This is a genomic window from Pseudodesulfovibrio piezophilus C1TLV30, assembly GCF_000341895.1.
GTDB classification, from domain to species: Bacteria; Desulfobacterota; Desulfovibrionia; order Desulfovibrionales; family Desulfovibrionaceae; genus Pseudodesulfovibrio; species Pseudodesulfovibrio piezophilus.
Genome location: NC_020409.1, coordinates 2301344 through 2416686, shown reverse-complemented (window position 1 = coordinate 2416686; position 115343 = coordinate 2301344). Strand labels below are relative to the sequence as shown.

Annotated in this window: 104 protein-coding genes, 2 tRNA genes and 1 riboswitch (2 of these 107 running past the window's edge); of the genes, 62 read left to right on the top strand and 44 right to left on the bottom strand. The window is 50.1% G+C overall.

The features are described 5' to 3' along the window. Positions 1-398 carry the 5' portion of a response regulator transcription factor gene (locus BN4_RS11400; protein WP_015415548.1) on the bottom strand. The gene continues 301 nt to the left of window position 1, outside the view, so the window shows 398 of its 699 coding nt (coding positions 1-398); its start codon is at positions 396-398; its stop codon lies beyond the left edge, outside the window. 257 nt (positions 399-655) lie between these two features. On the opposite strand from BN4_RS11400, the gene BN4_RS11395 reads away from it, so the two are divergent. Beyond that, complete coding sequence (locus tag BN4_RS11395; RefSeq protein ID WP_015415547.1) at positions 656-1510, top strand: flagellin N-terminal helical domain-containing protein; 855 nt, start codon at positions 656-658, stop codon at positions 1508-1510. 96 nt (positions 1511-1606) lie between these two features. Here the strand turns inward: BN4_RS11395 and BN4_RS18240 are convergent, their stop codons facing one another. Further along, positions 1607-1735 carry a hypothetical protein gene (locus BN4_RS18240; RefSeq protein ID WP_269450393.1) on the bottom strand — a complete coding sequence of 43 codons (129 nt, stop codon included), beginning with the start codon at positions 1733-1735 and terminating at the stop codon, positions 1607-1609. A 108-nt stretch (positions 1736-1843) separates the two neighbouring features. On the opposite strand from BN4_RS18240, the gene BN4_RS11390 reads away from it, so the two are divergent. The 7 genes from BN4_RS11390 (at position 1844) to BN4_RS11360 (ending at position 11158) form a co-directional block, all read left to right on the top strand. Continuing rightward, on the top strand, positions 1844-2443 hold the full coding sequence (locus tag BN4_RS11390) for an RNA polymerase sigma factor (protein ID WP_015415546.1): 600 nt from the start codon (positions 1844-1846) through the stop codon (positions 2441-2443). Next, on the top strand, positions 2440-3120 hold the full coding sequence (locus tag BN4_RS11385) for a flagellar hook assembly protein FlgD (RefSeq protein ID WP_015415545.1): 681 nt from the start codon (positions 2440-2442) through the stop codon (positions 3118-3120). Before BN4_RS11390 ends, BN4_RS11385 begins: the two co-directional genes overlap by 4 nt. A 26-nt stretch (positions 3121-3146) precedes the next feature. Beyond that, the gene (locus tag BN4_RS11380; RefSeq protein ID WP_015415544.1) at positions 3147-4697 is read left to right on the top strand and encodes a flagellar hook protein FlgE; all 1551 of its coding nucleotides are present in this window, start codon (positions 3147-3149) and stop codon (positions 4695-4697) included. Between the two features lie 25 nt (positions 4698-4722). Next, entirely contained in the window at positions 4723-6732 is a 2010-nt protein-coding gene (locus tag BN4_RS11375; RefSeq protein ID WP_015415543.1) for a flagellar hook-associated protein FlgK, read from the top strand. A gap of 15 nt (positions 6733-6747) precedes the next feature. After that, the gene (gene flgL / locus BN4_RS11370) at positions 6748-7938 is read left to right on the top strand and encodes a flagellar hook-associated protein FlgL (RefSeq protein ID WP_015415542.1); all 1191 of its coding nucleotides are present in this window, start codon (positions 6748-6750) and stop codon (positions 7936-7938) included. 9 nt (positions 7939-7947) lie between these two features. Beyond that, positions 7948-9669 (top strand): flagellar filament capping protein FliD, encoded by a 1722-nt coding sequence (gene fliD / locus BN4_RS11365; protein WP_015415541.1) that lies wholly within the window; start codon positions 7948-7950, stop codon positions 9667-9669. A gap of 367 nt (positions 9670-10036) precedes the next feature. Next, on the top strand, positions 10037-11158 hold the full coding sequence (locus BN4_RS11360) for a DEAD/DEAH box helicase (protein ID WP_015415540.1): 1122 nt from the start codon (positions 10037-10039) through the stop codon (positions 11156-11158). Between the two features lie 168 nt (positions 11159-11326). Here BN4_RS11360 and BN4_RS11355 read toward each other — a convergent pair whose 3' ends face one another. The 4 genes from BN4_RS11355 to BN4_RS18155 form a co-directional block, all read right to left on the bottom strand. Beyond that, complete coding sequence (locus BN4_RS11355) at positions 11327-12004, bottom strand: carbonic anhydrase (protein ID WP_015415539.1); 678 nt, start codon at positions 12002-12004, stop codon at positions 11327-11329. Positions 12005-12241: 237 nt separating this feature from the next. Then, entirely contained in the window at positions 12242-14044 is a 1803-nt protein-coding gene (locus BN4_RS11350; RefSeq protein ID WP_015415538.1) for a methyl-accepting chemotaxis protein, read from the bottom strand. Between the two features lie 789 nt (positions 14045-14833). Continuing rightward, positions 14834-15784, bottom strand: a complete 951-nt coding sequence (locus tag BN4_RS11340; RefSeq protein WP_015415536.1) for an RHS repeat domain-containing protein — start codon at positions 15782-15784, stop codon at positions 14834-14836. 799 nt (positions 15785-16583) lie between these two features. After that, complete coding sequence (locus tag BN4_RS18155; RefSeq protein ID WP_051053260.1) at positions 16584-16778, bottom strand: hypothetical protein; 195 nt, start codon at positions 16776-16778, stop codon at positions 16584-16586. A 658-nt stretch (positions 16779-17436) separates the two neighbouring features. Here BN4_RS18155 and BN4_RS11330 point away from each other — a divergent pair. From BN4_RS11330 to BN4_RS11320, 3 genes are all read left to right on the top strand, one after another. Further along, a complete protein-coding gene (locus tag BN4_RS11330; protein WP_015415532.1) occupies positions 17437-19113 on the top strand; it encodes a YfjI family protein in 1677 nt (558 codons plus the stop codon). A gap of 183 nt (positions 19114-19296) precedes the next feature. Beyond that, positions 19297-19935 carry a YagK/YfjJ domain-containing protein gene (locus BN4_RS11325; RefSeq protein WP_015415531.1) on the top strand — a complete coding sequence of 213 codons (639 nt, stop codon included), beginning with the start codon at positions 19297-19299 and terminating at the stop codon, positions 19933-19935. Between the two features lie 75 nt (positions 19936-20010). Beyond that, positions 20011-20307 carry a hypothetical protein gene (locus tag BN4_RS11320; RefSeq protein WP_015415530.1) on the top strand — a complete coding sequence of 99 codons (297 nt, stop codon included), beginning with the start codon at positions 20011-20013 and terminating at the stop codon, positions 20305-20307. Positions 20308-20390: 83 nt separating this feature from the next. Here BN4_RS11320 and BN4_RS11315 read toward each other — a convergent pair whose 3' ends face one another. From BN4_RS11315 to BN4_RS11285, 7 genes are all read right to left on the bottom strand, one after another. Further along, complete coding sequence (locus BN4_RS11315; protein WP_015415529.1) at positions 20391-21260, bottom strand: viperin family antiviral radical SAM protein; 870 nt, start codon at positions 21258-21260, stop codon at positions 20391-20393. 71 nt (positions 21261-21331) lie between these two features. Beyond that, on the bottom strand, positions 21332-23422 hold the full coding sequence (locus tag BN4_RS11310; RefSeq protein ID WP_015415528.1) for a PDDEXK family nuclease: 2091 nt from the start codon (positions 23420-23422) through the stop codon (positions 21332-21334). A gap of 62 nt (positions 23423-23484) precedes the next feature. Next, positions 23485-26616, bottom strand: coding sequence for a type I restriction endonuclease subunit R (locus BN4_RS11305; RefSeq protein WP_041720319.1), 3132 nt, complete (start codon positions 26614-26616; stop codon positions 23485-23487). A gap of 13 nt (positions 26617-26629) precedes the next feature. Beyond that, positions 26630-27286 carry an abortive infection family protein gene (locus BN4_RS11300; RefSeq protein WP_015415526.1) on the bottom strand — a complete coding sequence of 219 codons (657 nt, stop codon included), beginning with the start codon at positions 27284-27286 and terminating at the stop codon, positions 26630-26632. After that, positions 27283-28599 (bottom strand): restriction endonuclease subunit S, encoded by a 1317-nt coding sequence (locus BN4_RS11295; protein ID WP_015415525.1) that lies wholly within the window; start codon positions 28597-28599, stop codon positions 27283-27285. Before BN4_RS11295 ends, BN4_RS11300 begins: the two co-directional genes overlap by 4 nt. After that, complete coding sequence (locus BN4_RS11290; RefSeq protein ID WP_015415524.1) at positions 28589-29638, bottom strand: virulence RhuM family protein; 1050 nt, start codon at positions 29636-29638, stop codon at positions 28589-28591. Before BN4_RS11290 ends, BN4_RS11295 begins: the two co-directional genes overlap by 11 nt. Beyond that, positions 29628-31280, bottom strand: coding sequence for a class I SAM-dependent DNA methyltransferase (locus BN4_RS11285; RefSeq protein ID WP_015415523.1), 1653 nt, complete (start codon positions 31278-31280; stop codon positions 29628-29630). The genes BN4_RS11290 and BN4_RS11285 overlap by 11 nt, the downstream gene beginning before the upstream one ends. Before the next feature lie 820 nt (positions 31281-32100). On the opposite strand from BN4_RS11285, the gene BN4_RS17235 reads away from it, so the two are divergent. The 8 genes from BN4_RS17235 (at position 32101) to BN4_RS11250 (ending at position 38683) form a co-directional block, all read left to right on the top strand. Beyond that, a complete protein-coding gene (locus tag BN4_RS17235) occupies positions 32101-33189 on the top strand; it encodes a tetratricopeptide repeat protein (protein ID WP_015415522.1) in 1089 nt (362 codons plus the stop codon). Beyond that, on the top strand, positions 33182-33355 hold the full coding sequence (locus BN4_RS17760; RefSeq protein ID WP_157871358.1) for a hypothetical protein: 174 nt from the start codon (positions 33182-33184) through the stop codon (positions 33353-33355). Before BN4_RS17235 ends, BN4_RS17760 begins: the two co-directional genes overlap by 8 nt. 31 nt (positions 33356-33386) lie before the next feature. After that, on the top strand, positions 33387-34304 hold the full coding sequence (locus BN4_RS11275) for a hypothetical protein (RefSeq protein ID WP_015415521.1): 918 nt from the start codon (positions 33387-33389) through the stop codon (positions 34302-34304). A gap of 288 nt (positions 34305-34592) precedes the next feature. Next, a complete protein-coding gene (locus tag BN4_RS11270) occupies positions 34593-35582 on the top strand; it encodes an AAA family ATPase (RefSeq protein WP_015415519.1) in 990 nt (329 codons plus the stop codon). Further along, on the top strand, positions 35579-36436 hold the full coding sequence (locus BN4_RS11265) for a DUF3150 domain-containing protein (protein ID WP_015415518.1): 858 nt from the start codon (positions 35579-35581) through the stop codon (positions 36434-36436). Before BN4_RS11270 ends, BN4_RS11265 begins: the two co-directional genes overlap by 4 nt. A gap of 124 nt (positions 36437-36560) precedes the next feature. Next, entirely contained in the window at positions 36561-38120 is a 1560-nt protein-coding gene (locus BN4_RS11260) for a VWA domain-containing protein (RefSeq protein WP_162138613.1), read from the top strand. Positions 38121-38143: 23 nt separating this feature from the next. After that, complete coding sequence (locus BN4_RS11255) at positions 38144-38479, top strand: hypothetical protein (protein ID WP_015415515.1); 336 nt, start codon at positions 38144-38146, stop codon at positions 38477-38479. Positions 38480-38494: 15 nt separating this feature from the next. After that, positions 38495-38683, top strand: coding sequence for a hypothetical protein (locus BN4_RS11250; RefSeq protein WP_015415514.1), 189 nt, complete (start codon positions 38495-38497; stop codon positions 38681-38683). Positions 38684-38872: 189 nt separating this feature from the next. Here BN4_RS11250 and BN4_RS11245 read toward each other — a convergent pair whose 3' ends face one another. Together BN4_RS11245 and tnpA are read right to left on the bottom strand one after the other, a co-directional pair. Further along, positions 38873-40339: a hypothetical protein gene (locus tag BN4_RS11245; RefSeq protein ID WP_015415513.1), complete on the bottom strand. Its 1467-nt coding sequence runs from the start codon at positions 40337-40339 to the stop codon at positions 38873-38875. A gap of 94 nt (positions 40340-40433) precedes the next feature. Then, positions 40434-40865 (bottom strand): IS200/IS605 family transposase, encoded by a 432-nt coding sequence (gene tnpA, locus BN4_RS11240; protein WP_015413585.1) that lies wholly within the window; start codon positions 40863-40865, stop codon positions 40434-40436. A gap of 382 nt (positions 40866-41247) precedes the next feature. Here tnpA and BN4_RS11235 point away from each other — a divergent pair, with 382 nt between their 5' ends. Continuing rightward, positions 41248-42342 carry a tyrosine-type recombinase/integrase gene (locus tag BN4_RS11235; RefSeq protein ID WP_015415511.1) on the top strand — a complete coding sequence of 365 codons (1095 nt, stop codon included), beginning with the start codon at positions 41248-41250 and terminating at the stop codon, positions 42340-42342. A gap of 100 nt (positions 42343-42442) precedes the next feature. Here the strand turns inward: BN4_RS11235 and BN4_RS11230 are convergent. Together BN4_RS11230 and BN4_RS11225 are read right to left on the bottom strand one after the other, a co-directional pair. Further along, a tRNA-Glu gene (locus tag BN4_RS11230) sits at positions 42443-42518 on the bottom strand. 4 nt (positions 42519-42522) lie between these two features. After that, positions 42523-42598: transfer RNA gene (locus BN4_RS11225), tRNA-Lys, on the bottom strand. A 193-nt stretch (positions 42599-42791) separates the two neighbouring features. On the opposite strand from BN4_RS11225, the gene BN4_RS11220 reads away from it, so the two are divergent. The 4 genes from BN4_RS11220 (at position 42792) to BN4_RS11205 (ending at position 52186) form a co-directional block, all read left to right on the top strand. Continuing rightward, positions 42792-44057: a phenylacetate--CoA ligase family protein gene (locus BN4_RS11220; RefSeq protein ID WP_015415510.1), complete on the top strand. Its 1266-nt coding sequence runs from the start codon at positions 42792-42794 to the stop codon at positions 44055-44057. A gap of 403 nt (positions 44058-44460) precedes the next feature. Next, positions 44461-44538: riboswitch (cyclic di-GMP riboswitch) on the top strand. Between the two features lie 98 nt (positions 44539-44636). Next, positions 44637-46376, top strand: a complete 1740-nt coding sequence (locus BN4_RS11215; protein WP_015415509.1) for a ShlB/FhaC/HecB family hemolysin secretion/activation protein — start codon at positions 44637-44639, stop codon at positions 46374-46376. A 15-nt stretch (positions 46377-46391) separates the two neighbouring features. After that, positions 46392-51917, top strand: coding sequence for a two-partner secretion domain-containing protein (locus BN4_RS11210; RefSeq protein WP_015415508.1), 5526 nt, complete (start codon positions 46392-46394; stop codon positions 51915-51917). After that, positions 51914-52186, top strand: coding sequence for a barstar family protein (locus BN4_RS11205; RefSeq protein WP_015415507.1), 273 nt, complete (start codon positions 51914-51916; stop codon positions 52184-52186). Before BN4_RS11210 ends, BN4_RS11205 begins: the two co-directional genes overlap by 4 nt. A 355-nt stretch (positions 52187-52541) precedes the next feature. Here the strand turns inward: BN4_RS11205 and BN4_RS17755 are convergent, their stop codons facing one another. Beyond that, positions 52542-53336 (bottom strand): HAD hydrolase family protein, encoded by a 795-nt coding sequence (locus tag BN4_RS17755; protein WP_015415506.1) that lies wholly within the window; start codon positions 53334-53336, stop codon positions 52542-52544. A 281-nt stretch (positions 53337-53617) separates the two neighbouring features. Here BN4_RS17755 and BN4_RS11190 point away from each other — a divergent pair, with 281 nt between their 5' ends. Continuing rightward, positions 53618-54193: a DUF2087 domain-containing protein gene (locus BN4_RS11190; RefSeq protein WP_041720315.1), complete on the top strand. Its 576-nt coding sequence runs from the start codon at positions 53618-53620 to the stop codon at positions 54191-54193. A 393-nt stretch (positions 54194-54586) separates the two neighbouring features. Here the strand turns inward: BN4_RS11190 and BN4_RS11185 are convergent, their stop codons facing one another. The 5 genes from BN4_RS11185 to BN4_RS11165 all read right to left on the bottom strand — a co-directional run bounded on the left by BN4_RS11185 (position 54587) and on the right by BN4_RS11165 (position 59488). Further along, the gene (locus BN4_RS11185; protein ID WP_015415505.1) at positions 54587-54814 is read right to left on the bottom strand and encodes a hypothetical protein; all 228 of its coding nucleotides are present in this window, start codon (positions 54812-54814) and stop codon (positions 54587-54589) included. Next, positions 54789-55385 (bottom strand): TetR/AcrR family transcriptional regulator, encoded by a 597-nt coding sequence (locus BN4_RS11180; RefSeq protein ID WP_015415504.1) that lies wholly within the window; start codon positions 55383-55385, stop codon positions 54789-54791. The genes BN4_RS11185 and BN4_RS11180 overlap by 26 nt, the downstream gene beginning before the upstream one ends. A 247-nt stretch (positions 55386-55632) precedes the next feature. Continuing rightward, positions 55633-56856 (bottom strand): ABC transporter permease, encoded by a 1224-nt coding sequence (locus BN4_RS11175; RefSeq protein WP_015415503.1) that lies wholly within the window; start codon positions 56854-56856, stop codon positions 55633-55635. A 56-nt stretch (positions 56857-56912) separates the two neighbouring features. Further along, on the bottom strand, positions 56913-57584 hold the full coding sequence (locus BN4_RS11170) for a DUF3431 domain-containing protein (protein ID WP_015415502.1): 672 nt from the start codon (positions 57582-57584) through the stop codon (positions 56913-56915). A 959-nt stretch (positions 57585-58543) separates the two neighbouring features. Further along, positions 58544-59488 carry a ChbG/HpnK family deacetylase gene (locus BN4_RS11165; protein WP_015415501.1) on the bottom strand — a complete coding sequence of 315 codons (945 nt, stop codon included), beginning with the start codon at positions 59486-59488 and terminating at the stop codon, positions 58544-58546. 111 nt (positions 59489-59599) lie between these two features. Here BN4_RS11165 and BN4_RS17230 point away from each other — a divergent pair, with 111 nt between their 5' ends. From BN4_RS17230 to BN4_RS11150, 3 genes are all read left to right on the top strand, one after another. Continuing rightward, the gene (locus tag BN4_RS17230; protein ID WP_015415500.1) at positions 59600-60058 is read left to right on the top strand and encodes a MarR family winged helix-turn-helix transcriptional regulator; all 459 of its coding nucleotides are present in this window, start codon (positions 59600-59602) and stop codon (positions 60056-60058) included. Positions 60059-60462: 404 nt separating this feature from the next. Continuing rightward, positions 60463-60753: a helix-turn-helix domain-containing protein gene (locus tag BN4_RS11155; protein ID WP_322785950.1), complete on the top strand. Its 291-nt coding sequence runs from the start codon at positions 60463-60465 to the stop codon at positions 60751-60753. An 11-nt stretch (positions 60754-60764) separates the two neighbouring features. Then, entirely contained in the window at positions 60765-61169 is a 405-nt protein-coding gene (locus tag BN4_RS11150; protein WP_015415499.1) for a hypothetical protein, read from the top strand. Between the two features lie 57 nt (positions 61170-61226). Here the strand turns inward: BN4_RS11150 and BN4_RS11145 are convergent, their stop codons facing one another. The 3 genes from BN4_RS11145 to BN4_RS11135 form a co-directional block, all read right to left on the bottom strand. Then, the gene (locus BN4_RS11145; RefSeq protein WP_015415498.1) at positions 61227-62549 is read right to left on the bottom strand and encodes an ATP-dependent 6-phosphofructokinase; all 1323 of its coding nucleotides are present in this window, start codon (positions 62547-62549) and stop codon (positions 61227-61229) included. A gap of 94 nt (positions 62550-62643) precedes the next feature. Beyond that, entirely contained in the window at positions 62644-63657 is a 1014-nt protein-coding gene (rfaE1, locus tag BN4_RS11140; protein ID WP_015415497.1) for a D-glycero-beta-D-manno-heptose-7-phosphate kinase, read from the bottom strand. A gap of 143 nt (positions 63658-63800) precedes the next feature. Then, complete coding sequence (locus BN4_RS11135; RefSeq protein ID WP_015415496.1) at positions 63801-64721, bottom strand: ParB/RepB/Spo0J family partition protein; 921 nt, start codon at positions 64719-64721, stop codon at positions 63801-63803. 93 nt (positions 64722-64814) lie between these two features. Here BN4_RS11135 and BN4_RS11130 point away from each other — a divergent pair, with 93 nt between their 5' ends. Next, the gene (locus BN4_RS11130; RefSeq protein ID WP_015415495.1) at positions 64815-65240 is read left to right on the top strand and encodes a hypothetical protein; all 426 of its coding nucleotides are present in this window, start codon (positions 64815-64817) and stop codon (positions 65238-65240) included. Positions 65241-65310: 70 nt separating this feature from the next. Here BN4_RS11130 and BN4_RS11125 read toward each other — a convergent pair whose 3' ends face one another. The 5 genes from BN4_RS11125 to BN4_RS11105 form a co-directional block, all read right to left on the bottom strand. Continuing rightward, positions 65311-66084 carry a ParA family protein gene (locus BN4_RS11125; protein ID WP_015415494.1) on the bottom strand — a complete coding sequence of 258 codons (774 nt, stop codon included), beginning with the start codon at positions 66082-66084 and terminating at the stop codon, positions 65311-65313. Positions 66085-66331: 247 nt separating this feature from the next. Continuing rightward, entirely contained in the window at positions 66332-67339 is a 1008-nt protein-coding gene (locus BN4_RS11120) for an NAD-dependent epimerase (protein ID WP_041720983.1), read from the bottom strand. A gap of 9 nt (positions 67340-67348) precedes the next feature. Next, positions 67349-68113 (bottom strand): slipin family protein, encoded by a 765-nt coding sequence (locus BN4_RS11115; RefSeq protein ID WP_015415492.1) that lies wholly within the window; start codon positions 68111-68113, stop codon positions 67349-67351. A gap of 36 nt (positions 68114-68149) precedes the next feature. Beyond that, positions 68150-69454 (bottom strand): NfeD family protein, encoded by a 1305-nt coding sequence (locus BN4_RS11110; RefSeq protein ID WP_015415491.1) that lies wholly within the window; start codon positions 69452-69454, stop codon positions 68150-68152. A gap of 66 nt (positions 69455-69520) precedes the next feature. Beyond that, the gene (locus BN4_RS11105) at positions 69521-69940 is read right to left on the bottom strand and encodes a hypothetical protein (RefSeq protein ID WP_041720314.1); all 420 of its coding nucleotides are present in this window, start codon (positions 69938-69940) and stop codon (positions 69521-69523) included. A gap of 71 nt (positions 69941-70011) precedes the next feature. Here BN4_RS11105 and BN4_RS11100 point away from each other — a divergent pair, with 71 nt between their 5' ends. Further along, a complete protein-coding gene (locus BN4_RS11100) occupies positions 70012-70149 on the top strand; it encodes a hypothetical protein (RefSeq protein ID WP_157871356.1) in 138 nt (45 codons plus the stop codon). 105 nt (positions 70150-70254) lie between these two features. On the opposite strand, the gene coaBC is transcribed toward BN4_RS11100, so the two are convergent. From coaBC to BN4_RS11085, 3 genes are all read right to left on the bottom strand, one after another. After that, positions 70255-71481, bottom strand: a complete 1227-nt coding sequence (gene coaBC / locus BN4_RS11095) for a bifunctional phosphopantothenoylcysteine decarboxylase/phosphopantothenate--cysteine ligase CoaBC (protein ID WP_015415488.1) — start codon at positions 71479-71481, stop codon at positions 70255-70257. A 3-nt stretch (positions 71482-71484) separates the two neighbouring features. Next, entirely contained in the window at positions 71485-71955 is a 471-nt protein-coding gene (locus BN4_RS11090) for a hypothetical protein (RefSeq protein ID WP_231856532.1), read from the bottom strand. 73 nt (positions 71956-72028) lie between these two features. Further along, on the bottom strand, positions 72029-72709 hold the full coding sequence (locus BN4_RS11085; protein ID WP_015415486.1) for a hypothetical protein: 681 nt from the start codon (positions 72707-72709) through the stop codon (positions 72029-72031). 157 nt (positions 72710-72866) lie between these two features. Here BN4_RS11085 and queA point away from each other — a divergent pair, with 157 nt between their 5' ends. The 6 genes from queA to BN4_RS11050 all read left to right on the top strand — a co-directional run bounded on the left by queA (position 72867) and on the right by BN4_RS11050 (position 77408). Then, positions 72867-73949 carry a tRNA preQ1(34) S-adenosylmethionine ribosyltransferase-isomerase QueA gene (queA, locus tag BN4_RS11080; RefSeq protein ID WP_041720312.1) on the top strand — a complete coding sequence of 361 codons (1083 nt, stop codon included), beginning with the start codon at positions 72867-72869 and terminating at the stop codon, positions 73947-73949. Between the two features lie 42 nt (positions 73950-73991). Beyond that, a complete protein-coding gene (locus BN4_RS11075) occupies positions 73992-74225 on the top strand; it encodes an indolepyruvate ferredoxin oxidoreductase subunit alpha (protein ID WP_015415484.1) in 234 nt (77 codons plus the stop codon). A gap of 1 nt (position 74226) precedes the next feature. Then, complete coding sequence (locus BN4_RS11070) at positions 74227-75297, top strand: 3-methyl-2-oxobutanoate dehydrogenase subunit VorB (protein WP_015415483.1); 1071 nt, start codon at positions 74227-74229, stop codon at positions 75295-75297. Beyond that, a complete protein-coding gene (locus BN4_RS11065; protein WP_015415482.1) occupies positions 75298-76068 on the top strand; it encodes a thiamine pyrophosphate-dependent enzyme in 771 nt (256 codons plus the stop codon). It begins immediately after the preceding gene. Then, positions 76068-76610 carry a 2-oxoacid:acceptor oxidoreductase family protein gene (locus tag BN4_RS11060; RefSeq protein ID WP_015415481.1) on the top strand — a complete coding sequence of 181 codons (543 nt, stop codon included), beginning with the start codon at positions 76068-76070 and terminating at the stop codon, positions 76608-76610. The genes BN4_RS11065 and BN4_RS11060 overlap by 1 nt, the downstream gene beginning before the upstream one ends. A 594-nt stretch (positions 76611-77204) precedes the next feature. Further along, positions 77205-77408, top strand: coding sequence for a hypothetical protein (locus BN4_RS11050; RefSeq protein ID WP_015415479.1), 204 nt, complete (start codon positions 77205-77207; stop codon positions 77406-77408). Positions 77409-77585: 177 nt separating this feature from the next. On the opposite strand, the gene BN4_RS11045 is transcribed toward BN4_RS11050, so the two are convergent. Then, positions 77586-78755 carry a homocysteine biosynthesis protein gene (locus tag BN4_RS11045; protein WP_015415478.1) on the bottom strand — a complete coding sequence of 390 codons (1170 nt, stop codon included), beginning with the start codon at positions 78753-78755 and terminating at the stop codon, positions 77586-77588. A 245-nt stretch (positions 78756-79000) separates the two neighbouring features. Here BN4_RS11045 and BN4_RS11040 point away from each other — a divergent pair, with 245 nt between their 5' ends. The 6 genes from BN4_RS11040 (at position 79001) to BN4_RS17225 (ending at position 89928) form a co-directional block, all read left to right on the top strand. Next, complete coding sequence (locus tag BN4_RS11040; protein ID WP_015415477.1) at positions 79001-80299, top strand: DnaA ATPase domain-containing protein; 1299 nt, start codon at positions 79001-79003, stop codon at positions 80297-80299. Positions 80300-80446: 147 nt separating this feature from the next. Further along, entirely contained in the window at positions 80447-81616 is a 1170-nt protein-coding gene (gene dnaN / locus BN4_RS11035; RefSeq protein ID WP_015415476.1) for a DNA polymerase III subunit beta, read from the top strand. Beyond that, entirely contained in the window at positions 81617-84016 is a 2400-nt protein-coding gene (gene gyrB / locus BN4_RS11030) for a DNA topoisomerase (ATP-hydrolyzing) subunit B (RefSeq protein WP_015415475.1), read from the top strand. A 313-nt stretch (positions 84017-84329) separates the two neighbouring features. Next, positions 84330-86777 (top strand): DNA gyrase subunit A, encoded by a 2448-nt coding sequence (gene gyrA, locus BN4_RS11025; protein WP_015415474.1) that lies wholly within the window; start codon positions 84330-84332, stop codon positions 86775-86777. A 5-nt stretch (positions 86778-86782) separates the two neighbouring features. After that, positions 86783-87607: a tetratricopeptide repeat protein gene (locus BN4_RS11020; protein ID WP_015415473.1), complete on the top strand. Its 825-nt coding sequence runs from the start codon at positions 86783-86785 to the stop codon at positions 87605-87607. 341 nt (positions 87608-87948) lie between these two features. Next, a complete protein-coding gene (locus BN4_RS17225; protein WP_015415472.1) occupies positions 87949-89928 on the top strand; it encodes a sensor histidine kinase in 1980 nt (659 codons plus the stop codon). A gap of 154 nt (positions 89929-90082) precedes the next feature. Here the strand turns inward: BN4_RS17225 and BN4_RS17750 are convergent, their stop codons facing one another. Beyond that, the gene (locus BN4_RS17750; protein WP_015415471.1) at positions 90083-90238 is read right to left on the bottom strand and encodes a hypothetical protein; all 156 of its coding nucleotides are present in this window, start codon (positions 90236-90238) and stop codon (positions 90083-90085) included. A gap of 144 nt (positions 90239-90382) precedes the next feature. On the opposite strand from BN4_RS17750, the gene BN4_RS11010 reads away from it, so the two are divergent. After that, entirely contained in the window at positions 90383-91264 is an 882-nt protein-coding gene (locus BN4_RS11010) for a LysR family transcriptional regulator (RefSeq protein WP_015415470.1), read from the top strand. Continuing rightward, positions 91264-92154, top strand: a complete 891-nt coding sequence (locus tag BN4_RS11005) for a LysR family transcriptional regulator (protein ID WP_015415469.1) — start codon at positions 91264-91266, stop codon at positions 92152-92154. Before BN4_RS11010 ends, BN4_RS11005 begins: the two co-directional genes overlap by 1 nt. Positions 92155-92340: 186 nt before the next feature. Here the strand turns inward: BN4_RS11005 and asnB are convergent, their stop codons facing one another. After that, positions 92341-94371: an asparagine synthase (glutamine-hydrolyzing) gene (gene asnB / locus BN4_RS11000; RefSeq protein ID WP_015415468.1), complete on the bottom strand. Its 2031-nt coding sequence runs from the start codon at positions 94369-94371 to the stop codon at positions 92341-92343. Between the two features lie 129 nt (positions 94372-94500). On the opposite strand from asnB, the gene BN4_RS10995 reads away from it, so the two are divergent. From BN4_RS10995 to BN4_RS10945, 11 genes are read left to right on the top strand one after another with little or no spacing between them, the layout of a single operon-like run. Beyond that, positions 94501-95031 (top strand): GAK system XXXCH domain-containing protein, encoded by a 531-nt coding sequence (locus BN4_RS10995; protein ID WP_015415467.1) that lies wholly within the window; start codon positions 94501-94503, stop codon positions 95029-95031. Between the two features lie 24 nt (positions 95032-95055). Continuing rightward, positions 95056-96219, top strand: a complete 1164-nt coding sequence (locus BN4_RS10990) for a PHP domain-containing protein (RefSeq protein WP_041720310.1) — start codon at positions 95056-95058, stop codon at positions 96217-96219. Between the two features lie 19 nt (positions 96220-96238). Continuing rightward, positions 96239-96505 carry an amphi-Trp domain-containing protein gene (locus BN4_RS10985; RefSeq protein WP_015415465.1) on the top strand — a complete coding sequence of 89 codons (267 nt, stop codon included), beginning with the start codon at positions 96239-96241 and terminating at the stop codon, positions 96503-96505. Between the two features lie 4 nt (positions 96506-96509). Beyond that, entirely contained in the window at positions 96510-98162 is a 1653-nt protein-coding gene (locus tag BN4_RS10980) for a phosphate signaling complex PhoU family protein (RefSeq protein ID WP_015415464.1), read from the top strand. Positions 98163-98198: 36 nt separating this feature from the next. After that, a complete protein-coding gene (locus tag BN4_RS10975; protein ID WP_015415463.1) occupies positions 98199-99071 on the top strand; it encodes a GAK system ATP-grasp enzyme in 873 nt (290 codons plus the stop codon). Further along, a complete protein-coding gene (locus tag BN4_RS10970) occupies positions 99068-100159 on the top strand; it encodes an HprK-related kinase B (protein ID WP_015415462.1) in 1092 nt (363 codons plus the stop codon). The genes BN4_RS10975 and BN4_RS10970 overlap by 4 nt, the downstream gene beginning before the upstream one ends. A gap of 18 nt (positions 100160-100177) precedes the next feature. Beyond that, complete coding sequence (locus tag BN4_RS10965; protein ID WP_015415461.1) at positions 100178-101362, top strand: GAK system CofD-like protein; 1185 nt, start codon at positions 100178-100180, stop codon at positions 101360-101362. Positions 101363-101390: 28 nt separating this feature from the next. Next, positions 101391-101897 carry an amphi-Trp domain-containing protein gene (locus BN4_RS10960; protein WP_015415459.1) on the top strand — a complete coding sequence of 169 codons (507 nt, stop codon included), beginning with the start codon at positions 101391-101393 and terminating at the stop codon, positions 101895-101897. Positions 101898-101927: 30 nt separating this feature from the next. Continuing rightward, a complete protein-coding gene (locus BN4_RS10955; protein WP_015415458.1) occupies positions 101928-102107 on the top strand; it encodes a hypothetical protein in 180 nt (59 codons plus the stop codon). A 37-nt stretch (positions 102108-102144) separates the two neighbouring features. Continuing rightward, positions 102145-102906 carry a ParA family protein gene (locus BN4_RS10950; RefSeq protein WP_015415457.1) on the top strand — a complete coding sequence of 254 codons (762 nt, stop codon included), beginning with the start codon at positions 102145-102147 and terminating at the stop codon, positions 102904-102906. Continuing rightward, on the top strand, positions 102899-103339 hold the full coding sequence (locus tag BN4_RS10945) for an amphi-Trp domain-containing protein (protein ID WP_015415456.1): 441 nt from the start codon (positions 102899-102901) through the stop codon (positions 103337-103339). Before BN4_RS10950 ends, BN4_RS10945 begins: the two co-directional genes overlap by 8 nt. Positions 103340-103397: 58 nt before the next feature. On the opposite strand, the gene BN4_RS10940 is transcribed toward BN4_RS10945, so the two are convergent. Further along, positions 103398-104177, bottom strand: a complete 780-nt coding sequence (locus BN4_RS10940; RefSeq protein WP_231856531.1) for a CPBP family intramembrane glutamic endopeptidase — start codon at positions 104175-104177, stop codon at positions 103398-103400. Positions 104178-104193: 16 nt separating this feature from the next. Here BN4_RS10940 and BN4_RS10935 point away from each other — a divergent pair, with 16 nt between their 5' ends. From BN4_RS10935 to BN4_RS10920, 4 genes are all read left to right on the top strand, one after another. Further along, positions 104194-104679: a hypothetical protein gene (locus BN4_RS10935; protein ID WP_015415454.1), complete on the top strand. Its 486-nt coding sequence runs from the start codon at positions 104194-104196 to the stop codon at positions 104677-104679. Beyond that, the gene (locus BN4_RS10930; protein ID WP_015415453.1) at positions 104676-105173 is read left to right on the top strand and encodes a hypothetical protein; all 498 of its coding nucleotides are present in this window, start codon (positions 104676-104678) and stop codon (positions 105171-105173) included. Before BN4_RS10935 ends, BN4_RS10930 begins: the two co-directional genes overlap by 4 nt. Positions 105174-105182: 9 nt before the next feature. Next, the gene (locus BN4_RS10925; protein WP_015415452.1) at positions 105183-105929 is read left to right on the top strand and encodes a hypothetical protein; all 747 of its coding nucleotides are present in this window, start codon (positions 105183-105185) and stop codon (positions 105927-105929) included. 179 nt (positions 105930-106108) lie between these two features. Beyond that, complete coding sequence (locus BN4_RS10920) at positions 106109-106756, top strand: SPOR domain-containing protein (protein WP_015415451.1); 648 nt, start codon at positions 106109-106111, stop codon at positions 106754-106756. A 169-nt stretch (positions 106757-106925) separates the two neighbouring features. On the opposite strand, the gene BN4_RS10915 is transcribed toward BN4_RS10920, so the two are convergent. From BN4_RS10915 to BN4_RS10890, 6 genes are all read right to left on the bottom strand, one after another. Next, complete coding sequence (locus tag BN4_RS10915; RefSeq protein WP_015415450.1) at positions 106926-107213, bottom strand: integration host factor subunit alpha; 288 nt, start codon at positions 107211-107213, stop codon at positions 106926-106928. Positions 107214-107241: 28 nt separating this feature from the next. Further along, positions 107242-107667 (bottom strand): HIT family protein, encoded by a 426-nt coding sequence (locus BN4_RS10910; protein ID WP_015415449.1) that lies wholly within the window; start codon positions 107665-107667, stop codon positions 107242-107244. A 249-nt stretch (positions 107668-107916) separates the two neighbouring features. Further along, complete coding sequence (locus BN4_RS10905; protein ID WP_015415448.1) at positions 107917-109785, bottom strand: polysaccharide biosynthesis protein; 1869 nt, start codon at positions 109783-109785, stop codon at positions 107917-107919. Beyond that, positions 109782-110915: a DegT/DnrJ/EryC1/StrS family aminotransferase gene (locus BN4_RS10900; protein ID WP_015415447.1), complete on the bottom strand. Its 1134-nt coding sequence runs from the start codon at positions 110913-110915 to the stop codon at positions 109782-109784. The genes BN4_RS10905 and BN4_RS10900 overlap by 4 nt, the downstream gene beginning before the upstream one ends. 9 nt (positions 110916-110924) lie before the next feature. Further along, a complete protein-coding gene (locus BN4_RS10895; RefSeq protein ID WP_015415446.1) occupies positions 110925-111611 on the bottom strand; it encodes an HAD family hydrolase in 687 nt (228 codons plus the stop codon). After that, positions 111605-112567, bottom strand: coding sequence for an ATP-grasp domain-containing protein (locus BN4_RS10890; protein WP_015415445.1), 963 nt, complete (start codon positions 112565-112567; stop codon positions 111605-111607). Before BN4_RS10890 ends, BN4_RS10895 begins: the two co-directional genes overlap by 7 nt. 250 nt (positions 112568-112817) lie before the next feature. Between BN4_RS10890 and BN4_RS10885 the strand changes: the two genes are divergently transcribed. The 3 genes from BN4_RS10885 to BN4_RS10875 form a co-directional block, all read left to right on the top strand. Beyond that, positions 112818-113744, top strand: a complete 927-nt coding sequence (locus BN4_RS10885; RefSeq protein ID WP_015415444.1) for an ACP S-malonyltransferase — start codon at positions 112818-112820, stop codon at positions 113742-113744. Positions 113745-113759: 15 nt separating this feature from the next. Further along, on the top strand, positions 113760-114578 hold the full coding sequence (gene aroE, locus BN4_RS10880) for a shikimate dehydrogenase (RefSeq protein ID WP_015415443.1): 819 nt from the start codon (positions 113760-113762) through the stop codon (positions 114576-114578). 114 nt (positions 114579-114692) lie between these two features. Next, positions 114693-115343, top strand: the 5' portion of a protein-coding gene (locus BN4_RS10875; RefSeq protein ID WP_015415442.1) for a peptidylprolyl isomerase. 30 nt of this gene lie beyond the right edge of the window; 651 of the gene's 681 nt are visible here — the first part of the coding sequence; the start codon lies at positions 114693-114695; its stop codon lies off the right edge, out of view.

The following is a 115343-nucleotide window of genomic DNA, read 5'->3' as shown; positions in this document are numbered from 1 at the left end:
GAGACGGATTTGACTTCATCATCCTCTGCGAGATGAGGAGAATACCGCCGCAGCACAGCCCGTGTCCGGGCCAGCAGTTCGCGCAGTTGGAACGGTTTCGAGACGTAATCATCCGCCCCCATTTCCAAACCGACGACCCTGTCAATCTCTTCCCCCCGTCCTGTCAGCATGATGACCGGGACATTGGAGATGGCACGTAACTGGGTCAGCACATTGAACCCGCTCGTATCCGGAAGCATGACATCAAGAAGAATGAGTTCATAATCTCCTTCTTCGGCCTTCTTCAATCCGGCATCACCCGTTGTGGCAGCATCCAGACTGAAGCCTTCTCCGTCAAGATATGAACTCAAAAGTTCAGCCAACTCAGGATCATCATCAATGAGCAGAAGTTCATTCATTACTTTCTCCTTTTACAAATACTGTAAATGTTAAGAACACACTGTGGAACGAATTTAATGTTAATTTTTATTAATTGCATTAAGAAACATTAATTTTCACTGCATCAGACTAAGTTTTTAATGCAAGTTTCATGCAGGGAACTTTTTTCCTACATAAACGTTTTGTGTGTCCTCCTCCGTATAAGTGTGCAGATAGGTTCTTTGTTCGATGTGAATGAAGAAAATGCAAGGAAGCATAACCCTTCAAGGAGGAAATCATGTCACTCGTAGTTAACAACAACTTAATGGCAAACACCGCCGCTCGTAACCTCAACACGTCTTACAGCGCTTTGAGTACGTCCACCGAACGTCTGTCTTCAGGCCTTCGCGTCAACAGCGCATCAGACGATGCTGCAGGTCTGGCGGTACGCGAGCTCATGCGCTCGGATGTTTCGACCATCAACCAGGGGGTCAGGAATGCCAACGATGGTATTTCCATGATCCAGACCGCGGACGGAGCACTTTCCGTGGTTGATGAAAAGCTCATTCGCATGAAGGAACTGGCAGAACAGGCGGCCACCGGTACATACACCTCTGACCAGCGCCTGATCATCGATTCCGAGTACCAGGCAATGGCTTCGGAGATTACCCGTATCGCCAACGCCACGGACTTCAACGGGATTTACCTGCTCAACGGTAACCTGTCCGGCGATGGAGTGACCATTCACTTCGGAACCGGTAACGACGAGGCGGAAGACAAGTACGACATCTCTGTCGATACCTGCACGGCTTCTGCCCTCGGCCTCGGATTGGGATCCGGAACCGGTGCCGGTGCAACGGTCTCCACCCAGGAACTGGCTGAGGCCTCGCTCGAAGCCCTGGATGCCGCCATTGTTTCCAAGGATAAGGTCCGTGCCAATCTCGGCGCCATGCAAAACAGGCTTTCCGCGACCGTCTCCAACCTGGAAATCCAGGCAGAGAACCTGCAGGCCGCAGAATCCCAGATCTCTGACGTAGACGTTGCCACTGAGATGACAGAGTACACCAAGCAGCAGATTATCACGCAGTCCGCCGTGTCCATGCTGTCACAGGCAAACTCACTGCCTCAGATGGCCCTCTCTCTGATCGGCTAAACGATCACAGGACAAAACTTGAACGAAGAAGGCCGGCCTCGGACCCGTCCCTGGCTGGCCTCTTCTAATGTAATCGCTTGGATTCACGATCAAGTTTCATTTTTTTTCACTTGAGAGGGAAAAAAATGCCCTGCACTTTTCATCTTCTTCAGACACCTCGGACAACACCCTCTCTTCATTAAGTTTTATTAAACTTCGCTCATCGACATTCAGAAGGGTCTTCATAAAACGAAGTCTCCGTCAATGTTCTCAACAGTTTTGCTAACAATAATTAATGCAACGCTAATGCGAACAGGTATGCACCTTGCTCATTTTCAATGCAGGAGGTCGAAAATGAGTAACACATTAATTGAATCACAAAGAACATCAGATGGAATCACATATGATGTTTTATTCAAAGAGCACTCAAAACTGATCTTCAAGCTCATCAACAACTTCATCAAGGTAAAGAATATTCGCCTAAACAACACTGAAGTTGACGACATCTACCAGGACATTGCGCTCAAAATTTTTAAGAACGACTACTTGTCAAAGTATGACCGGGAAAAAAGCTCTTTCATAACATGGTTGAACATCATCTGCCGCACCACTGTCATCGACTTTTACAGAAAGAAGATGCGTTTCATGGACGAAATACTTGGTGATGCCGGTGCCCTCGAAACTGAAGGAAGCGTTGATGCGACTCTTTTCAGCCTTCCGGCAGATGTGCTGACTGAAAGGCAAGCTGAAGTGATCACCCTCTTCTTCAAGGATGGAATGGTCACAAGTGAAATAGCGTCCGCCCTGAACATTACCAGCAGGACAGTTCGCAGCATCAAGTTCCAGGCTCTGGCCAGGCTGCGTGAACACTACGGGGCAGCATCAACGTCCCCTGATCAGCAGAAACCTGAAACAGCTCAAGACACCACAGAGACGAGGAGGAAAGTCTCATGACCGTCGAAACCACCAGCTATTATGATTCGCTGACCACGGCGACCACGGAGACCACCACAACCACCAGTGACTCCAGCACGTCGTTGACCTCTGATGATTTCATCACGTTGCTCCTGGCTGAACTGGAATATCAGGACCCGACCGAGCCTGTGGACAACTCGCAGATGGTCGACCAGATGACCCAGTACTCCCAGCTGGAGCAGCTCACCGAGATGAATGACCAATTGGAAAGCATGACGGAGACAATCTCCTCGGCCAGCATGACCACCGCCCTCAATTACATCGGCATGGAAGTCACAGCCGAAGGTTACACACTCAGCAAGTCCGGCGAAGACCTCTCCGACCTTTATTTCGAAACCACCGAAGATGCCGAGACACTGACCGCCGACATCTACGATTCAAGCGGCAACATTGTCCAGACCCTGACTTACTCCAATGTGGATGCGGGGTCCTATGAACTGGATTGGGACGGAACCGACTCTGACGGCGAAGATGTGGATGACGGTTACTACTACGTCATCATGACCGGTGAGAACAGCGAAGGCGACACCATTGATGTCACAACGACCACTACCGGAACGGTTTCGGGCCTCAGCAACACGGACGACGGCGTCATTCTGACCCTGGAAGACGGCCGTACCGTGAACATGCTGAACGTCACCTACGCCACGTCCTAACCCCAACCACCCGCAAGGAGAACGACATGAGTATCACAGGATCAATGTACGCCGGAATCTCCGGTCTTCACGCCCAGAGTGAGGCCACCTCGGTGGTCAGTAACAACCTCGCCAACTCCAGTACCACCGGCTACAAAAGCTCCTCCATCACTTTTGAGGATGTCTTTTACAGCACGGTCTACGCCGGAGGCAGCGCAGACCAGGTCGGGAATGGTGTCACAGTTTCCTCGGTCAACACCGACTACTCGCAGGGTTCATACGAATCCACCAACTCTGCCACCGATGTCGCCGTAAATGGAGAGGGATTCTTCATCGTCGTGGACCCGGACACAGGCAATACCTACTACACCCGTGATGGTAACTTCACTTTTGATACCGAAGGCTACCTGGTTGACTCCAGCGGAAACCATGTCCAGGGCTGGGCCATGGATGACGGATCGGCTTCGGGCGCACTCACGGACATACAGCTCGATTCTTCCCAATCTCCGCCCCAGGCGACTTCTGAAATGGCATTCTCCCTGAACCTGGATTCCACGTCAGACGACAACACGACATCATCCACGAACCCATACGCATCACTCTTCAATATCTATGACGGCACCGCCGATACCGCACTGGAAGATTCGCGCTACGCATATTCCTCCAGCATGACCGTCTACGACGAAAATGGTGCGGCCCATGATATCACAGTCTATTTCGACCCGGTCGAGACCGATGACGGAACCATTGCCTGGGAATATCTGGTGACATGTGATGCCAGTGAAGACATGCGCGACTTTGAAGGTACGGAGATGAGCACCACCAGCGGTGCGGGACTGCTCATGGCCGGAACCATCACTTTCAGCACGTCCGGCGACATGACATCCATGACCGCATTCACCCTCTCAGATACTCCCACGGACACTACAGACCCCATGGCCGAGGAAAACTGGGTACTGGCTGAATTCGACAACGACGGTCTCCCGGTATTTTCCGCAAACTTCACCGGCGCAGACGAGGATCAGGTCATTTCACTCGACCTGGGAATATCCAATTCGGATTACGCCACGGGAACGGGCTGGGATACCTCGGGCGGAATTGATTCGCTTGACGATATGAGTACCACCACGACCACGGCCGACCTCCCCTCTTTCAATACAAGCGTCCTGGCCACAGGGGCCACCACAAGCACAACTTCCAGCTCTGCGACCTACACACTGACTCAGGACGGATACGCTCCGGGCGTACTCCTTGATGTCGGCATCGACGAGAATGGCGTCTTGTCAGGTTCCTACTCCAATGGCCAGACCCAGGATCTCTATTCCTTTGCCCTGGCAGACTTCACCAATACGCAGGGGCTCAACGCCGAGGGTGGCAACCTGTATTCCGCCACAGCGGAATCCGGACAAGCATTCATCGGCACCGCAGGCTCGTCCTCATTCGGGACCCTTGCTTCCAATTCCCTGGAAATGTCCAACGTGGACACGGCCACCGAGCTGACAAACCTGATCATCATTCAGGCTGCCTACCAGGCCAACTCGAAGATCGTGACTACGGCAGACACCCTGTTGTCCACAGTCATCAGCATGAAGCGATAATCGATAGGCTGAACGGAGGATCGTCATGATCAACAACCTCTATAATCTCGGACTCAACGCGCTGAACAATGCCCAGGTTTCGATTGCCAATGCATCGAACAACATTGCGAACGCGGATACCGCAGGCTACCAGCGGACGAGTGTCACATACGAAACAGGGGATTCCATCACCCTGTATGGATTGACCGTCGGTACAGGAGCCGAGATCACATCCATCCAATCCCAATTGGATAAATATGTGGAGGCACAATATCTTGACGCATCCGCCGATCTGACACGGTACAATTCCTCATTGACCTACCTCTCTCAACTCGACTCCCTGCTGGACCAGACGGACGGCGGCCTCAACGACACCTTGTCCGAATTCTGGGATTCATGGAACGAACTCGTGACTGATCCCGACTCCCTGTCGGCACGCGAAGCCCTGCTCGGTGATACCGAAAGCCTTATCTACGGCATCACTTCCACCCAGGAAGAACTCCAAAACGCCGTGGACTCGATCAATACGGAAATCCAGAGCGAAGTGGATGCTGCCAACCAGCTCATCGACGACATTGCTGCAGCCAACGAAGCCATCGCTGCCAACCCGGATGACAACCAGCTCATCTCGGATCGAACCCAGATGATCCGGGACCTGAACGACATCCTCGGAGTCGATACCATTGAACAGTCAAATGGCCAGGTCACGGTCCTGACCGAGGAGGGTTACAACTTGGTAGACGGGACTGAAACTCATTACCTCACCTATGGATCGGAGCGAACCACCGAATCACTCATGGATACATCCACCTATGACGGGGAAATCCAATATTCAGGGGATTCGAGCGAAGAGATTCTACTGGAATTCGTCTCCTCGGGAACAGACGGCACGGCACAGTTCAAAGTTTCCCTCGACGGCGGCTCGACCTGGGTCGAAGATGAGAATGGCGACACTATGCTCTATACTGCCGATGATGAAAGCGGTTCCGTGGAAATCGAAGGGGTGGAGATCTGGTTTGACGGCTCTGGCGACCATGAAGTGGGCGACCGATATAGTGTCGTTGCCAAAACCGGTCTGTATTACGAAAAAGCAGACGGGACTGAGGTCAATATCACTCCGCTGACCGATGAAAGCGGTGACGATGTCTCCGGCAGAGTCGCCAGCGGTACCCTGGCCGGACTCTATACCACCCGCGACGATGCGGTCAGTGAAACCATGGACGCCCTTGATGATTTTGCCGAAGCAATCATCTGGGAAGTCAACTCCGCCCACGCCACAGGCGCAGGACTGGAAGGGCACACCGGACTCACCGGCAGCTATGCAGTGGAAGATTCTTCCGCCCTGCTCTCTAATAGCGGCCTGGATTTCGCAGACAAGATAGAATCCGGCGACCTGGAATTGATCACCTACGATTCGGATGGCGAAGTCTCCACCTCAGCCATTATCAGCTATGATGCATCCACGGATTCGCTGGACGATATCATTGCCGACATCAACACCGCTTTCGGCGGCGAACTCACTGCTTCAGTCGATGCGGATGGCTTCATACAACTGTCGTCCGACACGGACATGACGTTTGAAATAGCGGGCGACTCCACCAATCTCATGGCAGCCCTCGGCGTCAATACATACTTCACGGGCACGGATGCATCGACCATCTCACTGGATAGTTATGTGGCCGATGACCCCTCCCATATCAATGCGGGAGTCGTGAGTAGTGACGGGTCTGTGGTCTCGGGTGACAACACCGTGGCCTCTGCCATCTATTCCCTGTCCACGGAAGCCGTCACGGTCGGCGATCAGCAGACAACCATAGCAGGCTATCTGTCAGGCATCGTCTCCAGCGTCGGTTCCGCCGCATCTTCCGCTGAACTGAAAGCGACCTATGCCTCCACATCAGCCGAATATCTTTATGAACAACAGGCCTCTGCCAGCGAAGTCAGCGTGGATGAGGAACTGATCGATCTCACCAAGTATCAACAGGCATACCAGGCCGCGGCAGAAATCATCACCGTCACCAGAACCATGATGGAAACCGTTCTGGACATGGTCTAGGCCAGGGAGAATCTTATGCGCATCAGCACATCCCAGATTTTTTCACAGTCCCTGAAGTACATGAATTCAGCACTCAGTGATGTCTCCACACTGAACATGATGAATTCATCCCAAAAGAAGATCAACAACCCCTCAGATGACCCGGCAGGCATGGGCAAGGTCATGGACCTGACCTCCTATCAGGACTCCCTGAGCGGCTATGTGGACAACTGCGATATTGCCAATAACTATCTCAGCCTGGCCGACCAGGTACTTCTGGTTGGCAGTGAAAACATCACCGCCGCACTGGAGTTGACTGAACAGGCATCGACCGAGACCTACACCACAGAACAATTACAGATGATGGCTGAGGAAATGGAGAGTTATCTCGATAGTCTCGTTTCCATCGCCAATACCCAGATGGGGTCAGATTCCATCTTTGCCGGAAATGACCTTGATTCCGACGCTTATGAATATGGTCTCGGCATCACTCAGCTGAATGACAGTCTGAGCAATGCAAGTTTTGCCGGTTTCGAGGGCGAGACAGACACCTCCATTGAGGTCCAATTCACTTCGGACGGTGAAATCGGGACAGACGAACTGGACTACCAGTATTCCACCGACAACGGAGCGACCTGGATCACCGGCACCCTGGCGGCCGGAGACACGGAACTGGACCTCGGGACATGTCAGGTGGACATGCTTTCGGGCACGGAGGTGACGGCTGCCGATGATGACAGTGGGTCACAATTCGTGGTGCGGGAAGCGCTCTACTATGTCGGAAGCGATACATCGATGAGTGTCGATATTTCTCAAAGCTCGGATGTGGATATGACGACAGTGGGCAGCACCCTCTTCGGCGGTATCGATTCCTCCACAGGAGAAGCATACGAAGGGCTGAATCTCTTTGAAACCATCAGCGACTGCATCGTGTACATGGAGCAGGGAGATTATGACGCAGTCGCAGAAAGCCTTGAGACCCTCAGTTCCTGCCAGGAGCAATATGAAGCAGGTATCTCCAATGTCGGTGCCCGTGAAAACAAGGTCACCTACACGGAATCATCTCTCTCCCTGGTTCAGAGTATTACCACCAACAGCATCAGCCTGGAAGAAGATGCCGATGCCGCCCAGATTCTCGTGGAACTGGAACAGGCCAACTATGTGTATGAGGCAGTTCTCAGCTCCTCGGCAAGTATCATGGAAATGTCCATTCTGAGTTACCTTTAGGAGTATACCATGAGTTATGTCTCCTCCTTATCCAGCGATGTCACTGCCTACGAACCGGTCACCACTTCGGGAGAAGTCTCCTTTTCCGGCCTGGGCAATGGAACCGATTTTTCGGAAATCATTGATGCCACCATCGACGCCGCAAGCTACCAGCTTGAAGACTATGAGGCGCAGGTTGAGGAAACCGAATATATTGTCGATCTGCTCGAACAGATTAATGATGAATTGGAAGATCTTGAAGAAACCCTCGAAGAAATGGACGACCCTGACGAATTCTTCGAAATGGAAGGAACCAGCAGTGGAGATGAGGTCACCGTCGACCTGACGGGTGAAGCCGACGAAGGAGTACATACCCTGGTCGTGAACCAACTTGCCCAGACTGACGTCTGGGTCAATACTGAAAACGCCTTCGATTCCGAGGATGAAGTCGTCACCACCACGGCCACAACTCTTGAACTGACGTACGGCGATGAAACCATCTCCATCGACGTTGCTGCCGGAGCCACTCTCTCGACCCTTGTCAATACCATCAATGCCAGTGCCAGTGCACGTGGCTTGGTGGAAGCAGATCTCCTCTACGATGGAGAACAGTACTATTTCACCCTCAGCGGCGAGGATGCCGGAGCGGACAACGACATCGTCATCACCGACACAGGCGATCTTGACGGCTTTGACCTCGCTAATTTCACCAATACACAGACCGCTCAGAATGCCCAGATTCGTGTGGATGGATTCCCTACGGATGAAGATGCATGGATCGAACGAGATACCAACTCCATCGATGACGTGGTGGATGGCATCACCTTTGAACTCAAAGAAACCACTGATGATGACGGTGTTCGCATTACTGTGGAATACGATACCGACGCCATGATGGACAAGATTTCGACCTTTGTGGAAGAGGTCAATCAGGTTATCCTTGATCTTCAGACATTGACAGGCCGGGTCACGGATGATGACGAAGATGAAGATGAGACATATACCGTTGACAGCTACGCCATGGACATCATTTACAATGAGCTGAAGAGCACTCTTTCATCCGGGGCATTGGGGTTCTCTGCATATGATTCAGACACAGGCGGCGACTATTACAACGCATTGTCACAGATAGGTATTTCCACTGATGCCGATGAAGGCTCCGACACATTCGGCCAGCTCGTCCTGGATGAAGACGAGTTGGAAGAAGCTCTTGAAACCGACCCGGAAGCCGTGGGCAATCTCTTTTCCCAGCACGGTGTAGGCGAATCGGATACGGACGCCCTCCAGGTCATTTCGGTCATTGATACCGTGACCGGAGCCGGAACCTATGATGTCGAATACACGGTGGAAAATGGAACCCTGATTTCCGCAACCATCAATGGGGAAGACGCCTCCATCAGCGCGGATGGCTGGACAATCCTCGGGTCCGGGGACGCTGCCGGTCTCTACATGTCCGTAGTGGACCAGACCGACGGCACCCACGGGGGCGACGTCCGTGTTAAGCAAGGAAAACTCGGTGAACTGACTGACCTGCTCGAAGATATTACGGACGGTGAAACCGGAACTCTGGCCATTGTCATCGATAACTACGAATCAACCATCACCAATCTCGACAACAGCATTTATAACGAAGAAAAGCGCCTTGATGCCCTGGAGACTTCGCTGACACGCAAATATGCAGCCCTGGATTCAATGCTGTCGGAACTGGAAAACAGAAGTACCCTGGTCGAAACCCTGATGGCTGATCTCTAAAAGAAGAATCCCCCCTATGGAGCAGACACCCCTGGTACAAAAGCACAAAAAATGAATTGTACCGGTTTCCCTTTGTGGGGAATGAAAACGTATATTGTATGAAGACACTATTAAATCAATATATTAAGTTGTTTTTTACAGAATGATTTAACGCTTTACTTTCTTCACAAAATGCAGGATAAATAGTGCGCTCAGCGTGACTGGACATACGATTACTTCTTAGCCCCACTTGGGCACTTCCATTCCGCATCTGCTGAATCAAGATTTATTCCACGTACCAGAGTCATTTATAGAATGCCCGGAAAACCGGACCCACCAACCGCTGTCGCGCGCCGTTGAGTTTCCCCCTTTATTACCAGAAGGTTATATGACTTTTTCATCTTTTTCTTTTGACCAGCGCATTGTCGCCGGTATCAAAGCCTGTGGCTATGAAACCCCCACCCCTATCCAGCGCAACGCCATTCCCGTGGTGCTTGAAGGGCATGACGTCATGGGTCTGGCCCAGACCGGCACAGGCAAAACAGCCGCCTTTGCCCTCCCTATCCTGCAACACCTGCTAAAGGACAGTAGTCCAAAAGGAAGCCCCCGCGTTCTGGTCCTCGCCCCGACTCGGGAACTGGCCCTGCAAATTCAGGAAAGTTTCATTGCACTCGGCAAGCAGACCGGCATCCGCAGCGCTGTTGTCATCGGTGGCGTGGGCATGAATCCTCAGATCAAGGCCTTTGCCCAATCCCGAGTCATTGTGGCATGTCCGGGCCGCCTTGTTCGGCTTATCAACCGGGGTGCCATTCGTCTTAATACCATCACGACCCTGGTCCTTGATGAAGCAGACCGCATGCTCGACATGGGGTTCCTTCCCGACATCAAACGCATTCTCGCGCAACTGCCTGACAAACGGCAGAACCTCCTTTTTTCAGCGACCATGCCCAACGACATTAAAAAGCTCGCCGACGGCATCCTCGTGAACCCCAAAAGGGTTCAGGAAGCAAATACCGTCCCTGTCACCAGTGTCGGCCATGCCTTTTACACAACCCAGACTCACCTCAAAAATGATATTCTGGAAAAGCTTCTCTCCAAGGCGGAACATGAGAGTGTCCTGATCTTCACACGCACCAAACATAAGGCCAAGAACCTGTCGCGCAAATTGAACAAAGACGGTTATGACAGCACTTTTCTCCAAGGGAATATGAGTCAAAGCCAACGCCAGCGGGCACTCAACGGCTTCCGGCAGGGACAATTCAACATCATGGTTGCCACGGATATCGCGGCTCGCGGGATCGACTGCGACCGGATATCCCACGTCATCAATTATGATATGCCGGATACAGTGGAAACGTACACACACCGTATCGGAAGAACCGGTCGCGCTGGCCGTTCAGGACAGGCTGTCAGCTTCGTCACTCGTGATGATAAGATGCAAATACGCGCCATCGAGCGTGTCATGCGAATCAAAATCGAAAATAATACCTACGAAGGACGCGGCAGATAACAAAGACGTGTTCCTTGCCTGAACTCTCGGCATACACAAGACTCGGGCCGTATCCTCTATGAGGTATACGGCCCTTTTTTATTGGATAATTCAAACCAATTATAGGCATTTCAACTCCTGTGAAGACACAGGAAGAGACACGGAGACGATCTCCACCCTGAATCGAGATCAGATCATCTTTGCTTGCTCTTCGCCTGAGTCCTCCGACTCGTGACCGAGAAAGGAAAGCGACTCAAAGGCCTTGGAATCAGGATGATACCCCAACAGCTCTCCTGTCTCCATATCAAAATACCATCCGTGGAGATCGAGTTCCCCGGCATCAACCCGTCTGGCAATCCACGGGAAAGTCATCAAATTCCTGACCGAAGCCAATATCCCAGCCATTTCACAGGCCGTACACGATTTTTTGTGAACCTCACCGAAATGGCCCAGCACTTCGTCTCGCACGGGATTCATCACGGAAAGCCATTTATCGATAAACTCCGTATTATTGACAGCAGTTCCATGCATAAGCGCATCAATACCGCCGCACCCGCTATGGCCGAGCACGATGATATTGGCGACTTTCAGTGCCTTGACAGCATATTCTATGGCCGATGACACACCATGAAAACCGGAATCGGCTTCGTAGGGAGGCACTATATTGGCGACATTGCGAACCACGAATATTTCGCCGGGACCACATTGCATAATCAGGGAAGGATCGGTCCGAGAATCACTACAGGCAATGACCATGGTCCTGGGATTCTGACCTTGTCTCAAAGCTTCAAAGGGTGAATTTTCACAGCAAAAATATGTGTTTCGAAAGTTATTGAACCCGGAAATGAATTTTCTGATATCTTGCATTTGTCTTCCATTCTACCGCGCGTGCGAAGTCGATCTGGCTATGCCCATGTCCAGGGCGGAATCTGAAATGGTCACTTGAGGTGGGGAGTCACCGTTACGTTTATGGCCGCAAGTTCCGGTTGAGGACAGAAAAATCCTCTGAAGAAAGATATAAAAAGCTTTCCCCCAGCCGACAACACGGCATCAGAAAAGAGGCAGCTTGGATACAGGAATGTCATTACCCTCTCTCAACACGGCCTATGCTTTCATCCTCTCGGTCAGCGCGCTCAAAGTTCTGATCTGGTCAGTCAGGTCAGAGACAACTTGACGGGACGATGTCATCGCCTTGGATGTTTCACCGGATATTTCGTTGATATCAACGATACTCCGACTGATTTCCTCACTGGCGGCGGATTGCTGCTCAGCCGCAGCGGCAATGGACTGAACCTGCATGGTGGCATCACTGACCAGGGAAACAATCTCCCTGAGAGACTCACCGGAAGCAGTGGCCAATTCCGTGACCTGACTGATAGTGTCCACAGATTTGATTGTATTATCGATATTCTTGCGGGTTCCATCCTGAATGGATTTGATGGCATTGGCGACATCGCTGGTCGCCGCCATGGTCTTTTCCGCCAGTTTGCGGACTTCATCGGCAACCACGGCAAACCCGCGCCCGGCCTCACCCGCCCTCGCCGCCTCAATGGCGGCATTCAGGGCCAACAAATTCGTCTGATCGGCAATATCATTGATAACATTCAGGATCTGCCCAATCCCCTCGGCCTGAGTGCCCAATTGGCTCATATCGTCCATGAGGGTCTTTGACTGGCCAGCGATCTCCTCGATACCGACAACGGCTCGATTCACCACATCAGCCCCCTGCTCCGCCATGGTCTGCGTCTTGTCCACGGCTTCCGCAGCACTGGCGGCATTGTGCGCCACGCCCAGAACCGTGGCGTTCATTTCTTCCATGGCCGTCGCGGTTTCATCCACCCGTTTTGCCTGTTCTTCGGCTCCGACACTGGATTGTTCAATCTGAAGCATGAGATGCTCTGAAGCAGCAGTGACCGAATCCACAACACGATCAAGCTGTTCCGCAGCTTCGAGTAATTCGGCCGTCTTTGCTTCGGCGGTGTCATTGGCAGAACAGGCTTCCTCGCTGGCTCGCTGAGCCTCTTCGGCCTTACGGGCAGTTTCCTGCTCCTTTCGGGTCATCTCATCAATATTCGCACGCAAGGATTCGGCCATAACGGACAGAGCCTGTTGCAGTTCTCCTATTTCATCCCTGTTTTCCGCCACCAGCATAACGTCAAGATCACCCGAAGCTATTTTCTGAGCGGCAATCTTGGTCTTGAGAATAGGATTGATGATATTGCGGGAAATAACCAAGCTCATGGGGAGGAGAAGAAGCAGGAACAAGACTGCGGCAGCCCCGACCTGAAAGAGGATGTTTCTGTTATTCTCGTTAACCATTTCCTGACGGATATCAGCGGCCTTGTCCTCAATATTATCTACGTAGACACCCGTCCCGATCCAATACCGGGTACCGGGGATCATAGTGGAATAACCAAGCTTCGGCATGGGGCTGTCCTTGCCTGGTTTATCCCAGGTAAAGTGGACAAAACCGCCACCGGACTTGGCCACACGTGCCAGTTCCCGAACCGAATACACGCCGTCCTTGCCTTTGAGATTATTTAGATCCTTCCCGTGGAGTGCGGGTTTGACCGGATGGGCCACATTAGTGGTATCCCTATAGATGAAATAATAACCGGATGAATCTTCTTCAAAGAACACTTCCTTGATCATCTTTCGGAAAATTTCTATTTTCCCCTGTTCATCCGGTTCATCGGCAACAGCTGTGGATAAAGCGACAGCCATGGAATCCGTGGCAACCTTGATTTTCTCCTGTTGCCCTTCGAGCATCAGATCCTGAGCCTGCGCCACTTCCATGTCAGTCAGTTCGAGCGATGAGTAAATACTCATGCCGATAATAGCCAGAGTGGCGAATGTGGCGATAAAAAACAGAGCGAGCAATTTGGTGCGGATGGAAAGATTACCCAAGCTGAAAGTCCTCACATTGTATTTGTGGTTAAGGGACGAGCCGTACCTTCAAAAAAAGCACACGGCTCTCGACAAAAAAACCAGGCTTGTGCCTTTTCAGCCAGAATGACTGTACTCTTTCCCTTTTCAGGGAGCAAGCCCAGCAAATCAACATTCCTTTTTTTCCCCAACAGTCACAGTTACACCAGTAGATATCCTAAAAAATACGGTATTTTTTTCCCAAGTATCCCTCTGGTTTCACACCACGCTTCATCGCCTGCCCCGGATAGCTGCAGCTTGAAAACTCGTCAGGTACCTTTTCAGTCGGAATCTTTGAGAATTGGGCCAAATCCAGAAGACAAAACTTCATTTATCACTTTACCGAGTTCACCAACAACCATACGCAAAGAACCAAGATGAAATACTTCTCCTACCACATGAATGAAGCGCATGATGACTTCACTCAGCGATCATCCCTCTCATTCTGGCTCTTCTGCACCATGGGACCGTCATGAGGACGAGTCGATATCGACATGGGGTCGATGTTTTTGCAAAACCATTCTGGAGAATTTTTTAAAAATCAGAAGCCCCGGAAAGTGTTTCCATTGAGGGCGTTGAGATTGTTATTTATGACGTGATCGAAAAAACCAAAATACGGGGATTATGCTTATACCAACCAAAGCGTCAATATATGCAGCCCACTCCGGTACTAGAAACGATCTGAAGTAAAAGTCCTCTGTCACAATCATACCTATTCCATGTATCGTCATAACAGCACTCAACAGTATTTCGAAAATTGTAACCTTCACCTTATTTCCCTTTATTCCTTTTGTACCATTTATAGGCTTCGCTCATACCTATTCCCACATAACCAGGAAGAGAGGGTTCAGGAGGTCCTTCTAATGCAAAACTTGATATGAAATCATAAGCGCCCTTGCTCCCAGCCGCAATCTTGTCCGGATGCTGCAAGACAGCTCCTGCGACACGAGGAAGAGCAGCTGCCCCCGACGCAGCGCCTGCTGCACCGACAATACCGGAATTGATATTTATAACCTTATCCATGGCATTATGAACACCTTCAGTAGCCGTTGGCTTGTCCTTACCATAATTCTTGTCGGTCTTTCCTCCAAACCAATCTGCGGCCTTTGCCGCGACGTATGACCCCGCAGAACCTAAGGCCGTGGCCCCAGCCATACCTGTCATAAAAGGAATCAAAAATCCAAATAATCCATTTGGATCTATACCATTCACAGGATCATTCAGACAATATCCATACCAATCCGGATCGCCGCCTGCATCACCCATGGGATCAGGTGCGGTCCAACGCCCGGTATAGGTATTGTAATCCCGCCAGCTAAAACGGACAAAGCCCAAATCCCGATCATGCAGCCCGCCTGCGAAGCCAATGGGAATATGGAGGTCTGGATTGGAATCGTTGAGAATACCACCGAAGGGATCGTAGAGTATTTCTTTTATCACGTTACCAGATTCGTCGGCGACCACTCGCAGTGAGCCGACCTGATCATAGTGCAGAATAGCCATCCCTCCATATTCATCCTGCATGGCATTGGGAGTATGCGCATCTTCATCGTAAGAAAAACGATAGCCGACATCACCATCATGAAACCCTGCAAGCCGATTCAAGTCAAGCCACTCATAGCCTTCAACCAGCTGCCCATTGGCATATTTGACCGCACGCTGCCCATTCTCATCATGAGTAAAATCGAAAACAACCTCGGCATCCGGCTTCTCAACTTTCATCAGGCGGTAGTCAGGCGATAGGCATACAATGTATACTTGCCCTCGTGATTCCAAATGGAACGAAACCCCTGCTTATCATGAGCATATCCTTTATTTCCGGCATGTTAGAGTCGATTGCCCATGTCATACTGATAGTTTCGCCTTTGCTGCCCTGCTGTCATGGGGAAACAATCCTGTTGCCGCCTACCCTCTTTGTCATAAGAGCATTGACAAACGAGTCGATTATCCAGCCGTGCTTCAACCAATCGCCCCTTCTTGTCATAAGAATAGCTCTACTGCATGGGCTTCCCCTGAACTCTTTCGATTTTCCCCACAATTCGATTGTTCTAGTCGCGCTTCAATTAACACGAATACACCGTATTCATCCTTTTTTTCTCCATGGTTTTTACTCCCAAACACCAGTGTTGGGAGTCCACAAGAGCGTAGCACGGGTTTCCCGCTCACAACGAAAACGGGCGTCAGAGGGGCACAAAAAGGCACTAAAGTACAATATTGCTGCTTGACTGCTTTGAAAAAGCTCCCATTAGGCTTCCTGCTTCCACTTTCAGCTGTGGTCCGGTTGCTTAAACCCACTTCTATTTTCCCCGACCCCGATGGCAATATCCGTGTGGGAGTCCGTTTCTTGGATGAAACAGCATGGCTAAGTCAAAAGTTTATGGCCGAGCTTTTCCAGGTTTCGGTCCCCAACATGAACCGGCATTTGAAGCATATATTTGAAGGAATGGGAACGAGATGAAGCGGCAGTTATTACGGATTACTTAATGACTGCAAGAGACTGGAAAAACGACAACACCCTGTTCTACAACCGTGATGTGATCATCGCGGTGACTACCACGCCCGCTCTTCTGCCGGTGGTATCCAATTCCAAGGCTGGCCCACAGAACGCCTGCGGCAGTCCCTGGTTAAAGCCTTTACCATGGATGACAAGCGGCTGATGAACCCCGAAGGCAGGAACGACTTCGATGAACAGATTGAGCTGGGCCGTCGTAACCATGTTCCTTAACCACGCCGAAGAGAGCTCCGATCAGCGGCACCGTGTCACCATGCAAGAGAGGGTCGGGAGCGCTGATCAATTCCTTGAGTTCAAACGAGTGAGAAGTCCTGCCCAACGCTCACACGGTCTCTCATAAACAGGTTAAGAGACACGCTCACGACGAGCATGAAGTCTTTGACCATGCCCGTAGGCAGCGGGAATTGGATGAAGCTGAGATTGAATCCGAACGGAACTTCGAGGAGTTGGCGAAAGAGAGTGAGCGGAAAAAGTCTTAAACGCCGAGCAGGTCGAAATCCATGGCATTCCAACCCTGGTTGACACCATTTTTCGCAAACAAAAAACGGGCTACAGCGTGAGCTATAACCCGTTGAAATTCTCTTGGCGTCCCCAAGGGGGTTTGAACCCCTGTTGCCGGCGTGAGAGAGCGACTATTGAGCTTAACTAGGCTGAATTTCACCGAGTTTTACCGAGTTAAACCGTTTATTCCTGCCTAAACCGTTCCCGAAACCGTTTCCCTTCATCATATGATGGAGGGAGCGTGTTCATACTTTTTTGATGAAAAAAATCTCCTTTGTCGCAGGGCGACACGAAATGTCGCCCTTGTAGGGGTGAGGCTGGCTGCTGTGGCCAGTCCAAACCCAAACCAGGAGAATCAAGAATGTTAGATTCTGAACCTGAATGGAAGTTCAAAGGTGTGGGGCCCAACAGGATCCCCATAATTGAGCAGGACCCGCCAATACCGGCTCCACTAGTTAACTACAATCATGGAAGCTCTTTCTCTCTTTCACAAACCGACGCAATCAAAGTTAACCTCGCGCAACACAACGAGGAAAAGGCTCTGAGGCAAGCGGAAAAAGAAAGACTGACCTTTGCCCTAGAGGACCAAGAAAACTTGGACAAGAGCAGATGGCACGCATGGATCAAAACTGTGCAAATCTTCCCTCTCGCCCAAAGGCAAGTTGTAGACTTCCTTGCCCCGATTGAAGCTCTCCCAGGCCGTGCCCGAAAATGGGTCGAGGACTTATCCAAAGCGTTCGCTGTGCATCCGGGGATACTGGTTGCTTTGCTGTTAGGTTTTGTCAGCATCTTGCTGCGAGGACAGTTCAAAGTGATGCGGCACAAAAACCACACTGAACTTGTAACTCTCTACCTTTTGATAATGATGCTGTCTGGCAAGATGAAGTCTCCGCTCATGGAAGAAGTTCTGAGGCCAATTATGGCAATCGAAAAAAGGCTTCAAGGGTCCTTTTTCGAGAATAAAGAGCTTCTCGAAACCACTGAAAGGCTTATCAAAAAACGTATCCGAACCTTAGAGAATGCCGCAGCAAAGGAAGGCGATTTAGAGGTTGCGGCTCAAGAAATCCTCGAACTTCAAAAATCCATACCAGCCAAACAGTATTTGCCGGTTTTGCTTACCTTCAAGTTTACACCTGAGGGGTTGGAAAAAGAAGCGGCCAAGCAAAATGGTAAAATTGCGATTGCAGCCGCCGAGCTTGGATCGCTTAAGAAGATCCCTGCCAATAGAGACGACTTCCTTTTGCAAGCGTATGGCGGAGAATCATTTTCCAGCACCAAGGCAGGAGAGCCTGTTCGGATCGAGAATCCGTCAGTGACAATCCTGATAGCGACTCAAGATGGCACAGCCGTCAAGCTGCTCAGCGAAGAAGCCCTCCAAGATGATGGATTAGTCGCCCGTTTTCTGTGCTTGTTGCCACCAGAGCTTTATTCGCCTGCAGTCGGTGGCGGAACTTCCGAAGTACCTACCAGCAGTACGAAGTGGCTTGAAGAGACCGCCAACAAGCTGTTCGAAGCCTCTAGTGCGACGGATGAAGGCATCATGCTTCACTTTGAGGACCAAGCTCTTCAGGGTTGGCATGGACTTGAAGCGCACGCAAAGGCTGAGGCGGCAAACGATGTGAACCCGCCAGTCCTTCAGGCCTTTTATCGAAAGTTGGCCGGTACGTGTCTCAGGTTGATCGCGATCATCCATATTCTCAGGTGTTGTGAGAACGGAGAGCCCTACGAGACCCTTATAACTAAAGAGTCCGTTAGCGCCGGGATGCAACTGGCATGGTTCTTCGAACAGCACACCAAGGTTGCCCTTAACCTTAAGGCGAAAGACAAGTTGGACCGCGCACACGCGATTCTCGAATACTTGGTGGAAAGAGGCGAGTATGAGGTCAACGTGCGGGAGATATATCGGGCGAAGCACTGGAAGAGGGAGGAAACCCTTCCGGCGCTGAAGCTCCTACAGGCCCACGGCTATATGGTAATCTACAAAAGTGGCGCTAGTCGGACCTGCATCATCAACCCTCATTTGTTTCATATGGCATAGGATATCATGGTGACATCCGTGACATGTCCCGGATGTCACCTGACCACTCAATATTCATTAACATTTCAGACAACATGAATTGCCCTTAAACAGGGGAATCAGAAAAATGAAATGCTTATACACGGCAGTTTTGAAAACCCAACTTCGGGATATAGTAGTAATAATAAATAAGAGATCTTAGCTATGTATACACACGACACAACAACTTCAATACTCAACCAGAACTATCGCATTGATCTTTGGTTGTCGCTTTACTCATTGATTATGTTCGCCATAGACGACATGCCCAAATGCCTAATGTTCAGACTAACGCTCACTCACCCAGAGAACATACCTTATGCCCTTGATAACATGAGGATTACTCGCTTTATGGATTCCTTCAAGCATTCCATGGGACGGTACAAGCTTAAATTGCTCTATTTTTGGGCTAAGGAATTCAGCAAGCTCTCATACGTGGGTAATTTTCATTATCACGTATGGGTAGTCTTAAATGGGCAAGATGTCAGAAACCCTTTTACTTTGCGCCATAGAGTTCAGCATTTGTGGGGACTTTCCCTTGGAGACTGCACCAAGGCATATGGTCATATTGATGCTATGAATGTACCCGGATCATACACTCGCCATGGAATTATGGTTCGGAAAAGCAGCCATGATTTCAATTACCTCATGTGGCATGTCTGGGATCAGGCACAGTACCTGGCTAAAAAAGAATCGAAAATACACTACCCGTTTAAGGGAGACGCGTATGGCGGGTCGCAGGTTCCGCAAAGAAGCAAAGCCGAAGCTCTGCTGAAACTGTTTGAAATTATGCCTGGACGATAAGCCACTAGGCCGTGTTTTCTTGTTTCAAGTACAACCTTACCTAACATCACCATCTTATGAAAAGAGAGATAAAACATGAAGAATAGCAAAAAAAATATTAATACAATTAGTACATTTCGAGGTGATAATGAATTCTTGTTCCTTGCACTTCCAGATGAAAGCTGCGACGTCAATCTGCAGTTCAGCAGTGGGCCTTCAAAGGCTCAATGCTACACTAGTGAATTTGGTGAAGTCTTCCTGAAAACAACAGCTCTTGTGTCTGTCCATTTTATGGAGACGAAAAGGGACGATCGGGTCAAACTCATTCCGGAAAGCGTCCTTGAATTAATGTGCGACTGCAGTGAAGAGGTAGTAGGCCCAGACGAAGCTTAATTATTCAATTATTGAAGAAGGGCCTCTCGATCAACCGTCGAAGGGCCCTCTTTTGTGTCAGTGGTCCATGTTGGGTGGTATTTCTACCAACGATACATGCCCCCACGATCCATAAACTTTGTGTGATTGACCGAGATATCCTTAATGGCACTGGAAAAGCCAACCCTACTGATTGGCCTGCTTAATCGATATGAGCCATGAGTGTTATCAAAAAAGCACCCGTCAGGTGAAACCATCAGATAACTTCCCACCATGTCGTTTGAGGCCTCTGCCACCGCTTTAATCCCTTGCCTCAGATGACGCTCAACGTAATGAGTGAATTGTTCGTCTGACACAGAGAACTTGGTAGACTCCTCGTCATTAACCCCATCGATCGTGAGAGCTTGAAACATTTTTATTCGATGAGGATTCGTATCACGGTAAAACGAAGACATGTCTTCATGATGATTCCATCGACAAACTGTCGTGTTGATCTTGAGGCGCATGCCGTAATCATGCACCCAATCAACCAACTGCTCATAAACTAATTTTGACATTGGGACACCGTTTGAAATTCTACCAATCGACCAATTCGTATCTACCGACAGGCTATCAATACTAATCCCAATCCAGTCTAGCATGCCTGACACTTCACGCAGCCACTCTTTTGTCAGCAAGGCCCCATTGGATACTACGCAGGTCGTTATACCTAGGTCGTGAGCAAGTCTAATTAACAGTTTAAGCTTTGGATAAAGTAGAGGCTCTCCGCCTACGAAAGTGATTTTTGAGATACCCTGTTGATGGCATTGTCTTATGACATCAACAAAGACCCCATCTTGATCTTGAGACGATAGGGGCGAGCGCATTTTGCATGAGCCAAAACAAAATCTGCACCGCATGTTGCAGTGCTTAGTGACAAACAGATTAATTGCAGGGATGAAACGATCCGTAGCCAGCGTTTCCACAGTACTCATTTGAACCTCCGTTCATTTAATAGTTCTGCCCTGCGGACAGCGAGACGGAAGTTTTGCGAGTATGTGATTGCCTAAACTACGTAACGGATCTCATCACCATTTTTCATAGTAAATGTTTGCTCTATTGGCCCACTGACAACGTCAGTGTTTTCTTCAAGCTCTTGCCAAAAGTATTTCGAATTGATTGCACCAATTAACCTTTCAGGCTGAGATGCGATCAATTCAGCTTCAGCGAGATATTGCTCCTGCTTCTTTTTATTTTCAAGAACAAATTGATCGCCTTGCATTAGCTTTTCGACAGCTGTCCTTTGCTCTTCTTGGTTCCCGCATAGAGTCAATTTGCAATATTCATTGTAAATGCTCATTTGAGTCTTTGCGAAAATAAAAGCTCCAGGATCAAGCAAACACTGCAGCTCAAATTGACTCAGTTTGGGAATCCCAGAGTACTTCTTAAAATCAAACTCTGGGGAATTCGAAACGATAAGTGGGACAATTTGTAGGTCAGAAAGGTCTTCGTTGATCATCAGACTCTGCCTAAGCTCATTGAAGTTCGCCTTAATCGCCTCCAGCGCTCTGTTTAATTGTCCGACTGCACCTTCCAATTCTTGCTCGTGCCTATAGATTGCTTCAACATCAGTACGAAAATATGTGAGCTTTGCTTCAACAATAAAGAGGTAGCCATCTTTGTACGCAATAACGTCGACCTCGCCCTTTTGGGATTCACCATTCTTATAGTCCCAACTGGCAATAGCCTTGTAGCCTTGGCTTTCAAAACGTTGAGCCAAAGAATGTTCCATATTGGCACTATAGGGCTTGTTGCCTGCTTTTCCTTTCCCTTTTTCGCTACCTTTCTTCCTAACTATACGGTTCAACAATGCGGTTTTTACATCCCCATGGAAAAAACGCGGTATTATGATGTAATTATTCTTCGGAGTTCGCATAAACTGCCCATTATCAACCCCACCCATATGAGGTGGCCCAGCAAACAGCTCTAGCGCAGTAAGGCATGCTTTTCGCCTGGCAGCATCTGGAGGAATTTGGTCATATTGCATCATCATTTCAAGCATTTCGTCACTTGTTCTGACGCTAATGCAAGGGTGATGAACATTACCCATAATTTCTTTGTGATACGCTATTGGATTAAGTCCTTGTCGTATACATGCGTCCATATTTTGAGATATCTGATCCTGCATAGTCTGGACGATCGAATTCGCATAATCAAGCCCTTCGTTTTTCATTCTCTCCATAAAGGGAAGGTAATTACTCTTGTAGCAGGAGTCGAAGCGGCCAATAAGATCTATGGTTTCCCGTAAATCAACAGTGACCCCTTCGAATTCAACTTCATCAACGCCGAGCATTTCCTGAATAAAGATGTATCCACCGAGGGCTTCAATTCTCTGAGTGACAGTGACTTCGTTGTCCATCCTCTCTTGAATATCCTCTACAATCTCAGGGTAGATAATATATGGAAATTCTCGGTAGAATCGATCGATTATCTGAAATTTATGATTAGTCAGAGCCCATGCCTTCCAAGCATCAAGGGACTCGGGTTTTATGTCCAAACCACTTGCGTGGGAGACCTCCCAACCCTTGTAGCAAAAGTCCTTAATTATGGCCTCGACTTCTAAAACGGCATCCCAAGCGGCAAAGAGGGAATATGCCTTGATAGGCTCTCCATTGAGCAAGCTGTCGCGGATAGAATCCAAGGCACTATCAATTGACTGCCTACTTCCCCAGTTCTTTCTTGGAAATTGATTCTTTTTGACCGCTACCCTCTGTAAGACAGGAATCAAATTATTGCGCTTGCTTTCATATTGCTGGTCATTCTTAGCATTAAAATACCAAGCTTCAAGATATGCCGCAAAGCTCGCAAGAACCATCTCCCATGAGAGTTCCTTCAATAACGATTGGTAGCGGTTTGCACCCTCCAGAGCCTCGTCATGAAGCTTCCGTAGCATATCCCCGTCTTCAAGGAATTGGCGTATTTCTTCAGAACTAGACTCATCAAGTTCGGCATGAACCATTTCCCAAAGTCTAGACTTCAGAATTGCTTGTGAGCCTTTCAAATACGCAATCAGCTGATCAGAGTCATTGGCCAACAGCTTTAAGGTCTTTACAAACTCTATGTCTTTTTTATTTTTCTTATTCTTTTTCTTGGCCATTAGCTTTTATAACACTTTTAGCTGGTTTTTTAGTGGGCCGTAAATACTCTTAAGCCCCATAGTTACGCTGCCTCGCTCCAATCATCCGCCAAGCTCTCGGCCTGCCGCAGCACCTCGGCCACGGCCTCTTTCTGGGCATCCGGCGGGTACTTGTACTTCTTCAAAATCCTGCGAACCAAGTTCCGCATCTTTGCTCGGACCGAATCCTTATGCTGCCAGTCTACCGTCACATTCTTCCTGAGCTTCTCGGTCAGTTCCTTGGCTATCTTCTTGAGGACGTCATCACCTAATTCACGGACGGCAGACTCGTTCTCTTCCAGGGCGTCATAGAATGCCAGTTCGCTGGGGTTGAGGCCGAGCTTGTCGCCGCGCTTGAGCGCTTCGTTCAAGTCCTTGGCCATCTGGATAAGTTCTTCGATGACCTGGGCGGTTTCGATGGCGCGATTACGGTATTTGAGCAGGGATTCCTTGAGCCGCTCGGAGAACTTGCGCTCCTGCGTCGTATTGCGGCGTGAACGGGCGCTAATTTCGTCTCTGAGCAATTTTTCGAGCAATTCGACGGCTAGGTTGCGGTGCTCCATGTTGCGGACGTCGTCGAGGAATTCTTCGGACAAAATGGAGATATCCGGCTTGTCGAGGCCCGCCAGAGCGAAGATGTCGTCCACGCCTTCAGGGACCACGGCGCGGGCGAGGAGTTGATTCAGGATCGCGTCTTTTTCTTGCCGCGTTTGTTTGCCCTTGGTGGCTGTCGTCTTGTCGATGAAGATCTTCACGGCCTGAAAGAAGGTGATCTCATCCCGTATGGCCACGGCTTCGTCCAGGGTGCCGCAAAGGGACTGGGCACGGGTCATGGCGACCACGACATCAAAAAACTCTTTCTTGCGCTCCTCGGTGGCGACAACAAAGTCCGCAGCAGGGGGCAGCAGCTCGACAGCCTTGGTCTTATAGGCTGAGTAATCGAACTTGTGGAAGATATCGCGTGCCGTCTGGAGTTTCTCCTTCAGCACATAGAACGCCTCGTACACATCGATAGTCGGCTGGCCTCCACGCCCGCCGCTCCGGGTGTAGGTATGCAGCGCGTTCTTCAGTTCGCTGGCGATGCCGATGTAGTCGACAACCAGACCGCCTTGCTTGCCCTTGAACACGCGGTTTACGCGAGCGATGGCCTGCATGAGGTTGTGCCCCTTCATGGGCTTGTCGATGTACATGGTGTGTGCGCACGGTGCGTCGAAGCCGGTCAGCCACATGTCGCGGACGATGACGATCTTCAGCGGATCATCCAGGTCTTTGAACCGTTTCTCCAGCGCCTTCTTCTGGGTCTTGCTGTAGTGGTGGTTCTGCAACTCCCGCCGATCGGACGCGCTGGCCGTCATGATGATCCTGATTGCCCCGTCCGATGGATCATAGGTGCCGTCAGCCAATTGATTTCCTGCCCATTGCGGACGCAATTTCACGAGCGCATCGAACATTGCAACGCAGATATCACGGCTCATGCAGACGATCATGGCCTTGCCGTCCACGACCTCCAGGCGGGCTTCAAAGTGGTCGACCAGATCTTCGGCTACCTGCCGGATACGGGGTTCCGCCCCGACCAGCTTGGCCAGGGCTGCCCACTTGCCCTTGGTTTTTTCGGCCTGGGAGGTCTCCTCATCCTCCGTTACCTCGTCTACTTTTTCATCGATTTGCGGCAACTCATCCTGATTGAGGTCGAGCTTGGCCAAGCGGCTTTCGTAGAAGATAGGGACGGTCGCGCCATCAAGCTGGGCCTGCTCGATGTCGTAGATACTGACGTATTCGCCAAACACCGCCTGGGTGTTCTTGTCCTCTTGGGATATGGGCGTGCCGGTGAAGCCGGTGAACGTGGCGTTGGGCAAGGCGTCGCGCATGTGCTGGGCATACCCGGCAACGAACGCATTCCGCTTTTCATCCAGCTTGCCCTTGAAGCCGTACTGGGAGCGGTGGCACTCGTCGGCGATGACGATGATGTTCCGGCGGTCGGACAAGACCGGGAATTTGGTCTCGTCCTTGTCGAGGGAAAATTTCTGGATGGTGGTAAAGACGATGCCACCGGACTGCTTCTCGTTGAGAATTTGGCGGAGTTCGCCCCGATCGTCCGCCTGTATCGGACTGTCGGCCAGCAGATCACCGGCCTTGCAGAAAGTCTCGTAGAGCTGCCCGTCCAGGTCGTTTCGGTCGGTGATAACAACGAGGGTCGGGTTGGCCAAATCGGGATGGCGGATGAGTTTTCCGGCGAGACAGCACATGGAGATGGATTTGCCGGAACCCTGCGTGTGCCAGATGACGCCGCCGCGCCCTTTCAGCTCGTTCGGTGCATGTTCCGAAGCCGCTTTCACGGCTGCGGCCACGGCTTGGCGTACGCCGTGGAACTGGTGGTAGCTGGCGATCTTCTTGATCGTGCTGGAATCGTCCGCCTCGAACAGGACGAAATCGCGGATGTATTCCAGGAGCAACGTCCGATCGAAGAAGCCTTTCACAATGCCCTTGAGTTCATACTCGAAGGACGGGCGGTCCTCTTCCGACTTTACGGCACGCCATGGCAGGAACCATTCACGATTGGCGGTCAGGGAACCCACACGGGCCTGGATGCCGTCCGAGGCCACCAGCGCCTCGTTGAACATGGCAAGGTCCACCAACTCCTGCTTGTAGGTCTGGAGCTGATGAAAGGCCTCGTCAACGCCAACGTCTTCTTTGACAGGGGACTTCAACTCGATGACGGCCAGCGGCAGGCCGTTGAGATACACGATCAGGTCGGGACGACGATTGCCCTTGCTTCCCCGGATGGTGAGCTGATCCACAATCCAGAACGTGTTGGCGTTTACGTCGTGAAAATCAATGAGGAAGGCGCGGTCTTCGACGTTCTCCCCGTCCCGCTTGTAGCTGACATCCACGCCCTCGCGGAGTAGCCGATGAAATTCCTGGTTTGCCTTGACCGTGATCGGGTGGGACAGCTTCTGAACCAGATGGAGCACCTCGTCAACCGTGCTTGCCGGAAGCTGGGGATTAATCCGCTCGATGGCCGCACGCAACGGGTTAAGCAACAACACGTCATCCAGCCGCGCCCGCGCCCCGCTCCCGTCCACCTCGGGGTTCAAGTCCGGGCCGTGAACGTTGGTGTAGCCTTCGTCTTCAAACCAACTGATGGCGAGTTTTTCGAGAGCGTCTTCGTTAATCATGGGGGAGCTACCGTTAGTTGTCATTTTCTTCTGACATGAACTGAATCAGAAGTTCCTTATATGCGGCTTCATCAATGTTGAATAGTATCCGGCTGTAGGGCAACGGCCCCATTTGATCTATCCCTAAGTCGTAGCCATCTCTGGTCATATCCAAATAATCATTAAACTCTTGATAATCAGTGTAGTGCAAACGCTGTCTTTCGATTGGATCAGCAAGAAGTTGTTTTTTTCTAATAAGAAAACAACCCAAACCATCAGCAAATTGAGCTACCATTTCAGCTTCTGGCATATTGATGGGATTGTCGAATTGGCCATCCTTGCCATGCGAGGCTCCACCATAGGCATTACGGAGTTGGCCTAACCAATGAACCACTCCTTTACTCAGTTGGGATAATTTTATGTTTGCATCATCATCATGATTTAATACGATAACCTCAAGTACCTTCTTATACAGCTCTGTTAAGTCTTCTTTTTTCCCTACTGCTTTCCCATAGTCTTCCAGTATTGTTTTAAAAGTGCTTTCGAGGAATGATTTTGCTGTATCAAGCACAAGCGAAGGGTCATCTTCTCTAATCGCAAGTTCTAAACGTTTTATTTGATCTCCTAGGTGCGCAAGCGAACTGTTATCGATAACCTGCCCAGACCTAGCTTCAAAACGGGTAAGGTTCATTGCCAATCACTCACATTTAATTTGCCTGAGATAAGTTCGGGCAACAACGTATCCCTAACGTTTGAAAGCTCAGAGTTCTCTCTAAGGTTGTTTTCGATCTTTGAATAAATGTCCGAGACGATTTTAGAATATATTTTAATCAGTTGTGCGAAAGGCACCACCACGGCTATAGGTTTGAAGTTTTTCTTGCTGATTTCAGCGAACGTGGTCCCACTGGCTCTCTGTAGGATTTTATCCATAACGGAAACACACCATTGAAGAACATATTCGGGGGAAAGAGCTTTCTCACATTTCATTCCTATATAACCCTGATTAATTGCGATCGGCACTTTTGCTAATGCGAGATAGCCAACAGGAGCACGAGAAGAAAGCAACACCGTATCAACAGGCAATAGGCCAGAATGAATTTTTTGCAGCCCCTCTTCCGTAATCTTTCTAGCTGTTTCAATTATTATTTTATCACTGCTTCCCGAAAGATCCTTGGGCGTTGTCCAGTGGACTGTCCCCCCATCCCAATATCCCGGCTTCTTGGTTGAAGGCGTACTACCTCCAACTACGGTTACTTCGTTTCCGATTTGCCCAACTCCCCACCCCTCAGGAATCAGCCCAAGTTCGGACTCCACCAGCTTGTCGGGGAAGAGGGCCGCTGTTTCCGCATCCATGCCTTCGGGCTGCCTGCCTTCCATCTTCGCCTTGACCGGATCGAAGTCCACGAACCAACTCTTGAACAACGCCTGTGCCATGGCCTCCAGCGTCTCATTCATGCGCCGGTTCAGCTCGATCTTGTCGTCTAGCGTGCCGAGGATGTGGGCTATGGCTTTTTGTTCAGATTTACTGGGGGTCGCAATCTCTAAGCTCTTTATATTTTTAAGACTAATTGTTTTTTGAACGGCGCCAACAACAAGGCTTTCAATTTGAGTGCGAACTTGAGGAGAAAGCAATTGATAGTATAAAAACCGCCAATTGATTTTGGGAACAATGAATGCTGTATTCTGCCCTAAACAAAATTTTTCATTTGTTTTGACGTAGCAAATATTACCATAGCTACCTACTCGCGAAATAATTAGGTCACCAATTTCTGGGTCTCGCCCTTTTGAAAAATCTTCGTACACTTCTTGGGTAACTTTAACTGCGTTTGACAAGTCAATCGGACCGGCCTTCACATCCACAACTCGCACCATCGGTAAGCCATCCTCAGAGTACTTCGGCGTTTTGTGACGGGAGTCGATTACCGTAGCGAGTTCTTCAAGCCTAGAGGTTCGCCAATTGTTAGATTGAACTTCCTCTGATCGTACTTTTCCCCTACTTCCCATCACGCCCCGCCCTCCGTTCCTGCTCCAACGTCTTGGCAGAAGCCCTCAAGTCCTCAATGTAGACCTTATCCGCCTCCTGCTGCTCCTCAAGACGCCGCTTCTCGGCGAACTTGTTGTATTCCGCTTTCGCGTGGGTCACTGCGTCCTTGTGCCGTACGCTTCCTGCCCCCTCAAGGACGGGCAGATCCACATCGCCCAGGAACTTGTCGAGGAAGCCCTGCCAGTCTTCCATAAGGATATTCTGCCGACGCTGGGCGCGGAATTCCGCCTGATCCAGGAACATCACCGTGATACGGTTGAGGGTGTCGATCTCTTTTTCGTCGAGGTAGTTCTTGGCCGTCTCGACATCCCTTTTCAGCACGCGAGTGCCTTTGTAATTCGTCAGCCCCATGTCCCGCAGTTCCGCATTGGCGCGAGTCTTGACAATTTCAGCCGCAGTCAGCCCCGTGGCGGCATAGTGCATCTTATTTTGCATCGTCGCGAAGAAGAGTTGAGTCTCCTTTTCCCCCTCCCGGTAGTCGTTCGCCAACGAAAAGATGTTGCGAACCATCAGGTAAACACGGGCTTCGCTGGCTCGGATCTCCCGTATCCGCGCCAACAGTTCTTCAAAGTAGTCAGCGCCACCGGACGCGCCCTTGAGGCGCTCATCATCCAGCGTAAAGCCTTTGACGAGATATTCGCTTAATCGATCTGTGGCCCACTTGCGGAACTGAGTGCCCAGCTTGGAGCGAACCCGAAAGCCGATGGCAATGATCATGTCCAGATTGTAGTGATCAATCAGCCGCTTGACCTCTCGTTCTCCCTCGGTTTGAACTATTAAGTATTTCTTAATAGTTGCCTCAGGCAACAGCTCCTCCTCTTCGTAAATGGACGAAATATGTTGATTTATATTAGAGACGGAAGTCCCATAGAGTTCTGCCAACAGCTTTTGAGTCAGCCATACGGATTCACCTTCAAGCCTCACCTGAAGCGGCTTATCCAGATCCTTGCCTTGATAGACGAGTAGTTCACCCTGCGGGCGTTCGTTGTTATTCGGCATAGCCCAGCTTCTCCAGGTTTGCTCGAATCTCGCCATCCAACCGCTGCCCCTCGGCCATCTGCTCAAACAATGTCGAGGTTAATACCGCCATCTTTTCCCCAAACGGGATGCCGTCGTCCACTTCTTCGGGAGCGCCGACATATCGGCCCGGCGTCAGGACATAGTCATGCTTGCGGATATCCTTCAATTCGACCGAGGCACAGAATCCGGCCTCGTCCGCATACGGCGTCTCGGCCTTGTCGCCCATCTGCCAATTCAACAGGGTATGCGCTATCCGCAGGATGTCTTTCTCGCGGTCCAAGTCTCGCAGGACACGGTCGATCATGTAGCCGCAATTCCGGGCGTCGATGAACAGCACCTCGCCAGTCCGGTCACGCAATGTCTCAATATTCTGGCCGTTGGATTTGTCCTTGTTCAGGAACCAGATACAGGCCGGGATCTGCGTGTTGGTGAAAAGCTGTCCAGGCAGGGCCACGATGCATTCCACCAGATCCGCATCGACAATCTGACGGCGGATATCCGCTTCACCGTTGGTCGCGGTGGACATGGAGCCATTGGCCAGCAGCAGGGCCATTTTGCCCTTGGGGCCAAGGTGGTGGATCATGTGCTGCATCCACGCAAAGTTGGCGTTGCTGTCCGGCGGCAGGCCGTATTTCCAGCGCACGTCGTCAGCCAGCTTGTTCGCGCCCCACCCGCTGATGTTGAACGGAGGGTTCGCCATGATGTAGTCAAAGCGCTTGTCGGCATGCTGATCATTGCCAAAGGTGTCGGCAGGCTCCTTGCCGAAGTCGAACTCAATGCCGCGAATGGCCATGTTCATGGCTGCCAGCTTCCAGGTCGTCGGGTTGGATTCCTGCCCGTAGATGGACAGATTGCCGACCTTGCCGCCATGGGCCTCGACGAATTCCTCACTGGAAACGAAAAAGCCGCCTGAGCCGCAAGCGGGGTCATACACACGCCCCTGGTAGGGACGGAGCATCTCAACGATCAGCGTAACAATGGATTTGGGCGTGTAATACTGGCCGCCCTTCTTGCCTTCCGCCGCCGCGAACTGCCCCAGGAAATATTCATACACATGCCCAAGGATATCCTTGGCCTTCAGGCTCTCATGCTCAAACGGAATGGTGTTGATCAGGTCCATGACCTCGGCCAGCTTGGAGCTTTCCACCTGAAGCCGGGCAAAGTCCTTGCTCAACACATTCTTGAGGACCGGGTTCTCCTTCTCGATGGCGTCCATGGCATCATCCAGCAGGTTGCCCACGCTCTTGAATTCCGCCCCCCAGGGCAGCTTGGAGCCGGGGTTGAGCTTCACGCATTCGAGCAACGTGGACCAGCGGCCTTTCTCCGGCACCCAGAACACGTTGGCCTCGGTGTAGTAGTCGCGCTCCTCCAACTCGTCGTTCAGGAGTTCCTCGTCTTCCAGGTCATCATCGAGAAAGTACTCATGGTCGGGGTTAGCGAACTGAGCCTTCAGCTCCTCCTGGCGTTGCACGAAGCTGTCCCCGACATATTTCAGAAAGACCAACCCGAGCACGACGTGCTTGTACACAGCCGCATCCAGAGAAGGCAGGAGTTTGCAAGCGGCAGCCCACAGCCGCTTCTCCATATTCTTGAGAAACGCATATTGTTCCAACGCTGTCATTTCGTTTTCCTTTTCAGATTCAGTACGATTGGGAAAAGTCATAATACACGGGCACGGAAATGTGAAACACGAATTATGCTTATAGAAAACAAGACAATTAAAGCGCATGCCATAAGGGTGGCATGCGCTTTTTGTTATACAAACAGACAAACCTGAAGCTTGTAGACGAGAGGATAAACAGTATGATCGGTTAAGCCACCCATAAATAATCTGGGCCCAAATAGGTTATATCGATCCTGTCAACGTCAGCTTCTGATACGGAAGCTCTGATTAAGCCGCTCTGTTAGGGGTTGAGTCGTGACCGGATTTTCCCCCGAAAGGACCGTTGAGCTACCATTAATCATTGAAAGGCGAACAGGCGTCCCAGACGGCAGGGGAACTCCATCCCACTCAACAGGGCTCCAGTAACGACGCGTTTACCACGAGTTTTGTTCGTCTCGTTAGCTCCTTATAAACTCCAGCCACAATGATCTGGTTTCAGCCGTTAGCCAATTCAGCCCCTCAGCACATTACCGAGGGGCTTTTATTTTGGCTTAAATAGCCCTCTAAGGCATCTGTACTAGATAGTACGAATGGGTTTCTTGCCTTGAATCTGAAACAGGCCAAAATGTGCATCTGAAGAGTGTTAATAGACATCCACATTTTTGAGGCTCTGAATTAGGCAGAGTCCTCTGTCTTTACACGACAGGCTCCACAAATACGAAATATGGAATGTGTAGTATAAAATAAATTAACACTATGCTTATTTTAAATAATTGTTTACGCAAACAGGTGTTTTACTGCTTGTTATGTAACATTTATCCTGATTCAGAGAGGCTATATGTTTTGGTTAGGCATTGCGTGGGGAATGGTTATAGTTTTAGCTTTTTGTTCACTGAATCACTATCGTCGAAATCCTGGATATGGGTCTTGGAGAAAGGCTGGCCTTGTTATATCTTCGCTCTTTTTCATCGCAAATATTGGACTATTATTTTGCGCACCGTACGTTATCAACGATATGGGCTTGCCTTTTAGCAAACTCATGCCGTTGTTTATAGGGACTTTTACTGGAGGCGGTGTCTCATATCTAGTGGCAAAATTCATATATAAATCAGTAGATTTATCAGAAGAGAAAAAAACACCAGAAACACTCACTTGCTTGAACTGCAACGAAGACGTTATTCCGACCAAAAACAAGACCAATTATTGCCTACATAATTTACTCGCACTGTCCACCTCGCTTATTTGGGGGATTATTTGGTTTTTCGCTGTAGCCAAAAATCAAATGACATGGAAATGCCCGTCATGCGGACACATAAATCAGACAAACAATGAAGTTGAAAAGAAACCAACAAACGAAACCATAAAACCAGACGAGAGTCCTATTCAAGGGTTAGCTGCATTTAAGGCTGGCGACTACTATCTGGCATTCGAAAAGCTACAATCATGCGACACAAGCAACGATCCTGAGGTTTGCTTTGTTCTCAGCGAACTATACCAAATGGATGGATACGAGTGGTATAATGAAAAGCGTGCCTTGGAATTTATGAGATCATCTGCTGAACGGGGACAAACAGAAGCAATTTTTAATCTTGGAAAGTTATACCTCTCAGGAAATGGACTTGACCAAAACGACCAGATTGGATGGCGCTGGTTAAGCCGTGCAGCACTTCAAGGCCATACGGAATCACAGTTGTGGATCGCAAACTCCTACGCCAAGGGATGGATTACAAAACGAAACCCGAGAATGGCGTACACTCTCGCCTTGGTCGCTTCAAAAAAACAACACAGTGAGGAAGCATCGAAGCTACTAGAGTCACTGGAAAGAGAATTGAAGCCTGAAGAGGTTAACCAAGCCAAGCAGAAAGCCAACGAGTGGCAGCCCAAGCCTCCTCAGGATTACCGAGATAGGGAGGCCCAGTATGCCTGATAGCAATAAGAGTTTCTGGGGATGCCTTGTCCTTTTAGGAGGGCTTGTTGGGGTATTGTGGCTATTTTCATCTTTTCTGTCTCCATTTGGAGATTTTTCAGATATTGCCGTAATTTTTATTATTTCTGCGATAGTATTCTTGGCGACATCCAAGCGAAAGCTATAAACAATTATAACCATTAACAGAAGGTAATAATATGAAAAAAGCAATGTGTATTATGACAATCTTCACGTTCTTCGCTCTTCTAGGTTGCTCGTCAGGAGAAGTTGAAAAAGTCGCTGGGGATAGTCCTGTATCTGAGGTTTGCAATTCCGGTGAATTCGATAGGAGTATGACACTAGTTGACGCTTTAGATGATTGTGATTTCATAGAGAGTTACGAGTGGAAAATTCTGAATGACAATGACGGCATCGAGAAAACACTGCTAACAATCAACCTTGATGTAGAAGGCTTAAAGGATAAGCACCCTCAAATTAATTCGACGATTTCAACAATGGAAATTGGATTCCTTTTTGAATACGCAATCGATATTGAGAGGATGCTGCGCATTTTACCTTACACCTCAATAAATGGCGGAAAAAAAGAGAATGAAGTAGGCCCACTACTCTTTTGTGCAATCGCGAATAATGATTTTTCAATCTTACTGCCTAAGGAAGCGGAGCCTAAAAAGGGCCCCTCTCAAACTCCCCCCGCGTCCACGGCAGCTCCAGCCCCTGCCCAACCATCGAAGGCTGCCTTGTTGAAGCGTGTCAATGAATTGATGGAGCCATATTTTGCCTCGCTTCCCAATGGGAAAATCCACACATACTATTACAAGAGTAATGACATGAATGCAGAGCTTGTCATAATTAATGACAAAAAAATGCACTTTGCATTTGGAATGAGCATGAATCCGTCCACATATTCAACTTGTGATGTTGAAGGCAAGCTGGTTGAATCAAATGGGAAAATGGTTTTTGACAGCATCCCAGGTTCAAGTTTTGATTTTTCCGAAGATTATAGAACACTTAAACTATATGTTGGCAGTGGGTATTGTGGAGCGGGCGCATATATATCCGGAAAATACGAGCACGCTCTTTCAGCCGAATGCTCATCATCTGGCTTTTGTAACTAAGTGAAACACCTCTCGCTATAGTGACAGACCTCTATTGCAGTGCTGTAAGATATAGCTTTTATTAATTTTGTATTACCAAAGCAATAAAGTATACATTGATCCCAAAGTTTAAAGAGCAACATAATCATTTTCAAAAAACTTTTGGACATGGATGTGCTCTTCGCTAAATTTCAGACATATATTATTCATATAAGAATGAATCTTTTTTAGCCTCTCAATACAAAGCGGATTATGCCCCTGCTCCACTCATGTGGAGCAGGGGCTTTTCTATTTCCTAAGGAGAAAACTATGAGCGATATCCTCAAAGAATTTAAGGCGTTGCAGCCTGCTGAACATGATGCCGGTGCAATTTTCAGCGGTAAAAATTCTAAACGAACAGTGCGCGGCTTTGCATCCGCATCTTCGTTCACCCCTGACCTCAACCCGGAATATCTGTTCCACGATTCCAGTCGTGACGCTGTTGTCTGGTTTATGGACTCATCAGACCCGCTCTATGTGTTCGGACCGGCTGGCAGCGGCAAAACGAGCCTCATCAAACAGCTTGCCGCGAAACTCAATTCCCCTGTCTTCGATATCACCGGGCATGGTCGGCTAGAGTTCCCCGATATGGTCGGCCACCTGACCGTGGAATATTCCAATATGGCCTTCCAGTACGGCCCACTTGCGCTTGCCATGAAGTTCGGTGGTCTCTTCCTGCTCAACGAAATCGACCTGCTCGATCCGGCGACTGCAGCTGGCTTGAACAGTATCCTGGACGGCGATCCGTTGTGCATCCCTGAGAATGGCGGTGAAGTCATCAAGCCGCATCCTCTGTTTCGATTTGCGGCCACGGCCAACACCAATGGCGGGACAGACGAAACAGGCCTGTACCAAGGAACATTAAGGCAAAACCTCGCCTTCATGGACCGCTTTTGGCTGTGCGAAATCGGATACCCCAAATCCGAGGATGAGCAGGAGTTGCTCCATCGTAAAGGTCCGAATCTCCCCAAGGAAGTGCGTACGAAGATGGTGGAATACGCCAACGAGGTGCGCAAGCTCTTCATGGGTGAGGCGGACGGCAATTACCGCGAAACCATTGAAGTCACCTTCTCGACTCGTACCCTCATCCGATGGGCGGATTTGACCGTCCGATTCCAACCGTTAGCCCGACAGGGCATTCAACCCGTGACCTATGCGCTTGATCGCGCTCTCGCCTATCGCGCCACGCCGGAGACCCGGACGGTGCTACACGAGCTCGCGCAACGCATATTCCCGCAACAAGAGGAGAATAAATCATGATGAATACGGATATTACTATTCTCGACAACCTGATTGCTCTGAATCTCGATGTGAAGATCTGGACGGCACGCAAGAAGCTGACGCATGCCGACTTTGGTGGTGCTGAGTTGCCGCCGGAGGAACTGGCTTCGCTTGGCAGTAAAAAGATTCGCGACCCCAGGGAGTTGCGGATTTTCGGTACATTAAAGGCCCGCGCCGTGAGTCTGTTGGATCGGACCGGCGTCCGTTTTCTGGGCGGCTGGGGTATTCCAGAAGACAAGGCCGATGAGATCGTGGCCGAACTGACTACCATTCGGGACGACTTCCTGAATGCGAAAGAGCAATTCCTTAATCGGTACGATGAGGCCGTCAAAAACTGGATCGTGCAGCATCCTGGCTGGGAAAGCTTGATCGGCTCGTCTTCAGTGAGTGCGGATTATGTCCGTAATCGGTTGGGCTTTAGGTGGCAATTTTTCAAATTGCTGCCGCCTACGGACAATGCCGTAGGGCATGGTCTGCAGGATGAGGTCAATGAGCTTGGCGGCACACTCTTCGATGAGGTTGGCAAGGCTGCTGCCGACACCTGGAAGCGATGCTTCGAGGGCAAAGACAAGGTGACGCACAAGGCGCTTTCCCCTTTGCGTTCCATCCATGGCAAGCTGGCAGGTCTGAGCTTTGTTGAGCCTCGCGTGGTGCCGGTGGTAGATTTGCTGGAGACGGCATTCAACCGTGTGCCCAAGCGCGGGCATATTCAGGGGAGTGCCCTGGTGATGCTGCAAGGCGTTGTCTCGCTGCTTCGTGATCCTACTACGCTTGTTGCTCATGGTCAGAAAATTCTGGATGGCAGGACTCATCCGAAATTCTGGCCGGTCTAGTCGCGGATACGATTCCGCCGATTCCTGAAAAGAAGCCTAGCAAGGCCAAGTTCGTTCCTGAACCGGTGTATCATCAGATCGATAGCCATGGCTTGTGGTGATTGTCATGAAGAACCAATTGCTTATGAAATCGCTCCCAATGGTGGCATCTGTGCTTGGGCGCAAGTATGGCGTGAAAGTCGTCATCGGCGGCAAGGGGGCCTATACTGATGGAAGCATTATCCATCTCCCTGCGCTGCCGTTGGAATGCAACGAAACGCTCATCGGTTTGGCTCGTGGATTTGTAGATCACGAGGCAGCCCATATCCGAGAAACCCGCTTCGATTGGCTGAAACTTGCCAACCTGACGCCTCTTGAGATGCACGTCTGGAATACGTTTGAAGATTGGCGGGTTGAACACCGGCTGGCCCGGTTGTTCCCTGGTTGCCGCCAGAACTTCAATTGGTTGATTCGGCATTTGTTCGGCAATGACTCCGAGCAAACAGATGATCCGGCCATGGCCATTCTCAATTGGCTGTTACTGTCGGTGCGAGCGTGGGATGTACCCTCGTTGGGCGGCCAGCGGGATCAGGTCGGGGCATCTGTCGAAACGGAGTTTCCCGGTCTCATTGCGAGGCTGAATCTGGTTTTGCAAAAGGTGTATGCTTGTTGTGATTCCACGCAGGATTGCATCTTGTACGCAAGAGAGGTCGTTTCTATTCTTAAAGATAAAACGACCTCTCAGCCCCAGCAAAATGGGGGCTCAAAGTCAGAGAGGACAGCCAAAAACGGTGCGCCTGATGGGATACCTTCTAAGGTCTCAAGGCGGCTGCTGGAGTGTCTGCTGAGTATCGATGAAAATGAGCTGCCGTTTGACCTGGGAGACCGGTTGGCCGAGAGCTTGAACAAGGAAACACCGTCTGACTTGAATGAGTCGTTGCGTGTGGCGCAGTTGGGCAACAAGACCACGAAGCCGATAGCACCGGAAGACGCTACTGCAACAAAGCGGGCGTCGATCGCCCTAAGGACGCAACTCCAGGGACTGCTGCAATCATCAGTGCTGAAACGAACCAAAATCGGACGCCATGGCCGACTGGACGCACGACAACTGCACCGATTGTCGGTGGCAGATGCTCGCGTCTTCAGACGTGATGGGCGCAAAGTTGGGATCAACACAGCCGTCCACATCCTGCTTGATTGCTCTGGTTCCATGCGACGCCGCATCAAGCTGACCACTCAGGTTTGCCATGCTGTGGCTACAGCCTTGGCAGCCATCGACGGGATCAACGTCGGCGTTACAGCTTTTCCGGCTGGCACTCCGACGGATGGAGGCAATGGCAACGATAGTGGTCCTACGATCTGCCCAATCCTGAAGCACGGTGAAAGGTTGCATGACAACTTCGCCGTCAGCGCAACAGGATGCACGCCGCTCGGCGAAGCCTTTTGGTGGGTGCTGCAACAGATGATGCCGCTCTCCGAATCGCGAAAGATCGTCTTGCTCCTGACAGACGGTGATCCTGATTCATTCAACGTGGCACTCGATGCCATTGAAGAAGGCAGGCGTTTCGGCGTCGAGATCTACGGTCTGGGCATCCTGTCCGAGGCCATCACCCAACTGCTTCCCCATCACAGCCGTACCATCAACGACCTGCCCGAGTTAGCCCCGGCCATGTTCGGCATGCTGCGGGGTGCGCTCATTAAATAACCTACCACAATCACGAGGAAAACATGGACACTGAGATCCCCAAATGCCCGACCTGTGACAGCTCGATTCACGTCGTATTGGTCAACACCACCCAGAAAATCGGAACGGCGGTTGGAGGAGTCGCCGGTGGAGCTTGTGGATACTACGGCGCGTCCTCTGGCGCAGTCACGGGCGCGGTCATCGGCTCGGTCATTCCGGTCGTAGGTACCGGGCTTGGCCTTCTTGCGGGAGGGCTGGCCGGGGCCTTAGCTGGCTTCTTTGCAGGCTCTGCAGTTGGCAACCAGGTCGGTGAGCATATCGACCGGCATGTCATCTCTGAATATCGCTGCAATCAATGCGGCTCGGAATTCGAAATCTAAACCAAGGAGAAAAACGTGAGAGAATTCTGGACTTTTATCGGCGGAGTGGCTGTGGGCATACTGGCAGTTACCGGCGTCTTTGCTATGGACGAGGATGACAATCCGCGTTCTATTGAGACCGATGAGGACGAAATGGAAGAGGTTGAGGATGAAACCGAAGAAGAAACGGACGACGACGGTAAGCTGACCGTTCGGGCTTCGTAAAGAAAAGAGCTGCAAGCGCATGCTTGCGGCTCTTGCTAGTACGCAGACCGTTTGGTTTGCCCAATGTGGTTAAAAATGCACTCATCAGAATAAAATAAGAAAGGATGTCAATTAATCCATCTGCAAGCAGGTTGCGGCAATAGCCTGTATGCCAGGTAAAATTTACCTAGGGTGGTCCGATATTTTGAGCTACCCCTTTTCCCATTTTGTCGGCTGTTTAGGTCTGTATGCAATCCTAACCACTCTGCTCCCAGGCGTGGTAATCTTAACGAGGCTTTCGCGCAGGTGGGTGCCAAGCTGTGGATTTAGGACTTCAATCCTTTCTTCACATCTCTCCATTGCTACCGCCACAGCGTCTCTAATCTTTTTAAGCTGCGAGTTTCGTACAGCGACATCGTGCTTGTTTTCTTCTACTATCTTTGTGAAGTTTTCGATTTCTATTTCAATAGCATCCATCTCTTGGAAGTCGCCCTTATCCTTTGCACATAAATAGTCTTCTTGCAGCTCTTCAATTTTTTCGGTGTACGACTCAAATGATACAGCCTCACTCTCATGGTCAGACAAGTGACGTTCCGATTTAATTGCCACTAAATCCACTACCCTTGTCGATTGCATTATCTCAAGATATGTCATTTTATCCTGGGAGTTTAGAATTGTTTGAAGGTAGTCCATGCCGCTATAATCTTTAGTGGTAATTTCTTCACCTTGATACTTGATTCTGCACTGCCCATTTTTTCTAATAAAGAGATTGTTGCTCGGAGGAGCATAGGTGGGCTCGGCTTTACCGTTGTCCTCAAGCACTTTCAACAGACCAACTGCCTCTTCTTTGTCAAAGAGCAGATTTAGGATGAAGTCATACAAATATGCACGAACCCCCTGTTGTATGTGAGTGTATTCGGTAGGCGATGAGTACCCTGCAAACCCATCATTCGCATGAAGCGAATATGCAAACACAAGCTCCTCAAAAAGAATGTGCCTTTCTTCATATCCAAGGCTGAGCCCATTCTGTTGGGCGAACTGCTTCGCTGCATTTAGCAAGGCCTTGTTAACTCCACGGAAATAGCGTTTTTCACACTCCATAGAGACGATAATGCCCATGTATGGATCATTAGTGACGAGGACCGTCGCTTCTGCCTGCTTCGTGAAATATCCTATCCGTTTATATGGATATGTTAAGACAACACTTTCTCCACTCTTTATAGCCTTGATTGCTTTTGTTTTTCGACTATCTAATTCAAAAAATAAGACAGGGAACTCGACGCCGATCCCAAAGTCTATTCTGCATTTCCCGTACTGATTATAACTTCTAGGCGGCTCCCTCAGAAGGACTTGCCCCTTTAGAGGGGCTCCTTGTTGCAGCCTCCTCGATTGGGCTTTTGCATAGTCGGGACGTACCTGCTCATAATTCCCTATCACGGCGGGCTCAGCCATTGGCGTTGCCGCAAGTCTAACAATTGGCTTGTGAAGATACGCCTCGATATATGAGCAGGAAAATTCCGGCTTCGCGTGAGTATACATCCGATTTACAGTCAGCCCCGTCTTGGGATTGAACCCCGCAATATGCCCCTGCAAAAAATTAGCGACAAATTGCTGTTGAATCCAGGCGGTTCTGCCTTGCAATATTTCTCTTAAAATCAAATTATTATCTTCATTCATATCAGAAAGAACCTCATGCTCAAGAAGTCATAACACCCCCGGCAAAGCCGGGGGCTTGAGCTTGTGAGCCACTCAAAGTGGCTTTAAGAACCGCCTAAAGGCGGAATTTCAACTGCTCCACCCGCTTGTCTTCATGTTCTTGTTTGCGGATGTATTCCCTTATTACCTTTTCGTCTCGTCCAACCGTGGTCACATAGTAACCACGCGCCCAGAAGCTTTGCCCTGCAAATCCCCTTGCGCGATTTTGGACTTCACGCGCTATGTGTATTGCGCTCTTACCTTTTATATAACCAACTACTTGTGCCACAGAGTATTTGGGAGGAATGGCGATGTACATATGCACATGATCAATGCATAAATGCCCTTCCAAAATCATACATTCACGTTGACGTGCGAGCTTGTGGAACACCTCGCCCAAGTAGTTTTTCAACTTGCCAAACAATACCTTACGCCGACATTTCGGTATCCACACAACATGATACTTGCAGTCCCATTTTGTATGGCATAGGCTTGAATTGCACTTCATAGAGCCTCTCCTCTGCTCACTCTGAGCAGCTCACAAGGAGAGGCTTTATATTACTCCCGCATAAGTCAAACTTTACTGGTCCCCCAGCAGAGCTGGGGGGTTTCTCATTGGACTAAAAAAGTACACTGTCGTTGTGCGACAGATTTTGTCGCCCTTCTCTGAGTAAACAGCATCAACTGTGGGAGAAGGCTAATGACATTCGATATTTTGAGTCAAGAACTTGGGAAGAGACTTTCGACCAAAGAGGTCGCAAGCTTCCTGGGGCTTGATAAAGAAACGGTGCGAAAGCACTTTGAAAAGCTCGGTGGAATTCAGCCCACAGGCCCCAAAGGGCGCATCCTATTCTTTGAAAGAAATGTGGTTGATGCTCTAAGGAGGAATAATGCCCTCAAAAATCAAGAGGAATGGGCGAATTCGTTGGAAAGGGAGGGTTCAAAAGCAAGGAGAAATCAAGACGAAGCTGTTCGACACAAAAACGGACGCTCTCGCTTGGGAAACCAAACAAAGGCAGGTGGACTGGTCAAAGACAGACACGGCCTATTCACTGGGTGAATGGACTCAGGATTATATGGACTTTGCTCGTAAGTTCTCAACAAAAACCTACGGAGAAAAAAGAAAGACGTTCAAGGAATTTTTTGGCGTAAAAAACAGCAAAGGAAAGCCTATGATAGATCCCGCTGCCCCAGTGGAGAGATTGACATCAGGCATTGTTTTGAATGTGCTTCAAGTTCAATATGAAGCCAGATCCGGCTATGCAGCCAATAAGGATAGAAAGAATTTAGTGGCGGCTTGGAATTGGGGAATACGCTATCGCGGCATGCCTCAACCCAACCCCTGCCTAGTAGACAAGTTCCCTGAAGTAAGAACTCCAAGGTATGTCCCGCCAGAAGAAGACTTTTGGAAAATATACCATCTGACTTCTGGACAGGATAAAGTCATGCTCACCGTCTTCCTCCATCTGGGAGCCAGAAGAGGAGAGGTGTTCCGCTTGGCTTGGGAAGACATTGATTTCGGAAGCAATCGTATTCGCCTCGCAACCAGAAAGAGACAAGGAGGAACGCTAGAGTATGACTGGCTTCCTATGACTGAAGAGCTGAAGAAAGAGCTTCTTTGGTGGTGGGAAAATCGCACGTTCAAAGAAAGTGCGTATGTCTTCGTTTGCGAAGAAGACTACAAGTTTTGCCGTGGCCATTTTGGCAACCCTTTTCGGTATCGCCAAAAGTTCATGGAAAGACTGTGCAGAAAAGCCGAGGTAAAACCCTTCGGTTTCCACGGGATAAGACACCTGACAGCTTCCATCCTTTTCAGGCTCGGTCATCCTGTTAGCGTCATTCAGGCGATCCTGCGCCACAAGAGTGCAAGCACGACCGAGAGGTATCTGAAAACCTTGGGACTTGAAGAGACACGATCCGCTTTGGAGTCTTTAAGCGGAAGAGGGGGGAAAGTGATCAAAATGAAAACCGCCCAAAGCGATTAGCTAAGGGCGGTTTAAATATGGAAGTCAGAACAAACCGTTTCCGAAACCGTTTCCGTTCTGACGCGGCAGAAACAAACGTTCTCTAACCGCTTGAAATTCATGGCGTCCCCAAGGGGGTTTGAACCCCTGTTGCCGGCGTGAGAGGCCAGAGTCCTAGACCACTAGACGATGGGGACGCGATGGTGGGTCGTACTGGGTTCGAACCAGTGACTCTCTGATTAAAAGTCAGATACTCTACCAACTGAGTTAACGACCCGCGTTCAAGGAGCGTATGTCTATCCATTTGCTCATTCGGTGTCAAGCATAAATTTTAAACCACCGTATTCTTTTTTATTCGTTCAACTCACTGATATCAAACATTTTATCATTTTTTTCTTGCAAAATACTTCCCAAATGGTATAGTCCCGGGCCTGTCGAAAAAATGAAAATATCCACACAGGAGTAAGAATATGACAAGAAAAGATCGTACTGAAGGAATTTATTCCCGACGCGAAGTACTCGACGAATCGGAACGCAGACAGTACTGCCAGCTTCAGCTCAAGGAACTGCTTGCATACGCGTACAGGTATTCCGAAGACGTCAAGAAGCGCTTTGACCGCGCGCAGTTCAATGTGGAAAAATTCCGCACACTGAACGATATCAAACACATCCCCATTATCAAGAAAAAAGAACTGATCTTCCTCCAATCCATGGGCCCTCGTCTCGGCGGATTGCTCACCAAGGATCTTGGAGAGCTTCAGCGAGTGTTCCTTTCCCCCGGTCCCATCTTCGATCCCGAAGATCGCACTGAGGACTATTGGGGCTGGACAGAGGGTTTCTACGCAGCAGGATTCCGCTCCGGCGACCTTTCCCAGATCACCTTCAACTACCACCTTGCTCCTGCGGGACTCATGTTTGAAGAGCCACTGCGCAATCTGGCCTGCGCCGTCGTTCCTGCCGGACCGGGCAATACCAACTCCCAGATTGAAATCATGCAGAAACTGCGCGTGACCGGCTATGTCGGCACCCCCAGCTACCTCATGCACCTGGCCCAAAAAGCCGAGGAAATGGGCCTTTCCCTGCGCAAGGACCTCTTCCTTGAAGTCGCTTTCGTGACTGGCGAAAAGTTCTCTGAAAAATTGCGCTCTACGCTCGAAAAGAAATTCGACTGCATCATGCGACAGGGATACGGCACCGCAGATGTCGGCTGTATCGGATACGAATGCTTCCACAAAGACGGCCTGCATCTCTCCAACCGCGCCTTTGTTGAAATCTGCCATCCGGATACCGGTATCCCGCTCAAGGATGGCGAGGTCGGCGAAATCGTGGTAACCGCATTCAACAAAACATATCCACTCATCAGGCTCGCCACGGGCGACCTTGGCTACCTGAATCGCGCGCCATGTAGCTGTGGCCGAACGTCCCCACGCCTTGGCGGCATTGTCGGCCGGGTCGATACCACGGCACGCATCAAAGGTATGTTCGTCTACCCCCACCAGGTCGAGCAGGTCATGGCCCGCTTTGAGGAAGTCAAACGCTGGCAGATCGAAGTCACCAACCCAGGTGGTATTGACGAAATGATCCTCTCCATCGAGGCTGGACAATTCCATCAGGAAGATGAAATGCTCCACCTCTTCCGCGAGAAAATCAAACTGCGCCCCATCCTCAAAGTCCTCGCTCCCGGAACCCTGCCCCCGCAAATCCGCCCGATCGAAGACAAACGCACCTGGGATTAACCGCTCAGGCTCCCCCAAAAATCATCCCCGCCCGGCCCGTCCGGACGGGGATTTTTTGGTCTCACAAGTGTGGGTGAGTAATATAGTTTTTAAGTGAGTATTAAAGTTCTTTAGCAAGTAATAAAGTTGTTAATTCAAGCCGTTCTTGACCTGCGCAAATGAGAGCAGGTCGGATGCGGCTTTTTAAATTTGGAGGGCAAGTTTGGCCTGCGAAGGATTGGGATGCTCCCGCCGACAATTCACTGTTTGCATATAGCTCTAGCGCAAAATATATTCCCCCTAATCTATGAGTTAACATTAAACCACCGATAAATATCAATTTGCCAGTTTGTTAAACAACTGTTAGGCACCAAATGATTCATTGGGCGGGCATTCCAGGGGTGGAGCTCCAACCAACTGATTTATCGATAAAAACCAAATCCATCGTGAGGTGGAGACGGAAAGCCACGGGTCTCTTGCGGGAGACAGCCGGGTTGCCGAGCGGAGCGTTGTCACAGCTTCCACTTCCTCTCACGTGCTTTTGATTCGACGATTGTGTGTTGAACACAGGTCTTTTCCTGTGTGCTCGGGGAGGTGCTGGTGCGCGGTTTTCTCTGTTCTACGGCAACGTTTGCCGTTCTGATTGTTCTTATTGTTTGCCCTATGGCTTGGGCTGCTCCTGTCGACGACGCCATTCGTCAACAGCAACAGCTTCAGCGGCAGGAGGAGCAGCGCAGGCTGGAATTGGAGCGGCAGCATCGTGAAGAGCTGCAAAAAGCTCCCACCGGCGAGGATTTACGATTGTCGGAGATCCCGGAGGCGGCTCCTGATGCTCCATGTATGGAGACCAAGTCCATTGAAATTACGGGCGTAACCCTTCTCGATCAAAAAGAGATCGACGCTATTACTGCCAAATACATAGGCCGTTGCCTGACGCTTAACGACGTCAATAATCTCGTCCACGACATCACCAATGCCTATGTGGAAAAGGAATATGTCACCACCCGTGCGGCCATTCCGGAGCAGGATCTCTCCAGCGGACATCTGGTAATCATGGTTGTAGAGGGAAAGGTCGAGGGGATCGAATTCAAAGAGGGGCAGGGCAGCCAGCGGGAGATCAAGGGCGCGTTTCCAGGACTGGCCGGAAAGTATCTGAACCTGAGAGACATTGAACAGGGGCTTGATCAGATCAACCGCCTTCCTTCCAACAATGCATCGATGGAGTTGCTTCCTGGTGGAGAGCAAGGTGCCAGCCGTGTTGTTGTCTCCAACGAGCGTAAAAAGACCTGGCGCGCCTCATTTGGTCTGGATAACACGGGGCAGGATTCTACCGGCCGCAATCAGTATGTCCTTGCCCTTGCTAAGGACAATCTGTTTGGCATTAATGACCTGCTCAACATCACCATCAACGGCGATTCAGACTCTTGGCTGACAGATGAGCATCAGAAGAGCGCCACCTACAACGCCTTCTACTCGGTGCCACTAGGCTACTGGACCTTCTCCGGATCTTTCAGCCACTATAAATACCGCACGGAAGTGACCAGCGGCGGTGCTAACTATCCCTCGGAAGGCGACACAACGACGACATCCCTGAGCGTTGATCGTGTGCTTCACCGTGATCAGAACGGCAAAACATCGCTGAATGTCTCCCTCACCCATCGGGATACGCAGAACTACTTCAATAGCGGACGACTGGTCGCTACCAGTCAGGTTCTTACCTCCATTGGGACCACCCTCGGACATACGCACCGAGTACTCGGCGGTGTAGCAAGCGCACAGGTGGGATACAGCCACGGCCTGCCTCTTTTGGGAGCTAAACGGGATATATCTCCCTCACTCGATACCGCGCGTAATGAGTTCAACAAGTTTGTGTTCAACGGCAGCTTCTTTCGCCCGTTGAAAGTCAAGGATCTCAACCTTTCGTGGAATACCTCCGTCACTGGCCAGTGGGCTCCTCATACCCTTTACAGCGCAGAACAGATCAGCATCGGCAGCCGTTACACCGTCCGGGGCTTTCATGACGACAGCCTGAGCGGTGATATCGGCGCATACATGCGCAACGAACTGACGCTCAATCTGCCGAATATCAAAAAGAAATCGCCGACTGCATCCGACTGGTTGGGCACCATGCAGTTTTATGCCGGATACGACACGGGCGTCATTCGATCCGATCCCAAGGATTTGGAGGAGCGCGGTTCGCTCCAGGGCGCGGTGGTCGGTATGCGCACCAGCGGTGGACGACTGGTCATGGACTTTGCCGTAGCCCGTCCCATCGACGCGCCTGCCTTTTTGCAAAAAGACGACATCGAAATTTACACCTCCATCAAATACTCCTTCTAGCTGCGAGTAATCATCATGCTTGAATCCATCAAACAGCTCTTCATCGCCTTCCTTATCAGTCTCATTCTCTGCCCGCCCTCCATGGTTCACGCCGGGGGCATAACCCCAGACGCCGCTGCACCTGCCGCCAATCAAGCGACCATGGATACTGCCCCCAACGGCGTGGACGTGGTCAACATAGCTGCTCCGGGCGCTAACGGCATGTCCCACAACATGTTCACCGACTTCAATGTCGGTAGCTCGGGTGTCATCATCAACAACGGCGATGCCCCCGGCGTGTCTCAATTGGGCGGTGCGATGGCTCCGAACCCGAATTTCTCGGGCACGGCAGCCACCACCATTCTCAATGAGGTCACCGGGACCGGGCGTTCGTCCATTCAGGGGCATACGGAAATATTCGGTCAGTCAGCCAATTACATCCTGTCCAACCCCAACGGTATTTCCATCAATGGTGGTGGGTTCATCAACACGCCCAAAGCCACCATGACCACGGGTGTGCCGCAGTTCAGTGGCAATACCTTCGTGGGCCTCGATGTTCACAGCGGTGACATCCTCGTGCATGGCGCGGGCATCAACGCCAACAACATCGACGCCTTTGAACTGGTCTCCCGCGTGGCCACTATCAACGCCGATATTCACGCCAAGAGCCTGAGTGTGATCACCGGCCAGAACCGCCACAATCCGGTCTCTGGCACCACGACCACGCTGACAGCGGACAGCACTCCTGCGCCCACCATTTCCATCGATTCCTCCGCCCTTGGTGGCATGTACGCGGGCCGTATCAAGCTCGTGGGAACCGAGGCCGGTGTGGGCGTCAACACGAAGGGGCTGGTGCAGTCCACCCAGCATCTGGAGATGACGGCTGACGGCAAGATTCAGATTACCAACAAGGTCTCCTCGGGCAATACGTTGGCCCTGACCTCGCAGGATTCCATTGATGTCTCCGGTACGGTCAAAGCCTCCGGAACCGCCACACTGTCTGCCCCAACCGTCACCGTGGCCCGTGTTAATCCCACTGATGCGGCTCTGGTCAATGCAAACAAGATCGAGGTGAATACCGGAACCCTCGACAACCAGCGCCTTATGGCGGCGGATACCGAGGTGCTGATCACGGCCACCAATGTCACCAATACCGGCACCATATACTCCGGCGGCACTTCGACCTTCCGCATTGATGACACCCTGTACAACAACGAAGGTACTATCCTCGCTAAAGGCAACGCCGTTCTTGAAGGGACCACTGCAGGCACTCGCATGGCGACCCTGCAGAATGATTCCGGAACCATCGAATCCCTTGAGGGCGGTCTGATCTTCCGTGCGACTACGTTCAATAATAGCAACTCAAAGTTTATATTGGTTGAAGGAGGCGACGAAGGCGGTACTCTTGATGGCGTATTCCAGGCTGGAGACGACAATTGGAAAACGTATGAGCTTTTCAAGCACTATGTTGGCCGGGCTTACGCTGGCCCCTCCGGGTGGACGGCTTACCCTTTGAGCAACATGCACCACCTGAAAATGGACACAACCCCTGACGTCATTTCAGCAGCAGATTTGTCCGCCCATATTGCAGAGCTGGATCTGAAGCTCGCCGAGGATTCGAATTATTTGACATCACAAGGGAAGAATGCGCTGAGAATCGCCAAGCGAGAGCTGGCGAAAGGAATGCTGTATTTTGTTGCGGCCTACGGCCAGACCAATGGCGTAATATTCTCTGAACGAACAGCCACTGATACCGTCACGGGCGAAGATGCAGGGGCATCCATAGCAGCGCATAATTCCATTTTCATTGAGACGGATGCAGGTACCAACAGCGTCAGCACTATTTCATCGACCACAGGCGATATCAACATTATCGCCAAATCTTTCAACAACATAGGGCATGAACTGTTCGAACGCCGTTATGTCACTTGGGGACGCGGTGCCTTCCATTCTCACCGCTCACCGTCTATCGAAAAAAAGGGCGGCGGCACTGTTCAGTATTTATCATCCGTGGGCAATGAATATGGAACTCTGGACGCAGGTAACAAGGTCAGCATCTCTGGCGGCACAGTAACCAACGGCATTACCGAGCGTAATGGCGTTATCGAGGAGCCGGACCCTAACAAACAGCAGCGCAAGGTTTCCTCTGTCACGGATGAAACCAACCTTCTTCCGTCCAATGGCCTGTTCAATCTCAATACCAATCCGGCCCAGAATTACGCCATTGAGACCGACCCGGCCCTGATCGATCTCGATGATTTTTACGGCTCGGAGTACATGATGTCCCGTTTCGGAATGGATCCGAACGACGAAGCCAATAAGCGCATGGGAGATGCCTTTTACGAGACGCGCCTTGTGGCCAAACAGATCAGGAAATTGGCTGCCAAGCGCTTTTTGAGTGAGGAGCGCACTACTGATACCGAAGAGTTCAAACAACTCATGGACAATGCCGTTGATATTAAGGGTGACCTGAACCTCACTCCCGGTATTGCCTTGACTCAGGAGCAGATTTCTTCGCTGACCAAAGACATTGTCTGGCTGGAGAAGCGAACATTAAATGGGCAGGAAGCCCTTGTTCCTGTCGTGTATCTCGGTACAAACAGCATCAAAAAGCTTGCCCGTGGCGGATCGGTCATCATGGGTAAGGACGTGGCGATTAACACCGCGGGCAATACGTCTAATGACGGTCTGATCCAGTCTCAAACACAGGTGACCATCACTGCTGAAAACTTCCTCAACACCGGCACGGTTTCTGGTCAGACTGTCGCGGCGACGACAACTGATTCCATTCGCAATACAGGTGGCACCATCACAGGTGAAACTGTGGCGTTGAAAGCAGACAAGGACGTAGTATTTGCCGCTCAGGTGTTGAATAACAACAATCAAGAGACTTCTTCTCAGTTCGTTGGCAGTCAGGGCAAGGTTCAAGCCACGGGCTCCCTTTCCATCGAAGCCGGCCAGGACATCGGCGTTCTCGGCAGCGAGGTGACAAGCGACAGCGACACCACTTTGGCCGCAGGCCGGAATGTCGCCGTCTCCACAGTCGATCTGGCCACCCAATCCTCGGTATCCGGCGGCAACTACAGCTCCCGCACCAACATCACGCGGCAGCAAGCAAGCACCGTCAAGACAGATGGCAACCTGAACGTGACAGCGGGCAAGGACATCGCCCTCCACGGCAGCCAGATAAACATCGGGGGTGATGCAACCCTCGAGGCCGACAGCAATGTCGCCATCACCGCCGCCACCAACGAAATAGATCTCTACAGCCACGCCGACGACGCCGGTGGCAGCTTCTTCGGCGGCGGCAAGTCCTCCACATTCGAGCAACTGGCCCAGACCAACGCAGCCTCGACCATCAACGCCAAGGGCTCGGTCAGCATTGAGGCTGGGGGCGACGCCAGTGAAGGCAACGCCATCGTCAAGGGAAGCCAGATCAAGGCCACCCAGAATGTGACGATCACTGCCTCAAGGGACATTCAGGCCACAACCAACCAGATTCAAAATAAGATCAAAGTCGAAGAAAAACGTGGCGGATTCATGGGTGCTGAATCCGTGGACATGGTCCAGAAAGAAAACACCACCAACAATCGTCCGGTCTTTGAAGCCGGACAAAAGGTGGCTCTGAACGCCAAGAACGACGTCGTGCTGCAATCCGCCAGCATCAAATCTGGAGACACCACCGAGATCGTAGCCGAAGAAGGCAAGGTCGCGATGCTGGTGACCAAGAACAAGTCTTTTGAACATAAAGTGAAGACCGATATGGGCTTCCTGACCTGGTCGTCCGAGGATAAGGGCAAGATCGACGAAACCGTACTCCATACTCTCATCGAGCCGGGGGCCAGCCTGACTATCACAACGCCCAAGGGCGTCACCGTGGAGTTCAAGGAATCCTCCGGCGATGTTCGCAAGGACGTCGAACTCCTCGCCAACGCCAAAGGCCTCGAATGGATGGGCGACCTGCTGGAGCGCGACGACGTTGACTGGCAGGCCGTCCAGGAAATTCACGACCAATGGAGCAAATCCGACGGCGGCCTTGGCGCGGGAGGTATGTTGATCATCTCCCTCATTGCATCAGCTGTAACGGCAGGTGCTGCTTCCGGCTTGGCTATGGCGGCCATGGGCATGGAGATGGCTATGGTGAACGGCGTATCCACCATGGTTGTGGCGGGCACGACCACTGCTGCCTCAACAGCACAGATTGCCATGTGTACCGCTCTCACAGCGGCCTTTACCTCCATCGGCACCCAAGCCGTTACTGCCCTCGGCAACGCAGCCGCTGGCGGTGACCTTGGCAAGGGCTTGGCCTCCATCGCCTCCGAGGCAGGACTCAAATCCCTGACCACGGCCATGATCAGCGCGGGTATCGCCAGCGATGTTGCCCAAAACGTCGACTCCATCGCCACCGCAGGCGAAGGCGCATCCGAACTCGACCTCTTCTACTCCGACCTCGCCAACAGCCTTCAGGACAATGTCATCAACGCAGGCATCAACACAGGTGTCGGCACCGCCGTCAACGGCGGAAACCTCGGTGAAAACTTGGTCGCAAACATGCGCGGGGCGGCTGTCTCGACGTTGGGGGCACAAGGGGCAAGCCTGATTGGCACAGCTTACAAAGATCAGGACATCAACAAAGCCACGCAATACATTGCACATGCCGCCCTTGGTGGTGCGCTCGATCTGGCTTCCGGAGGCAACGGGGCATCCGGTGCAATAGGCGCTGTAACTGGCGAACTGATTGGCGACACATTTGTCAGTGCTTGGATCAGCAATAGAATTGAAGACTCAAAAGACATGGACAAATTGTCTGGAGAAGAACTCCAGGCGGAGTTGAATAAGCTAAGCTCGGATATTGCTGAACTGAAACGACACGGTGTCAATGTAGCCCGCCTTGGAGCAGGCATGGCTGCGGCTTTGGCCGGTGGGGATGTTGACATTGCAGCCCAGACCGGCGGTAACGCCGCAGAAAACAACGCTCTCCCACTTGTTCTGGTCATATACGGAGCCTGTGAAGCCGTGGATGCTGGCGTCAAAATGTACAATGCGTACAAGCTCGCAGAAGCAATCCAAGATCAAGACGAAGAAGCCATAAAATACTATAGTACCGAAATATTGATAGATACGGCTGTAGACGCCGCCCCCCTCGGAGCAGTCTTCACCAAGTTCGGCATGTCCAAAATCGGCTTGATGATCGCTGGACTTGGTACGAAGATGGGAGATAATGTTGCTACCGTCCTCACAAAAGTTGACGACATTGCCCAATACGCTGTTAAAAAAGGTAAGCTTCCTGACAATTTCTTAACAAAAGCTGAAGCAAAAAAACTGGGATGGAACCCCAAAAAAGGGAACCTGCATGATGTTGCTCCGGGCAAAAGTATCGGTGGAGACGTTTTCAAAGACAAAGAAGGACTCTTGCCCTCTGCTCCTGGAAGGACTTGGATAGAAGCAGATATCAATGACACTGGAGGCTATAGAGGAACAGTACGACTAGTCATCTCAAATGACGGACTTGTATATAAAACAACAGATCACTATAAAACCTTCAAACAGGTATTAAAATGAGTAGCGTTGAATTAAATGGCAAGAAAATGCGATCTATCCAATCGCTCCACTGGGAATTGAAAAAAAAACTAGATCTACCCGACTATTATGGTGAGAATTTAGATGCTTTGTGGGATTGTTTAACAGGATGGATAGATGTTCCTACGTATATTTCCTGGACAAATGCATCAATTGTTGAAGAATCCATACCTAAATATTATAAGAAAATATTAGATATTTTAAAAGAAGCTGAAGCGGAAGGACTCATAAAACTTTCGATATCTAAATAGAAGAGCTTGCTCCATTCTCTAGAAATTATGGGGACAGCTTCCTAATTACTGAAAAGTTAGGGCGTGTCGACATTTAAGCCAGCCACGCCCTAGCGCTATGCTCAGTAAAGGATTTTATTATTCACCCACAACAAGCCACTATCAAAAAAAAGAGATCGATAACTTTATGATTCTCTTAACTTACTAAAATACATCATAATTATATGGTGACGATTCATATATTCACCACATCGAACCAAAGCCTCTCACTTTTCAAAGTGAGAAGACATTTGATCCTTCCCATGAACGGTCTCAGGTGCTTGAAAAAATGTGAAGAAGGTGAGGAGAGTCGTCTTGCAAGCAAAGCGACATCTGCTCAAAAACGGCGACCAGCCATGATGACATCGGCCAATTCCCGGACCGCCCCGTGCCCGCCTCTGGCTTCTGTCACATAATCTGCAAGCGCACATACGGAAGGGTGCGCGTCTGCCGGAGCAACCTTGAAGCCGCACAAGGTCATGGCTCCGAGATCGTTGATATCATTGCCCATGAATAGTACGGATGCAAAGGCAATTTCTCTGGCAACAACCATTTTCGTGAGCATTGCCGCCTTGTCAGTAACGGCCTGCATGACTGAAATATCAAGTTTTGCGGCACGGGCAGACACCACGGGATTTGTTTCGGTCGAAAGAAGAGTCTGTTCGATGCCAAGTTTTCGGATCATGGAAATACCCAATCCGTCCGACCTGTTGGCAGCAACACTCTCTCCCCCTGCCTGATCCACGAAAACACGGTTATCAGTCAAAACACCGTCGAAGTCATACACGATCAATTTCAGAGCGGGAACCTTGGGCAACCCTCGCTGCCGGAGCATGATCAATTCACCGTCAAGTCCGACGTAGAGTGGTGTTTTCCCGCCAGAATACTTGCTACGCCCTCCCCCGTTTTGTAAGAACGCCGTTTCTGCAGCATCGAGGTCCGGCACGTCCACATGCAGGACCATACAGCCTCCTGTCGGCCCGTCAGACACCTGCTGTAGGCGCAGAGATTGCCCATAGAAGCCCACAAGCAGGTTCTCCCGAGTCCACACATAGCCAAGGCTCTTTTCGTAAAACCTGACTGATTTTTCGAGATTCTTGACCAACAGTGTTACGGTTGAAACAACGGGCATGGCAGCTCCTTGTTTGGTGAAGGGTTCAGAGTGAAGACTAGCCTGACAAATCAAAGCCCGCAAGCGCGGATAAAAATGGCACTTTCCCGAGTGTTGCAGAGAAGAAAACAATTTTGTATAGATTGCAGCTGGTCGGCAGTTCACCAAGGCGTCGCCGCCCCGCAAGGGGAGCTAAACCTGCACTCATTTCTACGATACGACACCTTATCCACGTGCCGGGTCGGAAGTCGGCGACCACCGGCAATCCATACTGCATGGTAGGCGCGAAAGCGAGGATAAGCATGTCCAGAATTCCCCTTCCCTTTTTCGTGAGCGACTTTTCAGCATTCGCAAAGACCTTACGGACCCGTTTAGCTGCGCAGGAGACCCCTGTCAGCCATGTTACAATGCTCAACCTGATAGCCAACGCTGGCGGATATCGCAACTTTCAGCACTTGAAGGCACAGCAGACAACAGACTCTCCTGGCCCGAAGAAGGCTTCACAACCGATGCAGACTCACACGACGCCCCGTCCGAAAAGGATTACGCAGACAACCCGACTTTTCGATACCGAAAATCGATTGATCCGCTGGCCCAAGAAAGACAGCATCCGCTGCCTCTGCCTCTGGGTAATATGGTCGAGAATCCCAGCAAAAACCGTCCTGACAGAACCGGAAATCAACACTCTCCTGAATCAGTGGCATCTGTTCGGAGACCACGCACTCCTTCGACGGGAGCTTGTGGACAGAAACATGGCTGAAAGGACAGAAAATGGGCGGCAATACAGACGCCGGGAGCAGCGCCCCCCCCAAGAAGCCGTCGCTGTATTCGAGCATCTGCGTCGTGGGGGTCCTGGAACGCCTTCCCAACTCTCCTGAGAACATTTCACGGGGAGCCGCAGACCATCGGCTCCCCCCACCCTTTTCCCCAAAAACCACCACGGTCTTAAAACGAGCTACAAGAAAAGCAGGTCTTTCTCCTGCTTTTTTTATCTTCCCAAGTCCAACTCGGCATAATTCTCTTTTAAAATGAGCCGGAAACGCATTTTTTAGTATTTTTCTCAACTTACTCTAGAATGCAAAACAATCAATAAAAGCGAAGAGAACCTTCCTTTATGCACACTTTCTCGTGGGGACTCTTCGATCCGACCGAGTCTTTCCGCTCCTTGCTCCGCAATTTTTTTCGTTTCTCGCACTGCATCATTCGGACTGCAAAGAGAAGAAGCCACCTTTGCCAGGCATGAGTTACTCAAGCACAGGAAAGGGCACCTCTCATGATGAGAGATAGCCAGAATAGTCCGTGATGTCCGTGATGTCCGTGATGTCCGTGATGTCCGTGATGTCCGTGATGTCCGTGATGTCCGTGATGTCCGTGATGTCCGTGATGTCCGTGATGTCCGTGATGTCCGTGATGTCCGTGATGTCCGTGATGTCCGTGATGTCCGTGATGTCCGTGATGTCCGTGATGTGAAAGCTATGCCCTGAGACTGTCGAGCACAAGCTTGAGCTGGGGTTCGATAAACTCCCAGACGACCTGCGGATCGAATTGGGCAGCCTTGAAGCCGATGACGACCAGGCCGGTCATGTAAAAACTGGTAATGGCCCGGACAGCGGTTGTCACATTTGAATCGCGTCTGAGGGAGCCTTCACGCACGCCTTTTTCGAGTATCGACGCAAATTCGATGGAAAGTTCCCAAAGAATATGGTCAAGCATGGACGCCCATGGCTGACGGGCCGCGAGAGCATTTTTAATGAGTAGGACAGACCGATCTCTGTTTTGCGCCAAAAATTCAAGCCGATGGCAAATGATGAATTTGATGGTTTCATCTGCCTGCGCATCTGGAACGTGTGTCAGATAATCACTTTTCAATTTTTCAAGTTCGTGAGACTGGACGGTCATGGCAAGAAGGTCCTTGCTGCCAAACAAAACCTTGATGGCAACCGGATCCACACCGGAAACTTCACCAAGCCGGGCATAGGTGGTTCGCTTGATGCCTTTTTCGGCAAAACATTGGGTGGCTGCCTTGATCACTGCCTCCCGAATGGCTTTGGGCGTCATATCCTTTGTCATCCGTCTCCCTCTATTTTCTAACCCTCACCTTAAGTGTACCCTCATGTCATTCAACTGCACAATAGAGAACTTGGCAGAACTTCATCCTTGATAACTCCCTTCCTACTTCTTGCCATACGCGAATATTCATTTCTGGGTCTATTATTTTAATACCCTGAAATACAAAAGAATACAGAACAAAACAGCCGACTATATACTTAGCTGATAGCCAGCTATATATCTTCAAAGAAGACTCAGGATACCTCTTTTAATGTTTCAAAACATCAAGAATCTCAATATTGGCCGCTTGCCATGCGGGGTATGCCCCGGCGGCGATGCCGAGGAGACAGGAACCAAGGAGGGTTACTAACAGACTCCCAGGTTCAATAATGACTGGCAGGTCGGCAAGAGAACACCCCACGATGACGAGGATGATGGTGATAATGACACCGAAAGCCCCTCCGACAGAGGCCATCAGGCCCGATTCGAAAAGAAACTGTCCGATGATATCACGACGACGTCCCCCCACAGCTCTGCGCACACCGATCTCTACCCTGCGCGAGCGAACCACGAGAATCATGATGGAGAGAATGCCCATGCCACCGACGGCAAAGGAAATGGTCGACGTGATGCCGCCGAGTGTGACCATAAGATCAAGGGCCTGTCGTTGCAGTTTGATGGCATCCTGGGGAGACATGGAGCTGAAATCGTCTTCCTCCCCCTGTGAGATACGATGCCTGTCACGCATGATGGCACGGGCTGAAGCCGCCACCTGATCAAGCCCGGCATCTTTCGAAAGACGGAGAAAAACACCGCTGATCCAATTCTGATTGCTTGCTCGACGCATAAATGTCGTGACCGGCAAAAAGGCATATTCATCCTGGTCTTCACCGGAAATATCCCTCCCTTTCGTCTCCATGACTCCCAAAACACGGAAACTGGCTCTGTAAAGGTACACAGTCTGCCCAATGGCGCTCTGGGCATCGCCAAACAATCTTTCCGCTATTTTTTGCCCGAGCACACAGACCTTGGCCCGATTCTCGACGTCAGCCGTATTGAAAAATCGTCCGTATGCCGGGTAAAAACTCCTGATATTCTGATAATTGGGCATGGTGGCCATAATTTTGGCTGTCACCCCATTTCCGCCACCACGCATTTCCATATTGGTGGAGACATAGGGGGCACCCTCCATCACGGAAGGGACTCCGCCGATGATCGCATTGGCATCGGCCATGGTGAATGTCCTGGTATGACCGGACACCCTGATACTTCCGCTTCTGCGAAAGCGGATTGTCCCGGCCATGACCACATAAAGATTCGGGCCGAGTTTTTCGGTCTCCAGTTCGGCCTGTCGAACCATTATCGATGAGACGTGTTGCACCCCCGTGAAAGCCAGGGCACCGAGAAACACCCCCATCATCGCCAAAATAGCACGCCACTTATGGGCTTTCAGGGATGAGACGGCAATACGAAGATTCAGGGGAAGTGACATGCGGATATCCTCCGGAAAGCAGATGCCATTGGGTCTATTCTCATAGCGGCCGAGTATTAGCTGTGCTCGTAATTCGACCTGTTCCAGGCAGTATTGCCATTGAAAATATGCTGCCACAATCGTTCAAAAGCATGCCCTGTGTTTTTTCTATCGGTCGGATCAGCCTCAATCAGACTCAATGCATATTCGTAAAAGGCTTTAGGCCGCGTCCTGATACGCTCGTCAGTAACGGCAAACAGCCCGGCGGGAGCACGAACGACCAGATTTCGTGGAAACTTGGCATCGAACAATTTTTCGAAAATATCACCGAGTGGAATATCATTGCCCCATCCGGCCCATCGCCCTTCATTCTCTGGATTCCCCAAATTATGGGGACGCCCAAGGCGATCACACTTCAGCTTGAACCAGGCAAACCCTTTGAACGGAATATGGCGATCCACAGACCTTTCTATCATGGACCGCAACATACCAACCGACCCTTTTTTCTGATCATCAATGTGATCAAACGGCCACCCTTGCACAAAGACATTCAACGGAGCTAGCCGGTCATATTCCCTGACAATATGCGCCAGATAGGTATGGCTTTCACGCCCAATGTTTTCAAGAGAAACGGATTCCTGTATAGGTGTGTCGCTTTTGTCATACACAGTGTAAGCATATCCAAGTTCATCAGCCCAACTGATATCCTCTTGGTACCTGGCTATGATCACTCGGACAGTATCACTCATATTCATACCTCTGCCTGTCTCTATTATCTGCAACTGTCAGCAACCCTCAAACCTGCCTCGTGTTTGCACTCGAAAAATCAGCAGAAAAAGAAAACCTCTTTCTGGAGTAAAGAAGGAAATGGTATTCTTATCCATAACACTCACCCAATATCAGCAAAACAGGTTTTCTCAGAAACACTGATCCCAACAACTCCGCTTTTTCAGGCTGCCACTATCTCAAAATACTCAACAAATTCAAATACTCTAATTCATGAAATGATCTTAAAAAAGTATCTGGACGCACCTTTATTGAGCTCTCCCTGCCACAGTACAAAAAAAGGCAAAGCAGCAATAGGCAACTATCCACAACATTTTCAGCGAAATCTTACAAAAAAATTTCCCTGATATGGTTCCTAAAAAAACTTACGGAAGAATAGCATACCTTGGAAGAAGCAATACCCAACTTCATCGCCTGCTTTTGAGTGTCTCACTGTCACAAGTCAAAATAGTCACCCTGAGCACTCGGCCCCTTGAAAAAGAACTCATGGGTAAAACCACTGATCCAGTCGCCTGTCCCCTTTTACATCAAAGAACCTTCTCGGCACAGGTGGAATCGATTTTGGGAAGCAGAATATTTGGCTGAACCGACATTCGAAGCATCTTTTTATTGACCAAGCGAATCAAAAAACACCTCAATTCCATCCAGGAAAGAGTCCACTATTCCCCTTGCTTACTCAAACCCAACGTCTTGATCACAATTGAACATAAAGACACCCAGTCCTCTTTCAATTTTATACCAAACAGCTCTCAATCTTCCTGATCAACATCACTGTATTATCATGCTTTAATTCAATTATTACGAAATATTAGTTGCAATTGTGGTCAGTCCCCATCAGATTACCACCCTTCCCTGAAGCAAGCTGAGTCGAGAGCAATTCAATTACGCGATCCCATCCCCCTTCACTGGAAAAATCTTTGTTTTATTCTGTTTTTTCCATTTCCAGGCAATCGTAACCTGTCAAGGTCAATCCAAGTGACTGAAAGGTATCCAGCCAATTATTTTCAGTGAAAGAGGCCAGTGTTTCCCGCCAGACAGCAGCGATATGAATTGGTTTATATTGTTTCTGAATAACGGGGTCCCCCCCTTGGATACTCCCAGGGCGACACCCTATTTCAACCACTGGCGCACCTTTGCCAACACCAGCTTTTTTCAAAAAAGCAACGAAAGCGGCCGGTGTGTTTTTCAATCTCTCCTCCGGGAATTCCCAGAAGACATCTGTCCAGTTCACTCCATCTGTCTCCCTGTCAAACATCCCGCAGACATTCATGAATTTTGTTTGGCCCTGCCGCTTGCCCAACAGTGATATCTCGGCACACTCCACAGGCTTTCTAACCCATTTTATACCGTATTCACAGGCAAGCTCACCAATCATTCGGGTCAATGTCGGCCATGCATGCACATGGTCATGACTGGTTAGATGTGATGGTTGCACACCAAGGGCGAGAATTCTTTCAATCTGCGATCTCCATTCCCGCTCCACATGCTCATGTTCAAGTCGACCTTCTGCATACAGGGAAAAGAGAGCAGTAGAACTCCCCAGAAAAGCACCGTTTTCATCAACAAGGGAACGAATCTTCTGCCAATCATGAACAGGTCGTCCCCGTATGATATCAAGATGTACCCCGAGGCTTATATCCCTTATTTCTGCTGCTTCCTCAACAGCTTCACCATTTCCGGTGAGAGATGCCGAGGTCATTATTTTTCTTTCCACTAACGCTTTCAAAGCCCGATTCACCGCTGGATGAAGCCCGGCATCATCACCATTCACTATAATTTTCATGGAAACATGGTATCGCGTCCCAATACCAACGTAAAGGCACAGCTCTGATACTGACAGGCTCACGCCCATTCCATAGCGTTCCATGAATGAACACTATTCGCTTTCATCATTCAATATAGTATTCATACAGATAATACCGACCCTTTCTTTCTGCGACTTTCGCAATTACAGCGCCTTTTTACAAAAAGTTTGGCCATGCGTCTGGTGTACAATGTCCACCCAGGCTATCTCTCGATACTGAGGCAACTCTGGCTGACCGACAACATCACTCAAAAAGAATTGCCTGAGCAGATTTTGGTGGAACAGGCAACCCTTTCCAATACCCTGAAAAGAATGGAAAGAGGTGGCTTGATCTTTCGGACTTTGAAGCCCGATGATAAACGGCAACACCTTATCAGGCTGACATCAACCGGACAAACCCTGCAAATCAAGGTTGAAAACGCCCTCTCTGATTTAATGAAAACCGCCAATAAGGGGCTTTCGATCAATGACCGAAGCTATTTCGAAAGAATCATGCAGCAAATAATCACCCATTTGGAGCACGACCAGACCGAACTCGTTATGATTCTCTGCGATGTAATTGAAGAAGACCCTGTTCCCCCTCATCCCTTTCCACACCCTCTCTTCTCTTTCATGGTCTTGACAAATCCCTGACTTTAACGTCCTTCAAGAAACTTCAAGGTTTGTATCTCGCTTAAGAGCTTGTATATCAGAACTTATTTTTTTCACTCTTTCATACTTCCTTCTTTCCCTTTGTCATCCTTTTTTGATTTCCTCCCTTCACACTGCACTAAGAAGCCTCAGATCCCCTATTTCCACTATTTTTTGCCCATTTCATTGAGACATTCCTTTGACTTTTCCTAGACTCATTGAGTGATTTTCTCACTCTTAAAAATAAAAAAATGCCTCTTTTCACCGTTATTTTTCAGAGCAAAATCTGATATACAATTCTCTAACGAACAACAACCTCTTGTAATGGTTTTGTAAGATGTCACATATAGAAAATGTCTAGACTCTGTAGGACAACGTTGTACTTTGTTGACAATCAGTGACTGCTTATGTCAAAGGTTGATCAATGTAAGACTGCTTATGAAATTATGGACAGAAAAGATATTTCTACGCCCCCCACGTTATTAACCGTGCGCGAAGTGGCTGAACTGCTGCGGGTCCACCAAAGGACTGCGTACAGGCTCATCACTGGCGGGAGTATTAGGGCCATAAAGATCGGCAGCCAATGGCGCGTTCCAGAACAAGCGTTATTGGACTTCATAAATTCAGGTTGGCAGGATGCTGTTTCTCGGGACACGGGAAAATCAGGTCCACAACAATATAAACTTCCTTTGGAATAAGGAGCGCAAACATGTCGAAAAAGATGGTAGGCGGAGGCAACGGTACAGACCCCGTCCTCAATGTCAATCTGCCCAATGATTTCGGGGAAGATATGACGGTGAGTGGACAACTCATCGGGGAAGAAATGTATTTTGACGACAAGTCGGGAATGCTAACCATGGAGAAGCTCTACCGTGAAGAGAACGGCAAGCTTGCATATGGGATCATTTCCGCAATCGGTCATGCTCGTGAACGCCGCGCCTACAAGATTGAAGAGCAGGAAGAAAGTTGCATCGCTTCCAATGGCAGCCTCTCTCTGGAATTCTCTTATGATGATCTCTTCGAGTTGTTAGCCATTGCGCTGGAATCCGAGAAAGAAAGTGTCAGTCGGCAAGTCAACGAACAGGTACGTCGCCGACTTGCTGCGAATGAATAACAAACTTTTTCATCGACATGAAAGAAAAGGGAACCAAATGGTTCCCTTTTTTATTCCCTACCTGGCATCAATAGGAAAAAAATAGCTCTTCTGTCCGGTCGATTCCATAACCGTATTCCAGTAGTCGGATTTGGTGTTTAACGACCGCCGCTTCAATGTCACCAGGTCCAATGGTAAATGGACCATGCTTGATTTGAGGTGACTGACGACCATCCCTGTTTTGCCACTCATGGCCGCATGTACAGCTTGTTGCCCGAGGAACCCGCAGTAAACTCTATCACCGGCATTTGCTGGTACGGACCGTATTATATAGCTTGGATCAATGAATTTAAGGGTCGTTTCAATATGTTTTTTTGAGAAATGTCTGCCAATGCGTTCAATGAGCAGCCCGCAAATATCGCCGAGTTTCGGATTCCCAGACTCATCCCTTTCGGTTTTGTCGGCCATGAGATCCTGCCCTGCCCCTTCCGCACAAACGATAAGAGCATGTCTTCGTTCATGAAGTCGCCGTTCCATGGCTTTGAGTAAACCGTTTTCACCTTCGAGACTAAAAGGCTGCTCAGGGACCAACAAGAAATTGACTTCCTGCAAGGCCAAGGTTGCCTGGGCGGCAATGAATCCGGCTTCACGGCCCATGAGTTTCACGAGGCCAATACCCATATCAACACCCGTTGCCTCAACATGGGCACACTGAATCGCTTCTGTCGCCTTTTCGACAGCAGTATCAAATCCAAATGTCCGAGTAATGAAATTGATATCATTGTCGATTGTTTTTGGGACTCCGATGACTGCTATTTTCCGTTTCCTGCGGTCAATCTCCTCCACGATCTTCTTGGCTGCACGCATAGTCCCGTCACCACCAATGGTAAAGAGGATATTGACGTTGAGTCGTTCCAATGAGTCTACAATAGCGACAGGATCTTGTACCCCGCGTGAGGACCCGAGAATTGTCCCGCCAAAATGATGTATATTGGTAACGCTTTGTGGAGTCAGCTCCATGACATCATAGCCATACTCCGGGATAAAGCCCCGCAAACCATTACGAATTCCCAGAACAGTTCGAATCCCATAGTTATAATGGGCTTCGATGACGATCGCCCTGATTACATCATTAATCCCTGGGCACAGCCCACCACACGTCACAATGGCGCATTTGGTTTTTGATGGGTCAAAATAAAGCTTTTCTCTCGGACCGGCCTTTTCGAATTCCATGATGCATGTTTCGTGATCAAGTTCAGTCAGTTCCTCTGAAGTCATGATCAAAGTCTGCGGTTGAGACTCGTCGACGAACCGCGAATAGCGGACAGGAGTCGGAATTTTGGCATGACCAAGTGACATTATTTCTGTATCAAAATGCATCGTATTCTGCTTTATATCCATGGCTGCTCCGAATCTTCAGGCAATAATTCTATGATCATGAGGTGGAACGCCAACTGTCAGGAGATGGGGTAGTATGCTCACCATCAAATGGTCATCATTCTTTCCAGATCGAGACATCTGGTTCCGGCAGTTCATCCACGGCATCATTCAAATCAGATGAGGATGCTGTCGCAGCCCCGACCTGACCGACCACCACTCCGGCAGCGTAATTTGCCAAAGTACAGGCTGTCAAAAGATCCATACCGGCGGAAAGAGCCAAAGCTATCGTCGCTATCACTGTATCCCCTGCTCCTGTCACGTCAAAAACCTTTCGTGCAAAGGTCGGGATATGACGAATAGATTCTGTTCCTTCAAACAAAGCCATTCCATCTCCGCCCATGGTGATGAGCAGATTTTTGCAATCAAGTCTTTCAAAAAGAGCCTCACCAGCACGAATGACCGTTTCACGATCAGCCACGAGAATGCCCGCACCCTCACCAGCTTCCTTGGTGTTGGGTGTCAGCAGATCAACGTTTTTGTAGAGGTCGTAATTCACGGTTTTTGGATCTACCAGAACCAGAGGCCGCCGATCACATTCCTTGATCATATCCATGAACCGATCAATGAACTCGCGACAAATGAAGCCTTTCCCATAGTCCGATAAAATAATGACAGGAAAGTCGTTGATGATGGATTGCAGATATTTGAAGAGTTCTTCGAATTCCCGATCCTGTAGTGGCCTGACAAGTTCCTGGTCAACGCGGACAACTTGCTGGTTACTCGCTATGATTCTTGTTTTTTTCGTAGTTGGCCTTGATGGATCACGAATGAGCTTTGTAGTCAATTGTGCTTCATTGCAGAGTTCTTCAAGCGTATCCCCGGCTTCATCATGTCCGACTGTCGCCACGAGCAATGCTTCCCCGCCTAAGGACGCTATATTTCGAGCGACATTACCAGCCCCTCCGAGTAACGAGGTTTCACTTTCCACACGCACAACAGGGACAGGAGCTTCCGGAGAAATACGATCGACCCCACCAATCATGTAATGGTCGAGCATGAGATCGCCAATGATCATGACTTTGTGCCCTTTCAGGCTTTCGATGGCGCAATGAATTTTTTCAAGAGTCATATGTACCTAACGACCTTTTATCTGATTTATATTTCACGTCTGTCTGTTAAGCTGAGATCGGGAAAATATTCTCATGCAAAACAGTCTTGTCTCACGATCTGCTTATGATTTTCTCAGAAAGAGACCAAACCTACCGCCTGGTCTTACTCTACCTCGACACCAAGCTTGCTTGCCAGTAAACGCAAAGATTCTTCGCTTTCATAGCTCAATGTAATCTTGCCTTTGCCCGTTGAACCGGAAACTTTAACTTTTGTCCCAAGCGCAGTCGCAAAAGCGGACTGCAATGTAACCAACTGCGGATCAATGACCTTGGCACTTGCTTTACTTTCTTTTGGTGCCCCCTGACTCTGTCCAACCTCTTCTGCTCCAGGCAATCTGCCATTCTGTTTCCAAAATGAGACCTGGGCTTCTGCCTGTCGAACAGTCAAGCCATTTTCGACGATGCGCTTATGTAGTTCATCCAGCATTTCAGGATCACTTATCCCCATCAAGGCCCGTCCATGCCCAGCAGAAACACTCCCCTGCTGGATACCCTTTTGCACTTTCTCAGGCAAATTAAGCAGTCGTAATGAGTTTGCTACAGCAGATCGACTTTTCCCGACCTGTCTGGCCAATTCTTCCTGGCTCAAACCAAACTGATTTTGCAACTGTTGATAGCCAAGCGCTTCTTCCACTGAATTGAGATCTTCACGCTGCAAATTTTCAATCAGAGCAATGGCAAGGCTTTCCTGGTCTGTCATTTCCCGAATAAGCGTTGGAATTTCAGCCAACCCAGCAAGTTTAGAAGCCCTTAGTCGTCGTTCTCCAGCAACCAATTCGTATTTCCCGTTACCAAGAGGACGGATGAGAATCGGCTGAAGAACGCCCCGTGTCTTGATTGAAGCACAGAGATCATTCAACCCATCATCCGAAAACTCCCGCCTTGGCTGGTAGGGGTTCGGTGTAATAGCTTCAAGCGGAATGGACCGAACCTCAGCTGAATCCGAGGTTTGTTGCTCATCTTCACGAACACCACCCAAAAGCGCATCCAATCCACGACCAAGGCCTCTATTTCCCATTGCCATAAACCTCACTCCTCTTTCTCATGATATGCACCCTTGCCCAAGCTGGTGGAAGTGCTTATAAAACCCCGAACGAGTAAAACCCACGGAGCGTGTATGTCACAACACATTAATGAACTTTTCGACAAAGACGGCAATCTGATAGGTGCCCTTCTGACTGCTGAAGCCTGGACTCATGTCAGAAAAGAGGTCCTTTCCGCCCTTGGTGTCAAAGAAGAATCGACATCAGATATCCCAAGGGAACCTCTCTCCGACTGGGAGACTCTCAAGCAATATTGGGACTTCTCCTATCCTGTCGATACCAATGTTCACTGTGAACACTGCGGCAACGACACTCTGGATTGGGCAGCAGATGAACCCCGCCGATTCTACCTCACCTCAGCAAACCTTGCCGGGCTTGTCGCCTTCAGGTGTGCCAATTGTCATTCAAAGATCCAGAAAAAACATTTCAAGGACGAGATCAAAGTTGAATGCACGCCTTTTCAACCTGATAAAGACTCGAGCAAAGAAGCCCGATACTAACACTCAAGGCCATTATTTTCATGATCACCTCTGTTCAGAACAGGGGTGATCATATTCTGAGCACAGGCAATCAACTTTGCGCGGTACTGCTTGTCACCACTTCTTGAGCCAGAGCCAAATATGCCTCTGCCCCCTTCGACTTTATATCATAATTGATTACTGGTTTGCCAAAACTCGGCGCTTCTGAAAGGCGAACATTCCTTGGGATGATGGTTTCAAACAGGTGCTGAGGAAATGCTTTGCGCACTTCATGCTTCACCTGCCAGGAAAGTCGATTCCTTGAATCGTACATGGTCAGAACCACTCCGAGCATTTCCAGATTTGTGTTCAACCTTTTACGAACGAGTTCGTAGGTCATGAGCAACTGCGCAATACCCTCCAGGGCGTAATACTCACACTGGAGAGGGACCAATAACTCCGTCGCTGAACACAACGCATTGACTGTCAACAACCCAAGGGACGGCGGACAATCGATAATAATAAAATCATAGTCATCATCAGCGTGTTCCACGAGATCACGCATATAGTATTCCCGCCCGAATTTATCTACCAATTCTATCTCAGCCCCTACAAGATCCTGTGTCCCCGGCAGGATATCGAGAAACGGAATATCTGTTTCATAGATGGCTTTTTTGATGTTTTTTGGTTCAAATAAAACGGTATAAATGTTTTCTCGTTTGTCTCCCGGATAAAATCCCAACCCGCTGGAAGCATTTCCCTGGGGATCACAATCAACCAGAAGCACCTTTTTCTCCATCACTGCCAACGACGCAGCCAGATTAACAGACGTTGTGGTTTTTCCAACGCCGCCCTTCTGATTTGCTACTACGATTCTTCTTGCCACAGGACCCTCACTTGCTCACATCAGTATGAAGTTCACAACAATGTTTCACGTGAAACATCCACCACTCTCATGAGAATGTTTCACGTGAAACATTTTCAATTGCGTTCATCTGTTCGTAGGCTGAAAAGAAATTGATAGCAAGGTACATACGTAAAAAAGGGCAAAAAAAGAAGAGAACGAAGCAAATTTATGCTCCGTTCCCCATGAATATCTCGTGATCAAAATCAGATCAATCGCAGATGATCACCTATTTACCGTAATAATCCCGATACCAGTCCACAAAGTTTTTGATGCCAACCTCGACAGTCGTATCAGGCTTAAAACCGACGTCGCGAACAAGATCTTCTACGTCTGCTTCCGTAGCCGGAACATCCCCAGGTTGCATTGGCATATAATTGTAGATGGCTTTTTTCCCGACAACTTCTTCTATCACCTCAATATAACGGGAAAGCTCCACAACGCTGTTGTTACCAATATTATAGACACGGTAAGGAACAGAGCTGGTACAGGGATCGTGCGTTACTCCATTCCACTCCGGATTGGGAGTGGCAATATTCCCGGTGACACGAACAATACCTTCGACAATATCATCAACATAGGTAAAGTCCCGACGCATTTTCCCATAGTTAAAGACATTGATCGGTTTTTCTTCGATTATGTTCTTGGTAAAAAGGTAAAGCGCCATATCAGGCCTGCCCCACGGTCCGTAGACTGTAAAAAACCGCAGTCCGGTCGTGGGAAGATCATAAAGGTTGCTATACGAGTGAGCCATCATTTCGCTCGACTTTTTGGTCGCGGCGTAGAGGCTCATGGGGTGATCAACACCTTCATGAGGAGACAGCGGCATGGTTGTGTTCATACCATATACCGAGCTGCTGGAAGCATACACAAGATGCTTCACCTCATTGTGTCTGCATCCTTCAAGCACATTGAGAAACCCGACAATATTCGAATTGATGTATGCCTTGGGATTCTCAATAGAGTAGCGAACCCCTGCCTGAGCAGCCAGATTAACTACATGTGTAAACTTCTCTTCTTTGAAAAGATCGCTCATCGGTTGATCATCCTGAAGATCGATGTTCACATGTCTGAACAAAGAACTTTCTTCAAGGATCGCCAAACGGGCTTTTTTCAAATTAATATCATAATAAGGGTCCAAGTTGTCGAGACCGACGACTTCATGCCCTGCTGCCGTGAACCGCTTTGAGAGGTGAAAGCCGATAAACCCGGCTGCACCAGTAACAAGAATCTTCATCTGAAACATTTATCCCTTGCTGTTGGTTGTACCCTTGAGGGGCATGAGGGCATTCATAATATCGAGTGGGATGGGAATTACCGTCGCACTCTGACCTTCAGAAGCCATTTCTCTCATGGTTTGCAAGTAGCGCAGTTGGAGAGCCGCAGGGTGCTTGCCGATGATCTCGGCGGCGGCTGACAACTTGGTCGATGCCTGGAACTCACCTTCTGCGCCGATAATCTTGGCGCGACGTTCTCTTTCAGCCTCGGCCTGTTTGGCCATGGCACGCTGCATCTCCTGGGGAAGATCGATATATTTGAGTTCGACCGTGGTTACCTTAATGCCCCAAGGATCAGTATGTTCATCAAGAATAGTTTGAATCTCGTTGTTGATCTTCTCCCTTTGGGACAATAAATCATCAAGCTCGACGCCACCACATACGCTACGCAAGGTGGTTTGCGCAAGTTGTGAAGTCCCGAACATATAATCCTCTATTTCGAGAATTGATTTAACGGGATCGAGCACTCGAAAATAAACAACGGCATTCACCTTCACACTGACATTGTCCCGCGTGATCACATCCTGATTCGGGACATCAAGGGTCAAGATACGAAGTGAGACCTTGACCATCTTATCAAGAACCGGCAGCAGAATTATCAACCCCGGCCCTTTGAAACCAATACAACGGCCGAGTCGAAAGACAACTCCCCTTTCATATTCATTCAAGACCCGAAGAGATGAGACCAGAAAAGCAATAATCAGGACAACAATGATCGTTTGTGGAATATACATAATACATCCTCTCTAGAAACCCTTGCACCACAAGGGCTAGCGGTTGATAGGCCCAATTTTAAGCGTTAAACCGTTTATAGACTCAATTCTGACATATGCCCCCACAGAGGGACTAAAAGCTCCTATTACCCCCTTAACGGCCCAAATTTCACCTCTCACCAAAATTTTCCCTTTTCCATCACCCCACTCTATGACTTTCCCAGTCAATCCAACCATACCGGTCTCGCCAAGAGCCCCTTGCTGACGTTTTGAACGCAGCACGAGAAAGGTAACACTCCCAAAGACCAGAACCACACTGAGCACTGCCCAAATGATAGAGGAAAGTGGAATTTGAATGGTTCCGTATTCATCTCGAAAGAGAATCAGTGATCCGATGACCATGGAAACAAGTCCGGCAAGAGTCAACATCCCATAACTGACCACTTTGATCTCGAGAAGAAAAAGCACCAGGGAAAACCCAATCAGTAAAAGTCCGGCGATATTGGTCGGCAAAACAGACATTGCATACAAGGCAAGGACAAGAGATATCCCTCCCACGACACCAGGCAGAAAAGTTCCAGGGTGTGTCAGTTCGATAAACAGACCCAAGATCCCGGCCATGAGAAGTAAATAAGCAATCTGTGGATGTAACAACCACGAAAGGAACCGATATCGAAAGCCTGGATCATACTCTTTGACAGAGATAATCTCTGCCGAAAAATGACGAACACTTCCTTTGAAGGAAAGACCATGCTGACCGAGCTGGTCCAAAAAGGTTTCCACAGTAGGTGCGATAAATTCCACAACTTTCAAATGCAAAGCATCCGCAGCGGAAATGCTGGCACTCTCGGTAACAGAGCGACCATACCATTCACTGTTTCTTCCATGGGCACGGGCCACACTTTGAACAAGACTTGTAAAATCCTGCTGAATCTTTTTTGCCATGGTACCCGGAATATCCCCACCGCCCAATCCCACAGGTGAAGCAGCACCAAGAGTTGTCTGCGGTGCCATTGCAGCCACACTGGAAGCTGCCACCAAAAAAACACCGGCAGACGCTGCATGCGCACCTGAAGGTCCAACCCAAACCGCTACAGGAAGCGGTGCATTGAGCATTGTCTGAACCATTGACCGCATCGAATCTCCCAGCCCGCCAGGTGTATCGAGAACCAAAAGAACAAGATCGTAGCCCAAGTCATTTGCATACCGCAGGGAATCTGAGAGTAGATCGTCCTGAGCCGGACTGATGGCGCCGTTCAGGCGAACCTGTAACACACGAAAGATGGATTCATGCGCCGAAGCAGGGACAGCAAAAAAAACTAAAGAGACAACAAAAAACATCGCCACAGACCATGCTTTCATCTCAACTTCTCCTTACTGTTCTCGCGTTCCCGAATATCAGACACCCAAGTCAGTCACAATATAGCATCAAGTACGGACTTGTGCGAGCAACTCGGTTGAAATCTGCTGATCATGAGGAAGCATCCCCACGAGTTCGGAAAGTGGAGGGACCACAAGAAGTGTCACATGCTCTAGATGAATGACAGTCTGCCCGGCTGCTGCCTGTGGGTACAGGATCTGCAAGGCCTCAGTTCCGAAACAGGCGACATACGGAGTCTTCCATATTTCCCACCCTTTCCAGAACAGTGTCGGATTTGGCTGCAAGGCTCCATTGACCAATGCTGCGCATGGCCAGAAAGCGGCTGTACCGGGTGGCCATTTCAGATGGGTGCCCAAAGTGTTTTTGAGGACCTTACTCCGTCGTGGATCTGAGTGACCGTCAAGGTCAAGCCCAAGCTCCAGGTAGGTGCAGACCACTTTCGGCTCAGGAGCCTTGACGAGAGACAAAAAGCGATCCCATGGTTTTGGGAATTGCACGGTGTTACGTTGGGGCTGCTGAGGGGGAGTGGGAGGAAAAGATGACTGCTGAGAAGAAGCCTGGCTCGCAGGGGTACCGGCTTGAAAAGGGGAAGAGCTCTCTTGGCCGCTTTGAGACACGTTTGGCTTCACAGCTGCACTATGACGAACCGAGCTGTCCTGTTGTCCATGTGTCTTAATGCCCGCTGTATGGAAAGAAGCCCCTGCTGTTTGCACAGCATCCTGAGGAGCGAGTACATACTTGAGACCAGAGTCAACCCAGGGTCGAAACTGTTCAGCTGTCTTTAATCGAGAAGAAGGTGATCCCATAATCGCCAAGCCACTTCAGTTTTGCTCAATTGAGGCCACATCTCGCGTCGCCCCTGTGAGTCAAGAACATACATCTGATTGGTACGAACGGCAAATCCGCTCCCTTCTTTCGAAATGTCATTAGCAGCAATCAAATCCAGATTTTTCGATTGTAATTTCCGCTCGGCTTCCTGTGCGATGTCTGCTGTTTCTGCCGCAAAGCCTATCAACTTCTGCGAAGAATTCTTGTGTGCCCCAAGGGATTGGAGAATATCGGGATTAGGTTGAAATTCCACGGTCAACCCTGAATCTCGGGAATCGGATTTCTTGAATTTCCCCTCGCCAAAAGACACAGGCCTGAAATCTGCTACCGCAGCAGTGGCACAGCCTATATCCATATCAGGCCACAGGTCAGTGGCAGCCTGGTACATCTCAAGTGCGGTATTCACAGGAACAACGGAAATATCCGATGGAAAATCCAGAGCAGTCGGACCGGCAACGACAGTCACCTCCGCTCCGCGCAAATGCGCAGCCATGGCCATACATGCGCCCATGGTGCCACTGGAAGGATTCGACCAAAAACGAACTGCATCCCAGGATTCACGAGTCGGCCCAAGAGTAATGAGAACTTTTTTCCCGGCAAGGTCTTGCGGACTGAGAGCTTTGAGCGTCGCAGTGACAATCTCTTCGACAGGTGCGAGCCGTCCGGTTCCAATATCCCCACAAGCGACATTCCCGGAATCCGGTTCTATACAAATAAAGCCAAAATCCTTTAGAGCCTGCCAATTGCGCTGGGTCACGGGATTTTTCCACATGCGAGGATTCATGGCCGGGGCGACGATCTTGGGTCCGGCAAATGCGAGCGCCTGACAGGCAAGCATCTCATCAGCAAGGCCGATGGACAGTTTCGCAATGGTATTGGCAGAAGCCGGAGCAATGACCATGACATCAGCCACCTGCCCTGGCTCCAGGTGATCAAAGGCAGTCTCACCACTCGTCTCCGGCGCGAACATTTCCGTGTACACGGGAGAAGCACCCAAGGCCTCAAAACTGAGTGGCTGGATAAAACGCGCCGCCGATTCAGTCAGAGTTGCTGAAACAATACAGTCCGCTGATCGACAAGCACGCAAAATATCCAAAGCCTTGAACGCAGCGATAGACCCCGTCACTCCGAGATGAACACGCTTGCCCATGAAACCGGCAAAGCCGTAATGCGTCTGCATTGGTTATTTGCTCTTCTCTACTCCGGCGTCCTTGACCTCCACCGCGATGATGGTCGTCGTGGCGGAACCGAAACTGTCATCAACCTGGATAACGCAGCTTTTGTTGAACTTTTCAAAATTCATGACTGACAACTTTCCGGCTTTATTATTGGAAATCAGGGTCCAGTTGTCTTTCGCCATGTTGTTGAGAAAATACTGCACCAACTCAAGAACCTCGACACGCCCTTTGAACTTCATGATTGCAGCTCGAAATTTCGTATTATCAAGCTTGTAGGAATCTTCCTGTACATAGGAAATTTCCTTTGGAATCAAAATATCATCAAAGTCATAATAATAATCAGGCTCTTCATACTGGGCTTCGTGCGCACCGGCTGAAGCATCGGTGCTACCCGCAGTGGTCCCGGTGGTAGTACAGGCAGCACACAGGCCAATCAACAGAAGTGCCAGAAAAAATTTGCCGAATAATTGCATCATATCCTCCGATAACGTTCTCGCGGTTTCTCTGAATTCATGGTTTGCTTATCAGGAGCGAACCAGAATGAAAAGTCTAAGAAGCTGCTCCCCTGAGCCGCTCTATTTTTTCCTGAAGGTACTTTTCCATTTCGCGTCGATCCTTGCGCAAGCGGACCAACTCGGATTCCAAAATCTGCAATTTCGCCTTGATATCAGAAGTGTCAAAAGTCAGCTTGAGAGAGATTTCTTCGATTTCAGCATCTTTCTGCTCAAGGGCTTTGGTCTGCTCCATAATCTCGTCGAGATTTATCTCATTTCCGGTCGGCAGTTCCTTCATTTTCTTCTGGCTTCTTGCCAGAAGGACAAAAGCTGTCTTGAGTTTCTGGATATCATCTTGCTGTTTGTCAATAATCGTCTTTTGATTGGCGATGACTTCCATACACGAAGCAACTTTGCCAATCACACCGGAAAAAGCATCCGTGATCTCGTTATAGACGACACTGGACTGAACAGGAGCCTGACTGGCAGCTTGACCGACATCAATAGTCCGTGGAAATTCGCTCCGCAGTGCATCCTCTATCTCGGCAGTGACTCGTCCCTCACCATACATGCGGGATATCTTTTCAAAAATAGTCACGCAGTCATCAGGATATTTCGTGACGCGTCCTAATTTCTTGCCGCCAAGAAAATCCTTAAATAGAGAAGCATACCGACGGGCAGTCGGTGCAGGGATTCGGGTAAGTTTGGCTATCTCAGCCACGGAAAGCCAATTCATGTCTATGAAATACCATGATTTCGGCCAATATCAAGCCTAATCCTGCTTTAGAGAATCAATATATATAACATACTGTTTTTACTAATGAAGAAAAATATACCTTTGCCTTGCAAGGTATTGTATGACACACAACATACCAAACAAAAGATACCTATTTATGGAAATACCACCTGATTTTCAGCTCCAAAGCTACTCATATGACCTGCCGGAAGACCGTATAGCTCAGGAACCATCGCAGCAGCGGGATGGTTCACGTTTGCTGGTCCTGGACAAAAAAGACGGCACCCTGACCCCGGCGAATTTTGTCGACATCGCTCAATATCTGCCTGAAGGCGCACTCCTGGTAGCCAATAATTCCCGTGTCATTCCCGCTCGGATATTCGGGAACAAACCCACAGGTGGCCAGGTCGAATTCCTCCTCCTGACTCCCCTGCCTCTCATAACACCAAAAGAGGAAAACGGATGGCAGACCGCGACTGTGGAGGGTTTGCTCCGGGCCTCCAAGACTCCTAAACCGCACACACAAGTAACATTCAGTGAGAATTTTCACCTCATCACCGAGACACCCGGCCCATTTGGTCGATGGCAGGCAGAGTTACGGTGGAAAGGTGACTTGACCACTCTCTTTAAGGAAATGGGTCACCTGCCACTTCCTCCCTATATCAAACGCCCGGATACCGAAGCAGACAAGGAACGCTACCAGACTACGTATTCAGACCAAACCAAAACAGGGTCTGTTGCCGCACCGACTGCCGGGTTGCATTTTACGCCAAAAATTCGCCAAACTCTCATGGACAAGGGATTTGGCTGGGCTGAAGTCACCCTCTATGTTGGGTATGGAACATTCAGCCCTGTTCGATGCGAAGATATCCGCGACCACACAATGCACTCGGAATATATTGAAGTCCCTAAAAAAACCGCCCTCGCCATACGCCAGGCCAAAAAGGAAGGACGGCCTGTCATTTCCATCGGAACCACCAGCGCGCGAACGTTGGAAGGAATGTTTCAGGAATGTGGCGAAATAACGGAATTTCGAGGTGAAACCGATATTTTCATCGCTCCAGGCTATCAATTTCAGGTGATTGATGGAATTTTGACGAACTTCCATTTGCCAGAATCGTCCCTGATCATTATGATCTCGGCTCTTGCTGGAAGAAAAACGATTTTCTCCGCATACGCATGCGCCCTGGAGAATAACTTCCGCTTCTTCAGTTATGGTGACGCGATGCTCATACGATAAACAAGGTCTCTCTCTTTTCATTATCAACACTGGAGTATGTGAATGTCTCGAATCGAAGTCCAGGAAGACAGGTGCAAAGGATGCCTCCTCTGTACCACGGTCTGCCCTGTGGACATCATTGTCCAGTCGGATCGGTTCAACGTCAGCGGCTACAAGGTCGCCGAAGTTCCCGAGGCTGATGCGGACAAATGTATCGGGTGCGCCTCCTGCGCAATGATCTGTCCCGATGTGGCGATCAAAGTCTACAAAACCCCCAAGAAAAAAGGGGGAAAATAAAATGAGCAAACACCCCGAACGTCTTTTCGTCAAAGGCAACGAGGCCATTGCACGTGGTGCCCTGGCTGCCAAATGCAAATGTTTTTTCGGTTACCCCATCACACCGCAAAATGATATCCCGGAGTTCATGTCGTCCGAGATGATCAAGGCCGGCGGTGACTTTGTTCAGGCTGAATCAGAAGTCGCCGCTGCCAACATGCTGTTGGGAGCCGGAGCCGCAGGCATCCGCGCAATGACATCATCTTCCAGTCCGGGCATGTCCCTGAAGCAGGAAGCCATCTCCTACATGGCTGGTTCAGAAGTCCCGGCCGTGATCATCAACGTCAATCGTGGTGGTCCTGGTCTCGGTGACATAGGTCCTGCTCAGGGAGATTATTACCAATCCACACGAGGCGGCGGACATGGCGATTACCGCCACTTCACCCTTGCTCCCGGCAATGTTCAAGAAGCATATGACCTCACCATTCGGGCCTTTGATATTGCCTACGAGCATCGGACCCCGGTCCTGTTGCTGGCAGATGCCATCCTTGGCCAGATGAAAGAACCCATCATCCCCTGGACGCCCGAGGGTGTGGACGAGGAAGCCGGACGAGAGTGGGCTCTTGACGGCCACAAGGGACAGCGTGAAAAACGCCTCATCAAATCCCTGTTCCTTGCCGAAGGAGAACTGGCGGAACAGAATCGCCATCTCCAGGCAAAATATGATTCATGGACAGAGTTGGCTGAAGCCGAACAGTTCGAAACCGAGGACGCCGATATTGTCATCTGCGCATACGGTTCCATCGGACGCATTGCCAAAACCGCTGTCCGTAAATTCCGCAAGGAAGGGAAAAAGGTCGGTCTCTTCAGACCCATCACCCTGTATCCCTTCCCGTCAGCCGATTTACTCACACTGGCTAAACAGGGAAAACGTTTCCTGACAATTGAACACAATCTGGGTCAGATGGTTGATGATGTTCGCCTTGCCATTCGCACGGTTGCCGACTCCGACTTCTACCCCATCTATCCCGGCAACCTGCCCACCCCGGAAGAACTCGAGGCACCGATCCTCACATGCCTGGAGGGGAAATAAATGTCTGACATGAATGAAAAGCTCGTCTTTGACAAACCGGAATCCGTCATTGACCGCCCCACTCACTACTGCCCCGGTTGCCATCATGGCATTGCCCACAGGCTAATCGGCGAACTCATGGATGAACTCGATCTGGCAGGAAAAACACTGATGACCACGTCCATCGGTTGTTCCGTCTTTTTGTATAATTACCTGAACGCCGATGCAGTGGAGGCACCCCACGGGCGCGCTCCGGCTGTAGCAACCGGCGTCAAACGCGCCCGTCCCGATCATTTTGTCTTCACCTATCAAGGTGATGGTGATCTTGCATCCATCGGCATGGCTGAAATCATGCACGCTGCCAATCGCGGTGAAAAGATGTCCGTCATCTTTGTGAACAACACAGTCTATGGCATGACAGGCGGCCAGATGGCTCCCACGACCCTGATCGGACAAAAAACCACGACAACTCCGGCGGGACGTTGCACTACGCATGAAGGTGCCCCCATCCGCATGACCGAAATAATCGCATCTTTGGGCGGTGTGGCCTTTGCCGCGCGTGGTTCACTGGATTGTGTGAAAAATATTCGCCAATCCAAAAAATACCTGAAAAAAGCCTTTGAATTCCAGTTGAACAACACCGGGTTTGGGTTTGTTGAACTCTTGTCCGGCTGCTCCACGAACTGGAAGATGACGCCACTTCAGGCAAATGAACGAATCCAGAATGAAATGATCCCCTACTTTCCTCTTGGTATATACAAGGATGTCTCCGAGGAAGGAGGTGTGTGCTAATGCGCTATATCGACACCATCATCGCCGGATTCGGCGGCCAGGGCGTAATGCTCATCGGCAATCTGCTTGCATACGCCGGTATGAAAGAGGGGCTGAATGTTACCTATATTCCCGTCTATGGTCCTGAGATGCGCGGCGGAACAGCCAACTGCACTGTCGTCCTCTCTGACGAGGATATCGGCTCCCCAATCATCCACAGCCCGAAATCACTCATTGCCATGAACCGCCCTTCACTGGATAAATTCCAACCCCGTGTTGCTGACGGCGGTGTCCATATCATCAATTCCTCACTGATCGACATGGAATTGGCTGATCAGGACCGACTTGATTGCCACGCGGTCCCCTGCAATGAAATAGCAGACCAACTTGGTAATACCCGCATGGCCAACATGGTCGCTATAGGCGCCTATGTGGCAGCAACGCGGATTCTCCCGGTTCAGGCAGTTATCGACTCCCTGAAAAACGTGATATCCGAACGCTACCACAAACTCATTCCCGCCAACACAGAAGCAATTCTGGCCGGTGCCAAAGTAATCAGCTGATCAAGACAACCCTACACTTGTAAAAGGCCCTGCCGGATAATTCCGGCAGGGCCTTTTCGTCGAGACACCATTTTGCGTATTTCCAAAAGATGACTTCCCCATATTCGTTTGAAAAAGCCTCTTACATAGAGAGTTAATTCAACCCCATGTATTTCTGTCAGTTTTCACTGACACACCAAAAGTTCATTGGTGACTCAATATTAATATTCATTCACATGTGTAGACGAATATCACTCCCGTACGATGAAAGAATTTGCAAGGACTGGAATGAACAGTATAAACTGCCTGCATCCAATATCAATGTCTCAATAGATGCTCGCTTGAAGGACCTCCTTCTCACCGCCAATGCATCTATCCCAGAGACAGGGGGACAACTCAGGGAATTTAAAGAACTCATTGATACCGTTGAAGACAGTCACTTTTTAACCAAGGAAAAAACTGCTCACCGTCCAGGAGCGGACAGACTTCATAAAATACTGGGAAAAAGGAAATTCGTGGATTACCAACCGCTACTTCAATCGCTCGGAGCTCTTTGACACAAGTTCGGTCAATACCCTTGGCGAACCCAAGAGGATACGTGAAAAAGATCTCTACATGGTGCTGCTGCATCTCAATACAGCCTGGACACAGGGAATAAGAGCTATACCCGTCCCTCTCTCCAATAAACTCAAAATAACACACCTTGATGTCAAATCGACACACGGTTCACTCATCCAAAAACAGGTGCTCAAAATACAGATTTACCTTCTGCGGGGCATGAATAAGATCATGGGCCTGACTACCTCCGAAGCTGGTTGACACAGACCATGGAAAAACAAGTATGCGCTCTATTCGAAAACATGCACAGTACTCTCGAAACAAGAAAAAAACAGAAGGACAACAAAACACACAATGAAGACATTCTCCTAATACAATATAAAAAAGAAAGCCTGTCGGATATCCGACAGGCTTTCTTTTTTATATTTAGTTCACAGCTTAAAAGCTTGGAATATCATCTACTTTTTCACTCAGCAAGAAATCACCATTCTCAATCCACTGCTTGAGTTTATCAGCCACCTCCAAGGACATGGAATAACTCGTCAGAGGGACAGTCGATGTCTTTTTACCATTGACCTCGATTTCCCCGCTGCGCAGTTCCTCGAAAGTTACACGGCCGAGTTCCCGTGGAATCCCATTGGGATAATCATAGCCGTAATCCTTGATAGGCATAGTGATATCCGCATCTGATGCGCCAGTGAACCATGCCATCTCCTCATTGAGCATAGGAATGGGAATTCCGACACCAAGAGCCAGGGAAACGCCATAGCCGAGCAGGGATTGGGCGCGAACATACCGAGCATCCATTTTCTTGAAATCCCCCTTCAGCATCAGTGTTCCGGACGGATTTTCCGGGATACCCCGCTCATTACGCTGAGGCTTCTGAACATGCTGGGTGCCTTCACCAATGACGTACCCGATACCGCCGCCGAGAAATATCCTGGTGCCCATACCGATGGTTTTGAGATAGGGGTCATTAAACAAGGGAGAAAGCTGCCCTGCCGTCGCAAAATTCGCATTGGAGCAGTTGGACTTAAGCGGTCCCATATATGTGTAAATGGTCCGGCTGGTCAGATTCACCGCGCAATTGTAATTCTGATAGCAGTTACGAGGATTGAGCATGACGGCATTGGGAAGATCGGCCAGCGTGATATCCTTGTCTATCTCTCGACGCGGATAGCAATCAGTGCCGTACCCTTCCCCACGAAGATGAACGGCCTTGCCACGAAGCAGATCTTCCATAACGTGAGCTCCACCGTACGCAAAGCGTCCCGGATGGACCTTGTTAAGGGGATCATCCTCCGAAGCCTCTGTGCACCCCAAATACGCATCCACAGCAGCAATGCCGGAGTAGCAGGGCACATTATTCAACCACATCTTCGAAACTTTCATTACCGGTGGCTGCTGTCCTATATTGAGCAGCAGTCCTGACGAACACATAGGAGAGAAGGTTCCGGTGGTGACGACATCCACTTCCTGTGCCGCCTTGACCTTGCCTTCCTTCTTTACGATGCGGACCATTTCCTCGGCATTGACCACCACGGCCTTGCCTTTTTTGATCCGATCGTTGATCTCCTTGATCGTCTTGTTCACCTGATGTTGTGCCATAGGCCCTCCAATTCGTGCTCTCGCCGTTTTTTCCGTGTTTTTGACGGAATGGGATCATGGACTAAATAGGGGCTGAAATCAACGGATTTCGTCCTTTCGAAAGAGGGCTTCAAGGGTTGGCTTTGAGTATATTTTAATGTATATGGACGAAAGAATTTCTTGATTTTTTCAGACACGAATTTTGACAAAATTATAAAAATTAATCCGGATAGTTGCAAAGCCGTCTTCAAGCAAAAGAAATCAGCGTGAAACAGTCTCTTCGCAAACACCTTCTCCAGACCAATTCCAACGATGACCTCAAGCGGTGGTTCGACCCTCTTCATATCGAATACGAAGAGGAAACCAAACGCATCATCGTGGGATTCCCCCACTCATTCTTCGCCAAATGGTTCGAGAGCGACATTCAAGACAAATTCGAAGCCCAGCTCAACATGTTTCTCGGCAGCGGCTATCTGGTCAGCTATCAGGACAAAAGCGCGGGAGAAAGATCCACGGGAGTTCAGGCTCCCGATGTCGTCAAACGCATCGATTTTCCATTTGGGCAGGAATTTATCTTTGACACTTTCCTGATCAACAAAAAAAACTATTTCCCCATAGCCTCGGCAAAAGAGGTGGCAAAGCAAACGGGTTCCCTTTTCAATCCGTTTATCATTTGCGGCCCTGGCGGTTCGGGGAAGACCCACCTTATCAAATCCGTGGGTAATGAGATCAGCAAGAAGCATGACTACTCGAATATCTTCATGGGGACCATGGATGAACTGAATTCGCTCTATGCCATTCAGTTCAGAGGAGACCCATTCCGAGCCAGAAACCACTTGTTCGAATATGATTTCATGTTCCTTGATGATTTTCAGAAAATACGGGAATACCCGCATTTTCAACAGGAATTAGTTAATATATTCAACCATTTTTATGACAATAAAAAACAAATGGTTCTTGCATGCAGGGATAAGGTTACCAGCTATGACTTTCTTGATGATTCTCTCCAGTCCCGTCTGGGATGGGGACTGATCGTCACCTTGAAAGAACCGGACCTCGAAATCAGGGTTGGGTATATTCAGCGTCAGTGCCGTATCAAGCGACTCGTTTTGAACAAGGAACAAATACTGACCTTGGCGCAACGCTTCACCGATTTCAGATACCTTCAAGGTATTCTGCTGAAATTATTTGCTTTCAAGGAGCTTGTCAAAAAAGAACTGACGCAGAAAGACTTTGAACACATCTTGTCGAACACAGAAGAAAAAGCCACTGATGACCTGACCCCGAAGAAGATTATGAGCGTGGTGAGTGAACATTTTAACATCCGCCTAGGCGATATGACCGGTTCAAAACGGCATCAGCACATCGCCCACGCCCGTCAGGTCGCAATGTTCCTTTGTCGCCAGATGCTCAAGACATCCTACCCTTCCCTTGGCCGTACTTTTGGGGGAAAAGACCATTCGACAGTCCTGTATTCGGTAAAAAAAATCAATCAATTACAGGAAGATAATTACGAATTGAAACAACTGTTGAAAACGTTGAAGACAAAATGTCGCATGACATGATCATAACGCAAAACTGGAGTTTACGGTTCCAAATGTTCTGTATCACAAACATTGAGTGTGCATATTAATACAAGTAATTCAAGCTACTTAAGTTAATAAGGAACAAAGGAACCGAGACTATAAATCTCAATCAAGGAGATATTATTTATGTTTTTGAAAGTGAACAGAGATGAAATTATCGAAGGCCTCCAGAAGTCGGCCAACATTATCCCGGCCAAAACCGGAGCAGCTTTCCTGCGTACCATCTGGCTGCAATGCGAAAATGGAAGCATCAATGTGATGTCCACGGATTCCAATCTCGAATTCATGGGATCATACCCAGCCAGTATCGATGGGGAAGGATTGGCCGGAGTTCAAGGGCGCGCTTTCTATGATCTGGTCAAGCAGTTGCGTTCTGACCAGGGAGAGTTGACGATCCGTACGGATGAAAGTTCGACCAATGTGGTGGTGGAGCAAAAAGCAAGAAAATACAAATTTCCAGTAAATGATCCGGAATGGTTCCAGAAATTCTCCACATTTCCCGAGAAGGGAACCGTCTTCTGGTCAGGTGATTTTTTGCATGAGATTATCGATAAAATCTCATTCTGCATTTCCGATGAAGACTCCATGGAGGCCATTGCCTGCATCTATCTTGTTCCTCGCGAGATCATGGGAGTCAAAAAAGTGGAAGTCTGCGGGCTCAATGGTCACCAGTTCGCCATGTTCAATTTTGTCAACGACGATATCTATTCCATGCTCCCGGAAGAAGGCGTTCTGATCCAGAAAAAATATCTGTCTGAATTGAAAAAATGGCTGACAGCCGATGAAATAGAGCTGGCAATCAGCGACAAACGCCTTTTCTTCCGCACTGGCGACCAGAGAGAAACATTTACTCTGCCCCTGTCCTATTACCAATATCCCAACTACCAGAATTTTCTGGCAAAATTGAATGATGATGATGTTTCCACCCTGGAAGTGAACCGTCATGAAATGGTGGATGCCCTTTCGCGTGTCGCCCTGTTCAACACTGATTCCAATCGCTGCGCCTACTTTAAATTCGACGGGAGCGAAGTTTTAGTCTCGGCCCAAGGTCAAGAGACGGGGACGGCTCAGGAATCCATTGACGCCACCTTCAGCGGCGATATGAAGCGTATTGCGTTCCCTACTCGGAACCTCATAGACATACTCAACCACTTCAATTCCGACACGGTGAAATTCACCCTCACCGGAACCGAAGCTCCCTGCGGCGTTTCCGGTGTTGACGATCGTGACTATAACGTGATCGTGATGCCAATGATGATTCAGGAAGAGACTTACTACACAGAGGAAAATGCTTAGATGAGCGATAATAGCTATAGCGCCGAATCAATTACGGTCCTTGAGGGGTTGGAGGCTGTTCGAAAACGGCCTGCCATGTATATTGGCTCCACAGATATCCGTGGTCTGCACCATTTGGTTTATGAGGTTATCGATAACTCTATCGATGAAGCCATGGCCGGGTTCTGCGATAAGATCAAGGTTACCCTTCACATGGACAATTCTTGCACCGTGACAGATAACGGGCGTGGAATTCCCGTGGATATTCATTCCAAAGAGGGAGTTCCCGCTGTCCAACTGGCCATGACGACTCTCCATGCAGGCGGTAAGTTCGACTCCGATACCTACAAGGTCTCCGGTGGTCTGCATGGTGTCGGTGTGTCGTGTGTCAACGCCCTGTCCGAATTCATGGAAACCACCATCAAACGAAATGATACTGTCTACCGGATGAAGTTTGAACGCGGCAAGGTCGTGGGTGAACTTGAGGAGGTGGGTACTGCCGATTCCACGGGAACCAGCCAGCGTTTTCGGCCTGATGAGGAAATATTTGAAGTCAACCAGTTTGACTACGATGTGCTCAGGAAGCGATTCAAGGAGTTGGCGTATCTTAATTCGGGCCTTGAAATTGAATTCAAGGATGAGCGAAATCCTGAAGCTGAAGCCGAAAGGTTCAAGTTTGACGGTGGAATCAAGCAATACGTCAAGGACATCAACACAAACCAGAATACGATTGGTGAAATCGTCTATGGCGAGGGTGAATCCGAAAACATGGTTGTCGAGTTCGCCTTGCAGTATACTTCGAGCTACAAGGAAAACACCTACACTTTCGCGAATAATATCAGGACAATTGAAGGCGGAACGCACCTTGCCGGTTACAAGACCGCACTGACTCGTGCCATCAATGCATATGTCCAAAACGGTGACCTGCCAAAAAAATTGATCAAGAAATTGACTGGTGATGATGTCCGTGAAGGGCTGACATCGGTTATTTCCGTCAAACTGCCCGAACCACAATTTGAAGGGCAGACCAAGACAAAGCTTGGGAACTCCGAAGCCGCAGGTCTCGTCTCTGGTGTTATTTATGAGAAACTGAATACTTTCTTTGAAGAGAATCCCAAGGAAGCACGCTTCATCATTGAAAAAGTTGTCGATGCCGCCCGAGCCAGGGAAGCAGCCCGTAAGGCTCGTGATCTGGTTCGGCGAAAAGGTGCTCTTTCCGACAACTCTTTGCCTGGTAAACTCGCGGACTGCCAATCAAAAAAACCTGAGGATTCCGAAATCTTCATTGTTGAGGGAGATTCGGCAGGTGGTTCGGCCAAACAGGGCCGAGATCCTAAACACCAGGCTATTCTCCCCTTGCGAGGTAAGATTCTCAATGTTGAGAAAACTCGCATGGACAAAATGCTCGGAAACAAGGAAATCCGCGCCATGATCACGGCGCTGGGAATTGGTATCGGGCAGGATGAAGAGGAAAAGGATTACGAAAAATTACGCTATCACAAAGTCGTTATCATGACAGATGCTGATGTTGACGGCTCGCATATCCGTACCCTGCTCCTGACCTTTTTCTTCAGGCAGTACGAAGAGCTGATCAACCGGGGTAATCTCTATATTGCCCAGCCGCCTCTGTACCGTGCCCACAGGGGCAAGTTTGAGAAATTCATCAAGGATGATATCGAACTGGATGATTTTTTGATGGAAAAAGTCAGTACCGATGTGACCATCAAAACCGAGGCTGGCAAGGTTTTTGTCGGCGAAGAGTTGATGGAGATCATGGAGAAGATTCGATTTATGCGTGGTCGCTTTAACGAAGCAGAGACCGCAGGGATCGAGATAGGTCTATATCAGGCGTTGATGAATTACCCCGAACGGATTGCTTTCAGCCATTTTGAAGACCATGATCCTGAGAAATTCAAAGAGTCATTCCTGGAGGCTGGGTACAAGGTCATCATCGATGTCGAACACGATTACGAGTTAGACAAGGATCGGACTTACATCACCTTTGAAAATTCCAATGGGCATCGTATCCGTCTCGCCATGGAGTTCTTTTATTCCAAGCTCTATAAACGTGGGTACACCACATTCAACGAGTTGAAGGAAACCTGCGGTGGATTTGATTTTGCCTTGCAGTTCAAGGACTCCGAAAGACCGGTCAAAGGGATTTTCTCACTCTATGATACCGTGATTGAGGAGGCTCAGCGTGGCTGGCAGATTCAGCGCTACAAAGGTCTGGGTGAAATGAATCCTGATCAGCTCTGGGAAACCACCATGCATCCTGAAAAAAGGACCATGCTTCAGGTTAATATTGAAGATGCTGCGGCGGCAAATGACATATTCACAGACTTGATGGGTGATAATGTCGAACCACGTCGGTTGTTTATCGAAAAGAACGCCCTTGCAGTACAAGAGTTGGATATCTAATTTCACAAAAAGAAATCGGGAAAAGATCATGCCGATTTTTTTCGATTGTCATTTGAACTGTTCTTTATTGCGTCAAAAGGCAGGGAACAGAAGATATCTTTGAAAAAGGGTCGGGTTGCTCCGATACCACCAGGAGAAACACGAGACGAAACCGGAAACGGAATTCGTGTCTGTATAAATTAGAGAAGCTCCATCATACCGCCATGTTGAATCGGCAATCTGACATATTCTGTCAGGCGGTGTGCAAACACAACGTTTAGGAGATTCTTAAGAATTCGTCATAATGGGTTCTTAAGCCGCCGGAGGCATTTGAATGATTAAAGATACGATTACCATCGAAAGTGAACTCAAGAAAAGTTACCTTGAGTATTCTCTTTCGGTCATTATTGGTCGTGCCATTCCCGATGTACGGGACGGACTGAAACCGGTCCACAGGCGTATTCTTTTCGCCATGCACGATTTAGGAAATTACCATAACCGGGCTTACAAGAAATCCGCGCGAGTGGTCGGTGATGTCATCGGTAAGTACCATCCACATGGTGATTCGGCCGTGTATGATGCATTGGTCCGTATGGCGCAGGATTTTTCCATGCGCGACATGCTGGTCGATGGACAGGGTAACTTCGGTTCGATTGACGGAGATGCCGCAGCTGCCATGCGTTATACGGAAGTTCGCATGGCGCGGTTGTGCTCGGAATTTCTCGGCGATATCGAAAAACAAACCGTTGATTTCAGGCCCAACTACGATAACACCATGCAGGAACCATCTGTCCTGCCGACCAAAGTTCCCAACCTGCTTCTCAATGGAACAACAGGTATTGCGGTTGGTATGGCCACCAATATTCCGCCGCATAACCTTGGCGAACTCATCGACGGAACCGTCCATTTGCTTGATAATCCGGGCTGTACTGTTGAATCGATGATGGAACATGTCAAAGGACCGGATTTTCCGACCGGGGGAATGGTCTATGGCGGACAGGGATTGTATGATGCCTACACCACCGGACGTGGCTCCATCAAGATTCGCGGTGTTGTTGAAGTTGAAGAAGCGAAAAAGGGCAGAAAGGAATCGATTGTCATCAAGGAGATTCCCTTTGCCCTGAATAAGTCCAGCCTGGTGGAAAAAATAGCCGCCCTTGTTCATGAAAAGAAAATTGATGGAATAGCTGATTTGCGAGATGAGTCGGATCGAAACGGTATCCGCATCGTCATGGATCTCAAACGAGGTGCTATTGCCGATATCATCATCAATTCGCTTTACAAATTCACCCCATTGGAAACGAGCTTCGGCATCAACATGATGGCCGTTGTTGGTAAGCGTCCGATGTTGTTGAATTTGAAAGAAGTTTTAAGTTACTTCCTGGATCATCGGCGTGAAGTAATTATTCGCCGTACCAAGTTTGATCTCGACAAGTGCGAGAAGCGTGTTCACATCCTTGAGGGACTTCGTATCGCGCTGGATAATATTGATGAAGTGGTCAAATTGATCCGGGCATCCGGGTCTCCTGACGAAGCTCGTGTTTCTCTTATGGAACGCTTTGAATTGTCAGAAATTCAGGCCAAGGCCATTCTGGATATGCGCTTGCAGAAGCTTACTGGGCTGGAACAAGACAAACTTCTGGAAGAATTGACTGAACTGATGAAGAAAATTGAATACTTCAAGTCTATTCTGGAAAACGAAGATGTCCTCAAGGGGGTTATTCGGGACGAGTTGGTCGAGATCAAGGAAAACTATGCCACACCGCGTAAATCCGAACTGTTGATGGCCAATCCCGATACCATTGATATAGAAGACCTCATTCCTGACGAAGAGACTGTCATCACCTTGTCCAATCGTGGATATATCAAACGGACTCCGCTTTCCAACTACACGGCGCAACGTCGGGGTGGAAAGGGAATTTCTGGAGTTCAGACTGGTGACGGCGACTTTATCCATACCTTCATGCTGACGACAAACCATCAGCATCTGGTGCTTTTTACCAATCAGGGTAAGATGTTCAAAATCAAGGTCCATCAGGTTCCGGAAGGAAGCCGCTACGCCAAAGGTGGACATGTGAATAACCTGCTCCCTCTTGATAAGGACGAGTTTATCGCCACTGCCCTTTCTTTGCGCGAATTCGATGATGACAGGTTCTTCCTGTTCGTTACGCGCAAGGGGATGATCAAGCGTTCCTCCATAGGCTTGTACGGCAACTGCCGCGCTACGGGGATCAAGGCCGTGAATCTGCGTGAGGGGGATGAGTTGATGATGGTTCGGGAGATCGAACCGGATGTTGATTGTATTCTCGCTACTCGTGAAGGGTCAGCCATTCGATTCAATATCAACGATGCGCGGCCACTTGGTCGGGCCACTGCCGGAGTCAAGGGCGTGGCCCTGCGCGGCGATGATGAAGTCGTTTCCTGCGTTGTGACCGGTGACCCTGAGCGTGATCAGTTGTTGACTGTCTCTGAAGGTGGTTTTGGTAAACGGACCGGTATTGATCAATACCGGCAGCAGTCACGAGGCGGAAAGGGAATCCTGAACATGCGTCTGACCAATAAGACCGGCAAGGTCATTGGGGCACGTATGGTGAATGAGTCCGACGATGTTATTCTTCTGACGACTGCCAACAAGATTATCCGCATGTCTGTGGGTGAAATCAGTCAGACACGTGGTCGGGCCACTCAAGGAGTCCGTCTGGTTCGTATGGACAGCAAGAATAAGGTCGCCGGATTTGACCTTGTGATGGATGACGAGGACGAACTCAAGGATAACTCGTAGTTCAGATGAAACGCATACTTATGCTCATATTGCTGGCCACGACGATGCTGTTCGTCGTGGCCTGCTCACGTAACGATTCTCCCGGGCTTCAGGATATAGACAGGGCAAGGGATTCCTATTCCAAGGGATTTTATATGGAGGCGGAAAAGGATTACGAACGGTACCTTCAGGTCGAGCCTCAGGGAAAATTCCGACGCGAAGCCTGGGAAAGATTGAGCACTATCGCCATCACGATCAAAGGCGACTATGACCGTGCAGTCGTCATTCTTGAAGCGATGTATCTCGAGCTTGGTACAGATCCTGATGAGGCGTGGCACATCATGTATCAATTGGGGGATGTCTATGCCCTGTTGGGAAATACGGACAAGGCAATAGAATCCTTTGAAAAGTGCTTAAATCATACTGATGATTCGCCGGAGAAGGCCATCAAGACTCAAATGCGTATGGCCGAAATATATCGTGCCATGGGAAATTATGACATGGTGGCCGCTACCTTGGAAAGCTGTGCGGATTCGGATGTGGACAACAATTCAAAAGCGAACTGCCTGTATGAATTGGCACAGAGTTATAGCTTTATTTCCAACTGGAACCAATCCAGACGATATTTGGAAAAACTGCTGGGGATGCAGAATGTAGACGGAGAAACTCGTGCTTTGGCTGTCTTTCTCTTAGCTGATATCTATGAAAATGAGCGGGATTTCGTCAAGACAAGGGAACTGCTGGAGTCCATTGCCACCAGTTATCCCAATCCGAAAGTTATCGAGTCGAGATTGGCGAATTTACCCTATATTCCGCCACCTGAAATCCCTCCTCATCCGCCCAAAAATTAGAGATAATCTGTCCTATGGCTTTGACTCCATGAGCATGACCAAAATGAATTGTGGAAAGCCCTGAATATTTGAATATTCAGGGCTTTTTCATTTGCCGTCAAGCTGTCATCCGGTGAAAATCTGGAATATAACTATAATATAAAATAAGGCAGTTATAAGTATAAGAGTGGGAAACAAGACCATCAGTCAGTTCTCAAAAATGATTCCCCTCCAGGAGTGAATGGTCAATCGATTGAAAGGGGGAATTGCCAATAGTTGAACCGATAGGTATGGTATTATCATCCTCAGCCCTCTTCATGTTCATGAAATTTCGGAATCTCACGAGAGGAGTGTATGTTGACATGAACGGATCGAAACACACGGCTTCATTTGTGCCTCTGTTTATTGCATCCTTCCTGTGCGCACTTTGCCTTGCTGTTTCGTGTCATGCGCAAGAGGATAAACGCATCCTTTTGCTTAATTCCTACAATATGAATCTTTCCTGGACAGCCAGTGTGACGAATGGAGTCAAGGCGGAACTTTCGGCTCTTGGCCCGTCTGTCAGATTGTATGTGGAGTTCATGGACACCAAGAATTTTCTTGAAGATCGTTACCTTGACCTGCTCAAGCAACAGTACCGGCTAAAATATGGTGATGTTCATTTTGATGCCATAATCACTTCCGATGATGATGCAGCACGTTTTGCCTTGAAATACAGGGATGAGCTGTTTAACAGTGCCCCGATCGTTTTTTGTGGTGTCAACGACATGGCGTTCCCGGCACGTGATGATTTCAAAAATAGTACCGGTGTTTTGGAACTAACTGATATTGCGGGAACATTAGACTCTGCACTGCGTTTGCAACCGAATCTAAAAAATATTTACATCATTACGGATCAGAGTACGACAAGCAGGATAAAACGGAAGGAAATACAGCATATAAGTAAGGATTATGGCGACAGGTTGGGTTTCATATGGCTTGATGACATGTCCATGGACGAAATCAGGAAGACAGTTTCCAACCTTCCGAATAATAGTGCAATCCTGCTGGTGTTGTTCACCAGTGACAGCCATGGCCATACATTCACGTTTACCGAGTCTCTGGTCAGGATATACTCAGTGGCCAACAGCCCCATCTATGGTATGTGGGATTTTTATCTGGGCAATGGAATTGTCGGTGGCATGATCACCTCCGGCCATGTTCAGGGGGAAATGGCAGTGGAATTGGCGGCAGAGATTCTGAACGGGAAAAAGGCGGATGACATCCCGGTCATACTGCAAAGATCCAACCAGTACATGTTTGATTATGCAGTCATGAAACAATTCAATATTAATCCTGATCTGGTACCGGACAACAGTCTCGTCATCAACATGCCGGAATCCATCTACATCAAATACAAATTTGAAGTCTGGACGATTCTCTGTGTTTTCGCGTTGTTGACCGGTGTCATCATCATCCTGCTGATTAATAAAGCCGCCCGTAGGAAGGCGGAACATGAATTGGAAGAGTTGACCCGGTACCAGGAATCTCTCATCGAAGAACGTACACATGAATTGGTCGCACGTTCCAGTCAGCTGGAAAAGGCTAATTACGAGTTGAAAAAGCTGGATACGCTCAAGACAGGTGTTCTGAATACGGTTTCCCATGATCTGCGGACACCTCTGACGTCAGTTCTCGGATTTTGCAAGATAATTGACCGTGATTTCAAGAAATTCTTTTTACCTGTCTGCTCCATGAACGAGAAACTCGGCGAGCGGGGTGACCGGATACGGGATAACTTGGGTATTATAGAAGACGAAGGGGGCAGGCTCATTCGATTGATCAATGATTTCCTCGATCTCTCGAAGATTGAATCCGAAGAGATGGTCTGGAACGATATATCCTTGTCTCCCGCACTGTTCCTGGAACAGATTCGTCCAATACTTCAGGGCTATTTCGTCGATTCGAACGTCTCTTTTGTGTTGCGAATCAAATCAAATCTTCCAAGGATATTCATAGACCGGGATAGACTTCTTCAAGTCCTCACGAATCTGGTTGGTAATGCCGTCAAATTCACTCAGGAAGGGACTGTTTCCGTGATCGCGGATATGACAGAAGGAAGGTGGTTGAGAATCACAGTGGAAGATAGTGGTATCGGTATTCCGCTTGAAGAATTGTCTAATGTTTTTGAAAAATTTTATCAGGTAAATCGTGATTCCGAAGCAGTGGTCATTGATAGGGGCAGTGGAATGGGACTGGCCATCTCGAAACAGATAGTCAATCACTACGGTGGCACACTGAAGGTTTTTAGTGAAAAGGGAAAAGGATCATCGTTTATATTGACAGTTCCACCAGGGAGATAAACATCAATATATGGATTTGTTGCTCTGAGTGTCCTGCTTGAAAAAAGGGCATCAAAAAACGGCACGCTCAAAGGGAGAGGAGAGGTGCCGTTTTTTGCGCTGAACCACTGGCGAAACTGGGGAGAATGCCTGTGGCCCGTTTTGTTGGAAAATTCTAAGTCAGTTGACTCATACCAATGCTGACCAGCACTGACATGCCAATCCAGAGACTGGTCTTGCATAATTCGTTGAACCAGCCACGTCTTTCCGTGGTTGAGTCCTCAGGCTGAACAAGATATACCCAACTGAAAGGTGTTTTGGCCCGGTACATGGTCATTCTCCTTTGGTTTGCCCTTATGTCGACAAGATCACCAGTCTAATACATATCAGCGGTGTCACGGTCCAATAACAATGCGTGAGGGCTGTCATAAGAAATTCCGATTGCTCCCCGAACCTGAATGGAAAGGTTTTTCCCATGGAACTCTACCAATTGAGAACACTCGTTGCCGTGGCTGAGGAAGGAAACTTCACTCGTGCCGGAAAACGTGTTCATGCCACTCAGCCCGCTATTTCAGCCCATATCAAGGCATTGGAGGAAGAACTCGGTGTACGCCTTTTTGATCGTACTCCCCGTGGTGTCGAACTCACGGTAGCCGGAAGTGAGCTTATAGTGGACGCTATTGAAGTTCTCGCTGCTGCGGAAAAACTTCAGGCCAAAGCAGTGACTTTGCACGGTGAAATAGCCGGAAAAATAAGTATAGGTCTGTGTACGGACCCAACTTATCTCAATGTCACCGCCCTGCTTGAGTATATGAGTGAGCGGTTTCCCAAGCTCAATCTCAAGCTTGTTCAGTCACCCTCCGGGGTCATTCTGACGGAGTTGCGGGCCAAGAATATTGATGCCGCTTTTGTCTTCTCCGGCAATCCCTATGGGGATATCCAGGCTATAAAACTGGCTGAACCGGAATATTTCATTGTGGGTGCGGCACAGTGGCAGGATCGCCTTGCTTCGGCCAATGCAACATCTCTGTCGGAATTTACCTGGGTCATGCCCACCAGTCATTGTCCTTTTCGGGAATTGCAACTGAAAATATTCAAGGATCACGCCATCACACCTGCACAGACCATTGGTGCGGATTCCGAAGAAGTCATCCGGCCTCTGGTGGTTCAGGGGAAAGCCCTTGCTCTTGTCCGTGATGATGAGGTGGCCAGTCTTCTGGAGTCCGGGCACTGTGCTGTGTGCACCTCACTGGGCCGCCATCCCGTGGAACTCAATTTCGTGTACCGCAAGGCTCAGGAGGAAGATCCGGCCATTGCAGCACTGATCAATGTGGTGCGTGAGCTTTGGAGTCTTTGATGGAACTGTATCAACTTAAGTCATTCAGAGCCGTGGCCGAAGCTGGAAATCTGACCAAGGCTTCGGCACGTATCCACGCCAGCCAACCGGCTGTCTCAGCGCATATCAAGGCACTGGAGGAAGAACTTGGTCTGCCTCTTTTTGTCCGTACACCACATGGTATGCAGCTGACGGAAATGGGCCAGGGTCTCAAGATCAAGGCAGACTCGATTCTTCAAGCTGCCGACGACATGCTCAACCAGGCCAAAATATATCGTCAGGAGTTGACTGGCGATCTCGTTATCGCGCTCAATACGGATACGGATTTTCTCCGCATAGCCCAACTCGTGACAACGCTTTCAGTCGCTCATCCCAAACTTCGTCTCAAACTCTTTCAGAGCATGTCCGCCGATATTCTCAGGGATGTTCGCGATCGTCGTATCGATGCGGGGTTTTCCTTTTACGACAACCCCTATCCGGAGGTTGTCGCCGTTGCCTTGAAAAAAATTCCTGCCCGGATCATCGCCCCTCTCGCATGGGCTGAACAGGTTGACGGGAAATCCATTGAGGAGCTTGCCGCCATGCCATGGGTCAAGCCCAATGACGAATGCCCTTTCATGAAGGTCATCGATGAACTGTTTGCAGGCACAGGGGTATCTCTTTCCGACAGCATTGAGGCGGATTCAGAAAGTGTCATCCGGGAACTTGTGGCGGCCGGGAAAGGCCTCTCCATTATCAAAGAGAGCGATGCTGAAGCAATGTGTCGTTCCGGGCAGGCCGTGATCTGTGAGACAGGGCCGGAGCTTTCCTTGACCCTTTTCTTTCTTACCCCGAAGTCTCGCGCTACAGATCCGCTTATCAGGGCCATGACTGAATCCGTTGTCTCGGTCTGGGCTGGTGAAGAGGGGTGAAAATCAGGACTTGGTGCGAGTTTTTCCTCTCTTTTCCCCTTGAGAAATAAAAAATATCATGAAAAGATCGGTTGGTTATCGATATTGTTTTTTTATTTGAAATAAAAGGATAAAAAAATCGGTATCGTGACGATAGAACTTGAATCCACGACGTTTTTTAACCGGGTACGTCTGTTCAAGACGCCATCAATGCATCCACCTGTCCAGCCATGATTGAAGCATAAGTATATTCCAGAGCCGGTACTGGTTGTCTCGTTGACCGCTCATATGTTCGTTGAGTTGTCGGGTAATGAGAGCGACATCGAGCATCCCCTGTCGGCGAAGTCGTGTTGGGTCAAGCAGGGAATAAGCCCATTCCTTGAGAGGACCGCGCAGCCATTTGTCAATGGGAATTCCAAAGCCCATCTTGGGACGGTCCATCAGTTCTTTCGGTACAGATCGGTCAAGGATGGTCCGAAGAATATGTTTCCCCTGTTTTTTACGGATCAGCATGGAGACCGGTAATCTCCATGCAAATTCAAGAACCCTGTGGTCGAGATAGGGCGCGCGCGATTCCAGAGAGACTCCCATGGTCGCGCGGTCAACCTTATGCAGTATGTCACCCGTCAGGTAGGTGATGGTATCGAGATACTGCATCTGGCGTGTATAATCGGCAAAGGGAGGCCAGGAATCGGGCAGGTCGATATCTGTGGAAGGTTCCGGGACTCCGAGCAGTTTCGCAGGGTCTGACCAGGTGGAGCAGAGTTGCTTGTAAAGGGCTTCTCGGCTCTCCATGGAGAGGATATCAGCGAGCTTGTGGAGTTTGTGGCCCGGCGTACTGACACGTGATGCCTTGGGGAGTAGATGTCCGAGGGCGGAAAAGAGCGTTTCGTAACTTCCCGGTGAAATCTGCTGAAGTGCACGGGCTGTCAGAGAACGAAGACCTGTCGGGAACCGACTGATTTTATTCCATATGGCCGGTGCCCAAAAATGTCGGTTATACCCGGCAAAGGCTTCGTCTCCACCATCTCCGGTGAGGCAGACCGTGACATGATTTCGTGTGATTTGGGCCACAAGATGGGTGGGGAGTTGGGAGGCGTCGGAAAAGGGTTCGTCATAGAGATCGGGGAGGGTCTCAATCAGATCGAGAACATGGTCCGGGGTGACAAATAGTTCGGTATGGTCTGTGCCGATATGAGCGGCAATCTGTCGGGCACTGGCGGATTCGTCATAGGCGGCATCGTCGAATCCTATGGTGAAACTGCGAATAGGGCGGCATGATTCCTGCTGCATGAGGGCGGTGATCAGGGATGAATCGATACCGCCGGAAAGGAGTGCGCCCAATGGCACATCCGCGAGCATCTGGTTACGAACCGACGAACGCAAAAGTCCTTCAAGCTGATCTGCGGCCTCAGTCTCAGTCCCTGAAAAAGGGGCAGCCTGTGCGTTGATCACGGTCTCGCTCAGGGTCCAGTAAGGGACCGGGGTCAGGTCATGGAGCGCGTCCGCATGAACGGTCAGCAGATGGCCGGGAGAAAGTTTTGCAACACCTGTGTAGATGGAGCGGGGTTCCGGGACATACTGGAAGCGTAGGTACAGAGAGAGGGCTTCCATATCGAGTTCTGGCGAGAATCCGGGATAGGCCCGCAGAGCCTTGAGTTCAGAGCCGAAAACAAGACTGTTTCCGGCCCGGCCATAGTAGAGGGGTTTTTCTCCCATTCTGTCCCGCGCAAGATGCAGAACATGCTGATCCTGGTCCCAGAGGGCAAAGGCGAACATCCCGACAAAACGACTCAGAGCTGTTTCCAAACCCCATACCTGTATGGCAGCAAGCATGACCTCAGTATCAGAACTGCTCCGCCAGGGCAGGAAAGGGCCGCCTGCCGATTCCAGTTCCGTTCGAATTTCCTGAAAATTATAGATTTCGCCGTTGAAAGTAATGGTCAACCGTCCATCGACACTGCGCATGGGCTGGGCACCGCAGTCAGTCAGGTCGATGATGGCGAGGCGGCGATGGGCCAAGGCAACACCGAATTGCGCGTCGGCAAATGTACCGGAGCCATCCGGGCCGCGGTGGTTCAGGGTGTTGGCCATGGTTTCAGACGTGGTCAGGAGTCCCTGCTTGTCGCCGATCATGGCTGGATTGATAAAACCGGTAATGCCGCACATCTCACGCAGATGTCTATCAGCCGGGACCGGGTTTGGGAAGTGCGGATGGTGGGGCTGAATGTGTTCCATTTATTGAAGAGGCTTTGATTCCGAGGTTTTCGCCGTGTGAAGAATTGTTACAATATTGCTTATTCTATTGTGATCAGGTGGAAGCCGATGGTATGAGACAGACTTCCCCTCAACAATGGAGCGAACAGCATGGGAAACGAATCGAAGATCGTGAAATATATTGATCTCAAGGAATTACCGGATTTTTTTCGGAATTTGGCTGATGCTCTGGAGCAAGGGAATTCCGATGAATTTCCCTGTGTCGAGGATTGTATTAAATTCAAGATCAGCGGAAAGAACGAATTCGGGAAGATCTCTGTCAAAGGCAAATTCAAGTCGGGCAAGGAATGCGTGCCTGATGTCGATGGTATGCAATCGGACGGTTCGCCCGCCAAGCCAAAATACAAGAGCCTCAAGAAGCGGATGAAGCAGAGCTTCAGGATGTTGGTCAAGTTGATTCATGACGGGCAGATGCCACCGGATGAAGCTGTGGTTTCATTTCTGGAGGATTCCGCCCTGATGGTGAGCTATCCCGGCTATGGTGATGAATATTATGAGGACTATACCAGAGCATGTGAGGCATTTCGTGAAGCGCATGAATCCGGTGACATGGGCAGAATGCACGAGACGATAGATGTCCTCGTTCATGAAAAGAGTCGCTGTCATGCCAAGTATGACTGAAATACCCAACCGGAAGTGATGGCGATGCAATTGATCAAGCAGGATGATGAAAAGGTGGAGTGCCGGATTTTCCCTGGAGTGGCCTCCGAAGAAGTGAGCGAGGACGATCAGTCCCGGTTCTTTGCCGTGGTTTCCACGGACTTGGAGCCATGGCAGATCGAGCAGGTGGTGACGCCTTCCAATGTGTATGTCCGGCAGGAGGCGCTTCTCGCTGCCCATTGGCATCCGGAGTTTGTCCCCATGGAATACATCCGTAAACGGGTGGACGCCATGTTTCCCAATCGCAAGGAGGAACTGCTGATCCCCACACAACACAATGTGCTTATGAGTTGGGGGGATTACTCTGGCGTGGAAGTGGACTGCTATTCCAGCGGGTTCAACCGCAAAGTGCAGTTGCTGCTGCATTTTTCCAATGATCGTGTGCAGGAGGCCGGAGTGCTCAAGTCCATGCTGGCCCATACGTTCAAATACAGATCAGGTCAGCTCTTCGAGTTTATGCACACTATTACCAGACCTCACGAGGAACGTCTCCACAAGGCGGCCAAGGCCACGGGAGCAGACCGTGAGCTTATCGAGTTTGTTCGGATTAATGTCGCCAAGATAGAGCGGATGCTTGATGATCATTGGAAAGACGTGCCGAGAATGTCTGTCAAAAACAAGTTGCTTCGGAACTGGTTTGATTCCATGCGTCCGGAGCTTGGAGATACCGCCGTGAATCGTGTGCAGGCGTATCTCAAAGCGGTCAAGCAGTTGGTCAAGGCCGAGTTCAATCTTTCCTTTTTCTACCGGGCCAGCGAAGTGATCGAGGAAGTCCGTTCCCTTGGCGGGTGCGTGGTCATTCCGCATCCCGAGGAATTCTGGCCCATCCTGTTACGCAATTATGATGTTGACGGCATCGAGGTCTGGAATCCTCAATCACAGGAATATACTGAATTTCTCATCTCCGTGGTCAATGAGCAGAATCAGAGGCGACGAGGGGGCGAGCGCGAGACGCTTATCTTCATGGGAGACGATTGTCACATGGGCGAGAAGACAAAGCCGGTCAATCAGCAGGATAGTGCCAAGGCGGGCAGGGAGATAGGATTCCAGCCCGCATGGGATGACCTGAGTATCCGCAAGCGACTCATAGTCAACAACATCAGTCGCCGGACCATTATCAAGGAATACAAGGAACGCCTCGCAGGCTAGCCTCTTCAAGGAGAGATGAATGTCAGAAGAAAAATTTGTGTTTGATTCGTTGCAGGATTGCGACACCATCAAGAATTTTCTGGTGTCCCTGACCGATGGTTTTGACAAGGGGAGCATAACCTTGTCCACCAATGGCGATGCTATTGTGCTTAAGCCGGAGGGGTTGCTCAATTTTACTGTCAAAGCCAAAAAAAAGGGGACCGAGACCAAGTTGTCCATTCGGGTAAGCTGGAAGGACTGTACCGGGACCAGGGATGTGAACGAGACACCCTTGAAGGTCAGTTAACACGATGATTACTTTTGAAGGACTGGACGAAAATTTCAAGTTCATGGTTCTTGAAGTCGAAAATCAGGCCCGGTCAACCCGCGCCTTCATGGATTCCCCAACCAGAAAACGCCACTCGAAGATCACGTCCCGCGATGACTACATCGATAATTTGAAAACAATCATCGAAAACAAATGTTATTCCCGTATCCATTCGGATAAATCATTGGATAAGAATCAGTTGAACAAGATACGCGCCATGCAGGTCATGTGTGTGAATCTGGAAAAGATAGCAGACTATTTTGTTAATATAGTCAAGCAGATGAGATATCTCGACGAGCAATCATTCATCCAGAAATATGACTATAACGAGGTCTTTGACATCATCCTCGAACGATTGGCCATTATTTTGGTGGCGTATCACGAGGAAGACATGTCCAAGGCTCTTTTTATCTGCAAGTCCGAACCCATGCTCGATTCGGTCTACAAGGTCCGTTTTGATCGTGTGATGAATGAAATGGGCATGGGGCGGGAAGCTCAAAGTCTGGTCACGGTTCTTTTCATCTTCCGGTATTTCGAGCGGGTGGGTGACGCCCTGCTCAACATTGGTGAAGCGATCATTTTTTCCCTGCTGGGCGAGCGTATCAAGATAGAACAGTTTGACGCATTGCAGCAAACCCTGAGCAAGTCCGGCTTCAGCGATTCTTTTGCGGATATCGATTTCAGGGCCATATGGGGGACCCGCTCAGGGTGTCGCATCGGCAAGGTTGAGCAGCGTGATGATGTGATGGGAGCTGAAGATGTGCGTCAGGGGTCTATTTACAAAGAAGGAAGCCTGGAAAAAATTCGCAAGGAACGGGAATCGATTCAACGCTGGAAACAGACGTTCCCAAATCTGGTGGCTGATATTTACGGATTTCATGAAGATGGCGACAAAGGGGCCATGCTGGTCGAGTTTCTCAACGGGTGTACCCTGGATGAGATAGTCCTTTCAGGGGAGGATGAATTTGCCCGCAATGCCTTGTTCGTTTTCGAGTCAACGGTTTTGGAGACCTGGACTCAGACACTGGACCCGACCCCCATCAAGACGAACTATATCAGGCAGGTCCAGTCCCGATTGGAGGGGGTGCTGCAAACGCACCCCGAATTCTGGCGGACTCCCAAATCACTCGGTCGCTCCGAGGTCGAATCCACCGAGGAACTGCTCAAGCACTGTGCGGTGATAGAAAACGAATTGGAAGCACCTTTTTCAGTCTTCATTCATGGCGATTTTAATATCAATAATGTCGTTTACAATCATGAAGCTCAGCAAGTGCATTATATAGACCTCTACCGGTCGCGTGATTTCGACTACATTCAGGACGCTTCGGTTTTTCTGATCTCGAACTTTCGTATGCCGGTTTTTGATGCCGAACATCGTGGTCGTATCAATCATGTCATTCGGCAGTTCTACCGCTTTGCCAAAGGATTCGCCCAGCAGCATGAGGACGCCACCTTTGAAGCGCGCATGGCCTTTGCCCTGGCCCGTTCATTCTACACTTCCACCCGGTTCGAACTGAACTACAAATTCGCCAAGGAAATGTATAACCGGTCCATGTTCCTGTTGGAAAAGATTCACCATTATCAGGGTGGGCCATGGGAAAAATTTTCTCTGCCCGAAGATGTTCTTTACTTTTAAAACAACCAGCATCAGCCAGTTTCAAGGAGTTATTTCGTGAAAATAGGAGTCATCGGAACCAAAGGCGGCTGGTCGTCGGAAAAGCTCGCCGATACCGTGGCCGACAAGACCGGCGAAGAACGTGTACTTATCGGCATGGAAGATGTCCGTCTCGATCTTCCCTCAGGCAATGCCTACTATAACGGCCACAACCTGAGAGACTTTGACGCACTGATCATCAAGAAAATAGGGTCCAGGTACTCGCCGGACCTGCTCGATAGATTGGAAGTGCTCCGGTATCTTCAGGAGCGCGGGTTGAAGATTTTCAGCTCGGCCTATTCAATTCTCAGAGTGCTCGACCGGTTGAGCTGTACCATCTCCCTGCAACTGGCCGATATTCCCATGCCACCCACCACCATAACCGAAAGTGTGGATCAGGCGCTGGTTGCCATGGCAGAATATGGCGAGGCCGTTTTCAAGCCGCTCTACACTTCCAAGGCGCGGGGAATGTTCATACTGAAGGATGGTCCCGAGGCTCGCAAGGCCATTGAGGCATACAAGGCGGAAAATCCGATCATGTACATCCAGAAGACCATCGAACTGGGCGATCTTGATCTTGGCATCGCTTTTCTTGGCGGCGAATATCTGACCACTTATGCCCGGTGCAAGACCAATGGCGCGTGGAATACCACCACGGAATCCGGTGGAAAATACCGCTCCTATGAACCTTCACCGGATATCATCGAATTGGCCCGCAAGGCACAATCCCGGTTCAACCTGGATTTTACCTGTGTGGATGTAGCCATCACCGATGACGGGCCTTTTGTCTTCGAGGTCTCTGCCTTCGGAGGATTTCGCGGTATACAGGAAACCAGCGGTATCGATGCCGCAGCGCGATATGTTGAATACGTTATGGAGAAATGCAGATGAAGTTGACAGGAAACACCAGAGAAGAGCTGGTCGGCCGGATCAGGAATGACATACCGGCGACGCATACCCTTTTTCTCGATTTCGGCGGGTGTCTCATCCGGGTGGACAGTTCCACTGCGGCCTTGCATGAAGCCTTGGCTGACTATTTCAAGGAGTTTGTCACCACTTCCGGGGCTGCGATGATTACAGTCTCTGCTCACGAGTGTCATACCCTGGCTCTTGATTTTGATTTTTCCGTCAAAACACCGGATCCGGGAAAAACCAAAATCAAGGAAGAATGGGTGGACCTGGCTGACGGCAGAATTGTCCGCAAGAGGCTAACAGGCATGCATTTTATTTTTGGTCAGGGTGAAAATTGCGCCATAGGTCCCTGCCTGGACAATTCCAACCAGGTTATCAACTTCATCAACAACAGATTCATAGAGTGGAAGCTCAACATGGGTGGGTTTCTTGGGCATGCTGCCGGAGTTATTCACAATGAACGCGGAATATCATTGGCTGGTTTTTCCGGTGCGGGGAAGTCCACATTGGCCCTGCATCTGATGAGCAAGGGCACGACTTTTGTCAGTAATGACAGAATCATGGTCGAGGAGAGCGGTGAAGGACTGACCATGTTCGGTGTTGCCAAACAACCACGGATCAACCCTGGAACCGCCTTGAATAATCCAGACCTGAGCCGGATAGTGGAATCTGAACTCCGTGAAGAGTTCCTTGCCATGCCCACGGAGGATTTGTGGCAATTGGAGCATAAATATGATGCTCTTATTGATGAGTGCTACGGTCCGGGCAGGTTTTCCCTGAAAAGCACCATGGATGCTCTCGTCATACTCAACTGGAAGCGGGAGGGCGGTGATATGCGCGTGGCACTGGTCGATCCCCACGACCGTGAGGATCTGCTGCCTGCCTTCATGAAGGGGACGGGCCTGTTCTATCTGCCACAAAATCCGGACCGCCGGGAAGATCCGGGGATCGAGGCATATGCCGACATGCTCTCCCGGACAAACCTTATCGAGATTTCCGGAGGGGTTGATTTTGAAAAGGCCGCTGATATCTGTCTGAAGTATATGGAAACCGGCATACTGTCTTGAGATAGGCAGGGAGTAGCCATGCGGATCAGCGTTACCAGAGAGGTCGAAATCCCCGACCCGTTCAAGCTGGAATTATATCGAAAATCCCCGGAATTGGGACCGAGGATTCTCTTTTTCAGTGGTGGAACCGCCCTCCGCAAAACTTCGCGCGAATTGATCTGTTATACCCATAATTCCATCCACTTGATCACCCCTTTTGATTCCGGGGGCAGTTCAGCTGTCATCCGGGGCGCGTTCGGCATGCCTGCGGTCGGTGATATTCGCAATCGACTCATGGCTTTGGCCGATCAATCAGTGAAGGGCAACCCCGCCATATTTGATCTCTTTGCCCATCGGCTTTCCAAAGAATCCAAACAGGCCGACCTGGAGGCCGAGCTGGAGAGCATGGCAGCGGGAAGACATCCGCTGGTGCGTGCCATTCCCGATCCCATGCGCAAGATCATACGAAATCATTTTCATCAGTTCATGGATATCATGCCGACAGATTTCGATCTCAAGGGAGCCAGTATCGGCAACCTAGTGCTCACGGCAGGGTATCTGCAAAACAGGCGTCAGCTCGATCCGGTCATCTACATATTTTCCAAGCTGGTGCAGGTGTGTGGCATTGTGCGGCCGACGATCAACAAGGACTTGCACCTGGCCGTGCGGCTGGAGGATGGCAATGTCATCGTGGGCCAACATGCCATTACGGGCAAGGAGACAGCTCCTCTCGTCACGCCCATCCGTGATATTTGGTTGACCGATTCCCTAACCAGCCAGGAATCGGTCACGGCATCTGTACGCAACAAGATCAAAGAGCGTATCGCCGAGGCAGACCTCATCTGCTACCCTATTGGAAGCTTCTATTCCAGCGTCGTTGCCAATTTGCTGCCATATGGCGTGGGAGAGGCAGTCGCGGCCAATACATGCCCCAAGGTTTTTGTTCCCAATACCGGCAATGATCCAGAGGCGCAGGGGTTGAGTGTGGCCGATCAGGCTGCTTTGCTCAACACGTATCTGCACCAAAGTGGAGCGCCTGAGCATGGAGTCGGTGTCGAATTCGTGGTAGTTGATACGAAACAGGGGCGTTATCAGGGTGGCCTTGGCCGCAGGGAACTGGAGGCAATGGGATTGAAGGTCATTGATTGTCCACTGGTAACCGAGGCAAGCAGCCCCTTGATTGACGAGCACAACCTGACACGGGTGCTGCTCTCACTGACATAGCGTTTCAACCAGATGAGGAAGGATTCCCATGGAAAAGCAGAAAATCGACGTTAAGATGACCCTGACCTACACTGAGGCAGTCGCCTACATGGAGGCCCTGCTTGAGAGCTTCAAATCCGGTACTATCGTCGTCAGTCGTGATGGTGATCATGTCAGCCTGACTCCGGCGGAAACCGTGGGGATTGAAGTTGAGGCCAAGGTCAAGAAAGGCAAACAGAAATTTTCTTTTGAGCTGACATGGACCGAGGGGAGCAATGGTGATTTCGTCATTGGCGATACAATCCCTAAAGATGATCTGGCTCCGGTCACAAGTCCGGGATCGGAGATGACTGCCGTTCAACCTGCTGCTGTTCCGGCGGAAAAGGTGAGCGCGGTCCCGGCCGAAAGGGTCTCAGCCGAACCGCCGGCAGTGACATCGCCGGTTGCCGGTCCTTCCGCAGAAAAGAAAACCGTGAAAAAAAAGGCTTCTGCCAAAAAATCTCCGGCCAAGAAGACCGCTTCGCGTCACGTTGCGGCCACAAAGCCGAAAAAATGAACATGTGGACGTTCGCGTCCGGAGGAAACAATGACTCAGGAAACCAAGCGAAGTTTCGAATGGAAGGAAGTCTGTGACCTGTTCTGTATTCGTGACGAGGAAAATCTGGAGGATGAAGAACGGGAGAAAATACTTTCGCGAATCAACAAGGTAACGGATGAACATGGACGGGAATACGTGATTCGCAAGATCGCTCTCGTCACCCAATAGGAAAGAGCAATGTCGGAGAGGAGTCCACGGGAGCGCCATGCGAACACTCGTCATTCTTAATCAGAAGGGTGGGGTCGGTAAGACCTCGACAACGGTCAATCTCGGTGCTGGCCTTGCTCGGCAAAAGCAGCGTGTGCTTCTGCTCGATCTCGATCCCCAGGCGCATCTGACGTATTCACTGGGGATCATGGCTCATGAGTTACCACGCACCATGGGAGCCGTGCTGACGGGCGAATGCGCCCTTGCCGACGTTGCTCGCAGGGTTGGGGATCTGGACGTTGTTCCCGCTTCGGTGGCCCTGGCCGGAACCGAAGTGGAGCTGGCTGGAGTCGGGAATCGTGAAACCCGACTCAAGGCGGCTCTTGAGGGTGTTGAGGGGTATGATTTCTGCCTCATGGATTGTCCGCCGAACCTCGGATTACTTTCATTGAATGCGCTCGTGGCGGGAACCGAATTATTGGTTCCGGTTCAACCCGAATTTCTCGCCCTGCAAAGTCTCGGCAAGCTGATGGAAACCGTGGGAGCCATCAGGTCCGGGTGGAATCCGCATCTTGCCCTGGCCGGTATCGTGCTGACCCGATTTCAGCGACAGAAGAAACTGAATCGAGAAATTCAACGCAATATCCGGGACTATTTCAAGGGCGACCTTCTTGAAACGAGTATCCGCGACAACATCTCCCTGGCTGAAGCACCGAGTTTCGGGCAGGACATATTCACCTACAAACCACGCAGCAATGGGGCCGCCGACTATCGGAACCTGGCTCTGGAAGTGCTTCGTCGAGGGAGACCCCATGAGTAGTGACAAGAGGCTCGGAGCCAATCCGTTGAGTTGGGTTGATCCCAATGCCGTTGCCAAACCGGTGGAGATCCCGATCACCGATACGACCGGTCTCACTCCGATTCCGGTCGTCGCAAACGGCGGTTTTTTTCTGCCACCTGATTCCGGTCCCGCCAACAAGGAGAAAATAATGGAAAAGGCCAAGGTCAAGATCAAGGAAACCATGGGAATAGAGCAGGTCGTTACCCACCTCAAAGATTTGACGCACTCATTGGAAAGCGGGCTTATCAGGGTCAGGGATGGAGAACAGACCGTCAGCCTCGGTGTGGCAGAGGAAGTTTTTTTCGAAATGAAACTGAGTCGCAAGAAAGACAAGGCCAAATGCTCAATTGAAATATTTTGGGACGATGATGGGCAGAAGACCAAAGGGTCGTTCACAATATCGGATAAATAAGTTGATAACGATGTCGGAATAAACATGTCTTTAACACCCCGGAACTCTCCGGGGTTTTTTATGATGGGGTATAGAAGAAACGGCCCAGGCCGGAGGTAAAGACAATACAGCCGTACAGGGCGTGTTCCATGGATGTCAGGAGCAGGGATTCGGTTCTGACATACGTCCGCGTGAAGATATATCCTGCCGGGAGGGTGAATGCCACAGCCAGCCAGTTGGCGAACACGATATGCAGAAATGCGAAAGCCAGCGTACTGGCCCAGAGGATCACCGACGATGACGGCAGAATGGATTTGTAGCGGGTGAAGAGAAATGCCCGGTAGATGATCTCCTGCGGGTAGGCGGACAGGAGCGGATACAGAAGCATTACTCCGAGCCACAAGAGTGGACGGCTTCGGGGAAAGCCAAAGAGCAGATATGGGTCGATCATCAGGACGGCAGCCATGCAGATGACGGCGACACAGCCTGATCGGATGAAGATGTTTCGAATTTCTCTTGAATGCCCGCGCAACCCATGTATCAGTTCCCGGTGATTGAAGTCAGGGTGTCGTACAAGATAAATCAGGCTGGCCGCGAAGATGACCAACAGTATAGGGATTCTGGGCAGAGGGATCAGACCCAGGGCATAGGCGAGGGGCAAAGCGCCAAAGAGGGTCAGGAATTCGAGCCAGAGCAGGGATTTCCACTTCATGCAGTGACAATACACACTCACATTTGTTCGCTGCATGACCTGTGTGTGACGATGTGCAAGGCTTGCCCCGACTGTCGGTTTCGCGTATTTGGGCGGAATGACGGCAGGAAAGATACAAGACAGGGCTTCGGAGCCGATTTCGTCCACATCCACGGGCAGGACGGTGAGTCGGGAGTCGGCTCTCGCATCCAGACGTTTTCTTCAGAATCTGGTCTGGGTTGTGGTTATTTGCGGCTTTTTTCTGACAGGACAACTCCTGCGGTACGGCTTCAACCTGCAACAACTCAATCAGATATTGGACGAGACCGACAAATTATATATTTCAGTCCTTGGCCCGGATATCGGGAATTCTCCTTTTGGCAGGCTGCAATTTGCCTATGGAAAACTCGCTGCCACGAATCGCATCGGTCTCGACCCGGTTTCCGTTCTGGCAGCTCTGAGCCGCCCGGCAGTGGAGAGTCTCCGCCTGGAAGGCTTGACGCTGGATGGGAAAAAGGCCAGGGCGCGAGGGTTCTTCGGGCCGAATGTCGAGGAGTTTGACACGTATATTTCCGACCTGACCAACGATGAATACTATCTTTTTTCCCTTGAAAAACGGGAAGAAGTCTTCGGTGGCATTACGTTCAGCCTGATTGTGGAGCCACAATGAAAAAACAGCCTCCGGTATATTTCTGGAGCTTCTGGCCCAGAGAATCGCAAAAGCGATTTTTTCGGATGATTCTTTTGGGGACCATAGTGAGTGTCCTGTCCATTTCTATAGGCCTCAAGCTTTTTTCCGGTTCTTTGGAACAGCGTATTGCTGAGAGCAAGGAACAGTATGGCCGTGTCGTTCCTATCGTACAGGATATCAAAGCATTACGCGCCCAACAGGGTGCGCTGACACATTTGAGTGTGGAAGATGCGACCTGGGCCATCATTGATGATTTGGTCATTGAGAAGAATCTGACCTCCATTCGCTCAACAGTTGTAGATGATGATATAAAAGGCATTCAGGTGACATTCTCGGGGCTTTCTCTCAATAAACTGACCTCTTTCATGGTTGCCCTGCGCGACAGGGCGAGCTTGCAAACGCCCAGTTGTATTCTGACTCGCAACCCGGATGATCCGCGTCTTGCTGACGCGCATTTCGTCTTGGCCCGTTGAGGATTGATCATGGCATCTCCTTTCAAGAAAACATCCTCGCTTCCCGGTCGAATTCTCGCCCGATTTTTTCTCATGTTCTTCGGTTTTGCTCTGGGCATCGCGCTTTTTACGCCGTGGAACAAGCTCTGGTCGTCAGCCCTTGCCTCGTTGGACGAAAGGCTTCCGACCGTGGGACTGCGGTGGGATTCCATTGACAAGGATGGTCCCTTTGGATTTCGTGTTCGCGAACTCAAGGTCACTCTAGCCGATACTCCGGGAAATCTGGCGTTTCATCAAGCCTATGTTTCCATTGGTTTTTCGCCTCTGGCCAAGGTCCGACTCGATACCGGCAGTTCCGAATGCGAATTGAACCTCTTTCAGAATGGCACCTTCGACTTTGAAGGCGACCTTAACCTGACCGCGCTTTTGGGGGGAGCGGATCTCAAGGGTATTCTGCATGTGGCCGGAAATCTTTTCATGCCCGAAGGTGCTATACTTCCCCGGAATGGCTGGGTGGATATCCGCTCGCAGCATCTCATTCTTCCTGATGAAAAGGTTGTTGAGGATCTCGCGTTCACTTCCGAGATCAAGGGACAGGATATGACTATCCGTGATTTTTCCATGGGAAAACCCTTATCAGTCAAGGCTTCAGGAAGAGGGCTGCTCAATCCGGTCGATTTGTACCAGACGTCTTTTGATCTCAAGGGGCAGATGACAGTGGGCAAGAAAACGTTCCCTTATGATATGAAAGGCTCACTGGCGGACGCAGTCTGGTAGACTCTTCAGCATATCGGGCGGATCAATGGTGCTCCCCTTCATCATGAGTGACACCTTTTTATTCCTTCTCTTGCCAAGTAAGGCAATTGTCTTGTAATTTAGATTAACTCTAGACTTGGTGAATTGCTGCGTGCTACTTCCGTTCCCACGCATCTGATGATCGCAAGGAGGAATATTTCATGAAAAAACATCTTTGTACGCTTCTCTCGACCGTGGCCGCGGTTATGGTCGTGTTTTCCCTGGGGGGGTGCTTCCGCAAGCATATAGTTTCATCACCTCCGGCCCAACGACCGGCCCAGTCCGTCAAGGCCGCTCCTCAACAGGCTGTACGACCTGAAGTGGTGGAAGAGACACCCGAGGTCATCGAAGAAACATATGTTGTGGATGCTCCGACCGAGGCCAATGCTCCGGCTCCCAAGGTGGAAGAGAGTGATCTGGCTGAAGAGTCTGTGGGCAAAGTCGAGGAAAAAGTGACAGCTTCGGCAGCGGAAGCTGCCCCGGCCAAAGCCGAAATCACGGCTGAGGTTCGTGAGGAAAAAGAGACTCTCGCTGCTGTCAGTGAGGCGATGGAAGAGACCTCCACAGTCATGACCGGTGGCGCATATTATATCCAGGTGGGTGCTTTTTCCGATTTGGAAAATGCCAATAAAGCCCTGTCCAAGCTTATTGCGGCTGGGTACAAGGGGTCCCAATTAGTCAGGACGGATACAGGGCTTTTTCGTGTCCAGGCCGGAGCCTTTTCAACTCAAGAGGAAGCCGAAGATGCGCTGATGGAATTGCTTTCGAGCTATCCAAAAGGGTTTGTACTTCAAAACACATCGGAATAAATCAGTATTTTATTGTGCCTTTTTGAAGAGGCATAAAAAAAGATCAATCCCGTCACAGGCCTGAGCCAGTGGCGGATTGATCTTTTCTTTTCTGTGCCCACGACACATCGCCGTTCACCGAAGCCGGTCAAGACGGACGATGCGCCACAGCGCGGTATGTCCAGAACCCCTATGCGGGATTCAGTTCAGCGCGGAACTTCCGGGACAGGCGGAAGACGACAACCTTGCGCGGAGGCAGGGTAATGGTCTGGCTTGTCTGCGGGTTGCGTCCCTTGCGAGCGCGCTTGTCGTAGGCTTCGAATTTGCCGAAACCGCTGATGAGAAGAGCGTGATCCTTCTTCACAGCGGTCTTCATGACCTCGAGGATGGACTCGACCAGATCTTTGATCTCGGCGCGATTTCTGTCAGTGCGTTCGTAAATGTAGTCTACGATGCCAGCTTTGGTGAGGGTGCTCATTGATCGCCTCCAAAAAGGGTTTCAAAACTTATTTCAGGAGACCTGCGATGGTTTCCGCAAGCCTGCTCATTTCATCCGGGCTTTCATAACCGGACTGGGGCCAGAGTTTCAGGCCGTCTTCCTTATGCCTCGGAATGAGATGAAAATGCACATGATGAACCAGTTGTCCGGCAGCCTCATGATTGTTCTGCATGAGATTGAGACCGTCGGCTCCAGTGGCTTCCATAACCGCTTTGCCTACCTTGGACAGGGCCTGGGTCAAATCGTTTCCCAGATCAGCCGGGAGATCCATGAGCGTGGGGTAGTGCCCCTTGACAACCACCAGAGCGTGGCCTTCGTTCACGGGTGCGATGTCCAGAAAGGCCAGGCAGGTTTCCGTTTCATAGACCTTGGCGCTTGGTATATCGCCACTGATGATCTTGCAGAAAATGCAATCTGGGTCCTTTGGTATCATCGTCTCTCCTTTCTCTGCTCTTGCCTTTCCATATCATTCGATGCGGAGCAGCGAGCAAAGACTTTCCGATCGTTAGCCTGAGTAATAACCGGGAAATTCAGTTAAATCAAGTCGGTTGGTTCATTTTTCTATAATATTCCCTAATGAGGTGGGCGAGAAAAGTCTAGAATTCCTCTTGAAAATCGGGATGTTGGCCTTAAAGCCTCTTTATTGTAAATGAAAAATAAGTTGATTAGACAAAAAAATCAACTAGTTGTCCGAGGGGGTATATTCGGGAACAAGGCGCATGAGCAGTGAGCGTATGGCGGTGCCATCATAGTCTTCCGAGGCTTTGACAAGGGCATCCACTTCTTTGCTCAGGGTTTGCTGGTCGGCGCAGCAATCTGTTCCGAGGACAAGGATTTTTTCATGTTCGGTGCGAACAATCCCCTCTCCTTCCGTAATCAGTTCCTCAAAAAGCTTTTCGCCTTCCCGCAGACCGGTGAAGATTATCTGAATATCCACATCTGGTTTTTTGCCGGAGAGTCTGATGAGGTCACGGGCCATGTCGGCTATTTTGACCGGGACGCCCATGTCGAGCACAAAGATTTCTCCGCCAGTCCCTGTCTCCCCCATGCTTCCTGCCTGGAGAATGAGTTGGGACGCTTCTGAAATAGACATGAAATAGCGGGTGACATCAGGATGGGTGACCGTGACCGGGCCGCCTGTTTCGATTTGTCGTCTGAATAACGGCACCACCGAGCCGCTGGAACCGACGACATTGCCGAAACGGACCGCCATGAAACGAGTGCCTCTGCCATGCAGGGATTGCATGAGCAGTTCAGTGACACGTTTGGAGGCACCCATGACATTGGTGGGGCGAACAGCCTTGTCAGTGGAGACGACCACGAATCGCTCCACCCCGCTTTCCACAGCAGCATGCATGATCGTCTGCGAGCCGAGGATATTATTGCGGACAGCCTGCCATGGATTTCGTTCCAGCATGGGCACATGCTTATAGGCCGCGGCGTGGAAGACGGTGGATGGAGTGTGGGCTGCAAAGGTGCGTGTCATGAGATCGGTATCGGTGATCGAGCCGAGCACTGTGGTGTAACCGGTGAAGCCGAGGCCATGGTGCAGCTCCATTTGCATCTGGTAAAGATTGTATTCGCTGGAATCCACCAGCACGATATGGCTTGGCTTGAAACGGACGATTTGTCGACAGAGCTCCGACCCGATGGACCCCCCGCAGCCGGTGACCAGGACGGTCTGACCGGACAGGTACGCCAGGATGCGGTCTGTATCAAGCGTAACCGGAGACCGGCCTAGCAGGTCAAGGTAATCGACGTCGCGCAGAGCCTTGATACCCACTTTACCGTCCATGATTTCCGTCATGGCTGGCAGAATTTTGAAGGGAACCCCTGTGGTCTTGCAAGCTTCGGCAATGAGGCGCATTTCCTCGCCGGAAGCGCGGGATACCGCGATGAAGATCTCATCGACCTCGTCCCGTTCAACAAGGGTTTTCATAAGGGCGATATTACCGAGGACCGGCTTTCCGTGAATGGTTCTTCCTCTTTTCCCAGGGTCTTCATCCAGAAAACCAACCAGCGTGTACTGGGCCGGATTGCCGACCAGTTCCCGACCTATCTTTTCAGCCAGACTCCCGGTGCCGACCACGAGAATGGTTTTCCGTTCTGCACTGGGAGCGGTCATGGATTCAGCCTGAGCATAGAAGGCACGGATGGAGAGACGGACTCCGCTGCACAGGACCAGAGTCAGTATCCAGTCGATAACGAAAATGGAGCGCGGGACTCCTGCAAAGGAAAAGCGGAGCACGACAAACGAGATCAGCAGAAGGTTTTGCAGGGTCGTGACCCGGAGCATTTTCCAATAGTCGTCCAGGCTGGTATAGCGCCACATGCCCCGGTACAGGCCGAAGGTAACGAAAACCACTGATTTGAAAATCAGGACATACTTGAGCAATCCTGTAAATTGATGAAAGAAATCCGGTGGGATATCAAAGTCGAAGCGAAAGGAATACGCCATGAAAAGCGCGAGAGTGAAAATGACAAGGTCTGCGAGGAACATGACATAGAAATTGGCATTCCTGAAATTCGGGAGACTCGGTTTCAGTTTCATCGCGCCACACTCTTTATGACCCGTACGATTCGTTCGAGGTCTGCTTCGGTCAAGGCTGATCCCGACGGCAGGCAAAGCCCCTGCTCAAATAATTTTTCACTTACCGGGCCTCCGGTACACGGGACGTTGGTGAAAACCGGTTGCAGGTGCATGGGCTTCCAGACCGGACGTGACTCAATGTTTTCGGCTTCAAGGGCAAGGCGAATGGTTTCGGGGTCCGTGCCGCTTGTTTCATCCACCAGCATGACGGTCAGCCAATGGGTGGACTCTCCATATTCGGCTTCAGGCATGAGCGAGAAGCCGGGGAGAGATTCGAATTCCTTTTGATAAAAACGGTATATTTCGCGCAGTCGGGTCACGAAAGAATCCACCACGGTCATTTGGCCAAGGCCGATGGCGGCCGCAACATTGCTCATGCGATAATTGTATCCGATCGTCGTGTGTTCGTAGTGGGGGGCGTCATCCCGCGCCTGCTGGGAAAGGCGGCGCGCTTCTTCAATGAAATCAAGGTTGTCACTGGCAAGCATGCCGCCGCCGCTGGTGGTGATGATCTTGTTGCCGTTGAAAGAATAGACTGCCGCATCACCACCGCGTCCGGCATGGTTGCCCTTGTATGTCGCACCCACGGCTTCGGCTGCGTCGATAAGCAAGGGAATCTGGTGGTTGTTGCAGATGGTTCGTAGGGCGTCATAATCCGAGCACTGGCCGTACAAGTCGGTGGGGATGACCGCTCCCACCCGTTTTCCCGAGGCATGCACGGTGTTGATTGCTTCCCTGAGCAGGGCGGGGTCCATGTTCCAGGTGGCGGGATCACAGTCCACGAAATGAAGATCCGCTCCCACAAAGGTCACAGGGGTCACCGAACCGATAAAAGTCAGCGTGGAGGCGATGACCACATCTCCGGGACCGACTCCCATTAACCGGAGTGCCAGGTGAATGGCAGCGGTCCCACTGGAGACGCCCAGACAGTGGGCAAATCCGGTCAAACGACAGAATTCCTTTTCAAATCGGGTCAGCTGTGGGCCGACCGGAGCGATATAATTGGATGCGAACGCCTCTTTGATGAACTCCAACTCCTGGCCGCTCATGTGCGGTGGGGAGAGAAATATGCGGTCCTTGGTCACGGTCATGGGTCCTTGTTAATGGTCGGAGTGGAGCACTGTTCGGAGGGCTTCCATAGTGGAAACAACATTGTCCGGAGTTGCCGCCTCGCTGGTCGGTTCGTCTGTTTCGCGCAATTGGCCGGGCATGCGAAGCCTGATGGTTCGCCAGCCGAGCGTTCTGGGTGCGATGAAGTCTTTGACTGGATTGTCGCCGATGTAAACAAGAAATTTGTGTTCAACATCCATGGTTTGAGCAAGTCTTTCGAATCCGGCGGGATTCGGCTTCCATTTATCGCGCCCCAAAGCATCGGTCAGGACGATGGAATCCACCAATGTTTCGAGACCCAGAGCATCCACCTTGGCTTGCTGGGCAGCAAGGGGACCGTCGGAGAGCAGACCAAGGGGCAATCCTTGGTTCCGCAGGTCGATAAGCAGCGTTCGCATGGCCGGAAGAATGGCTATATCCGGTATATGGTTTCGGTAAATGGAAACCAGTTGCGGGATGGATGTTCTTTCGGCCAGACCGGGCATGGTTTCCATCAGAAGGTTGAAGGTATTGCCTCGGATTCCTTCTTGAAACAGGGTCCACAAGGTCTGAAATACAGTGGATTCATCCGCCATGTCGCTGACATGGGTTGCCACGGCCTGGAAGCCGCTTCGGACGTAATCCCGTTCCAGATAGAGTGTGTCGTCCATATCAAAAACAACGCCCTTGATCACCACTGAGGCTCCTGTGTGAAAACTTCTGTATAGGAACGGGTCATGGACAGGCCAACGGTGTATTCGCCCAATCGTGGGGCGACAGGCTCCCCTGCCACCATTTGCATCAGCCAGTGCGGGTATAGTCCCCCTGCTGCGTGTCCCAGCGGAAAGCCCCCGCCGAAGCGCGGGTTGATCTCGAAGAGGACGAATTCGTCATCCGTGAGAAAGGCCTGCATGGTCATGGGACCGATCCCGCCCATGTCACCGATGATGCGGAGCAGGGATTCCAACCATTCATTGAGGCCGGGTTCCTTGATGGTCGTGCCCTGGACAGATTCCCCACCCACGGTCTTGACGCGAATGCGTGGGACAAAGTGAATGGGGCGACCGTCAAAATCGAGGAGGGCGTCGATGGTAATTTCACGCCCTGTGATCCGCTCCTGGATGATGGCGTTTGGCACTTGGTCCAGCATGGTGGAGAGGTCTTTCTTCTCCACGGGGTAGGCATCGAGACTGGCACTGCCGTCGCGTGGTTTGATAAAGAGCTTTTCCGGCAGGTCGGCATTGTCGATTTGGCCGGGTAGCCAAGAGCGGGGAACACGCACGCCCAGATCGCCGAAGACCCGCGAGGTGTTCCATTTATCGCGGCAGGCGGAAATCAGTCTGGGAGAGGAGATCAACAGACGGCATCCCTTGGCGGCAAAGAGTGGTGCGGACTCGGCAAAAACAGTCAGTTCGGTATCAATGGTCGGGACCACGAGCGAAACAGCATGTTTTTCAACAGAGTCGAGTAGAAAAGGAATATAGTTCGTGTCCGTCACACGCGGCAGGCGGATTGCATGGTCGGCCAGATAGAGCGCCGGGGCCAATCCGTCCATATCCCCGGCGTGGACCGAACCTCCGCGAGCATGGGCGGCTTCCTGAAAGAAGCGCAAAAGCGAAGTGCGCCGTCCGGCTGATGTCATGAGTATATTCATCGTCTGTCCAAGGTTTTGATGCGCCAGAGTATTTTCGGGCAGCGTTCGAATTGAGAATTACCAGACTTTGCCGGTCGGTACAATGCGGGACTCCCTTGGCTTCCCATGACTTGCGGCATTGGCTGATTATGGGTAGTTTCCTCACGCGCCGTGCGGTCTTTCGGGTGTTGTGGCAAAGAGCGATTTCGTTGTTGGTCATGAACAGGCCCGGTATCAGCCCGCCGGATTCTTATTTTTCAAGGAGAAAACAATGACTGGAAAAGCGATATTGTTTCCGGGACAGGGGTCTCAGGAAAAAGGCATGGGCAAGGATGTGGCGGAGCACAATGCAGAAGCTCTCGCGCTCTGGAAGTTGGCCGAGTCCGAATCCTGCCTGCCGTTGCGTGAAATCTACTGGGATGGGGAAGCTGAAGATATGGCCGACACACGAGCCTTGCAACCCGCCCTGACCGTGGCCAACCTTTCCCTGTGGCTGACTGTTCGTAACAAGGTGACGCCCGTGGCAACAGCCGGTCACAGTCTGGGAGAATTCGCTGCTCTGGCCGCTGCCGGTGTACTCGGCATGGAGGACGCGATCAAGGCAGTGACCCTTCGCGGCCGTCTCATGGCCGAGGCGGGTCAATCCGGGCATGGTATGGTCGCCATTGTCAAGCTTCCCCAGGGGACGGTTGAAACCATCGTTGAATCCGCCATCCGGGAGACCGGTAGGGAATTGCGTGTGGCCAACTACAATACCCCTGCCCAGTTTGTTATCAGCGGCGAGAAGGAAGCCCTGGACATTGCTTCAGCCCAGGTCAAAGAATCCAAGGGACGTGCCATAGCCCTTGCTGTTTCCGGTGCGTTTCACAGCCCGCTCATTCAGGAGGCGGCTGATGATTTTGCCTGTTTCCTCGAGGGGCTTGCCTGGGAAGCACCCGCCTTTCCTGTTTTTCACAATGCCACTGCCCTTCCTGAGCCTGACGCGGACAGGGTCATGGACGTCATGCAGCGGCAGATGACCTCGTCGGTGCTCTGGATTCAGACTCTTCAGGCCATGTATGGCACCGGCGTACGCGAGTTCATCGAAGTCGGTCCCAAGGGTGTGCTCTCCAAGATGCTCAAGCCCAATCTCAAGGAAATGGGCGATGACTGGACCGGCGTGGCAGTAGGGTCTCTCGAAAAGAGTGAAGCGCTTTAGTCAGGAGAGCATATCATGAGCGGTCTTTACGGTATTATCGGCTGGCCTCTGGGGCATACGATGAGTCCGACTTTGCATAACTGGGGGTTCAGGCAATCAGGGGCAGACGCGGCATATGCAGCCTACCCTCTGGAGCCGGATCAAATCCCTGATTTCATGCGACGGGTTCGGGATGAACCTTTCCTCGGGCTGAGTGTGACCATCCCGCACAAGCGGACGGTGATGGAATTTCTCGACCACATGACTGATCGAGCCGTGCGTGTCGGTGCCGTGAATACTCTGTATTGGGATGAGGGCAAGCTGTGTGGCGAGAACACGGATGTCCTCGGCCTTATTGCTCCTCTGCGTCACATGCAGCCGTTGCCAGCCTCGGCCATGATACTGGGAGCAGGGGGGGCTGCTCGGGCGGCTGTTGTCGGCTTCAAGGAATTGGGCATTGCGGATATCGCCATCGCCAACCGGACAGGGGAGAAAGCCGAGGCGCTTGCCGAGGAATTTTCCATCCGTGCCGTTGCCTGGGAATCCCGTATGGAAGAAGAACCCGCCCTGATTTGCAATACCACGCCGCTTGGTATGTCCGGGACTATGGAAACGTTTTCACCGTGGGATGCGAAACGTTTTCCTGCCGGATGCACAGTGTATGACATTGTTTATAATCCATTGGAAACGAGGCTCCTCAGAGAGGCTGCTGCAGTCGGATGCGGCACAGTGTCCGGGCTGGAAATGTTTCTGCATCAGGGATTGGCCCAGTTCCGTCTCTGGACGGGAAAAGACATGGATGAAGCCGGAGCCAGGGCGCTCTTGCTCTGTGCCCTCGGTCAGGCTCCGGCCTGATCGAAACAGTGTGGGAAGACGCAACTCTTTTTCTTCCTGGCAGCGTCTCTTTCTTGAAGAGATGGACAGTCTTTTGTATGACTTGCTGAAACAGTAATAATGAAGGTGATTGGTATGAAATCGTTCAAATTCGTTCTTTCTTTCACACTGCTGCTGGCGGCGTTTCTTTTCGGACCGGGCATGTCCCTGTCAAAAGCCGTTGCCGCCGGACCGAATCCTGTCGTTATCATGGATACCACGGCGGGCAGGGTCATTGTCATGCTTTATCCCAGCGAAGCGCCGATAACAGTAGAGAATTTCCTGCGCTATGTGGACGCCGGTTTCTATGAGGGGACCATTTTCCACAGGGTCATCAAGGAGGATATTGAGGAGGTCAAGGGAAAGGCTGCCAAAGCCAATGTGATCAATATTGTCCAGGGCGGCGGATTTACCTTTCCTCCTTTGCGTTTAAAGTATCCACTTTGGGCACCTATTGAAAATGAGGACATGTTGGGTTTGCAAAATGACAAGGGAACCATTGCCATGGCCCGTGCCAATGACCCTGATTCGGCAACCTGTCAGTTCTTTTTCAATATGGAAGATAACCCGGCGTTGAACCCGTCAACCATGAATAAAAAATATATTGAACGAAGGAACAACACCAAAACCCGCAGGGGATATTGTGCTTTTGGTAAAGTCATTCGCGGGTGGGATACACTGGTCAAGATTCAAAGCGCCAAAACTACGCAAATGGGAAGATACACCGATGTGCCCGTCAATCCCGTC

Bases quoted from the DNA above. Each gene is read 5' to 3' on its own strand.
- BN4_RS11395 (WP_015415547.1), top strand. From the start codon at position 656: ATGTCACTCGTAGTTAACAACAACTTAATGGCAAACACCGCCGCTCGT.
- BN4_RS18240 (WP_269450393.1), bottom strand. From the start codon at position 1,735: ATGAAGACCCTTCTGAATGTCGATGAGCGAAGTTTAATAAAACTTAAT.
- BN4_RS11390 (WP_015415546.1), top strand. From the start codon at position 1,844: ATGAGTAACACATTAATTGAATCACAAAGAACATCAGATGGAATCACA.
- BN4_RS11385 (WP_015415545.1), top strand. From the start codon at position 2,440: ATGACCGTCGAAACCACCAGCTATTATGATTCGCTGACCACGGCGACC.
- BN4_RS11380 (WP_015415544.1), top strand. From the start codon at position 3,147: ATGAGTATCACAGGATCAATGTACGCCGGAATCTCCGGTCTTCACGCC.
- BN4_RS11375 (WP_015415543.1), top strand. From the start codon at position 4,723: ATGATCAACAACCTCTATAATCTCGGACTCAACGCGCTGAACAATGCC.
- flgL (WP_015415542.1), top strand. From the start codon at position 6,748: ATGCGCATCAGCACATCCCAGATTTTTTCACAGTCCCTGAAGTACATG.
- fliD (WP_015415541.1), top strand. From the start codon at position 7,948: ATGAGTTATGTCTCCTCCTTATCCAGCGATGTCACTGCCTACGAACCG.
- BN4_RS11360 (WP_015415540.1), top strand. From the start codon at position 10,037: ATGACTTTTTCATCTTTTTCTTTTGACCAGCGCATTGTCGCCGGTATC.
- BN4_RS11355 (WP_015415539.1), bottom strand. From the start codon at position 12,004: ATGCAAGATATCAGAAAATTCATTTCCGGGTTCAATAACTTTCGAAAC.
- BN4_RS11340 (WP_015415536.1), bottom strand. From the start codon at position 15,784: ATGAAAGTTGAGAAGCCGGATGCCGAGGTTGTTTTCGATTTTACTCAT.
- BN4_RS18155 (WP_051053260.1), bottom strand. From the start codon at position 16,778: ATGGTTACGACGGCCCAGCTCAATCTGTTCATCGAAGTCGTTCCTGCC.
- BN4_RS11330 (WP_015415532.1), top strand. From the start codon at position 17,437: ATGTTAGATTCTGAACCTGAATGGAAGTTCAAAGGTGTGGGGCCCAAC.
- BN4_RS11325 (WP_015415531.1), top strand. From the start codon at position 19,297: ATGTATACACACGACACAACAACTTCAATACTCAACCAGAACTATCGC.
- BN4_RS11320 (WP_015415530.1), top strand. From the start codon at position 20,011: ATGAAGAATAGCAAAAAAAATATTAATACAATTAGTACATTTCGAGGT.
- BN4_RS11315 (WP_015415529.1), bottom strand. From the start codon at position 21,260: ATGAGTACTGTGGAAACGCTGGCTACGGATCGTTTCATCCCTGCAATT.
- BN4_RS11310 (WP_015415528.1), bottom strand. From the start codon at position 23,422: ATGGCCAAGAAAAAGAATAAGAAAAATAAAAAAGACATAGAGTTTGTA.
- BN4_RS11305 (WP_041720319.1), bottom strand. From the start codon at position 26,616: ATGATTAACGAAGACGCTCTCGAAAAACTCGCCATCAGTTGGTTTGAA.
- BN4_RS11300 (WP_015415526.1), bottom strand. From the start codon at position 27,286: ATGAACCTTACCCGTTTTGAAGCTAGGTCTGGGCAGGTTATCGATAAC.
- BN4_RS11295 (WP_015415525.1), bottom strand. From the start codon at position 28,599: ATGGGAAGTAGGGGAAAAGTACGATCAGAGGAAGTTCAATCTAACAAT.
- BN4_RS11290 (WP_015415524.1), bottom strand. From the start codon at position 29,638: ATGCCGAATAACAACGAACGCCCGCAGGGTGAACTACTCGTCTATCAA.
- BN4_RS11285 (WP_015415523.1), bottom strand. From the start codon at position 31,280: ATGACAGCGTTGGAACAATATGCGTTTCTCAAGAATATGGAGAAGCGG.
- BN4_RS17235 (WP_015415522.1), top strand. From the start codon at position 32,101: ATGTTTTGGTTAGGCATTGCGTGGGGAATGGTTATAGTTTTAGCTTTT.
- BN4_RS17760 (WP_157871358.1), top strand. From the start codon at position 33,182: ATGCCTGATAGCAATAAGAGTTTCTGGGGATGCCTTGTCCTTTTAGGA.
- BN4_RS11275 (WP_015415521.1), top strand. From the start codon at position 33,387: ATGAAAAAAGCAATGTGTATTATGACAATCTTCACGTTCTTCGCTCTT.
- BN4_RS11270 (WP_015415519.1), top strand. From the start codon at position 34,593: ATGAGCGATATCCTCAAAGAATTTAAGGCGTTGCAGCCTGCTGAACAT.
- BN4_RS11265 (WP_015415518.1), top strand. From the start codon at position 35,579: ATGATGAATACGGATATTACTATTCTCGACAACCTGATTGCTCTGAAT.
- BN4_RS11260 (WP_162138613.1), top strand. From the start codon at position 36,561: ATGAAATCGCTCCCAATGGTGGCATCTGTGCTTGGGCGCAAGTATGGC.
- BN4_RS11255 (WP_015415515.1), top strand. From the start codon at position 38,144: ATGGACACTGAGATCCCCAAATGCCCGACCTGTGACAGCTCGATTCAC.
- BN4_RS11245 (WP_015415513.1), bottom strand. From the start codon at position 40,339: ATGAATGAAGATAATAATTTGATTTTAAGAGAAATATTGCAAGGCAGA.
- tnpA (WP_015413585.1), bottom strand. From the start codon at position 40,865: ATGAAGTGCAATTCAAGCCTATGCCATACAAAATGGGACTGCAAGTAT.
- BN4_RS11235 (WP_015415511.1), top strand. From the start codon at position 41,248: ATGCCCTCAAAAATCAAGAGGAATGGGCGAATTCGTTGGAAAGGGAGG.
- BN4_RS11220 (WP_015415510.1), top strand. From the start codon at position 42,792: ATGACAAGAAAAGATCGTACTGAAGGAATTTATTCCCGACGCGAAGTA.
- BN4_RS11210 (WP_015415508.1), top strand. From the start codon at position 46,392: ATGCTTGAATCCATCAAACAGCTCTTCATCGCCTTCCTTATCAGTCTC.
- BN4_RS11205 (WP_015415507.1), top strand. From the start codon at position 51,914: ATGAGTAGCGTTGAATTAAATGGCAAGAAAATGCGATCTATCCAATCG.
- BN4_RS17755 (WP_015415506.1), bottom strand. From the start codon at position 53,336: ATGCCCGTTGTTTCAACCGTAACACTGTTGGTCAAGAATCTCGAAAAA.
- BN4_RS11190 (WP_041720315.1), top strand. From the start codon at position 53,618: ATGTCCAGAATTCCCCTTCCCTTTTTCGTGAGCGACTTTTCAGCATTC.
- BN4_RS11180 (WP_015415504.1), bottom strand. From the start codon at position 55,385: ATGACAAAGGATATGACGCCCAAAGCCATTCGGGAGGCAGTGATCAAG.
- BN4_RS11175 (WP_015415503.1), bottom strand. From the start codon at position 56,856: ATGTCACTTCCCCTGAATCTTCGTATTGCCGTCTCATCCCTGAAAGCC.
- BN4_RS11170 (WP_015415502.1), bottom strand. From the start codon at position 57,584: ATGAGTGATACTGTCCGAGTGATCATAGCCAGGTACCAAGAGGATATC.
- BN4_RS11165 (WP_015415501.1), bottom strand. From the start codon at position 59,488: ATGGAACGCTATGGAATGGGCGTGAGCCTGTCAGTATCAGAGCTGTGC.
- BN4_RS17230 (WP_015415500.1), top strand. From the start codon at position 59,600: ATGCGTCTGGTGTACAATGTCCACCCAGGCTATCTCTCGATACTGAGG.
- BN4_RS11155 (WP_322785950.1), top strand. From the start codon at position 60,463: ATGTCAAAGGTTGATCAATGTAAGACTGCTTATGAAATTATGGACAGA.
- BN4_RS11150 (WP_015415499.1), top strand. From the start codon at position 60,765: ATGTCGAAAAAGATGGTAGGCGGAGGCAACGGTACAGACCCCGTCCTC.
- BN4_RS11145 (WP_015415498.1), bottom strand. From the start codon at position 62,549: ATGGATATAAAGCAGAATACGATGCATTTTGATACAGAAATAATGTCA.
- rfaE1 (WP_015415497.1), bottom strand. From the start codon at position 63,657: ATGACTCTTGAAAAAATTCATTGCGCCATCGAAAGCCTGAAAGGGCAC.
- BN4_RS11135 (WP_015415496.1), bottom strand. From the start codon at position 64,721: ATGGCAATGGGAAATAGAGGCCTTGGTCGTGGATTGGATGCGCTTTTG.
- BN4_RS11130 (WP_015415495.1), top strand. From the start codon at position 64,815: ATGTCACAACACATTAATGAACTTTTCGACAAAGACGGCAATCTGATA.
- BN4_RS11120 (WP_041720983.1), bottom strand. From the start codon at position 67,339: ATGAAGATTCTTGTTACTGGTGCAGCCGGGTTTATCGGCTTTCACCTC.
- BN4_RS11115 (WP_015415492.1), bottom strand. From the start codon at position 68,113: ATGTATATTCCACAAACGATCATTGTTGTCCTGATTATTGCTTTTCTG.
- BN4_RS11110 (WP_015415491.1), bottom strand. From the start codon at position 69,454: ATGAAAGCATGGTCTGTGGCGATGTTTTTTGTTGTCTCTTTAGTTTTT.
- BN4_RS11100 (WP_157871356.1), top strand. From the start codon at position 70,012: ATGACTGCTGAGAAGAAGCCTGGCTCGCAGGGGTACCGGCTTGAAAAG.
- coaBC (WP_015415488.1), bottom strand. From the start codon at position 71,481: ATGCAGACGCATTACGGCTTTGCCGGTTTCATGGGCAAGCGTGTTCAT.
- BN4_RS11090 (WP_231856532.1), bottom strand. From the start codon at position 71,955: ATGATGCAATTATTCGGCAAATTTTTTCTGGCACTTCTGTTGATTGGC.
- BN4_RS11085 (WP_015415486.1), bottom strand. From the start codon at position 72,709: ATGAATTGGCTTTCCGTGGCTGAGATAGCCAAACTTACCCGAATCCCT.
- queA (WP_041720312.1), top strand. From the start codon at position 72,867: ATGGAAATACCACCTGATTTTCAGCTCCAAAGCTACTCATATGACCTG.
- BN4_RS11075 (WP_015415484.1), top strand. From the start codon at position 73,992: ATGTCTCGAATCGAAGTCCAGGAAGACAGGTGCAAAGGATGCCTCCTC.
- BN4_RS11070 (WP_015415483.1), top strand. From the start codon at position 74,227: ATGAGCAAACACCCCGAACGTCTTTTCGTCAAAGGCAACGAGGCCATT.
- BN4_RS11065 (WP_015415482.1), top strand. From the start codon at position 75,298: ATGTCTGACATGAATGAAAAGCTCGTCTTTGACAAACCGGAATCCGTC.
- BN4_RS11060 (WP_015415481.1), top strand. From the start codon at position 76,068: ATGCGCTATATCGACACCATCATCGCCGGATTCGGCGGCCAGGGCGTA.
- BN4_RS11050 (WP_015415479.1), top strand. From the start codon at position 77,205: ATGGTGCTGCTGCATCTCAATACAGCCTGGACACAGGGAATAAGAGCT.
- BN4_RS11045 (WP_015415478.1), bottom strand. From the start codon at position 78,755: ATGGCACAACATCAGGTGAACAAGACGATCAAGGAGATCAACGATCGG.
- dnaN (WP_015415476.1), top strand. From the start codon at position 80,447: ATGTTTTTGAAAGTGAACAGAGATGAAATTATCGAAGGCCTCCAGAAG.
- gyrB (WP_015415475.1), top strand. From the start codon at position 81,617: ATGAGCGATAATAGCTATAGCGCCGAATCAATTACGGTCCTTGAGGGG.
- gyrA (WP_015415474.1), top strand. From the start codon at position 84,330: ATGATTAAAGATACGATTACCATCGAAAGTGAACTCAAGAAAAGTTAC.
- BN4_RS11020 (WP_015415473.1), top strand. From the start codon at position 86,783: ATGAAACGCATACTTATGCTCATATTGCTGGCCACGACGATGCTGTTC.
- BN4_RS17225 (WP_015415472.1), top strand. From the start codon at position 87,949: ATGAACGGATCGAAACACACGGCTTCATTTGTGCCTCTGTTTATTGCA.
- BN4_RS17750 (WP_015415471.1), bottom strand. From the start codon at position 90,238: ATGTACCGGGCCAAAACACCTTTCAGTTGGGTATATCTTGTTCAGCCT.
- BN4_RS11010 (WP_015415470.1), top strand. From the start codon at position 90,383: ATGGAACTCTACCAATTGAGAACACTCGTTGCCGTGGCTGAGGAAGGA.
- BN4_RS11005 (WP_015415469.1), top strand. From the start codon at position 91,264: ATGGAACTGTATCAACTTAAGTCATTCAGAGCCGTGGCCGAAGCTGGA.
- asnB (WP_015415468.1), bottom strand. From the start codon at position 94,371: ATGGAACACATTCAGCCCCACCATCCGCACTTCCCAAACCCGGTCCCG.
- BN4_RS10995 (WP_015415467.1), top strand. From the start codon at position 94,501: ATGGGAAACGAATCGAAGATCGTGAAATATATTGATCTCAAGGAATTA.
- BN4_RS10990 (WP_041720310.1), top strand. From the start codon at position 95,056: ATGCAATTGATCAAGCAGGATGATGAAAAGGTGGAGTGCCGGATTTTC.
- BN4_RS10985 (WP_015415465.1), top strand. From the start codon at position 96,239: ATGTCAGAAGAAAAATTTGTGTTTGATTCGTTGCAGGATTGCGACACC.
- BN4_RS10980 (WP_015415464.1), top strand. From the start codon at position 96,510: ATGATTACTTTTGAAGGACTGGACGAAAATTTCAAGTTCATGGTTCTT.
- BN4_RS10970 (WP_015415462.1), top strand. From the start codon at position 99,068: ATGAAGTTGACAGGAAACACCAGAGAAGAGCTGGTCGGCCGGATCAGG.
- BN4_RS10965 (WP_015415461.1), top strand. From the start codon at position 100,178: ATGCGGATCAGCGTTACCAGAGAGGTCGAAATCCCCGACCCGTTCAAG.
- BN4_RS10960 (WP_015415459.1), top strand. From the start codon at position 101,391: ATGGAAAAGCAGAAAATCGACGTTAAGATGACCCTGACCTACACTGAG.
- BN4_RS10955 (WP_015415458.1), top strand. From the start codon at position 101,928: ATGACTCAGGAAACCAAGCGAAGTTTCGAATGGAAGGAAGTCTGTGAC.
- BN4_RS10950 (WP_015415457.1), top strand. From the start codon at position 102,145: ATGCGAACACTCGTCATTCTTAATCAGAAGGGTGGGGTCGGTAAGACC.
- BN4_RS10945 (WP_015415456.1), top strand. From the start codon at position 102,899: ATGAGTAGTGACAAGAGGCTCGGAGCCAATCCGTTGAGTTGGGTTGAT.
- BN4_RS10930 (WP_015415453.1), top strand. From the start codon at position 104,676: ATGAAAAAACAGCCTCCGGTATATTTCTGGAGCTTCTGGCCCAGAGAA.
- BN4_RS10925 (WP_015415452.1), top strand. From the start codon at position 105,183: ATGGCATCTCCTTTCAAGAAAACATCCTCGCTTCCCGGTCGAATTCTC.
- BN4_RS10920 (WP_015415451.1), top strand. From the start codon at position 106,109: ATGAAAAAACATCTTTGTACGCTTCTCTCGACCGTGGCCGCGGTTATG.
- BN4_RS10915 (WP_015415450.1), bottom strand. From the start codon at position 107,213: ATGAGCACCCTCACCAAAGCTGGCATCGTAGACTACATTTACGAACGC.
- BN4_RS10910 (WP_015415449.1), bottom strand. From the start codon at position 107,667: ATGATACCAAAGGACCCAGATTGCATTTTCTGCAAGATCATCAGTGGC.
- BN4_RS10905 (WP_015415448.1), bottom strand. From the start codon at position 109,785: ATGAAACTGAAACCGAGTCTCCCGAATTTCAGGAATGCCAATTTCTAT.
- BN4_RS10900 (WP_015415447.1), bottom strand. From the start codon at position 110,915: ATGACCGTGACCAAGGACCGCATATTTCTCTCCCCACCGCACATGAGC.
- BN4_RS10890 (WP_015415445.1), bottom strand. From the start codon at position 112,567: ATGAATATACTCATGACATCAGCCGGACGGCGCACTTCGCTTTTGCGC.
- BN4_RS10885 (WP_015415444.1), top strand. From the start codon at position 112,818: ATGACTGGAAAAGCGATATTGTTTCCGGGACAGGGGTCTCAGGAAAAA.
- aroE (WP_015415443.1), top strand. From the start codon at position 113,760: ATGAGCGGTCTTTACGGTATTATCGGCTGGCCTCTGGGGCATACGATG.